The 114,051-nt window shown below is 60.5% G+C and carries 106 protein-coding genes, 2 tRNA genes and 5 pseudogenes (1 of these 113 only partly in view); 62 read left to right on the forward strand and 51 right to left on the reverse strand.

Features of this window, described 5'->3' with window-relative positions:
* The 8 genes from IB244_RS07710 to phoR all read right to left on the reverse strand — a co-directional run.
* Positions 1–409: transposase (locus IB244_RS07710; RefSeq protein ID WP_192303832.1), on the reverse strand; the 409-nt coding region annotated here is incomplete at its 3' end.
* A 118-nt stretch (positions 410–527) separates the two neighbouring features.
* Entirely contained in the window at positions 528–1,211 is a 684-nt protein-coding gene (gene phoB, locus IB244_RS07715) for a phosphate regulon transcriptional regulator PhoB (RefSeq protein WP_007529789.1), read from the reverse strand.
* A gap of 36 nt (positions 1,212–1,247) precedes the next feature.
* Positions 1,248–1,961 (reverse strand): phosphate signaling complex protein PhoU, encoded by a 714-nt coding sequence (phoU, locus tag IB244_RS07720; protein ID WP_025658811.1) that lies wholly within the window; start codon positions 1,959–1,961, stop codon positions 1,248–1,250.
* A 43-nt stretch (positions 1,962–2,004) separates the two neighbouring features.
* A complete protein-coding gene (gene pstB / locus IB244_RS07725) occupies positions 2,005–2,820 on the reverse strand; it encodes a phosphate ABC transporter ATP-binding protein PstB (protein WP_025658810.1) in 816 nt (271 codons plus the stop codon).
* 14 nt (positions 2,821–2,834) lie between these two features.
* The gene (pstA, locus tag IB244_RS07730) at positions 2,835–4,157 is read right to left on the reverse strand and encodes a phosphate ABC transporter permease PstA (RefSeq protein ID WP_018857628.1); all 1,323 of its coding nucleotides are present in this window, start codon (positions 4,155–4,157) and stop codon (positions 2,835–2,837) included.
* Positions 4,154–5,635: a phosphate ABC transporter permease subunit PstC gene (gene pstC, locus IB244_RS07735; protein WP_192240366.1), complete on the reverse strand. Its 1,482-nt coding sequence runs from the start codon at positions 5,633–5,635 to the stop codon at positions 4,154–4,156. The genes pstA and pstC overlap by 4 nt, the downstream gene beginning before the upstream one ends.
* A 148-nt stretch (positions 5,636–5,783) precedes the next feature.
* Complete coding sequence (locus IB244_RS07740; protein WP_025658808.1) at positions 5,784–6,818, reverse strand: substrate-binding domain-containing protein; 1,035 nt, start codon at positions 6,816–6,818, stop codon at positions 5,784–5,786.
* A gap of 198 nt (positions 6,819–7,016) precedes the next feature.
* A complete protein-coding gene (gene phoR, locus IB244_RS07745) occupies positions 7,017–8,243 on the reverse strand; it encodes a phosphate regulon sensor histidine kinase PhoR (RefSeq protein ID WP_192304081.1) in 1,227 nt (408 codons plus the stop codon).
* A 236-nt stretch (positions 8,244–8,479) separates the two neighbouring features.
* On the opposite strand from phoR, the gene ppk2 reads away from it, so the two are divergent.
* On the forward strand, positions 8,480–9,361 hold the full coding sequence (ppk2, locus tag IB244_RS07750; RefSeq protein ID WP_169679090.1) for a polyphosphate kinase 2: 882 nt from the start codon (positions 8,480–8,482) through the stop codon (positions 9,359–9,361).
* Position 9,362: 1 nt separating this feature from the next.
* On the opposite strand, the gene IB244_RS07755 is transcribed toward ppk2, so the two are convergent.
* On the reverse strand, positions 9,363–10,550 hold the full coding sequence (locus IB244_RS07755) for a hypothetical protein (protein ID WP_169679094.1): 1,188 nt from the start codon (positions 10,548–10,550) through the stop codon (positions 9,363–9,365).
* A gap of 254 nt (positions 10,551–10,804) precedes the next feature.
* On the opposite strand from IB244_RS07755, the gene IB244_RS07760 reads away from it, so the two are divergent.
* From IB244_RS07760 to IB244_RS32745, 5 genes and pseudogenes are all read left to right on the forward strand, one after another.
* Positions 10,805–11,764: an NAD(P)H-dependent flavin oxidoreductase gene (locus IB244_RS07760; protein ID WP_112665862.1), complete on the forward strand. Its 960-nt coding sequence runs from the start codon at positions 10,805–10,807 to the stop codon at positions 11,762–11,764.
* A gap of 128 nt (positions 11,765–11,892) precedes the next feature.
* Positions 11,893–11,968 (forward strand) — tRNA-Thr (locus IB244_RS07765).
* A 266-nt stretch (positions 11,969–12,234) separates the two neighbouring features.
* Positions 12,235–12,383 (forward strand): annotated as a pseudogene (locus tag IB244_RS32895) (SOS response-associated peptidase); the annotation flags it as partial.
* Between the two features lie 359 nt (positions 12,384–12,742).
* A complete protein-coding gene (locus IB244_RS07770) occupies positions 12,743–12,958 on the forward strand; it encodes a hypothetical protein (protein ID WP_018857635.1) in 216 nt (71 codons plus the stop codon).
* Between the two features lie 782 nt (positions 12,959–13,740).
* A pseudogene (locus tag IB244_RS32745) lies at positions 13,741–14,597 on the forward strand (HAD-IC family P-type ATPase).
* Between the two features lie 79 nt (positions 14,598–14,676).
* Here the strand turns inward: IB244_RS32745 and IB244_RS07780 are convergent.
* A pseudogene (locus IB244_RS07780) lies at positions 14,677–15,128 on the reverse strand (carboxymuconolactone decarboxylase family protein).
* Between the two features lie 342 nt (positions 15,129–15,470).
* Between IB244_RS07780 and IB244_RS07785 the strand changes: the two are divergent.
* From IB244_RS07785 to IB244_RS07825, 9 genes and pseudogenes are all read left to right on the forward strand, one after another.
* Positions 15,471–16,226 (forward strand): SDR family oxidoreductase, encoded by a 756-nt coding sequence (locus IB244_RS07785; RefSeq protein WP_192303834.1) that lies wholly within the window; start codon positions 15,471–15,473, stop codon positions 16,224–16,226.
* Positions 16,227–16,302: 76 nt separating this feature from the next.
* Positions 16,303–16,719 (forward strand): cupin domain-containing protein, encoded by a 417-nt coding sequence (locus IB244_RS07790; protein WP_192303836.1) that lies wholly within the window; start codon positions 16,303–16,305, stop codon positions 16,717–16,719.
* 91 nt (positions 16,720–16,810) lie between these two features.
* Positions 16,811–17,461 (forward strand): hypothetical protein, encoded by a 651-nt coding sequence (locus tag IB244_RS07795; protein WP_192240363.1) that lies wholly within the window; start codon positions 16,811–16,813, stop codon positions 17,459–17,461.
* A 298-nt stretch (positions 17,462–17,759) separates the two neighbouring features.
* Complete coding sequence (locus IB244_RS07800; RefSeq protein WP_192303838.1) at positions 17,760–18,740, forward strand: alpha/beta fold hydrolase; 981 nt, start codon at positions 17,760–17,762, stop codon at positions 18,738–18,740.
* 89 nt (positions 18,741–18,829) lie between these two features.
* Positions 18,830–19,690: pseudogene (locus IB244_RS07805) on the forward strand (SDR family oxidoreductase).
* 290 nt (positions 19,691–19,980) lie between these two features.
* The gene (locus tag IB244_RS07810; protein WP_192303840.1) at positions 19,981–24,348 is read left to right on the forward strand and encodes a PAS domain-containing protein; all 4,368 of its coding nucleotides are present in this window, start codon (positions 19,981–19,983) and stop codon (positions 24,346–24,348) included.
* A complete protein-coding gene (locus IB244_RS07815) occupies positions 24,345–24,986 on the forward strand; it encodes a response regulator transcription factor (protein ID WP_062373382.1) in 642 nt (213 codons plus the stop codon). Before IB244_RS07810 ends, IB244_RS07815 begins: the two co-directional genes overlap by 4 nt.
* 2 nt (positions 24,987–24,988) lie before the next feature.
* Positions 24,989–25,366 carry a response regulator gene (locus IB244_RS07820; protein ID WP_062373386.1) on the forward strand — a complete coding sequence of 126 codons (378 nt, stop codon included), beginning with the start codon at positions 24,989–24,991 and terminating at the stop codon, positions 25,364–25,366.
* Between the two features lies 1 nt (position 25,367).
* Positions 25,368–26,063 carry a response regulator transcription factor gene (locus IB244_RS07825; protein ID WP_018857650.1) on the forward strand — a complete coding sequence of 232 codons (696 nt, stop codon included), beginning with the start codon at positions 25,368–25,370 and terminating at the stop codon, positions 26,061–26,063.
* A 43-nt stretch (positions 26,064–26,106) separates the two neighbouring features.
* On the opposite strand, the gene IB244_RS07830 is transcribed toward IB244_RS07825, so the two are convergent.
* Entirely contained in the window at positions 26,107–27,039 is a 933-nt protein-coding gene (locus IB244_RS07830) for a LysR family transcriptional regulator (protein ID WP_192303842.1), read from the reverse strand.
* A 59-nt stretch (positions 27,040–27,098) separates the two neighbouring features.
* On the opposite strand from IB244_RS07830, the gene IB244_RS07835 reads away from it, so the two are divergent.
* From IB244_RS07835 to IB244_RS07850, 4 genes are all read left to right on the forward strand, one after another.
* Positions 27,099–27,848 carry an SDR family NAD(P)-dependent oxidoreductase gene (locus tag IB244_RS07835; protein ID WP_192303844.1) on the forward strand — a complete coding sequence of 250 codons (750 nt, stop codon included), beginning with the start codon at positions 27,099–27,101 and terminating at the stop codon, positions 27,846–27,848.
* Positions 27,849–28,264: 416 nt separating this feature from the next.
* Positions 28,265–28,627 (forward strand): hypothetical protein, encoded by a 363-nt coding sequence (locus IB244_RS07840; RefSeq protein WP_018857653.1) that lies wholly within the window; start codon positions 28,265–28,267, stop codon positions 28,625–28,627.
* 60 nt (positions 28,628–28,687) lie between these two features.
* Positions 28,688–28,990: a curli-like amyloid fiber formation chaperone CsgH gene (gene csgH, locus IB244_RS07845; RefSeq protein ID WP_018857654.1), complete on the forward strand. Its 303-nt coding sequence runs from the start codon at positions 28,688–28,690 to the stop codon at positions 28,988–28,990.
* Between the two features lie 135 nt (positions 28,991–29,125).
* Positions 29,126–30,439 carry a hypothetical protein gene (locus IB244_RS07850; RefSeq protein WP_112823922.1) on the forward strand — a complete coding sequence of 438 codons (1,314 nt, stop codon included), beginning with the start codon at positions 29,126–29,128 and terminating at the stop codon, positions 30,437–30,439.
* Positions 30,440–30,448: 9 nt separating this feature from the next.
* Here IB244_RS07850 and IB244_RS07855 read toward each other — a convergent pair whose 3' ends face one another.
* Complete coding sequence (locus IB244_RS07855) at positions 30,449–31,573, reverse strand: helix-turn-helix transcriptional regulator (protein ID WP_062373418.1); 1,125 nt, start codon at positions 31,571–31,573, stop codon at positions 30,449–30,451.
* Positions 31,574–32,351: 778 nt separating this feature from the next.
* On the opposite strand from IB244_RS07855, the gene IB244_RS07860 reads away from it, so the two are divergent.
* Together IB244_RS07860 and IB244_RS07865 are read left to right on the forward strand one after the other, a co-directional pair.
* Entirely contained in the window at positions 32,352–33,845 is a 1,494-nt protein-coding gene (locus IB244_RS07860; RefSeq protein ID WP_192240357.1) for an MDR family MFS transporter, read from the forward strand.
* A gap of 122 nt (positions 33,846–33,967) precedes the next feature.
* Positions 33,968–34,246 (forward strand): hypothetical protein, encoded by a 279-nt coding sequence (locus IB244_RS07865; RefSeq protein WP_169679130.1) that lies wholly within the window; start codon positions 33,968–33,970, stop codon positions 34,244–34,246.
* Between the two features lie 208 nt (positions 34,247–34,454).
* On the opposite strand, the gene IB244_RS07870 is transcribed toward IB244_RS07865, so the two are convergent.
* Complete coding sequence (locus IB244_RS07870) at positions 34,455–35,372, reverse strand: GntR family transcriptional regulator (RefSeq protein ID WP_062373498.1); 918 nt, start codon at positions 35,370–35,372, stop codon at positions 34,455–34,457.
* A gap of 240 nt (positions 35,373–35,612) precedes the next feature.
* Between IB244_RS07870 and IB244_RS07875 the strand changes: the two genes are divergently transcribed.
* The 7 genes from IB244_RS07875 to IB244_RS07905 all read left to right on the forward strand — a co-directional run bounded on the left by IB244_RS07875 (position 35,613) and on the right by IB244_RS07905 (position 43,575).
* Entirely contained in the window at positions 35,613–37,115 is a 1,503-nt protein-coding gene (locus tag IB244_RS07875; RefSeq protein ID WP_192304083.1) for a UxaA family hydrolase, read from the forward strand.
* A 34-nt stretch (positions 37,116–37,149) separates the two neighbouring features.
* Positions 37,150–38,169, forward strand: coding sequence for an aldo/keto reductase (locus IB244_RS07880; RefSeq protein ID WP_192303846.1), 1,020 nt, complete (start codon positions 37,150–37,152; stop codon positions 38,167–38,169).
* A 10-nt stretch (positions 38,170–38,179) separates the two neighbouring features.
* Complete coding sequence (locus IB244_RS07885) at positions 38,180–38,626, forward strand: RbsD/FucU family protein (protein ID WP_025658784.1); 447 nt, start codon at positions 38,180–38,182, stop codon at positions 38,624–38,626.
* Between the two features lie 205 nt (positions 38,627–38,831).
* Complete coding sequence (locus IB244_RS07890; protein WP_062373436.1) at positions 38,832–39,818, forward strand: ABC transporter substrate-binding protein; 987 nt, start codon at positions 38,832–38,834, stop codon at positions 39,816–39,818.
* A gap of 121 nt (positions 39,819–39,939) precedes the next feature.
* Positions 39,940–41,490, forward strand: coding sequence for a sugar ABC transporter ATP-binding protein (locus IB244_RS07895; RefSeq protein WP_062373439.1), 1,551 nt, complete (start codon positions 39,940–39,942; stop codon positions 41,488–41,490).
* 24 nt (positions 41,491–41,514) lie between these two features.
* Complete coding sequence (locus tag IB244_RS07900) at positions 41,515–42,489, forward strand: ABC transporter permease (protein WP_018857666.1); 975 nt, start codon at positions 41,515–41,517, stop codon at positions 42,487–42,489.
* Between the two features lie 66 nt (positions 42,490–42,555).
* Positions 42,556–43,575: a zinc-binding alcohol dehydrogenase family protein gene (locus IB244_RS07905; protein ID WP_113470591.1), complete on the forward strand. Its 1,020-nt coding sequence runs from the start codon at positions 42,556–42,558 to the stop codon at positions 43,573–43,575.
* Here the strand turns inward: IB244_RS07905 and IB244_RS07910 are convergent.
* Complete coding sequence (locus IB244_RS07910) at positions 43,572–44,294, reverse strand: copper homeostasis protein CutC (RefSeq protein ID WP_192303848.1); 723 nt, start codon at positions 44,292–44,294, stop codon at positions 43,572–43,574. The two genes, IB244_RS07905 and IB244_RS07910, sit on opposite strands and share 4 nt — an antisense overlap.
* 32 nt (positions 44,295–44,326) lie before the next feature.
* A complete protein-coding gene (locus IB244_RS07915; RefSeq protein WP_025658779.1) occupies positions 44,327–45,520 on the reverse strand; it encodes a LysR family transcriptional regulator in 1,194 nt (397 codons plus the stop codon).
* A gap of 419 nt (positions 45,521–45,939) precedes the next feature.
* Between IB244_RS07915 and IB244_RS07920 the strand changes: the two genes are divergently transcribed.
* From IB244_RS07920 to IB244_RS07945, 6 genes are all read left to right on the forward strand, one after another.
* Positions 45,940–46,848, forward strand: coding sequence for an ABC transporter substrate-binding protein (locus IB244_RS07920; protein ID WP_169679149.1), 909 nt, complete (start codon positions 45,940–45,942; stop codon positions 46,846–46,848).
* Between the two features lie 65 nt (positions 46,849–46,913).
* Positions 46,914–48,080: an ABC transporter permease gene (locus IB244_RS07925; protein ID WP_025658777.1), complete on the forward strand. Its 1,167-nt coding sequence runs from the start codon at positions 46,914–46,916 to the stop codon at positions 48,078–48,080.
* Positions 48,077–49,021: an ABC transporter ATP-binding protein gene (locus IB244_RS07930; RefSeq protein ID WP_192240351.1), complete on the forward strand. Its 945-nt coding sequence runs from the start codon at positions 48,077–48,079 to the stop codon at positions 49,019–49,021. The genes IB244_RS07925 and IB244_RS07930 overlap by 4 nt, the downstream gene beginning before the upstream one ends.
* Positions 49,018–49,767, forward strand: coding sequence for an ABC transporter permease (locus IB244_RS07935; RefSeq protein ID WP_169679157.1), 750 nt, complete (start codon positions 49,018–49,020; stop codon positions 49,765–49,767). The genes IB244_RS07930 and IB244_RS07935 overlap by 4 nt, the downstream gene beginning before the upstream one ends.
* A gap of 47 nt (positions 49,768–49,814) precedes the next feature.
* Positions 49,815–50,210 (forward strand): VOC family protein, encoded by a 396-nt coding sequence (locus IB244_RS07940; RefSeq protein WP_192303850.1) that lies wholly within the window; start codon positions 49,815–49,817, stop codon positions 50,208–50,210.
* A 9-nt stretch (positions 50,211–50,219) separates the two neighbouring features.
* The gene (locus IB244_RS07945) at positions 50,220–52,670 is read left to right on the forward strand and encodes a glycoside hydrolase family 2 protein (protein WP_192303852.1); all 2,451 of its coding nucleotides are present in this window, start codon (positions 50,220–50,222) and stop codon (positions 52,668–52,670) included.
* A 119-nt stretch (positions 52,671–52,789) separates the two neighbouring features.
* Here the strand turns inward: IB244_RS07945 and IB244_RS07950 are convergent, their stop codons facing one another.
* Positions 52,790–53,182, reverse strand: a complete 393-nt coding sequence (locus tag IB244_RS07950; RefSeq protein WP_018857676.1) for a PRC-barrel domain-containing protein — start codon at positions 53,180–53,182, stop codon at positions 52,790–52,792.
* Between the two features lie 247 nt (positions 53,183–53,429).
* Between IB244_RS07950 and IB244_RS07955 the strand changes: the two genes are divergently transcribed.
* Positions 53,430–55,130 (forward strand): long-chain fatty acid--CoA ligase, encoded by a 1,701-nt coding sequence (locus IB244_RS07955; protein WP_113161056.1) that lies wholly within the window; start codon positions 53,430–53,432, stop codon positions 55,128–55,130.
* A 138-nt stretch (positions 55,131–55,268) separates the two neighbouring features.
* A complete protein-coding gene (gene pgi / locus IB244_RS07960) occupies positions 55,269–56,903 on the forward strand; it encodes a glucose-6-phosphate isomerase (RefSeq protein ID WP_192303854.1) in 1,635 nt (544 codons plus the stop codon).
* 78 nt (positions 56,904–56,981) lie between these two features.
* On the opposite strand, the gene IB244_RS07965 is transcribed toward pgi, so the two are convergent.
* A complete protein-coding gene (locus tag IB244_RS07965; RefSeq protein WP_018857679.1) occupies positions 56,982–57,266 on the reverse strand; it encodes a BON domain-containing protein in 285 nt (94 codons plus the stop codon).
* A 159-nt stretch (positions 57,267–57,425) separates the two neighbouring features.
* Between IB244_RS07965 and IB244_RS07970 the strand changes: the two genes are divergently transcribed.
* On the forward strand, positions 57,426–58,226 hold the full coding sequence (locus IB244_RS07970; protein ID WP_192303856.1) for an alpha/beta fold hydrolase: 801 nt from the start codon (positions 57,426–57,428) through the stop codon (positions 58,224–58,226).
* 6 nt (positions 58,227–58,232) lie between these two features.
* Here the strand turns inward: IB244_RS07970 and IB244_RS07975 are convergent, their stop codons facing one another.
* A complete protein-coding gene (locus IB244_RS07975) occupies positions 58,233–59,159 on the reverse strand; it encodes a carbohydrate kinase family protein (RefSeq protein ID WP_192303858.1) in 927 nt (308 codons plus the stop codon).
* 90 nt (positions 59,160–59,249) lie between these two features.
* Positions 59,250–59,939, reverse strand: a complete 690-nt coding sequence (locus IB244_RS07980; RefSeq protein WP_025658768.1) for an orotate phosphoribosyltransferase — start codon at positions 59,937–59,939, stop codon at positions 59,250–59,252.
* Positions 59,940–60,178: 239 nt separating this feature from the next.
* Between IB244_RS07980 and IB244_RS07985 the strand changes: the two genes are divergently transcribed.
* The gene (locus IB244_RS07985) at positions 60,179–61,450 is read left to right on the forward strand and encodes an MgtC/SapB family protein (protein WP_192240344.1); all 1,272 of its coding nucleotides are present in this window, start codon (positions 60,179–60,181) and stop codon (positions 61,448–61,450) included.
* 39 nt (positions 61,451–61,489) lie between these two features.
* Here IB244_RS07985 and IB244_RS07990 read toward each other — a convergent pair whose 3' ends face one another.
* The gene (locus IB244_RS07990) at positions 61,490–62,140 is read right to left on the reverse strand and encodes a TetR/AcrR family transcriptional regulator (protein ID WP_112647209.1); all 651 of its coding nucleotides are present in this window, start codon (positions 62,138–62,140) and stop codon (positions 61,490–61,492) included.
* 206 nt (positions 62,141–62,346) lie between these two features.
* On the opposite strand from IB244_RS07990, the gene IB244_RS07995 reads away from it, so the two are divergent.
* Positions 62,347–62,835: a DUF1772 domain-containing protein gene (locus IB244_RS07995; protein WP_409564054.1), complete on the forward strand. Its 489-nt coding sequence runs from the start codon at positions 62,347–62,349 to the stop codon at positions 62,833–62,835.
* A gap of 43 nt (positions 62,836–62,878) precedes the next feature.
* Here the strand turns inward: IB244_RS07995 and pyrC are convergent, their stop codons facing one another.
* The 6 genes from pyrC to IB244_RS08025 all read right to left on the reverse strand — a co-directional run bounded on the left by pyrC (position 62,879) and on the right by IB244_RS08025 (position 68,127).
* A complete protein-coding gene (gene pyrC / locus IB244_RS08000; protein ID WP_018857686.1) occupies positions 62,879–63,919 on the reverse strand; it encodes a dihydroorotase in 1,041 nt (346 codons plus the stop codon).
* 90 nt (positions 63,920–64,009) lie between these two features.
* A complete protein-coding gene (locus IB244_RS08005) occupies positions 64,010–64,360 on the reverse strand; it encodes a DUF805 domain-containing protein (protein ID WP_192303862.1) in 351 nt (116 codons plus the stop codon).
* Between the two features lie 117 nt (positions 64,361–64,477).
* Entirely contained in the window at positions 64,478–65,104 is a 627-nt protein-coding gene (locus IB244_RS08010) for a nucleoside triphosphate hydrolase (RefSeq protein ID WP_192303864.1), read from the reverse strand.
* Positions 65,101–65,883, reverse strand: coding sequence for an ATP-binding cassette domain-containing protein (locus tag IB244_RS08015; RefSeq protein ID WP_018857689.1), 783 nt, complete (start codon positions 65,881–65,883; stop codon positions 65,101–65,103). Before IB244_RS08015 ends, IB244_RS08010 begins: the two co-directional genes overlap by 4 nt.
* A 1-nt stretch (position 65,884) precedes the next feature.
* The gene (locus tag IB244_RS08020) at positions 65,885–66,949 is read right to left on the reverse strand and encodes an ABC transporter permease (protein WP_018857690.1); all 1,065 of its coding nucleotides are present in this window, start codon (positions 66,947–66,949) and stop codon (positions 65,885–65,887) included.
* 152 nt (positions 66,950–67,101) lie between these two features.
* Positions 67,102–68,127 carry a sugar ABC transporter substrate-binding protein gene (locus IB244_RS08025; RefSeq protein ID WP_018857691.1) on the reverse strand — a complete coding sequence of 342 codons (1,026 nt, stop codon included), beginning with the start codon at positions 68,125–68,127 and terminating at the stop codon, positions 67,102–67,104.
* Positions 68,128–68,360: 233 nt separating this feature from the next.
* Here IB244_RS08025 and IB244_RS08030 point away from each other — a divergent pair, with 233 nt between their 5' ends.
* Together IB244_RS08030 and IB244_RS08035 are read left to right on the forward strand one after the other, a co-directional pair.
* Positions 68,361–69,608, forward strand: a complete 1,248-nt coding sequence (locus IB244_RS08030; protein WP_018857692.1) for an ROK family transcriptional regulator — start codon at positions 68,361–68,363, stop codon at positions 69,606–69,608.
* Entirely contained in the window at positions 69,592–70,074 is a 483-nt protein-coding gene (locus IB244_RS08035) for an RbsD/FucU family protein (protein WP_062372941.1), read from the forward strand. The genes IB244_RS08030 and IB244_RS08035 overlap by 17 nt, the downstream gene beginning before the upstream one ends.
* A gap of 3 nt (positions 70,075–70,077) precedes the next feature.
* On the opposite strand, the gene IB244_RS08040 is transcribed toward IB244_RS08035, so the two are convergent.
* The 4 genes from IB244_RS08040 to IB244_RS08055 form a co-directional block, all read right to left on the reverse strand.
* Positions 70,078–71,115 carry a 4-hydroxyproline epimerase gene (locus IB244_RS08040; protein WP_169679183.1) on the reverse strand — a complete coding sequence of 346 codons (1,038 nt, stop codon included), beginning with the start codon at positions 71,113–71,115 and terminating at the stop codon, positions 70,078–70,080.
* Positions 71,116–71,875: 760 nt separating this feature from the next.
* Positions 71,876–72,244 (reverse strand): hypothetical protein, encoded by a 369-nt coding sequence (locus IB244_RS08045; protein ID WP_018857695.1) that lies wholly within the window; start codon positions 72,242–72,244, stop codon positions 71,876–71,878.
* A gap of 197 nt (positions 72,245–72,441) precedes the next feature.
* On the reverse strand, positions 72,442–72,765 hold the full coding sequence (locus IB244_RS08050) for a hypothetical protein (RefSeq protein ID WP_192240339.1): 324 nt from the start codon (positions 72,763–72,765) through the stop codon (positions 72,442–72,444).
* Between the two features lie 101 nt (positions 72,766–72,866).
* Entirely contained in the window at positions 72,867–73,853 is a 987-nt protein-coding gene (locus IB244_RS08055) for a GlxA family transcriptional regulator (protein ID WP_192303865.1), read from the reverse strand.
* Positions 73,854–73,971: 118 nt separating this feature from the next.
* Between IB244_RS08055 and IB244_RS08060 the strand changes: the two genes are divergently transcribed.
* The 3 genes from IB244_RS08060 (at position 73,972) to IB244_RS08070 (ending at position 76,904) form a co-directional block, all read left to right on the forward strand.
* Positions 73,972–74,544 (forward strand): cysteine hydrolase family protein, encoded by a 573-nt coding sequence (locus IB244_RS08060; RefSeq protein ID WP_192240338.1) that lies wholly within the window; start codon positions 73,972–73,974, stop codon positions 74,542–74,544.
* 175 nt (positions 74,545–74,719) lie between these two features.
* Complete coding sequence (locus IB244_RS08065; RefSeq protein WP_026371835.1) at positions 74,720–75,190, forward strand: aminoacyl-tRNA deacylase; 471 nt, start codon at positions 74,720–74,722, stop codon at positions 75,188–75,190.
* 520 nt (positions 75,191–75,710) lie between these two features.
* Positions 75,711–76,904 (forward strand): succinylglutamate desuccinylase/aspartoacylase family protein, encoded by a 1,194-nt coding sequence (locus IB244_RS08070; RefSeq protein ID WP_169679186.1) that lies wholly within the window; start codon positions 75,711–75,713, stop codon positions 76,902–76,904.
* A 173-nt stretch (positions 76,905–77,077) separates the two neighbouring features.
* On the opposite strand, the gene IB244_RS08075 is transcribed toward IB244_RS08070, so the two are convergent.
* The 3 genes from IB244_RS08075 to IB244_RS08085 all read right to left on the reverse strand — a co-directional run bounded on the left by IB244_RS08075 (position 77,078) and on the right by IB244_RS08085 (position 80,957).
* Positions 77,078–77,154: transfer RNA gene (locus IB244_RS08075), tRNA-Arg, on the reverse strand.
* 122 nt (positions 77,155–77,276) lie between these two features.
* Positions 77,277–78,800 carry an ATP-binding protein gene (locus IB244_RS08080; protein ID WP_025658753.1) on the reverse strand — a complete coding sequence of 508 codons (1,524 nt, stop codon included), beginning with the start codon at positions 78,798–78,800 and terminating at the stop codon, positions 77,277–77,279.
* Positions 78,801–78,956: 156 nt separating this feature from the next.
* Complete coding sequence (locus tag IB244_RS08085; RefSeq protein ID WP_192303867.1) at positions 78,957–80,957, reverse strand: methyl-accepting chemotaxis protein; 2,001 nt, start codon at positions 80,955–80,957, stop codon at positions 78,957–78,959.
* A gap of 447 nt (positions 80,958–81,404) precedes the next feature.
* Here IB244_RS08085 and rpmH point away from each other — a divergent pair, with 447 nt between their 5' ends.
* The 4 genes from rpmH (at position 81,405) to yihA (ending at position 84,544) form a co-directional block, all read left to right on the forward strand.
* A complete protein-coding gene (gene rpmH / locus IB244_RS08090) occupies positions 81,405–81,539 on the forward strand; it encodes a 50S ribosomal protein L34 (protein ID WP_016552555.1) in 135 nt (44 codons plus the stop codon).
* A gap of 21 nt (positions 81,540–81,560) precedes the next feature.
* Entirely contained in the window at positions 81,561–81,962 is a 402-nt protein-coding gene (gene rnpA / locus IB244_RS08095; RefSeq protein ID WP_007802014.1) for a ribonuclease P protein component, read from the forward strand.
* Positions 81,962–83,758 (forward strand): membrane protein insertase YidC, encoded by a 1,797-nt coding sequence (gene yidC, locus IB244_RS08100; protein ID WP_112665965.1) that lies wholly within the window; start codon positions 81,962–81,964, stop codon positions 83,756–83,758. Before rnpA ends, yidC begins: the two co-directional genes overlap by 1 nt.
* A 126-nt stretch (positions 83,759–83,884) precedes the next feature.
* Positions 83,885–84,544: a ribosome biogenesis GTP-binding protein YihA/YsxC gene (yihA, locus tag IB244_RS08105; RefSeq protein WP_018857704.1), complete on the forward strand. Its 660-nt coding sequence runs from the start codon at positions 83,885–83,887 to the stop codon at positions 84,542–84,544.
* Between the two features lie 52 nt (positions 84,545–84,596).
* On the opposite strand, the gene IB244_RS08110 is transcribed toward yihA, so the two are convergent.
* The 3 genes from IB244_RS08110 to IB244_RS08120 all read right to left on the reverse strand — a co-directional run bounded on the left by IB244_RS08110 (position 84,597) and on the right by IB244_RS08120 (position 86,536).
* Entirely contained in the window at positions 84,597–85,154 is a 558-nt protein-coding gene (locus tag IB244_RS08110) for a fasciclin domain-containing protein (RefSeq protein WP_192240334.1), read from the reverse strand.
* Positions 85,155–85,280: 126 nt separating this feature from the next.
* Positions 85,281–86,000 carry an anti-sigma factor domain-containing protein gene (locus IB244_RS08115; protein WP_192303869.1) on the reverse strand — a complete coding sequence of 240 codons (720 nt, stop codon included), beginning with the start codon at positions 85,998–86,000 and terminating at the stop codon, positions 85,281–85,283.
* Complete coding sequence (locus tag IB244_RS08120; protein ID WP_112823941.1) at positions 85,997–86,536, reverse strand: sigma-70 family RNA polymerase sigma factor; 540 nt, start codon at positions 86,534–86,536, stop codon at positions 85,997–85,999. Before IB244_RS08120 ends, IB244_RS08115 begins: the two co-directional genes overlap by 4 nt.
* 134 nt (positions 86,537–86,670) lie before the next feature.
* Here IB244_RS08120 and argB point away from each other — a divergent pair, with 134 nt between their 5' ends.
* Entirely contained in the window at positions 86,671–87,558 is an 888-nt protein-coding gene (gene argB, locus IB244_RS08125) for an acetylglutamate kinase (RefSeq protein ID WP_018857708.1), read from the forward strand.
* A gap of 33 nt (positions 87,559–87,591) precedes the next feature.
* On the opposite strand, the gene IB244_RS08130 is transcribed toward argB, so the two are convergent.
* Both IB244_RS08130 and IB244_RS08135 read right to left on the reverse strand, forming a co-directional pair.
* Positions 87,592–88,365 (reverse strand): isocitrate lyase/phosphoenolpyruvate mutase family protein, encoded by a 774-nt coding sequence (locus tag IB244_RS08130; protein WP_192303871.1) that lies wholly within the window; start codon positions 88,363–88,365, stop codon positions 87,592–87,594.
* On the reverse strand, positions 88,362–89,441 hold the full coding sequence (locus tag IB244_RS08135; protein ID WP_025658746.1) for a bifunctional transcriptional activator/DNA repair enzyme AdaA: 1,080 nt from the start codon (positions 89,439–89,441) through the stop codon (positions 88,362–88,364). The genes IB244_RS08130 and IB244_RS08135 overlap by 4 nt, the downstream gene beginning before the upstream one ends.
* Positions 89,442–89,542: 101 nt before the next feature.
* On the opposite strand from IB244_RS08135, the gene IB244_RS08140 reads away from it, so the two are divergent.
* Together IB244_RS08140 and IB244_RS08145 are read left to right on the forward strand one after the other, a co-directional pair.
* Positions 89,543–90,250 carry a pyrimidine 5'-nucleotidase gene (locus tag IB244_RS08140; RefSeq protein WP_025658745.1) on the forward strand — a complete coding sequence of 236 codons (708 nt, stop codon included), beginning with the start codon at positions 89,543–89,545 and terminating at the stop codon, positions 90,248–90,250.
* A 109-nt stretch (positions 90,251–90,359) separates the two neighbouring features.
* A complete protein-coding gene (locus tag IB244_RS08145; RefSeq protein WP_192303873.1) occupies positions 90,360–90,983 on the forward strand; it encodes an EF-hand domain-containing protein in 624 nt (207 codons plus the stop codon).
* A 49-nt stretch (positions 90,984–91,032) separates the two neighbouring features.
* On the opposite strand, the gene IB244_RS08150 is transcribed toward IB244_RS08145, so the two are convergent.
* The gene (locus IB244_RS08150; protein WP_018857713.1) at positions 91,033–91,899 is read right to left on the reverse strand and encodes an LOG family protein; all 867 of its coding nucleotides are present in this window, start codon (positions 91,897–91,899) and stop codon (positions 91,033–91,035) included.
* 181 nt (positions 91,900–92,080) lie between these two features.
* Here IB244_RS08150 and dapD point away from each other — a divergent pair, with 181 nt between their 5' ends.
* The 3 genes from dapD (at position 92,081) to IB244_RS08165 (ending at position 94,875) form a co-directional block, all read left to right on the forward strand.
* Positions 92,081–92,941 carry a 2,3,4,5-tetrahydropyridine-2,6-dicarboxylate N-succinyltransferase gene (gene dapD, locus IB244_RS08155; protein WP_018857714.1) on the forward strand — a complete coding sequence of 287 codons (861 nt, stop codon included), beginning with the start codon at positions 92,081–92,083 and terminating at the stop codon, positions 92,939–92,941.
* Positions 92,942–93,098: 157 nt separating this feature from the next.
* Positions 93,099–94,292, forward strand: a complete 1,194-nt coding sequence (dapE, locus tag IB244_RS08160; protein WP_192303875.1) for a succinyl-diaminopimelate desuccinylase — start codon at positions 93,099–93,101, stop codon at positions 94,290–94,292.
* Positions 94,279–94,875 carry a hypothetical protein gene (locus IB244_RS08165; RefSeq protein ID WP_062371269.1) on the forward strand — a complete coding sequence of 199 codons (597 nt, stop codon included), beginning with the start codon at positions 94,279–94,281 and terminating at the stop codon, positions 94,873–94,875. The genes dapE and IB244_RS08165 overlap by 14 nt, the downstream gene beginning before the upstream one ends.
* 12 nt (positions 94,876–94,887) lie before the next feature.
* Here the strand turns inward: IB244_RS08165 and truA are convergent, their stop codons facing one another.
* The 4 genes from truA to IB244_RS08185 form a co-directional block, all read right to left on the reverse strand.
* The gene (gene truA, locus IB244_RS08170; protein WP_169679200.1) at positions 94,888–95,688 is read right to left on the reverse strand and encodes a tRNA pseudouridine(38-40) synthase TruA; all 801 of its coding nucleotides are present in this window, start codon (positions 95,686–95,688) and stop codon (positions 94,888–94,890) included.
* A complete protein-coding gene (fmt, locus tag IB244_RS08175) occupies positions 95,688–96,623 on the reverse strand; it encodes a methionyl-tRNA formyltransferase (RefSeq protein ID WP_025658740.1) in 936 nt (311 codons plus the stop codon). The genes truA and fmt overlap by 1 nt, the downstream gene beginning before the upstream one ends.
* A gap of 124 nt (positions 96,624–96,747) precedes the next feature.
* On the reverse strand, positions 96,748–97,266 hold the full coding sequence (gene def, locus IB244_RS08180) for a peptide deformylase (protein ID WP_025658739.1): 519 nt from the start codon (positions 97,264–97,266) through the stop codon (positions 96,748–96,750).
* 97 nt (positions 97,267–97,363) lie between these two features.
* Positions 97,364–98,860: a globin-coupled sensor protein gene (locus IB244_RS08185; protein ID WP_192303877.1), complete on the reverse strand. Its 1,497-nt coding sequence runs from the start codon at positions 98,858–98,860 to the stop codon at positions 97,364–97,366.
* 195 nt (positions 98,861–99,055) lie between these two features.
* On the opposite strand from IB244_RS08185, the gene IB244_RS08190 reads away from it, so the two are divergent.
* The 3 genes and pseudogenes from IB244_RS08190 to IB244_RS08200 all read left to right on the forward strand — a co-directional run bounded on the left by IB244_RS08190 (position 99,056) and on the right by IB244_RS08200 (position 103,789).
* Positions 99,056–100,282: a DNA recombination protein RmuC gene (locus IB244_RS08190; RefSeq protein ID WP_192303879.1), complete on the forward strand. Its 1,227-nt coding sequence runs from the start codon at positions 99,056–99,058 to the stop codon at positions 100,280–100,282.
* Between the two features lie 48 nt (positions 100,283–100,330).
* Complete coding sequence (locus IB244_RS08195) at positions 100,331–101,230, forward strand: ribokinase (protein WP_192303881.1); 900 nt, start codon at positions 100,331–100,333, stop codon at positions 101,228–101,230.
* A 220-nt stretch (positions 101,231–101,450) separates the two neighbouring features.
* A pseudogene (locus tag IB244_RS08200) lies at positions 101,451–103,789 on the forward strand (methyl-accepting chemotaxis protein).
* A gap of 73 nt (positions 103,790–103,862) precedes the next feature.
* Here the strand turns inward: IB244_RS08200 and ptsN are convergent.
* From ptsN to lptC, 6 genes are all read right to left on the reverse strand, one after another.
* Positions 103,863–104,327 (reverse strand): PTS IIA-like nitrogen regulatory protein PtsN, encoded by a 465-nt coding sequence (ptsN, locus tag IB244_RS08205; RefSeq protein ID WP_007529605.1) that lies wholly within the window; start codon positions 104,325–104,327, stop codon positions 103,863–103,865.
* Between the two features lie 63 nt (positions 104,328–104,390).
* Entirely contained in the window at positions 104,391–104,966 is a 576-nt protein-coding gene (hpf, locus tag IB244_RS08210) for a ribosome hibernation-promoting factor, HPF/YfiA family (RefSeq protein ID WP_025658734.1), read from the reverse strand.
* A 252-nt stretch (positions 104,967–105,218) separates the two neighbouring features.
* Positions 105,219–106,778 carry an RNA polymerase factor sigma-54 gene (gene rpoN, locus IB244_RS08215; protein ID WP_192303883.1) on the reverse strand — a complete coding sequence of 520 codons (1,560 nt, stop codon included), beginning with the start codon at positions 106,776–106,778 and terminating at the stop codon, positions 105,219–105,221.
* A 156-nt stretch (positions 106,779–106,934) separates the two neighbouring features.
* Positions 106,935–107,717 carry an LPS export ABC transporter ATP-binding protein gene (gene lptB, locus IB244_RS08220; RefSeq protein WP_018857727.1) on the reverse strand — a complete coding sequence of 261 codons (783 nt, stop codon included), beginning with the start codon at positions 107,715–107,717 and terminating at the stop codon, positions 106,935–106,937.
* 39 nt (positions 107,718–107,756) lie between these two features.
* A complete protein-coding gene (locus IB244_RS08225) occupies positions 107,757–108,377 on the reverse strand; it encodes an LptA/OstA family protein (RefSeq protein ID WP_026371837.1) in 621 nt (206 codons plus the stop codon).
* Between the two features lie 13 nt (positions 108,378–108,390).
* Positions 108,391–109,056 carry an LPS export ABC transporter periplasmic protein LptC gene (gene lptC / locus IB244_RS08230; protein ID WP_025658730.1) on the reverse strand — a complete coding sequence of 222 codons (666 nt, stop codon included), beginning with the start codon at positions 109,054–109,056 and terminating at the stop codon, positions 108,391–108,393.
* 211 nt (positions 109,057–109,267) lie between these two features.
* Between lptC and sppA the strand changes: the two genes are divergently transcribed.
* From sppA to IB244_RS08250, 4 genes are all read left to right on the forward strand, one after another.
* Positions 109,268–110,218: a signal peptide peptidase SppA gene (gene sppA / locus IB244_RS08235; protein WP_192303885.1), complete on the forward strand. Its 951-nt coding sequence runs from the start codon at positions 109,268–109,270 to the stop codon at positions 110,216–110,218.
* A 30-nt stretch (positions 110,219–110,248) separates the two neighbouring features.
* Positions 110,249–110,548 carry an integration host factor subunit beta gene (locus IB244_RS08240; RefSeq protein ID WP_003544934.1) on the forward strand — a complete coding sequence of 100 codons (300 nt, stop codon included), beginning with the start codon at positions 110,249–110,251 and terminating at the stop codon, positions 110,546–110,548.
* A 122-nt stretch (positions 110,549–110,670) separates the two neighbouring features.
* Entirely contained in the window at positions 110,671–111,003 is a 333-nt protein-coding gene (locus IB244_RS08245) for a hypothetical protein (protein ID WP_018857731.1), read from the forward strand.
* A 157-nt stretch (positions 111,004–111,160) separates the two neighbouring features.
* Positions 111,161–112,066: a S1C family serine protease gene (locus IB244_RS08250; RefSeq protein ID WP_018857732.1), complete on the forward strand. Its 906-nt coding sequence runs from the start codon at positions 111,161–111,163 to the stop codon at positions 112,064–112,066.
* On the opposite strand, the gene IB244_RS08255 is transcribed toward IB244_RS08250, so the two are convergent.
* Together IB244_RS08255 and IB244_RS08260 are read right to left on the reverse strand one after the other, a co-directional pair.
* Complete coding sequence (locus IB244_RS08255) at positions 112,060–112,515, reverse strand: GNAT family N-acetyltransferase (RefSeq protein ID WP_192304085.1); 456 nt, start codon at positions 112,513–112,515, stop codon at positions 112,060–112,062. The genes IB244_RS08250 and IB244_RS08255 overlap by 7 nt on opposite strands.
* Before the next feature lie 45 nt (positions 112,516–112,560).
* Complete coding sequence (locus IB244_RS08260; protein ID WP_192303887.1) at positions 112,561–113,013, reverse strand: SRPBCC family protein; 453 nt, start codon at positions 113,011–113,013, stop codon at positions 112,561–112,563.
* A gap of 120 nt (positions 113,014–113,133) precedes the next feature.
* Here IB244_RS08260 and IB244_RS08265 point away from each other — a divergent pair, with 120 nt between their 5' ends.
* Positions 113,134–114,051: the 5' portion of a class I SAM-dependent methyltransferase gene (locus IB244_RS08265; protein ID WP_192303889.1), read on the forward strand. It continues 189 nt past the right edge of the window; the window shows 918 of its 1,107 coding nt (coding positions 1–918); the start codon lies at positions 113,134–113,136; the stop codon falls past the right edge of the window.

Here is a 114,051-nt window from a genome sequence, read left to right on the forward strand (position 1 = left end):
GGCCATGACGGATCGCCTGCTCAACGATGTGGTCAAAAATATCCTGTGCCACGCTCGTGTCGTTGAAGCGCCGGCGGCGGTTCTGCGACAGCGTCGAGGCGTCAAACACACCGTCCGTCAGCTTCATTTGCAGAAACCAGCGATAGGCGACGTTGACCTCGATCTCGCGCACCAACTGACGCTCCGAGCGGATGCCGAACAGGTAGCCAATGAACAGCGCCTTGAACATCAAGGTCGGATCGAGCGGCGGGCGGCCGTTGTCGGCGCAATAAAGCCCCGCAACACGATCATGGATGAAGGAAAAGTCGATCACCGCGTCGATCTTGCGCAGCAGGTGATCCTTCGGCACCAGACTGTCGAGCGTCACCATCTCAAGAGCCGTCTGGGTGGGGGCAGGTTTCTTCAACATGTCCCAATGAATCACAAACCCCCAGACGGTGCCAGGGGTTTGTCAGCAATCTGACGGGCCCTCGCGGGCCCGTTTTTCGTTGTAAGGGAAAGACCTCTCAGGCTCTCGCCTGAAAGGATCAGGCTTCCATCGAATAGCCGGCACCGCGCACGGTGCGGATGACGTCCTGCATGTTGGAAAAGTTCAAAGCCTTGCGCAGGCGGCCGACATGGACGTCAACAGTACGCTCGTCGACATAGATGTCGTGACCCCAGACGCCGTCGAGCAACTGCGAGCGCGAGAAGACGCGGCCGGGCGATGCCATCAAGAACTCGAGAAGGCGGAATTCGGTCGGGCCGAGGCGGACTTCGCGGCTCTTGCGGTGAACGCGGTGCGTCTCGCGATCCAGCTCGATATCGCCGCACTTCAGCAGCGTCGAGAGCACCTCGGGCTTGGCACGACGCAGCATCGCCTTGACGCGAGCGACAAGCTCCGGCGTCGAGAACGGCTTGACGACGTAATCGTCAGCACCGGTCGAGAGGCCGCGAACCCGTTCGCTTTCCTCGCCACGGGCGGTCAGCATGATGATCGGCAGGCGCTCGGTTTCCGGCCGCATGCGCAGGCGGCGGCAGAGCTCGATGCCAGACACGCCCGGCAACATCCAATCGAGGATGAGAAGGTCCGGCGTGCGTTCCTGAAGCCGGATCTCGGCCTCGTCGCCGCGCAGGATGGTATCGACCTCAAAGCCTTCGGCCTCAAGGTTATAGCGGAGAAGCACGCTCAGCGCTTCTTCGTCTTCAACGACAGCTACTTTAGGGATCATTCGTTTCGGTCTCCTGGGGGCGCGGTCGCGGAATGACTATTCAGTGACTGCGCCGACGGTGTTGGCGGTATCGTCCTTCGGACGTTCGCCTTCCGGCTGGGCACCGGTGGCCATGTAGTAGATCGTTTCGGCAATGTTGGTGGCGTGGTCGCCGATGCGCTCGATGTTCTTGGCGCAGAACAGAAGATGCGTGCAGCTGGTGATGTTGCGCGGATCTTCCATCATGTAGGTGAGCATTTCACGGAACAGCGAGGTGTACATCGCGTCGATTTCCTCGTCGCGCTCACGGACCGATTTTGCTTTGTCGGCAGCACGGCTCGTGTAGACGTCGAGGACTTCCTTGAGTTGGACGAGGGCGAGCTCGGACAGGTGCTCGAGGCCGCGGGCGAGCTTGCGCGGCACGCCGGCGCTCTGTACGGCAATGACGCGCTTGGCAGTGTTCTTGCCCAGGTCGCCGACGCGCTCCAGGTCTGCCGCGATGCGGATGGAGCCCATGATCTCGCGAAGATCGGCCGCCATCGGCTGGCGGCGGGCGATCGTGACGATCGCCTTGTCGCCGATCTCGCGCTCCGCGTGGTCGAGGATCACATCGTCCGAGATGACCTTCTGGGCAAGAGCCGTATCGCCGTTTACGAGCGCGCGTACGGCATCCGAGACCATCTGCTCGGCCAAGCCGCCCATTTCCGAGATACGGCGGGACAGGAACTTCAAATCATCGTCGTAGGCAGAAAAGATATGTGTCGATGCCATAGGGCTCATCCTTGAATATCGTAAGTGCTACCGAGACGGCCGATCAACCGAAGCGGCCCATGATGTAGTCCTGGGTGCGCGGATCGTCCGGGTTGGTGAACATCTTGTCGGTGTCATTCTCCTCGACGAGGTTGCCAAGGTGGAACATGGCTGTGCGCTGCGAAACACGGGCGGCCTGCTGCATCGAGTGCGTCACGATGACAATCGTGTAGTTCTCGCGGAGCTCGTGGATGAGCTCCTCGACCTTGGCCGTTGCAATCGGATCGAGTGCCGAGCATGGCTCGTCCATCAGGATGACTTCGGGGCTGACGGCGACGGCGCGGGCGATGCAGAGGCGCTGCTGCTGACCACCGGAAAGACCGGTGCCGGCTTCGTGAACGCGATCCTTCACCTCATTCCAGAGGCCGGCGCGCTGCAGGCTGTGTTCGACGATCTGGTCCATGTCGGCCTTCGACTTGGCGAGCCCATGGATACGCGGACCGTAGGCGACGTTTTCGTAGATCGTCTTCGGGAACGGGTTGGGCTTCTGGAACACCATGCCTACACGCGCGCGAAGCTCCACAACGTCGATATCCGGATCGTAGATATCTTCGCCATCGAGCGTGATCTTGCCAGTGACGCGGCAACCGTCGATCGTGTCGTTCATGCGGTTCAGGCTGCGCAGGAAGGTGGACTTGCCGCAACCGGATGGGCCAATCAGGGCGGTCACCGTGTTTTCACGGATGTTCAGCTTCACGTCGAACAGCGCGCGCTTCTCGCCGTAGTAAACGGAGACGTCCTGGCCGATCATCTTGTAGGGAATGGCGTTCATCTTCTGATCAACCGCTTTCTCAACTGCTGCTTCCGTCAACATGTTCATAATGTCTACTCCGTTTACCAGCGGCGCTCAAAGCGACGACGCAAGAGGATGGCTCCGAGGTTCATGAGGATCAGGAATAGGAGCAGGACGATAATGGCGCCGGAGGTCCGCTCGACGAAGGCGCGCTCGGCTTCATTGGCCCACATGTAGACCTGCACCGGCAGGGCCGTCGAAGGCTCCATGGGCGTCGCCGGAGCATTCGCGACGAAAGCGACCATGCCGATCAAAAGCAGCGGCGCCGTCTCCCCGAGCGCGTGCGCCAGACCGATAATCGTGCCGGTCAGGATACCGGGCATCGCAAGCGGCAGGACGTGGTGGAAGACCATCTGCATCTTGGAGGCGCCGAGGCCGAGCGCGGCCGAGCGGATCGATGGCGGGACGGCGCGAAGCGCTGCGCGGGTCGCGATGATGATCGTGGGCAAGGTCATCAGGGTCAGTACCAGACCACCAACCAGCGACGCTGAACGCGGCAGGCCGGCGAAGTTGATGAAAACAGCAAGACCGAGCAGACCGTAGACGATGGAGGGAACCGCCGCGAGGTTGTTGATGTTGACCTCGATCAGGTCCGTCAGCTTGTTCTTCGGTGCAAATTCCTCGAGGTAAATCGAAGCGGCAACGCCGATCGGCAGGGAAAGGACGAGCACGATCAACATCAGATAAAGCGAGCCAACCAGGGCGACACCAAGACCGGCGGCCTCGGGACGGCTGGAGTTGCCGTTGACGAAGAGCCCGGTGTTGAATTTCTTGTGCAGCGCACCGGTTTCCGCCAGCTGGTTCATCCAGCCAACCTGCCTGTCGTTCACCTTGCGGTTCTTCTCGTCGACCTTGAGGTCAATCTGACCCTTGTTGGCGGAGTCAACGTTGGCGTCTGCAAGCAGGGTGATGTTGACTGTCCTGCCGATGAGCGACGGATCGGCAACGACCATGTCGCGCAGCTGGATCGGCGCGCCCTTGGAGATCATAGCGGTCGCGTCACGCACCTCGGGACGGCTCGATGCATTGAGGTTCAGCGTCTTGACCATCGCGTCGCGGATGAGAACCGAATAATTGGCCGCGATCAGCACGGACGGATCCGTTGCGCGCTTGTTGTTCGGGTCGATGGTTTTCTCGCTGAACTCGATCGGCAGCGTGATCGCCGTCTGCAGGAAGGCCGTGTAGCCCTTGCTGACGACGCTCGTCAGCAAAACCGCCAGGAAGATCAAGCCAAAGGAGATCGCAGCGATGCCATAGATGCGGAACCGGCGCTCGGCGGCATAGCGGCGCTTGAGGCCGATGTCGCGACGTTCAGGCGCCTTCGAAACGACAACGCCCTGACCCGGAGAAACAATATCCGTCATTCGTACTGCTCCCGGTATTTGCGCACGATATAGAGCGCGTAGATGTTGAGGCAAAGCGTGATGAAGAACAGCGTGATACCAAGCGCGAAGGCAACCAGCGTCTGCGGCGAGGTGAACTCCAGATCACCAGTGAGCTGATTGACTATCTTGACAGTGACTGTCGTCATTGGCTCGAACGGGTTGACCTGGATGCGCGCTGCGACACCCGCCGCCAGCACTACGATCATGGTTTCGCCGATGGCGCGCGATGCAGTCATCAGAAGCGCGCCGACAATGCCGGGCAGCGCCGCGGGAAGCACCACCTTCTTGATTGTCTCCGAACGCGTCGCACCGAGACCGAGCGAACCATCGCGGAGCGCACGCGGCACAGCGGTGATGATATCGTCGGAGAGCGACGAAACGTATGGGATCAGCATGATGCCCATGACGATACCCGCTGTCAGAACGCTCTGCGCCTGAATAAAGTTCGCATAATTGCCGGTAAGGAGGCCGTTTACCTGCGAAGACAGGTCGCGGAGGAAGGGGCCGACCGTGACGAGGGCGAAAAAGCCGTAAACAATCGTCGGAATACCAGCGAGCACTTCGAGCAGCGGCTTTGCGATCGATCGCACCGCGGGGGCCGCGTATTCCGCCATGTAGATCGCCGCGAACAGGCCGACAGGCACCGCCACCAGCATCGCAACGAAGCCGATGTAGAGCGTGCCTAGCAGCAGCGGTATCAGGCCGAATTGCCCGAAGGACGAGCCGCCGGCACCGGCAAAGCGCGGATCCCAGACCGTACCGAAGAAGAAGTCTGCAGCAGGAACGACCGCGAAGAAATGCGCGGCTTCCGTCAGCATTGACAGAACGATACCGATCGTCGTCAGGATGGCGATCGAGGACGCCAGGAGCAGGCCCCAAAGCATGACACGTTCGACGCGGTTGCGTGCACGGAATCGCGGAGCGACTTCACGAAGCGCATAGAATGCGCCGGCAACGGCAAGGATGAGGACGACCGCCGTCATGACGAGGCGGCTGGAAGCCGATTCTTCGTTCAGCTTTTGCGCTGCGTCGATCATGTATGGCTGCGGCTGGCCGGCCAGCGGAACGCCCTTTGCAGCAAGCTTTGCCTGGAGGCCAGCCGGATCGCTGGCAGCACCGCTGATCTCCTCCGGGGTGAGGAGCGGCAGGCCGCGCGCAATCGCGCTGACCATCCCGTAATTCAGGTTCTGCTGCGCGGCCGGCTGCGCCTTGACGTCATCCGGGAAAGTGCCACGGACGGAAGACTCAATGATCGAAGGGCTGATCGCCAGCCAGGCGCACAGCACGATAAGTGCCGGCAGCACCGCCCAGATGGCGGCATAGGCGCCATAGTAGCCCGGTCGCGAATGCAGCGCGGAGGACTTGCCCCCGGCAAGTGCCGTAGCACGGCTGCGCGCTGCGATGAAAGCAACAGCGCCAAGCACCACGAGACACAAGAGTATGATGGATGTACCCATTCGTTTAGGTCCCAGGCCCTTTGACCCCAAAAGCGGAAACGGCAGGCGGACCGATCCGGCTCTCAAACTTGCAGAAGTTCAGACCCCGTCCCGACTTGGCGGAACAAGGCAAAGCCGGCGCGATCTGGTGATCGCGCCGGCAAGGTCATTACATAGTCTTGCCGTCTTCAACGCCCTTGCGGATCGCGTCGCGCTCACCGTCCGGAGCGGCAACGAGGCCGTACTCGACGAGCGGGCTGTCCGGTCCGATCATCTGTTCGGATACGAAGAAGTTGACGTATTCCTTCAGGCCCGGGATGACGCCGAGGTGTGCCTTCTTGACGTAGAAGAACAGCGGACGGGAAACCGGGTACGTGCCGTCGGAGATGGTTTCGGTCGACGGAACGATACCGTTGACGGTCGCAACCTTCAGCTTGTCGGCGTTGTTTTCATAGAAGGAAAGGCCGAAGACGCCAACGCCGGTCTTGTTGGCAGCGATGCGTGCCAGCGTTTCCGGATAGTCACCGTCGATGTCGACAGCAGCGCCGTCCTTGCGGACTGCGACGCAAGCCTTGGTCTGAGCGGCGGCGTCAGAGATCGAAGCCTTGATGACGTCGAGAGCGCCGGAAGCCTTGCAGCCAGCAGCAAGAACGTTCTGTTCGAAGACTTCGCGCGTGCCGTGCTTTTCGCCCGGGATGTAGGCAGCAATGTCAACAGCCGGGAGTGCCGGGTTGACTTCCGACCACTTCTTGTAAGGGTTGGCGACGAGCTTGCCGTCAACAACGACCTGGGCAGCCAGAGCCTTATAGATGTCGGCCGGGACGTAGGCGACATCAGGGTTGGACGAGTCGGTCGCGAAGACGATGCCGTCATAGCCGATCTTCACTTCCTGGATGTCGGTGACGCCGGCTGCCTTGCAGGCGTCCAGTTCCTTGGCGTTGATCGGACGCGAAGCGTTGGCAACGTCGATGGTGTCCGGGCCGACGCCCTTGCAGAATTCCTTGAGGCCAGCGCCCGTGCCGCCGGATTCAACGACCGGCGTCTTGAAGTCCTTGAAGGTTTCGCCGAAGGTTTCGGCTACGATCTTGGCGTAAGGCAGGACGGTGGACGAGCCAGCAACCTGAACCTGGTCGCGAGCAACGGCCGCGCCAGCGAAAGCGGCGGAAGCGGCAAGTGCTGCGACCGTGAGTTTAAAAGCGTTCATAACAATCTCCCGGGCATATAGCGGTCTGAGTGCGGCCTTGAGCGGCCTTTGCAGTGCCGTCTTCATCAGCGGCCCGCTCTCTTTAGCCCCTGATGCCCAGAGCTTTTATGTCATTTTCACGAAACATTTGTGACAGATTAAATATATGAAATCATTATACAAAGAATGCGATCCCGCACGATTGATCTCAGTTTTATGTCAAAACCGCACGGTGAAGCTCGTTCCCTTGCCGACTTCCGACTTGACGATCAAGCGCGCGCGGTGCCGCGTCAGGATATGCTTGACGATGGCAAGGCCCAACCCCGTGCCTTTCTTCGAGCGGCTGTCCTCGATGCTCACACGGTAGAAACGCTCGGTCAGTCGCGGCACATGCTCGGCCGGAATTCCCGGTCCCTTGTCGACAACCGTGACCTCCACCGGCTCGCCCGGTGCATTCTTCAGGAACACATCGACGGTCTTGCCCTCCTGCCCATATTTGCAGGCATTTTCCATCAGGTTTTCAAAAACCTGGACCAGTTCGTCGTGGTCGCCGAGCACCTCTGTCTTGCGCAGCGGAAGGTGCAGCACGATCTCAACGCCGACATCGTTTGCGAGCGGTGCCAGCGAGTCCCTCACATGGCCGAGAAGTGGAACGAGATCGACCTTCTGATCCGGGGCGATGTGTGACTTGAGTTCCAGCCGCGACAAGGACAGGAGGTCGTCGACAAGACGGCTCATACGAGTGGCCTGATCCAGCATGATGCCGAGAAAGCGCTCCTGCGCCTTGCCGTCATTCTTCGCCGGGCCCTGGATAGTCTCTATGAAGCCGCGCAGGGACGCGAGTGGCGTGCGCAACTCGTGGCTGGCATTGGCGACGAAATCGGAGCGCATGCGGTCGATGCGGCGAACCTCGGAAATGTCCCGGAAGGAGAGCACGAAGAAACGCTCATCAGCCGGCTGCTGTTCGTCAAACTCCACGGGGGCGCTGCGGACGATGTAAACGCGCTCGGATGGCAGGCGTTCGGAGTGCTCGATCTGGTTCGGCGCGTTGGTTGCAATCGTTTCGCTGACCATGTCGAGGATGCCAGGCGAGCGAAGGCGAGCGGAAATATGCGCACCAATGGCGGCCTCGCCGAAAGCCTTTTCGGCTGCGCGGTTCTGGTAAAGCACCGAGGCATCACCGGAAAGCACCATGACGGGGATGTCGAGCGCGGCAAGCGTCGCGGCAACCTCGGCCAAGCGGTTGCCGGGCGCTTCGATAGTCTCGGGAACTGGTTCCAGTTGGACTTTCGGGAGGGCGGCCGGAACCGCGTGCCACAACGCCGTGATGATCATTAGCAACAGAAGACCGAGCACGACCCACTTGTTTGCGCCTGCAGCCAGAGCAATCAGGGCAATCAGCAGAGCCACGAGCAGGACGGGACGCTCCTGCCGAATGCGTGCAATCAGGCTTCGTGTCCATGGCGCTTTGTCTTCCAACTGCCCCTCGCGGTTTCGGCTCGTACTCTTATCTTCAAACTCTGCCTGATAGCCGTGATTCATGACAGAAGTTTTCGCCTGCACACGACACGCGGAAAGGCTTTGGTGCGAACACACAGAAATTTCCACGATCCGCAAGACATTTGATTTTCAACAGGAAATATGGTCGCCTGTATGCGACGAAGTTCACCGGAGAAGAAGCCATGGCCGATGATGTCGAAAGCAGAGCCGTCGAACTGGACATCCGCGGAGAGAAGCGCGTCTTTGATGTCGACAATGCCGTGCTGCCGGACTGGGTTGACAAGGCGGCTTTGGAATCCGGCGGCTATCCATACGACAAACACCTCAAGGAAGAACAATACCTTGAAGAACTCAAAAAGCTGCAAATCGAGTTGGTCAAGGTGCAGTTCTGGCTGCAGGCCACCGGCAAGCGGGTCATGGCGCTTTTCGAGGGACGGGATGCGGCGGGCAAGGGCGGCGCGATTTCCGCCTCATCGGCGCACATGAATCCCCGCCTTGCCCGGGCGGTCGCATTGGCCAAGCCCACCGATCGTGAGGCCGGGCAATGGTATTTCCAGCGCTATGTCGCGCAATTCCCGACCGCGGGCGAGTTCGTGCTCTTCGACCGGTCCTGGTACAATCGTGCCGGCGTCGAGCCCGTCATGGGCTTCTGCACGCACAAGCAATACGAAGATTTCCTGAACCAGGCGCCTCAGCTTGAGAAGGTCATCGCGCACGAGGGTATCTTCTTCTTCAAGTTCTATCTCGATATCGGCCGCGAGATGCAACTGAAGCGCTTCCACGATCGGCGCCACGACCCGCTCAAGGTCTGGAAACTGTCGTCGATGGACATCGCAGCGCTGACGAAATGGGGCGACTACAGCGAGAAACGCGACCGGATGCTGAAAGAGACACATACGGAATTCGCGCCCTGGACGGTCATTCGTGCCAATGACAAGCGTCGCGCCCGGCTAAACCTGATCCGGCACATGCTGAAGACGATGGATTATGACGGCAAGGACAAGGATGCCATCGGCAAACTCGATGACAAGATCATCGGCTCGGGTCCGCATTTCCTGAAATAGCCTATTGCCCCGGCAGGATTCGGATAGCGTAGAGGTTGATGCCGCGCGCCTTGCCGTCGACATCGCTGTTGATGATCAGACGTCCGGCGGCGTTCGGCGCCAGCGAGCGATCGAAGCGGACCTGGAGAAGGACATCCGACTTCTGCCGGGTGACCGAGAAACGGTGACGGGCGCAGTCGCCGAGCGACTGGAAATCGCATTCCACCGTAACCTGAGTTGGTTCGTCGGACGTCGATTGCAGCGTGATTGCAATCGTCGAGGACTTGCCGGCCAACTGCTGAAGGACATCGGCGGGAACGCTGATGCTGATATTGCCGTCGCTGTCGTTGCTCTGCGAGATCAGGCGGACCGCGGTGCCCTCGTTTTCCGCAACATTCTGAATTTCCGCCCGTGCACCGGTCTTGATCTTGTCCGCATTGGACGGCTTGAAAACCTCAATCCAGTCGGCGGAGAAGGAGTTCTGCGGGTCGATCGCAACCGGCGCCGCATTGCCGCCTGCGGCACCGCTGTCGCCACTGTTGTCCGCGCCGTCGAAGTCTTCCGGCTGAGTGCTCGCCGGCGGATTGGCAACGCTTGTATCTCGTTCCGCAGCGGTCTTAAGCACGCCCGAGGTGTATACCCACCACGCACCCATGCCGATGAAGGCCAGGAGCACGCAGGCGACAAGCAGTCGGGAGAAAAACTTGCGCGGCTTGCGTCGAACCGCGGCGCGCTCCGGCCGGAAATCCATCTGCGTGGGCTTTCGCTCCGCCGCTGGCGATTCAGCGACCGGCTCGGCGCCAAGATGATTGCCGCTCCCGGCATGGACGCCGGCGAGGCTGGATTCATCGTCGAAGCGTGGGTCGGTAACCGAATGCTCACGGGTTTCGCCGCCAATCGAAACGTTCGCGACTTCTTCCTCTGCCACATGATCAGCCGGCCTTGGTACTTCCACCACGGGGGGAACAGCAACTTCCGGCGGCCCCTGGCGCGGATGAAGGCGTTCGCGCTCCTCCGCTTCGATCATATGGATCGTCGTTTCGAGCCTGTGGCGATGATAGGCGACCGCTTCCGTCTCGGTGATGTCCTGCTTGCGGAGACCGGCTTCAAGAGCCTGACGCGCGGACTGATAAATCTTTGCACGGACTTCGGGATTGTCGCGATCGGCATTGCTGAGCGCCGTTTTGATAGCCGTTTCTAATCCGCTCACGTCCGGTCCTTTACTCTGAGACTGGGCTTTGTACTTAACAATTCGTAAATGCGGTAGCCGCTGCCGCCGCAAATCGCAAGCCTCACCCGGTGTCCGGGTTCTCATCGGCAGGGGATAACGCAGGAGACCCTGACCGTCCTATGTCCTTGCAACAATAGCCGATATTTGAGGAATCGATAGAGCGCACTTTTCCTCTGTCAAAGTCTCTGCTATCACATTGACGTTTTCGTAAACGTCAATTCCTACGGTGTCCCATGGCCCTGCCTCCGATCCTGACCCAGAATCTCAGATTGCCGGTCGTCGCCTCCCCGCTCTTCATCATTTCGCACCCGGCACTGACGCTGGCGCAGTGCAAGGCTGGAATCGTTGGCGCCTTCCCGGCCCTGAATGCGCGGCCGGAAAGCCAGCTCGACGAATGGCTCGCCATTATCACCGAGGATCTCGCCGCGCACAACGCCGCGAACCCCGAACGGCCAGCGGCTCCGTTTGCCGTCAACCAGATCGTCCATATGTCGAACAAGCGGCTGGAGCACGATCTGAGGCTCTGCGTCAAATATAAGGTGCCGGTTGTCATCTCGTCACTCGGCGCCGTGCCGGAAGTGAACGCCGCGGTGCACTCCTACGGCGGCATCGTGCTTCACGACGTCATCAACAATCGCCATGCGAACTCAGCCATCCGCAAGGGCGCGGACGGGCTGATTGCCGTCGCAGCCGGTGCCGGCGGCCATGCCGGCACGCTTTCGCCGTTCGCGCTTGTCCAGGAAATCCGCGAATGGTTCGACGGGCCGCTGCTGCTTGCCGGCGCGATAGCCAATGGCGGTGCCATCCTCGCGGCGCAAGCGATGGGCGCCGACATGGCCTATATCGGCACGCCCTTCATCGCGACCGAAGAGGCCCGCGCCTCAGACGCCTACAAGCAGGCGATTGTCGACGGCATGGCGAACGACATCGTCTATTCCAACTACTTCACCGGCGTGCATGGCAATTATCTCAAACCGTCGGTGAAGGCCGTCGGCCTCGACCCCGACAATCTGCCGGTCGCCGATCCCTCGAAAATGGATTTCGAACAGGCCGTCGGCGGTGCCAAGGCATGGAAGGACATTTGGGGCAGCGGACAAGGCATCGGCGTCATCAAGGCGATCGAACCAGTCGGCAAGCTCGTCGACCGGCTGGAAGCCGAATATGCGGCTGCCCGGACGCGGCTGTCACTCTAGAGATCGGCGGCGGATTTCCACAGCACCGTTCTTTTTTGCCGAAGAGCCGACAGGGCGCTTGAAATCTTCAAACAATGCCTGTATCAGCCCATGCAAATCGCGGGCCGCATGGTTCGGCCGCAGGGATTGCCGCTTTAGCTCAGTCGGTAGAGCACATCATTCGTAATGATGGGGTCACGTGTTCGAGTCACGTAAGCGGCACCATTCTTTCCTTGATAAATCAAATAGTTATCAAGGGTCGCGCTCCACCAAGCCCGATGCAATTCATCACTGTCACACCACGGTCACAGCATGAGGTTTTGCAATGGCGACCATCCGTAGGCGCAATGGAAAGTATCAGGTGCAGGTCCGCGTTCAGGGCTGCGCCCCACTCTCCAAGACATACAGCCGCCTCGAAGACGCAAAGACTTGGGCACAGCTCACGGAGGTTGAGGCCGAGCAAATCGGCTTTCCCGCCGATCCCCGCACCGCCGGAACCCGATCCCGTCGACCTTATGAAGCCCTTTCCGGCCGGAGTCATGAAGATGTGGCCCGTCGGCAGAAAGGTCGGCTTGCCGAGGAACGACACGCCCGACGCCTTGACGAGATTGATCCAGATGCAGAACCAAGAATGGTCTAGCTGGCCTCAAATTGGCGGCATAGCTGGGCCGAAGCCGCAGGATCGGGAGAGAAGCTCAGGCGTTGCCTCCGAAGAGCTAAGCTTCTCTCCCTCTGGCATTCGAGATTTCGTCCTGTACAGGATGCTCGGTCCCCGCTGCGCCCTGTTTAAGCCGCACCGTTCGGTTTGCCATGCGGGAACATTAGCGATCCCGGAAATAATTGAAACAAGTTTCTGAGGTGCGTGAAGGACGACTCCTACGGCAGTGACGGCGGAGGTTGACGCACTGCCAGATCGAGGAGGCTGAAGATATGGTTGACCTGCCGAACTGGCAGTACATCATAGGCCATGTTTGTCGGTGCTTTACGAGGATGTGAGCAATGACCCCTGCCCGTTTCACGGAATGCCTTCTTCATATCCGGTGGACGCCGATCAATCTGGCATCGGCCCTGCAATGCGACCTTTCATGGGTGGAAGCGCTGGAGGCCGGGAACGCTGAAGTTCCAGCTGGCTTGGCCTCGTGGCTCGAAACGCTTGCTCAAGCTCACGAGGCGCTTCCTCCGCCGACCACATATCGCGGCAAACACTCGGAATGACCCGCTACCCTGCAAAGCATTAAGTTCGCGGACGACGTCGGCTGACCGAAGATCAACTGGCAACCGTCCCGCGGCGGGCGTATGATAATCGTGTTACCCGTGGGAGCGTACACCGGCGGGTTGCTCGGCGGTGGCCCTGAGGTTTATGGCAGCCCACCAGCACGGCCCCAGGGTCTTCGCTGAGTGTCGAACCAGCAGTGGGGCCCTTTTCTTTAATATTAGTCATTCCTAAATACTAAATTAACCCTGAACTCTTAGCTTCCGGCACGTTGCTTTTGGAGCCAGGACCCCAGCCCCTCCAGAGCAATGGGGTGTGCGGTTGGGGCTCAAGGCGAATTTGCTTCGACCGCGCGCCCTCAATGCTCTTGTCCGAGCTGTCATCGAAATCGACCATGATGCCGTGACTCGTTTCCAGGGGGATAGAACCCCGGATCTCTCCACTACGCCCCGTACCACGTCGATGTTCAGGTAAAGTGCCATGGCTGCGGGACACAGCGACCATTCGACAGAAACAGGCCTGCCGGATCGATTGAGGCAGGCGTATATTGATGAGATCCAACCTCGGTTGAAGTGCTCCGTGTGTGGAGCGAATGGCGGGGAAATGCTGTTCGGGCAATACGCAGTGAGGAAGAGCCGTGAACCGCTTCGAGATCCCAGCATGATATTCGCCTTCCTCCTCGTCGTCGGCGCTTTAGCCTTGATCTGGATAGCCTTCTGGATGCTGGGAGCGTGGGTGTTTGGATGTCTTCGCCCGCGCCAGCCCCGGGCACAAGCTCAGGCTCGTGAAGGCAATCCAAGCCAATCGTCAGATCGTCGCCATGACCGGAGACGGCGTCAACGATGCGCCGGCGCTGAAGAAGGCCGATATTGGAGTGGCGATGGGCATCAAGGGCACGGAGGTGACGAAAGAGGCCGCGGAGATGATCCTCGCCGACGACAATTTCGCCTCGATCTCGGCGGCCGTAAAGGAGGGCCGCACAATCTACAACAACATCGAGAAGGCGATGCTCTTCCTGCTGCCCACCAATATCGCCAAGGGCGCGGTGATCGCGATCGCAATCCTGTTCGCCTTCACGCTGCCGATCACGGCGCCACAGGTGCTGTGGGTGAACATGGTCACGTCGGTCGCGCTCGGTCTTGTCATTTCGTTCGAGCCCCATGAGGCGGACGTGATGACGCGCCCTCCCCGCTCGATCGACCGGCCGATCGTCACCGGTTTCGGTATCTGGCGCATTCTCTTCGTGGGCGCGGCGCTTGTCCTTTATACGCTGGTGGTCTTCTTCTGGATGAAGGGGCAAGGCGCTTCGGACCAGATGGCGCGCACGGCTGCCGTCAACGCGATCACGCTCGGGCAGCTCTACTACCTTTCAACAGCCGTTACCTGCTCGATTCGTCTTTGTCCGTGCGTGCCCATCTGGCCAATCCCTATCTTTGGTACGGCATAGCCGCGGTCGTGGTGCTGCAGATCCTCTTCACTTATGCACCGCCGCTCCACGCCGTGTTCGACACCGAGGCCTTGCCCCCTTCAGTCTGGCTCTGGCTCATCTTGGGCGGGCTCGCCTTCTTCCTCGTCGTGGAGATCGAAAAACTCGTCTTTCGCTCTACGCCCGCGTTGAAAGACGCAGCGACCCGTCGGTAACGCGCACAAGAAGTTGGGTTGCATGGCGGCGCGGACGCGCAGTCGCCGGGCGAACGGATTTGCCCGGCGAACGCTTGGGTCAGGCGGCGCGCTTGCGATCCGCTGGATGCTGCAGCCGAAAGCCGATTGCCAGGCGGTTCCAGGCATTGATCATTGCGATGCCGATCGAGAGCGCCACGAGTTCATCCTTCGAGAAGGCGTTTTGCGCGACCTCATAGTCCGAATCCGGCGCATGGCCTTCAGCGACATTGGTCAGCGCCTCGGCCCATGTCAGTGCCGCCCGTTCGCGATCCGTATAGAGCTCCGATTCATGCCAGGCGTTTAACAAGAGCATCCGCGCTTCTGTCTCGCCCAGCTTCAACGCGTCCTGACGATGCATGTGCAGGCAATTGGCGCATCCGTTTATCTGGGACCCGCGCACCTTGACGAGCTCCATCAGCGTGGGATCGAAGCTCTTGGCAATCCAGGCCTCCACGGCAACGAGGCCTTCTATGCCTTCTTCCTGGCCAGTATGTTCAAACGCTTGGTCATCATGCTCTCCGTGACATGAGTGATCGGGACGTTGCGCCCGGACAGGAGGTATCCCCGACATCGTGGACCATCCATCTGGCCGGTCGATGCGCCCGGCCTAACGCGGAATTCAGCAGACGCCCGCCGATCGATCAGGCCTTCCACCGTTCGGGACACCCCTTCCTATACTTCGGCAGGAGATGAGCGCGTCCCCGGTAGAATGGTTCAAGACGGGGATCCAACGCATTGTCCCGCCATCGGAGCCGCATCCGGGCGTGGCTTTCGCTGATCCCACACACGGAATGCTGACACTGGCGGGTTTCAATCAAGATCCGGGCACATGACCCAAGAAGGAGACTAGGCATGAAAATCGTTGTCATTGGCGGCACCGGACTGATCGGCTCGAAGACCGTCGAACGGCTGCGGAAAAAGGGCCACGAGGTCCTCGCAGCATCCCCAAATACGGGTGTCGACACTTTCACCGGCAAGGGCCTGGACGACGCGCTGGCTGGCGCGAAGGTGGTGATCGACCTCGCCAATTCGCCCTCGTTCGAGGACAAGGCGGTGATGGAATTCTTCCAGACCGCGGGACGTAACCTCCTCAAGGCAGCCGCCGTGGCAGGCGTCGAACATCATATCGCCCTTTCCATTGTCGGCGTGGAGCGGCTCGAGGGCAGCGGCTACATGCGCGCCAAGATGGCCCAGGAAGCGCTGATCCGTGCTTCTGGCATTCCCTACACGATCGTGCATTCGACGCAGTTCCTGGAATTCATTCCGGGCATCGTGCAGTCAGGCACGGTCGACCAGACGGTGCATCTGTCCTCCGCCTATGTGCAGCCGATCTCGTCGGAGGATGTCGCCGACGCCATGGCCGACGTGGCCCTCGGTAAACCCCTGAATGGCATCATCGAGATTGCCGGTCCGGAGAAATTTCGCCTCAACGAGATCGCGGCGCAGTTCCTGAAGTCGACCGGCGATTCCCGCCAGGTCGTCGCCGATCCGCATGCGCCTTATTTCGGCACCGAGCTCGCCGAGGGCTCGCTCGTGCCGATCGGCGACGCCCGGCTTGGCCGCGTCAGCTTCCAGGACTGGCTCAGCCACTACCAGCCGAGAACGTAACCCCTTCGGAGGGCGCGGCGCATCCGGCAAGACCCAGGCTGCCCCTTCCATGCACAATCACGACAGGAGAACCAGCATGTTCCGGACCTTTATGGCGGCAACTGCATTGACGGCCGTCCTCGGCGGCGCCGCCGTCGCGCATGACACTTCCGCCGGTGACGCGAAAGTCACCATCGTTTACGACCAGAAGCTTCCCAACGTGCCCGGCAAGAGCATGAAGGGCGTGCTGGTCGAGTATGCGCCGGGCGGCACCTCGCCTGCCCACACGCATCCGAACTCAGCCTTCATCTATGCAACGGTCCTCGAAGGCGCAATCCGCAGTCAGGTCAATAGCGGCCCGGTCACGACCTACCATGCCGGCGAAAGCTTCTCGGAGTTTCCGGGCGATCACCACGCCGTCAGCGAGAATGCAAACAAGACCGAGCCGGCGCGCCTGCTTGCGGTCTTCGTCGTCGATACCGACGAGAAGAACATAACGATCGACGACAAGTGAGACAAACCTCTGCGATGCCCGGCCAATGCCTGACATCGCAGCCCTCACCCGCCGATATTTCGAGAGACTCAGATCAACAAGGCTTGGGCCCATGAGCGCGACAGCAATGCGAACACTTGCCGGAATTTCGGTCCCCCAGACGCCGCTCGTCGAGCGCGCGCTGGAGCATGCGCGCCAGGCATGCGAGCCGTACCTCTTCAACCACGTTGTCCGCTCCTGGCTGTTTGCCGAGCGGATCGGGCAGCTTCATGCCATCGAGCACGACGCGGAAGTCTTGGCCGTCGGCACGCTGCTGCACGACATAACGCTCAACGAGAGATTTGCGGGGCCGCGGCGCTTCGAGGTGGAGGCCGCGGATCTGGCGCGCGGATTTGCGACGGAAGCCGGGCTCGACAAGTATCGAGCCCAACAGATCTGGGATTGCGTCGCTCTCAACTCGACGCCGTCGATCGGCCTCTACAAGGAAGCCGAGGTCGCACTCTGCACCGCCGGCATCTGCCTCGACGTCGTCGGCCTGCAATACAGTTCCATTCCCTCGGCTGAGATGAAGGCGATCGTCGCCGAATTTCCGCGGCTTGGGATGAAGCGGCAGATGACCCTGTGCTTTTGCCACATCGCCGCGACACAGCCGGAAACGACTTACGACAACTTCGCGCGGGATTTCGGGGAGCGCCTGGTTCCTGGCTATAAAGTGCCGACCTCCTCGGTCGATCTGGTGGCAAATGCGCCCTTCGATGAATGATCGCCATGTTCGATGCGATGGACGTGCACTTCGAACAGGAAGAGCTGCAAGGGCCTGCACTCACCACTACATCGCAGGCCCCCTATCGGTAACCCCCACCGCACATAGACAAGCAAGAAAACGCGCGCTTCATCAGCGCGTGTTTTGCGTCGTGAACGCCTCGGTGCGAGCAACCGCCCTAATCGTTCGATGCGGTCACCTAGACTTTCGCACAGTCCCCAGATGCTTCCGCCCAATGGTTTTCCGGGCCGCCGGTCGCCATCCTCCGTCGCATGTCAATCACCGCGAAGGATAGAAAATGCGCAATATTTCAAACCCATCGACTGTCAGTGTCTCACGCCGCGACGCCCTGCTCGGCAGCCTCACCGCCGGGATCGCAATGGGCTTGCCCGCGGTTGCCGCTGCCAAGACGCCAAAGCAGCCTCTCCCCGCCACCATCAATCACGGAAAGCAAGCCATGAGCACGATCACCACGAAGGACGGCACGGAAATCTACTACAAGGATTGGGGCACCGGTCCGGTCGTCACCTTCTCGCATGGCTGGCCGTTGAACTCCGACGCCTGGGACGGCCAGATGCTCTTTCTCGCCCAGCACGGCTTCCGCGTCGTGGCGCACGATCGCCGCGGCCACGGACGATCCAGCCAGCCGACATCCGGAAACGACATGAACGGATACGCCGACGATCTGGCCGCAGTGATCGAGGCGCTTGATCTCAAGGACGTGACGCTGGTCGGCCACTCCACCGGCGGCGGCGAAGTCGCCCGCTATATCGGCCGGCATGGCACGAAGCGTGTCGCCAAGGCTGTGCTCATCGCCGCCGTGCCGCCGGTCATGGTGAAATCCGAGGCCAATCCGGAAGGCCTGCCGATCGAAGCGTTCGACGCGATCCGCGCCGGCCTCGTTAAGGATCGCTCGCAATTCTACCGCGACCTTGCCCCGCAATTTTATGGCGCCAACCGACCGGGCTCAAACGTCTCCCAGGGCACACTCGACCAGTTCTGGCTCTGGAGCATACAGGCCGGCCTGCTGAACGCCTATGAATGCGTCAAGGCATTCTCGGAAACCGACTTCACCGAAGACCTGAAGAAGTTCGACGTGCCGACGCTCGTCCTGCACGGGGAGGATGACCAGATCGTTCCGGTCAAGGATTCCGCCGTCAAGTCCGCCCGGCTGATCAAGGGCGCCAAGGACATCTACTATCCCGGCGCGCCGCACGGCATCACCGCCACACATCAGGACCAGGTCAACGCCGACCTGCTCGCCTTCCTCAAGGCCTGACGCTCGTAACTTGGACCATCGGTGGCGCGGCAAGGCCGCGCCATTTCCATTCAAGCCCTTTCCATCATCGCCCTTTAAGGAAATCCAACATGTCGAAGACCTGGCTCATAACCGGCAGCGCCAGCGGGATCGGCCTGAGCACGGCCGAACTCGTCCTCGCGCGCGGCGAAAACCTCGTTGCGACGGCCCGAAACGTCGACCGCCTTCTCAACCTTGCGCGCCGCTACAGCCAGCAGGTGGAACTCATCGAACTCGATGTGACGGATGCGCCAGCAGCACGCCGCGTAGTCGACACCGCGATGGAACGGTTCGGTCGCCTCGACGTGCTGCTGAACAATGCCGGCTATGCGCATCTCAGTCCCTTCGAACAGGTTTCGGAAGATGATTTCAAGGCGGAGATCGACACCAATTTCTAAGGTGTGGTCAATCTCACGCGCGCGGCGCTCCCCGTGATGCGCCGTCAAAAATCAGGGCATATCATCAATATTTCGTCCAGCTCGGCGCGCTTCGGCAGTCCTGGGTCGACCGCCTATACTGCCGCCAAATGGGCGGTGAGCGGTTTCACCGCTTCGCTTGCCAAGGAGGTCAAGCCGTTCGGCGTCAAGGCCATCGCCATCGAACCTGGCAGCATCCGCACGAACTGGACGCGGGTTGCCCGTGGGCACGTCCCGCCGCTGTTGCCGGAATACGAACCGACCATCGGCGCGATCATGAGGATGACTGAAGGCTATGCCGGCACCGAGCCCGGCGACCCGGACAAGGTGGCCGTCGTCATCTTCGATCTTTCGCGCCAGGATGATCTGCCAGAACAACTCGTCCTCGGAAGCGATGCCCTGGGACGGATTGCCCAAAGCGATGCGGTTCGATCCACAGCCGCTCTCTGTTGGGACAAGATCAGCCGGTCGACGGACTTCGACGAGCCGACCACTCCCCTCCCACTTCTGGACTGAGACCGGAACCGTTACAGGGTTTTCGATGCGGCATTTCCTTCCCGCATAGGATTTGCCTGGGGGGCTCGGCTGGCACATCTTGCTGCCGGCCCTCACGTCTTGCGCATTCTTCTGGACCTGGTCTCCTTCGGCTCTACGGCAGCATCGCCACCAACATATGGATTTCCATAAGTTGCGGCGGTGCGGTGGCGCGATTAGGGTGCGGCATAGCTTCGCCAGCACCGGGATTGACAACAAGTTCAATACGAAAGGCTGACGATCCCGGACTATTGTACCTTGCAGGAGCCCCAATGACGCGCGTCTGGTCGTATCGCCCGCAACTCCTGCATCTCGGCCTCTTTATTCTGGCTTATGTCCTGGGCTGCGGATTCGCTCAGGCGCTCGCAATCGTGCCCGGAACGGGCATCTCCATCTGGCCTCCAAGCGGACTGTTCATTGCGACTCTAATCCTCGCTCCCATGTGGAGCTGGCCGTGGTGGGTGCTGGCGGGCGGTCTGGCGGAACTGCTTGGCAATATCCTATGGTTCCATAGTCCCTTGCCCGTAGCCCTCCTTATCTATTCCGGCAACGCGCTCGAAGCCACCATCGGTGCATGGCTCGTGAACCGTACTTTGAAGCGGTCGGTTCGATTGGAAACCTTGCAGGAGGTTGTCGCATTCGTCGTCGTCGGCGCAGGGATTGCGCCGATGCTGAGCGCGACGGTCGGAAGTGCCACGCTGGTCTGGTTCGGCATGTCTTCGCAAACCTTCCTGAACGCCTGGGCTCTGTGGTGGATCGGGGATGCCACCGGGGTCCTGATCGTGGCGCCGCTCGCACTTGTCGTGTTCCAGAGTTGGGGTGGCAAGGCCGAGTTTTCGGCAGCGCGGTGGGCGGAGGCTTGCGTTCTGGGGGTAATCCTGCTCGGCGTCGCCACCCTTTCGCTGAGTGGCTTTCTGCCCTTCGCCTACATCATCATGCCGCCACTTCTTTGGGCCTCGGTGCGCTTCGAATTCAAGGGTGCCGCCGTTACGCTGGCCCTTCTTGCACTGATCACGGCGACATTCACGATATCCGGCGCTATCCAATTTGCCGGCGATGCCGAGACCCAGCGCCACAACCAGATCATGCTGCAGCTCTTCCTGGCGATCTCGGCATTTTCCGCGCTCATCGTTGCTGCCATATCCCGGCAGCATCAGCTGACGCTACAGAGCCTGCGCGACCGGGAGCGGGAGCTCTTGCAAATCGTGAACATGGTCCCGGTCCACATCAGGCGGCTGACGCCGGAAGGCGAACCGACCTTCTTCAACAAGCGTCTGGTGGATTTTTTCGGGATTGACCTGGATCAGTTGAACAAGCCGGGCACGAGCCGGCTGGCGACGAACATAGAAACCCTGGTCCACGAGGATGATGCACCCGTCCTACTGCAAGCGGTCCGTCGTTCCGTCGCCACCGGAGAGCCCTATTCCTTGAAGTATCGCATGCGCCGTGCGGATGGCGTCTATCGCTGGGTCGATGGTCGAGCAGAACCGCTACGCGACGAAAACGGCGCGATTGTGCAATGGTTCGCCATCTCCATCGACATCGACGACGAAGTGCGCGCCCAAGACGCGTTGCGGCACAGGGAGCGGCAGCTGCAGCAGCTGATCGACGCCGTGCCCGCCATGATTTGGACCACGACCCCTGAGGGAACGCCGACCTACCTCAACAAGTGGTACACGGACGTAACTGGCGCCACTCTTGAGGACTTTACCGCCAACGGCGGGACGCCGGCGTTCCCTTTAAACGTCATCCATCCGGACGACAGGGCCATGAGGGCGCAGGTGCGCACCCACGCATTCGAGACCGGCACGCCCTATTTTGTGCACTATCGCCACATACGGCGCGACGGCTCCTATCGCTGGACAGAGAGTCGCGCAGAGCCTTTGCGCGACGAGTCAGGCGCCATCCTCGCTTGGTACGCGGTAAGCGTCGACATACATGATCTGGTGACCGCGCGAGAGGCATTGCGCGACCGGGAACGGGAGCTCTCGCAGCTCGTCGACATGGTGCCGAGCCTGCTTTGGAGACTTAATCCAAGCGGCGAGCCGAGTTTCTTCAACAAGCGCATGATGGATTTCCTCGGTGTGGATAGGCCCGACGCCGGCAAGCTGGATACGAGCCAGATGGCAGCGATCCTCAACGCCGCTATCCACCCCGATGACGCACCCGGGCTCGCCAAGTCACTCAGTGACAGCCTTGCGACCGGCAACCATTTCGCGATGGACTACCGCCTGCGTCGCGCAGACGGCGTCTATCGATGGATGTCAGGCCGGGCCGAGCCGATGCGGGACGAAAAGGGACAGATCATCCAGTGGTACGGCCTTTCACACGACATAGACGATCAGACGCGCCTCTACAGCGACATAGCCGAGCGCGAAGCCAGAATCCGGCGACTGATAGATTCAGACATTATCGGGATCGTCATATGGGATCTGGACGGAACAGTCATCGACGCCAATGACGCGTTTCTCCGTATGATCCAGTACGAACGGGAAGATGTGCAGGCCGGCCTTCGGTGGTTCGATATAACGCCTCCCAAATGGCAGACCGTGCATGCCCGCGAAGAGGCGGAAGAACTTGCGGCGACGGGCAAGATGCAAGCCCGGGAGAAGGAGTATTTCAGGAAGGATGGCAGTCGAGTGCCGGTCTTGATCGGGGCGGCCTGCTTCGAAGGGCAGTCTCGACAAGGAGTTGCGTACATTCTCGATCTGACCGAACACAAGCGTGCGGAAGCTGCATTGCGCAGCCGGGAACAGGAACTGTCGCTCCTCGTGGACATGGTCCCGAGTTATCTCTGGCGGATCTCACCAGACGGCCAGCCCGTCTTTTTCAACAAAAGACTTGTCGACTACCTGGGCCTGGATGTCGCGGGCCTGGACAAGCCGGACATGAGCCGGCTCGACGCATTTATCGAGACAGCGATTCATCCCGATGATGCCGTTGAGGTTGCGGACGCGTTCCAACGCTCCCTGGCGAGTGGTGAGCCACTTTCCATGAAATGGCGGATGCGTCGAGCTGACGGCACGTATCGGTGGATGGCGACAAGCGCCGAAGCGATGCGAGATCAGGACGGTAGCATCGCCCAATGGTACGGCCTCTGCCACGACATCGATGATCAGTTGCAGAGTGAAGAGGCGCTGCGCAACAGCAAGCGGCAACTGGAGCAGATGATCGACGCAGTGCCCATCAACATCCTGAGCTACGATCCCGAGGGCAAGCTCACCTCCGCCAGCAAGCGATACCTCGACAATGTTGGAGCGGTGCCGGATCACGTCACGGATTTTGAGGGGCTGGCCCGGCATCTGGCTCACCCTGACGATCTCCCGGTCATGCTGCGGAGGGCGTTGGATGGCTTTGCGACAGGAACGCCTTTCGTGAATCGTTTTCGGCGGCGTACCAAGGACGGCGCCTATCCCTGGATCGAGGCCCGCGCGCAGCCTTTGCGCGATGCGTCTGGCGCGATCGTGCAATGGTACCAGGTTTCGATCGATATCGAAGATGAGATGCGGGCGCAGGAAGCTCTTCGGGAGAGCGAGTCGCAGCTGAGACGGCTCGTGGATGCCCTCCCGGTACAGATCTGGGCAGCGGCGGCCGATGGCGAGCCGTCTTACCTGAACAGGCGATTGGCCGAGTATGTCGGCCTGACATTGACCGATCTCAGTTCTCCCAAAGCCACCCGGTTGCAGATGGCGATCCAGAATTCCGTCCATCCGGACGATGCCTCCGCAGTCGGGCAAGCTCTCATGCACTCGTTTACAACGGGCAGCACCTTCACGATGAAATACCGGCAACGACGGGCCGACGGCGTCTATCGCTGGATCAACGGGCGAGCTGAGCCACTTCGCGATGCAAACGGCAACATATTGCAATGGTACGGCGTGAGCTTCGACATCGATGACGACGTGCGCACCCAGGAGGAATTGCGCCGGACGCAGGAAAGGCTAGCGGTCGCTTCGCAGGCGGCAAGCCTTGCGGAGCTCTCGGCATCCATCGCCCATGAGGTGAACCAACCGCTGGCCGCCATCGTCGCCAACTCGCATGCCTGCCATCGTTGGCTGTCGTTCGAGCCTCCGAACGTGGCACGCGCCAACACCGTGATCGAGCGCCTGATCCGTGACGCGAACGCCGCCGCCGATGTCGTGAGCCGCATTCGGGCCCTGTTCAAGCAATCCACGGAGACGAGGAGCCGCGCGACGCTCTCGAGCGTCATAGCCGAAGCGCGTGGCCTGATGGCCGAGGAGGCCGCCCGACGCCGCATTCGCATGGACTTTCATGTCGATGCCGACCTTCCTGCGGTCACACTGGATTCCATCCAAATTCAACAGGTCCTCATCAATCTCTTCCGCAACGGCATGGATGCGATGGATCTCGTTGAAGGCGAAAAAGTCCTTGAGGTGCATGCGCATCGCGCGGGCAGCGAGGTTGAGACGGAAATCAGCGATCGTGGACGCGGCGTCGAATCTCCCGATCGTGTGTTCGAGCCCTTCTTCACGACGAAGCAGCACGGGATGGGTATGGGACTGGCCATCAGTCGATCGATCGTCGAGGCGCATGGCGGGCGTTTGTGGACCGAGAAGAATGAACCGTGCGGCGCGCGGTTCATTTTCACCTTACCAATTGCAGCGAAAGAGACCTCATGACGACGGACGACCATGTTGTTTTCATCGTGGACGATGATGAAAGCATTCGGGAGGCGCTCGGCGAACTCCTCGAGACCCACGGCATACACACCATCGCCTTCGGGTCGGCGGGCGAATATGTCGGCGGCGAGAAACCGGATGTCCCTGCCTGCCTTATCCTCGACGTCGAACTGCCTGATATCAACGGCCTCGAACTGCAGCGGCAGATCGCCGAAGGCGATCATCCGCCGATCGTTTTCATCACCGGACACGGCGATATTCCGTCGTCGGTGCGGGCGATCAAGCATGGCGCGGTGGACTTCCTCACCAAGCCCTTCAGCGATGCGGACCTCATGGCAGCGGTCCACACGGCGATTTCCCAGGATCGGGAAAAGCGATCGGAGCGGGCCGAACTGAGCCTGCTCAGGCAGCGATATCTGGAGCTGACCCCACGGGAGCGCGAGGTGCTGCCGCTCGTGGTCAGTGGTCTCCTCAACAAGCAGGCAGCATCGGAACTGGGGATCAGCGAAGTCACGCTGCAAATTCATCGAAGGAATGTAATGCAGAAAATGGGAACAGCATCGCTCGCCGATCTCGTGCGTATTGCGGAGAGGTTGGAGATACCGATCACCCACTCGCGCCGCGCGGGAGGAAATTAGTCATGGAGCGAACAAGACCGACCATCGCGGTCATCGATGACGATCCGAGGCTGCTCGAATCGCTGGAGGAACTGCTGGAATCCGCCGGCTATACGGCTTGCTGCTTCCGTTCGGCCGGGCACTTGCTGGTTCGCGGACTCTCGGACCTCGACCTTCTCATAACGGACATTGGCATGCCCGGCACGGACGGTTTCGAACTTCGCGACATCGTGAAGAAGGCGCGTCCGGAACTGCCGGTTTTCCTGATCACCGGCCGCCATGAAATCGCGGACCACGGCCGCGCCCAAGGCATCAGCGGTTTTTTCCGCAAGCCTTTCGACGCCCCTGCCCTGCTCGTAGCCATCGCAGACGCTTTGCAAAAATCGAAAAATGGAGGGTGACATGAGAGTTGAACAACTGCCGCGGAAATCGGCGCCGCTGTTACCACAGCACAAGAATGATGCCGAGCAGCCAATCGTCATCATCGTCGATGACGACGCGGCTGTCCGCGAGGCTTTGTCTGAGTTGATTCTTTCGGCGGGTTTCCGGTCAGTCGATTTCGCCTCAACCCAAGAAGTGCTCGACGCCGACATATTGGACAGCCCAGGTTGCCTGATCCTCGATGTGCGCATGCCGGGAGCAAGCGGGCTTCATCTGCAGCACCATCTGGCGCAAAACGGCAATCTCAAGCCAATCATTTTCCTCACCGGACACGGCGACATCCCGATGACGGTGCAGGCCATGAAGGCCGGCGCGGTGGACTTTCTCACCAAACCGGTGCGGGATCAGACGCTGCTCGATGCGGTGATCGCCGGGATTGAGCTCGATGTGGCGCGGCGCGCGGAGGCTGTTGTCGTCAAGCGCAATCTCGAGCGCTTGGAGACACTGACGCACCGGGAGCGCGAAATCCTACGCGAAGTCGCACGCGGGCGACTGAACAAGCAGATCGCCTTCGACCTCAGCATCAGCGAAGTGACGGTGAAGCTGCATCGCGCCAACGTCATGCGCAAGATGGGCGCCGGCTCGATCGGAGAGTTGATCAGGGCATGGGAAACGTTGCCGACTGCGATGCGGGAGGCGGGTGGCTCGAAATTTTGAGTTGGCTGAACAGATGCCGGCATTGGCGATGATGCGCCGTTGGTTAGATAGCTTCGATGGCTTTTGCCTCGCGGGCCATGAAGTCACAGAATAACCTTACGCGCAGCGGCACCGTGCGGCCAAACGCGTGCAGCGCGTTGAATGGAAGCTTGGGAAACCCCATCCCCGACGCGACGGCGACAAGCGCACCGGATTCTAGTTCTTTGGCGACCAGGCATCGCAGAACATAGGCGGCCCCCAACCCGCCGAGCGCAGCTTGAATGAGCGCTGCTCCCGAGTCGCAATCCACGCGCCCTGACGGAATGAAGCGCTTCCCATCCGCCAGGGGCAAAGGCTGTATCACGCCGCCCGGCGCATATCGGGCAAAGGGCAACGCTGCCAGGGCTTCGTCGCTGGTGGGATTGCCCCAGGCTTCAAGAAAAGCCGGAGATACGACGATCGCCATCGGCAGGTCGGCCAGGCGGCGCGCGATCAGATCACCCTCCAGGGATCTACCTGCACGCAGCACGACGTCATAGTCCTCCCTGATCAGATCGACGAACCGATCCGTGAGACCGATATCGAGATGAAGGTTCGGATGGTCGGCGGCAAAGCTCGAAAAGAGACGCGGGAGCAGAAGAGGCGCCAGTTCGCTCGGCATGCTGATGCGCAAGCGGCCCGACGGCGAGGCATCGGACCTGATCGCCTCGTCACTCGAATCCAGATCCCGCAATAGCGGCGCAACGCGGTCGAAGAAAACCTGACCGTCCTGGGTCAGCGTGAGGGCACGGGTGGAGCGCAGGAATAGGCGCGCGCCGATCTTCTTTTCCAGCCGCGCCACGCTCTTCGACACGGCGGACGGCGTCGTGTCCAGGTCACGCGCGGCCGCGCTGAACGAACCGGCCTCCACGGTCCTTACGAAAGCCATCAATCCCGACGTCTCGTTCAGCAGGTTTGCCACTTGCACCTCCGCGGCACAGATCATGTGCCCGCCCATGATCTAATGACGCCGGGAGGCAACGTCTATCTCATCTCTTGTTGAAAAGGAGATAAGCAATGCAACACCTTAAAGACAAGGTCGCCATCATCACCGGCGGCAATAGCGGCATCGGCAAAGCGATCGCACAGCTCTTCGCGGAAGAGGGAGCGCAGGTCATCATCACTGGCCGGAGGCAGGATGTCGTCGATCGGGCCGTGCAGGACATCGGCCATTCAGCCGTTGGTTTCGTGGGCGATGTTGCCGACCTCGAAGATCACCGCAAGTTGGCGGATATCGTGAACAGGAGCTTCGGCGGAATCGACATCTACGTGGCCAATGCCGGTGTTATCAACCTTACCGCGTCTGCCGATGTCACGCCCGAAGACTATGACCGGCACTTCGCCATCAATACGCGCGGCGTATTCTTCGGCGTGCAGACAATCTCGCCGCTGATCCGCGACGGCGGCAGCATCATCGTGACAAGCTCGCTCGCGGCCACGAAGATCCTGCGAAATCATACGGTCTATGCCGGGTCGAAGGCCGCCGTCGCCGCCTTTGCCAGGAACTGGGCGATCGAATTCAAGTCGCGGCGGATCCGCGTCAACATCCTGAGCCCGGGGCCGGTCGAGACCGAAATCCTCGGCAAGCTCGGCGTATCGGAAGCAGAGCGCCCGGCATTCGAAGACTACATGGCCTCCCTTATTCCGGCAGGCCGGCTGGGGCGGACGGAGGAGCTCGCGCGCGCCGCACTGTTTCTCGCCTCCGATGCAGGAAGCTTCGTCAATGGGATCGAGCTTCACGTCGACGGCGGCATGACCCTGGCTTGAAAGGATTGGAAAAATGCAAAAGCCACACACAACCCCGAAATCATCGCCTTCATCAACCGCCTGGCGGAGCAGGCAGCAACTGTCGGATGGAAGAGATGGAGGATCTCGCATACGTGCCGTTCTTTACAAATCGCTTATATCGAACCATTGTAAAGCGTATGTCGTCGCGCGATTTGTCGCACGAGCCGAACCTCTTCGGAACTATAGTTCTCCAACCTATTTTTCTGGCAAGTATCACTATTGACATAGCTACAAATACACTTGCCACCTCCCACATCACTAAGCGACACCATGTTCCTTGGCTGAAGCAGGGAAATTCCCCATTCCGTTAGGCAAGCTTTGAAACCCTCGCGCGAATGGCGATGCGGTAGTGTCTCTCAACCGTCAATTCCGGCGGGAGGAAGAGGAGAGATACAATGAAAATCAAGGGCCTAGTAATTGCAACCGTGTTTGCTCTTTCGTCGATCTCCGGCGTATTCGCTGCGGATAATGAAGCCATCACGGATCAAACCGGTTGGGGCAACAGCGCCGGCACGTTCCAGAGTGGCTTCCGTAACTTCAGCGGCACCGGCCAAGTCGGCATTCGAAACAGCTCGACGACCATTCAACATGGCGCATTCAATGAATCCGGCACGGCCCAATTCGGTCGCCGCAATGACTCGCTTACCGTACAACAGGGCCTAGGAAACGTCTCTGGTACGCTGCAGTTTGGCCGCGGAAACAACTCGCAGACCTATCAGTCCGGCGTTGGCAACAACTCTGTGACCATCCAGCATTAGTCGAGTATCCTTGAAGGTCAGCGGCGGTGCCGCTGACCTCTTTTGCTCTGGAGTCCCACAATGATTGCTGCCCTGCCACCCGTTCACTGCATCATCGAGCATCATGAGAAAGGGGGCGCCATGACCCTCGTCCCGACGATCGAAAGCGACGGCCGTGGCCAAGGTAGCTATCAGTTCGAGATTTTCTCGAATTCCAATGGTAACACCTCAAGCAACGTTCAAGGCGGCGATTTCCAGAAGGATGACCCGGGACGGCTCGCGCTTTCGCGGTCAACGGTCTCCGTGTCGCCAAACGGATGGAGCGCCCGCCTGACTGTCTATGGTCCGAATGGCGAGAAGCTCTGCGTGGTGTCGGTGCCGTGACATTTATGCACCGTCGGTGCGATCTTCCCCGCACGCAAAACGGCCGCTAATTGATTGTACACTAAATTATAATAGTAATAGACCTCGGTGCGTCGCGTCGGCGTGTGTTAGCGGCTATCTTGGGGTGACGAGGGAATGGGGATCTGCCTGGCTGTTCGGTCGCACAAGCTGCCTGCTGTCCTCGCTGTGGCCTTGGCAAACCTTGCAACTACGACATCCATTGCGGCTGCGGATGACACCAAGCCTGCGCCCGTAGCGCAGAACGAGGAAACTGCACTAACCTTGCAGATCGGGGCCGGCATCAACTGGCTGAGCTTGCCAAGCTGGGGCTCGCGTCGACCCGATTTCTTCGGAAGCGGGGACAGCAGGGTCGTTGACGACGGCCTTAGCCTTGGCATCGACCTGGATTTGCCGCTCGGCCAGATAGGATCGCAGCCGCTAGTCCTGGAGTGGAACGGCAGCATCTCAGACCTTTCTTCCAATTCCACGGACCGTACGAGCCTTTCCGGGCAAAATTCCCTGAACCTGGTCTATGGTAATTCCGCAAACGGCAACATCAGCACGCTATTCGCGTCACCTGCCGGCACCCTACCAGCGGTTGCAACGGTTGATGTTACAGTCAACGACAGCGCAGGCGGGACAGTCGGCACACTTATTTCAAGCTCCTCACCGGTGGGCGGACGTGTGACTCAGTTTGCCTCGAATAGCGCGATAACCGGCGGCACCTTTGCCGCGCTCCTCACGAACGGCGATACCCAAAGCGCCGCGGCCTATGCTGCCTATGCCGACAACACTGGGATGACCCTTCGAGCTACCGGCGACCTCAGTAACAGCTCAATCGTCGATGAGCGCAGCGAGGACGCCACGGTCATCGATCAGACACTACTGCTTGGCGCTCCGATCGACCTTCAAGGCGGCTGGACGATCACGCCCAAGTTTGGTCCGATGTATAGGTCCATCGATCGCGACGTGGATTTTCGTCGCACGCTCCAAATTACCGCGAACTACCCGGGTGTCGTGGTTCCGCAGGTCAGCGTCGCGCAGGACGACGAACTCGATGCGCGTTATGTCGGGGCGTTGGCTGAGCTCTCGGTAGCCAAGGCATTGCAACCGGATCTCAGCGTCTCGTTCGATGCGAGATTTGGCGGCGCTTACCTGCATTCCCACTATCGAAGCCATTATTCCGCAGTTCTGCCGAGCGTATCGACGGGCGCCTTCGACTTTGTCTCCCAGACGCGCGACGACGCCAGCTTGCTTGCCGGCGTTGGCGCCGGGCTGCGCTACGCGCCCACGGAGAATCTGCAGGTCGGCCTGGACGCCGGCGTGAACTACATTAACAAGGTACCGACGATCAACTATGTCGCAGATGCGGGCGGCGTATCGCCCACGATAGGCATGAGTCATGCCATCGATTACAACGTCTCCGTCAGCGTTACCTGGCGGTTCTAAGCAGCACGATCAGCACATCGCGGAGAGCATGGAAAGGCAGTGCAGAAACTGCGTCTGCCGGTTCACGCCCACGCGTGCCATCGCGGAGGCAAGCTGATTATGGACTGTATTTTTCGAGACACCGCGTTGCCGCGCGATTTCGGATGCCGTTTCTCCCCGCAAGAGGCAATAGGCAAGATCGGCCTCCGTCGGTGTCAGGCCGAAGATTGACTTGATGGTGTCAGGCGCCAGCAGGCTGTTTCCGCCGAGCTCGCGTATCGTGAGCATGTAAACGCGCTCGTTGGTCGCAAAGACGTTCTTGAACTGCGAGCCGAGGCCGACACGTCCCGACAGCGCATCGACGCTGATGAGCCATTTGACGTTCTTCACCTTGTCCTCAACCCAGGCAACGTGCCGAACACGTCCATGCGACGACGCCATCCCGATCAGCCGTGCAACCTCGTCCTGAAGTGCCGTGTCGACGAAATCGATCACGGAGTCGCTATATTCGACTAGCAGATGCGACGCTTCGACAAATTTCTCGAAGCTCCCATTCGCCAGGCGAACCTGATAGTCTTCCGTAATAATCGCAGAGGGTGCGGACGAACTGAAGAAGGCGCTCTCCATATGTGCGGATTTCTCACGCTCCAAGAGCGTGGTCTTCTGGATTGCAAAGGCCGTCTGAAAGTGCGGCAGCAATTTCATCAGCGCTTCGGCCGCTCTATCTGTTTCACTCCGACCCGGGCGATCGAAATGAAGCATCAATGCAATCCTGCGTCCGCCTTCCTTGACGAGAACAAGTATCAGAAGGCTGCCCTCGACACCAAAGCACTCGTGCACGGGCTTGTCCCATTGCGGATTGAGCTTGGCCTTCAGGTCGATCGTCAGGAACGCCCCCTGTCCCAAGGTGAGCGTCGCCGCGTGCAGTGCAGCGATCATCTGCGGATTGCAGAGCGCGGCTTTCGGGACGCCCTTTGCAAACACGCTCGCGCGCCGATCCTCCGCCCCCTTGAAGCCCACGACTGCCCCGGCGGCAGCCTTGGTGGCATTGATCAGCTCCGCTATGACCTTCTCCCATTCGGGAGGGCTTACCACGGTTTCGTAGATTAGTTGTACCAAAGGCAAGTAAGTGTCTTCACCAAAGCTATTGATCATCGGACCCACTCCAACGCTTGGCGAATTTCCAAGATTTTTAGGCCCGGCCGCGTCGTTTCAGAACGCTTCCGCTCGATATCGCCTACTGCGGCACCATTGCCGCGCATTCGCCTCATGAGTGTTTTCAGGCTACCTTGATCCCGGTCCGACCATGCGGTCGAAGGTGGTTCCCAGCCACTTGCCTGTCGGCTTCACGCCCTCAGCGGCCTCAAGAGAAGCCGATGAAAAGCCAAGGCTCTTTATGAAACATCGGATGCCTCCTCAAGATTGAGTCTTTTTGTCCTCAACTTGCTCGGCCGATGCCGATCACAAGCCAAAAGCGCTCATTTGGCCTTTCAAGCACCAAACAGCGCTGAAAATGCACGCCGTGCCGAGAATAGTCTCGCCACGTGTCCCTAAACTAGAGATTCTAAGAATAGCATGCGCTTTCTTGTTGTAAAATGTAAAATGACGCGAGTTTATTACAACAATAGGGGTATATATTATTGCAACCGATAGAGAGACTATTAACATCCGGTAATTGAACTTCAAGCCAATTGAGGTGGCAGAGGCGCCGCGCATACCGCATGTGTCGTCTTGCTTTCTTGACGCCCAACTCGCCCTAAGCGTGCGCCATCCAGATGCGACTCCCACGCGGAAGCCGCACTCGTAACCAAACGGATAATAATTGACGCCTTCCGGTCGGCGGCCTAGAACCGGTGCTACACTCCGCGCCAGCCCGCCTAGCCGACTTGCCGGTCATTTTTTGGCACTTCGCGGAGCACCCGGAGAAGATCTCATGTCCCATACAGCTCTGCGCTCGAACCGCGCGCTCGTCGTCGCCATTATCATGCTCGCGACTTTCATGGTCGCGATCGAGGCCACGATCGTCGCGACCGCCATGCCGAAGATCGTTGGGCAGTTGGGTGGCTTTACCTATTACAGCTGGGTCTTCTCGGCTTTTCTTCTGGCCCAGTCGACGACAACCGTCATTTACGGCAAGCTTTCGGACATCTTCGGGCGCAAACCGGTGCTGATTTCGGGCATCCTGATCTTTCTCTTCGGTTCTCTACTCTGCGGGCTGGCATGGTCGATGGCTTCGCTGATCGTTTTCCGCCTGCTGCAAGGGCTTGGCGCCGGGGCTATCCAGCCGGTAACAATGACAATCATCGGCGACCTCTTCACACTCGAGGAGCGAGGCCGCGTGCAGGGTGTCATGGCGACAGTGTGGGCCACATCGGCGGTTGTCGGGCCGCTCGCCGGGGGTGTGATCGTCGATACCATCTCCTGGGCCTGGATTTTCTGGATCAACCTGCCGATCGGAATCGTGTCGATCGCCGCTTTCTCCCTCTTCCTCAAGGAATCGGTCGCGCACAAGCAGGCGAAGATCGATTATCTCGGCGCCATCCTGTTTTCGATCGCCGTCATTGCGCTGCTCGTCATCCTGACTGAAGCCGCGGATGCCAAGGCGTGGGTATTGGCGTTGCTCGCCCTGGTGTTCGCCGTCGCCGCCGTCCTTTTCCTGCTGCAGGAGAAGCGGGCGGCCGAGCCGATCATTTCCATTGCTCTCTGGAGCCGCCGGCTGGTCGCGACCAGCAACGCCGCAACACTGCTTGCCGGCATGGCGCTGATCGGGCTTTCGACCGTATTGCCCATGTACGTCCAAGGCGTCCTCGGACGGTCGTCGATCGTCGCGGGCTTCACGTTGACCATGCTGGTCGTCGGGTGGCCACTGGCTGTGATGCTCTCCAGCCGCTTGTTCAGGGCGTTCGGCATCCGACGCACGCTACGGGTTGGAAGCCTGATGTTTCCCTTCGGAGCTTCGTTCCTGCTCTTCCTGACACCGGACAGCCACCCCGCGCTCGCGGGAGCAGGCTCGTTCTTCATGGGCTTCGGCATGGGGCTGATCAGCCTCACCAGTATCGCGCTTGTACAGGACAGTGTCGAATGGTCGATGCGCGGTAGCGCCACAGCGTCGATCATCTTCGCCCGCAGCCTCGGCAATACCCTCGGAGCAACCGTGCTCGGTGCCATTCTCAACGCCGGCATCAGCCACTATGCCGCCGGGGACGCAGCAAGCTCGCTGCATGATGTTCTGAACCAGCCAACCGGGCTTTCCGAATTGGCCGCCGATCCCGCAATCCGCACCGTCTTCGATGCATCGCTTCACTGGACGTTCTGGGGCGTGGCGGTGGTTGCCGTTCTCACGTTCCTGTCGGCCTGGCTCATTCCTGTGGGACGCGAGCAAGGCCGGGCATCGGTGACGTCAGCCGCCACCGAAGCGTCGCACTAAACCTTCAACCTGGACCACATGTGATGCTCGAACGAGGATCGTCAGGCCAACCAGCGCGTCATTTCTTAAGGAACCAGGTCTGTTCTCCTTCGTTTGTCTTTCATCAGGGAAGGAGAATTGAGATGCGAAGGACCCTTATGAATTGCACTGCTGCAGCTATGGCGCTCTGTTCGTTCGTCGCTCCCGCAATGGCTGACAGCGTGTCCATAATGCGCGAACGGAGCTACGACGACGAGTACGATCGTGTGCGTCCCGGAATTACCATCAACGAGCACGGCATCCGAGTTGGCGCGGTTCGCGATCGTGACCGCTATTATCGCGATGGCTGCTACACCAAGACCGTCAGAACGATGACCGACGATGGCGATGAGGTCACCAAGACAGTACGCCGCTGCCGATAACGTTGAATGGTGAGCAGGCCTTTCTAAGCCCCAAAATAACACGCGAAGGAATTGCCTCTATCGAGGTGAAGAGGAGGATTTTGTCGCTGACGACGCAAATGACTGCCTGCGGAACGTGCGCTCCCCTTCGCCGGTAGAGGAGCAAAAGTCGCGCCTGATAGAAAGCAGGCGTGAAATAGATTTAGCCCGGTTCCGGCCGGGTTTTCTCTCAAGATTGGCCTTCCGCCAGAACCTCGTCGGAGGGCGTCAGTGGAATTGATTGCAGCAGGGTCTGGCGCGCCGAGCGCAAGTGCAGACGACAGGCGGAATCGATCGCTGCCTGATCACGAGACTCCAGCGCGGCGATATAATCCAGATGCTCATGAATGGCACGTTCGTTGCGCTCGCGAGCGAAAGCCTTGTTCCACTGGTAGTGATAGTGAAAGATGATCGCGATAGCATCGTAGAAATCGGCAATGAAGCGGTTCCGCGAAGCCGCGTGGATGAGCAGATGGAAGCGCTCGTCGAGAGTGGAGAAATCCTTGTAGCGCGTGTCGAGATCACGCAGCATCGCCTGATGATCCGCCTTGATGTCAGACAGCGCGCGCCACGCGTCGCTCTCTGGCGGAAGTTTGCCGAATTCCGCCGCCGAATGCAGCTCGAACATCTCGCGCACGTCTGCGAGCTCAAGCGCAAAATCGCGTGTGAAGCCCTTGAGAATCCAGTGGCTGTTCGGCCGTTTCTCGATCAAGCCAAACCGCGAGAAGCGGATCAAGAATTCGCGGACACTCGTGGTGCCGGTACCGATCTCGCGCGCGAGCTCCAATTCGTTGATCTGCATGCCCGGTGCGGCATCATCCGACAAGATGCGCTGCATGAAGCTTCGCTCGATGATGTCGTGAAGTGAGTTGGTCTCTTCTGATGGAAAGAAATCGGCTTCGGTCGGCTGCCTGAGGACGATCTTCTGACGCTTGTTCCAACGAATAATGCCGGCATCGCTGAGCCGTGTCAGAATCGCGCGCGCAGTGCTGCGACTGATGCCGAGCTGCGCCGCTATTTCGGGCTCCGAGGGCAATGCCGCATCCGTCCGCAAAGCGGCGGCATAGCGGTTGTACGCTTCCTTGAAGACTGTATTCTGCCTTGCCATGCACACCCCGCCCTTTTGCCTCGGCAACACGGATCGGACGGCCACGAAGTTGCGGCGCGAAGCGTGGCAGAAGCTTATCTGTCAGCAATCCTTATCTTATTTTGGATTGCATGCGGCTGTTTGCCTCCCTCGTCCACAGGATGAATAATCCCGTTGACTTGAAAATGTTTATTGTAGATAAAAAACAAAATCAATGAACATTCGCCGACGAAGCGAGTGTTTCCCCTAGGGAGAAGAATGTTGACCAAGGACCCCTGGATCATCCTGTCTGCCGGCGACAACGTTGCGGTTGCGACGGCGGCGATCCCATCCGGCGCGACGGTCGCCGGCATCCAGACCCGCGAGAAGATCGACCCCGGTCACAAGATCGCACTCGCCGATATTCCGCTTGGCCAGCCCATCATCAAATACGGGCAGGCGATCGGGCGGACGACGGCGGACGTGAAGGCCGGCGACCATATTCACAGTCACAATCTGCACTTCGAGAACGACCGTCTTGCCGCGACCGCCAACTCGGCGCCTGAGGAAGCAACTGCAGCGGATCGTGCGCGCACGTTTATGGGCTATCGTCGTGCCGACGGCCGCTCGGCGACGCGCAACTACATCGGCATCATTGCCAGCGTGAACTGTTCCACCACCGTTTGTCGGGCGATCGCCGACGAGGCCAACAAGACGATCCTGCCGCATTTCGACGGTATTGACGGTTTCGTGCCGATCGTCCATGACCAGGGCTGCGGCATGAGTTCCACAGGTGACGGCATGGCCGTGTTGCACCGGACCCTTGCCGGCTATACCAGGCATGTGAACTTCGGCGGCGTGCTGATGATCGGCCTCGGTTGCGAAGTCAACCAGCTGACACTCTACGGCCAAAGCGGCGCCGGGAACTCCAAGCGTCACTTCAACATTCAGGATGCCGGCGGCTCGCGACGCGCCGTCGAGCGCGCCATGGGCATGCTGCGTGAAATTGCGCAGGATGTCGGCAGGGAAAAGCGCGTGGCGCTGCCGATCAGCGATATCATCATCGGCCTGCAGTGCGGCGGCTCGGACGGCTTTTCCGGCATCACCGCCAACCCCGCGCTCGGCGTTGCAGCCGACCTGCTGGCAGCTGCCGGTGGCACGGCGATCCTCTCCGAAACCTCCGAGATCTACGGTGCCGAGCACCTTCTGCGCAGCCGCGCCGTCAGCGACGAGGTTGCCCGCAAGCTCGACGACAAGATCGCCTGGTGGGAGAAGTACGTGGCGATGCACGGGGCATCGCTCGACAATAATCCGTCGCCCGGCAACAAGCGCGGGGGCCTGACGACGATCCTTGAAAAATCACTCGGAGCCGTCGCCAAGGGCGGACGCTCGCCTCTGACAGCCGTCTATGGTTATGCCGAGCGCGTCAGCGCACCGGGCCTCGTCTTCATGGACACCCCCGGTTACGACCCCGTCTCCGCAACTGGTCAGGTAGCCGGCGGCGCGAACATGATCGCCTTCACCACCGGCCGCGGCAGCTGCTTCGGCTGCCGCCCGGCGCCCTCGATCAAGCTTTCCAGCAATTCGGCTCTCTATGCCTCGATGGAAGAGGACATGGATATCGACTGCGGCACGATCGCGACAGGCGATGCGACGATCAGCGCCAAGGGCCGCGAGATCTTCGACCTGATCATCGACACGGCATCCGGCAAGAAGACGAAGAGCGAGGAATTCGGCTACGGCGACAATGAGTTTGTGCCGTGGCATTTGGGTGCGACACTCTAAATCAGATGCATATCAAGTCTTCAGGGGAGGAATAATGAAGACGAGGAGGATCGGCAGCACGGCGCTGGAGGTGACCGAAGTAAGCTTCGGCGGCGCCGCTCTCGGTGGCCTGTATCGCGCCTGCCCGCGCGAACAGGCTATGGAGACGCTTGAGGCTGCATGGGACAGCGGCATTCGCTATTTCGATGTCGCACCGTGGTATGGCCTCGGTCTCGCCGAGCGTCGTTTCGGCGACTTCCTGCGCGACAAGCCGGAAAAGGAGTGGGTGCTCTCGACCAAGGTTGGTCGGCTGCTGCGCCCGGTGCCGACGGGAACCGTTCCAGACTATAGCTATGTCGACCCGCTCTCCTTCGATGCCGACTACGACTATTCCTACGATGGCATCATGCGCTCGGTGGAATTCAGCTATGCCCGTCTCGGACTGAACCGGATCGACATACTCTACGTTCACGACCTTGGCGGATACACCCACGGCGCGGCGAAGAACGCTGTCCTTCAGAAGCACTTCCTGGACACCGGCATCAAGGCGCTCGAGGAACTGAAGTCCTGCGGAGCGATCAATGCCTTCGGACTCGGTGTCAACGAGATTCCGGTCTGCCTCGACGTGATGCGCAATGCCGACATCGACTGCATCCTGATGGCCGGGCGCTATACGCTGCTCGACCGGTCGGCGGTTGCCGAACTGCTGCCGCTTTGCCGGAAAAAGGGCACCTCGCTCGTTGTTGGCGGCGTCTTCAATTCCGGCATCCTTGCGACGGGCCCCGTGCCCGGGTCGCATTTCGACTACATGCCGGCGACAGACGATGTCCTCGCCAAGGTCGGGGGCATGGAGAAGATCGCTGCCAAACATGGCGTGTCGCTGGCTGCCCCGGCGCTCCAGTTCCCGCTCCGCGATCCGCTCGTCTCCTCGGTACTGATCGGCACGGCCAAGGCTTCGAGCCTGACACGCAACATGGAGCTTTTCGAGCCAGCCTTGCCGGACTCGATCTTCCCGGAATTCGACTCTCTGACGCTCGTCGCACCGCCGCTCGGCGAAGACGCCGTGCGTGTATAAGGACGGACTCATGCTTAGAGGTATCCACCCCATCCTCAATCCCGACCTGCTGCGTGCGATCGCCCGCATGGGGCACGGCGACGATATCGTCATCGCCGACGCCAACTTTCCCTCGAGCACAATGGGTCCGGAAGTCATTCGTGCCGATGGCGTCAGCGCCACCGACATGGCCGAGGCGATCCTGACGCATTTTCCGCTCGATACGTTCGTGCCGGAAACGGCGTGGCGCATGCAAGTTGTCGGCGACCCGACCGCAGTGCCCGACGTTTGCGCCGAATTTCAGGAAATCGTTTCGAGGCGCGCCGGCGACTTCAAGATCGCATCCCTCGAACGCTTCGCCTTTTATGAGCGTGCCCGCACGGCCGCCTATATTGTCGCGACGACAGAATTCCGGCTGTACGGTAACCTGATTTTGAAGAAAGGTGTTGTTCGCCCGGACGAAGTCTATCGCGGCTGACAGCACTTTAGACTGCGGATGAACGATTGGAAAAACAATTACTTGCGATAGATAAAGAAACAATGAGCGAGCCGCTTGCAGTACTTGCAATTTGACTTTCGCTCGGCTAGCTTCTCGTGGTAACTGTTTTTTATCGATAAAAATCGCCCGCCTGCGTTCAGCGGTACGGTTTCTTGGAGGAGAACGCACCTAGGAGGAGAACTACATGCGCATGAAATCCATTCTGTCGCGCCGAGCCTTCACGGCTCTCGCGGGTGCTGCCGCTATCGCCACCGCAATGCCGGTAACGTCGTTTGCAGCTGACGTGACGATTCCGATCATCGTCAAGGACACGACCTCTTTCTACTGGCAGATCGTTCTGGCCGGCGCCCGCGCTGCCGGTAAGGATCTAGGTGTCAACGTTCCGGAACTCGGCGCACAGGCCGAATCCGACATCAACGGCCAGATCAGCATTCTTGAAAACGCCGTTGCCGGTAAGCCGGCTGCAATCGTGATCTCGCCGACCGAGTTCAAGGCGCTTGGCAAGCCGATCGATGAAGCTGCAAAGTCCGTTCCGATCATCGGCATCGACTCGGCCGCCGATTCCAAGGCTTTCAAGTCGTTCCTGACGACTGACAACGTCCAGGGCGGCCGCATCGCGGCTGACGGCCTTGCTGCCGCCATTAAGGAAATGACCGGCAAGGAGGAGGGCGAAGTCGTCATCCTCACCAACCTGCCGGGCGTCGGCTCGCTCGAGCAGCGCCGTGAAGGTTTCCTGGATCAGATCAAGACGAAGCATCCCGGCCTTAAGGTCATTGCTGACAAGTACGGCGACGGCCAGGCCACGACCGGTCTCAACATGATGACCGATCTGATCACGGCTAACCCGAACCTTGTTGGCGCCTTCGCCTCGAACCTCATCTTGGGACAGGGCGTCGGCCAGGCAATCGCGGAGAACAAGCTCGGCGACAAGATCAAGGTCATCGCTTTCGATAGCGACGACAAGACGGTCGGCTTCCTCAAGGACGGCTCGCTCGCAGGTCTCGTCGTGCAGGATCCCTACCGCATGGGCTATGACGGCGTGAAGACGGCGCTCGCCGTATCCAAGGGCGAGAAGGTCGAGGCCAACGTCGACACCGGCGCAAACCTGGTCACCAAGGCCAACATGAGCGACCCGAAGATCGACGCTCTGCTGAACCCCAAGATCAAGTAAATCACACGACGTGGCCGCGCGAGAGAAATCCCGCGCGGCCTTTCCTTCACCTGTGTTATCGTCCGCATGAGGAGCGCGGACTGCTGGTGGAGAGACGGCAATTCGCGAGGAGGAGACGCCCATGAGCCTGGAAGAGGTCAGTCATCGCCACGATGACAGCGCCACGCTGACGGAGGCAAGCCGCATTCCTGCGGGCGCCCCAATCCTCGAACTTAAAGGACTTCAAAAGAATTACGGCTACGTCCAGGCGCTGAAGCCGGCGACGATGACGTTCCTGGCCGGCGAGATCCACGCGATCGTCGGCGAGAATGGGGCTGGCAAGTCGACCCTGATCAAGCTTCTGACCGGTGTGATTGCCAGAACGGCGGGCGAGATTCTCTGGTGCGGCCACCCCGTCGCCCTGGCAACGCCCAACGAAGCGATAGCGCGCGGCATCAACGCCGTCCACCAGGAAGTCGTTCTCTGCCCGCACTTGACGGTAGCGGCCAACCTCTTTCTCGGCGACGAGGTCAATCAATACGGGCTGATGCGCAAGAAAGAGATGGAGAAGATGGCGCAGGCCGTCCTCGACGATCTCGGCTTCGGATTGCCTGCCGGCGTGCCTCTCGCCGATTTGACGATCGGCCAACAACAACTCGTTGCGACTGCGCGCGCGGCCATGCGCGGCACGCAATTCCTGATCTTCGACGAGCCAACAGCCTACCTGACCCGCCAGGAATCGGCGCAGCTTTTCAAGCTGATCCGCCGCCTTCAAAGCGAAGGCGTCACGATCGTCTACATCAGTCATCGCATGGAAGAAGTGTTCGAACTCGCGGACCGCGTTTCGGTGCTGCGCGACGGCACGCATGTCGGCACACGCACCATCGGCGAGACGAATGAAGCCGAGCTGATCGCGTTGATGATCAACCGCTCGATCGAGCAGATTTATCACAAGGAAGAGATCCCGATCGGAGACACGATCCTTGACGTGCGCGGGCTTTCCGGACCGGGCTTCGAGAACGTCTCGCTCTCGGTCAAGGCCGGCCAGATCGTGGGCCTCTATGGCCTGATCGGCGCAGGGCGCAGCGAATTCGCTCTTGGCCTGTTCGGGCGGGAAAAGACCACGGCCGGCGAGATCCACTGGATGGGCAAGAAGGTCGATATCACCAACGAGCGCACTGCAATGGAACTCGGGATCGCGCTGGCGCCGGAAAGCCGCCGCGACCAGGGACTTTGCCTCAACCTGCCGATCGGACTGAATATCAATCTTCCGGTCTTCAAACGGCTGAGCAAGGGCCCTGTCATCAGCCACAGCGAGGAATCGCAGAATGCCGACCAACAGATCCGTGACCTGGCGATCAAGACTCCGAGCCGGCGTGTCCTGGTTTCGGCCATGTCGGGCGGGAACCAGCAGAAAGTCGTCATCGGCAAATGGCTGAGCTACGGCGCTCGCCTCTTCATCTTCGATGAGCCGACGGTGGGCGTCGACGTCGGTACGAAGGCGGAAATCTACCGGCTGTTTGCAAAGCTTCTCAAGCAAGGCGCGGGTATCATCCTGATCTCCTCCTATCTGCCTGAGGTTTATGAGCTCGCCGACAGGCTGCACGTCTTCCGCCGCGGCCAGCTTGTTGCAAGCCACGACTTCCACGCGGCAACACATGAAGAAGTGCTCAGCGAAGCGATCGGTGTCTAAAAGAAAAAGAGGGAGAGAGAACCAATGACCGTAACCCCCACCGATATCGCCGCGCCGCCGCCGCGCCGAAAAGTCAATATCCTATTCGGCCTGACCCTCATCGGTCTCCTGGCCTTCCTCTGGATCGTTCTCGGATTCGTCACAGCCAGCTTCTGGACGCCGCTGAACATTTCCAACCTGCTGCGGCAGGGCGCAATGACGGCCATTCTGGCGCTCGGCCAGACGTTCGTAATCATCACCGCGGGCATCGACCTTTCGGTCGGCGCGATCGTCGGATTCTGCACCGTTATCCTGGCTTGGCTGCTGCAAGCAGGCGTGCCGGTCTGGGCGTCCATCCTGATCACACTGCTGATCGGCGTCGGCATCGGGGTATTCCACGGCTTCGGCATCGTCAAGATGGGACTGCCGCCCTTCATTATCACGCTGGCAACGCTGACCTCGCTGCGCGGCATCGGACTTTTGATCACCAATGGTTCGACGATCAACATCGTCAACGAGCCCTTCACGAACTTTGCCCGCGCCGACTTCCTTGGCGTGCCGAGCCTATTCTGGATGGTTATTCTTGTTGCAGTCCCGTCCTACGTCTTCCTGCATCTCAGCCGTTGGGGGCGCTATCTTTTCGCCGTCGGTTCGAACCGTGAAGCGGCCCGCCTGTCGGGTGTCCGGGTGAACGGCATCATCTATCTCGCCTACATTCTCTCGGCGACATTTGCTGCCTTCGTTGGTGTTCTGCTTGCTTCCCGTATCGCGATTGGCAACGCCACGCAGGCGGACGGATGGGAACTGCAGGCGATCGCTTCGTCCGTTATCGGCGGCACCAGCCTGTTCGGCGCCATCGGCTCCGTGCACGGTCCGCTCATCGGCGCTTTCATTCTGGCGACCATCAACAACGGTGCGAACCTGCTGAACGTCAATTCGTTCTGGCAGCGCATCATCACCGGCCTGCTGATCATCGTCATCGTCTACTTCGACCAGCTGCGCCGCCGCCGCACGCCGTAAGCCGGCAGCGAGACAGGGAGCCGGCCCAAAGGCCGGCTTCTTCCATCTAGGGAATGCGAGATCATCATGAAAGCAGTGCTCTGCCAAGAACCTGGCGTCCTCGAACTCGTGGAACGCCCCTCACCCGGCGCGCCTGAATCCGGCTGGGTACGGCTTGCGGTGAGCCATGTCGGAATCTGCGGCACGGACTACCACATTTTCGAGGGCAAGCACCCGTTCCTGGAATATCCCCGCGTGATGGGGCACGAGATCTCGGCGACGGTTGTCGAAGCGGGCGAAGGCGTTGCCATGGCGGTCGGAACGCCTGTGGTCGTCAACCCGTATCTCTCTTGTGGCACCTGCGTCGCCTGCCGCCAAGACAAGCCGAATTGCTGCACCAATATCAAGGTGCTTGGCGTTCATACCGACGGTGCTTTCTGCGACGAAATCACGGTGCCTGCCGGCAATCTCTATGCGATGAAGGGCGTGAGCCTTGAAGCTGCAGCCACAACGGAGTTTCTGGCAATCGGCGCCCATGCCGTTCGCCGTTCGATGGCGCCGACCGGATCACGCTCGCTCGTCATCGGTGCCGGCCCGATCGGGCTCGGGGCCGCAATCTTCTCGCGGATATCAGGGCATGAGGTGACATTGCTCGACACCAGTCAGGAACGGCTCCAGATGGCCGTTGATCGGTTCGGCTTTTCCTCTAGCATCGTTGCAGGCGAAGGTGCCGCCGATGCTGTCAGGGCGATGACTGGCGGCGACGGTTTTGACGTCGTTTTCGATGCCACCGGCTATGGCCCATCGATGGAGAAAGCCTTCGGCTTCGTCGCCCATGGCGGCGCGCTGGTGCTGGTCAGCGTCGTGAAGGACGATATTCTCTTCTCCGATCCGGAGTTCCACAAGCGCGAAATGATGGTTATCGGCAGCCGCAACGCGACCCGCGTGGACTTCGAACATGTCGCGGATTCGATCGCCAAGGGCCTCGTACCGGTCGAGCAGTTGATCACCCACCGTACGACTTTGGAGAATGCGCCACGGGACCTGGCACGCTGGGCTCATGAAAAGAGCGGCCTGATCAAAGCGGTCATCAAGGTCGGCGCTTAAAGCGCGTCGATCGCCGCCCGCATCTGGCGAACGACGTCGGCATCCGTCCGGTTCGTTGTCGCTGCTTCGAAGCCGAAGGTAACCGCCCGTGGGTCGATGCTGTCGACCCGTGAGCTGCAGGAGGCGTGAACCTCGCTTGTGCCGGTGGCCCGCAGTATCTCAGCGACGTTGCCTGGACGCACGCCACTGCCGGGCATGATCGAGATACGGCGAGCCGCCTTGCGGGATAGACGGCTCAGCGTTTCCAGGCCGTCGATCGCCTTCGGCACACAGCCTGACGTCAGGATGCGCTCGCAGCCGAGTTCGATCGCCTGTTCCAGTGCTGCACCGGGATCAGGGACGAGATCGAAGGCACGGTGGAGGGTCGATCCAAGTCCCTCGGCACGCGCCCTTAGCCGGCTGATCAGAGGCATGTCCAGCCTGCCGTCCTGGCGATTGGCGCCGATGACGACGCCGGCAAGGCCGAAGGCGCGCACGGCATCGATATCGGCCATCATCGCCGCTTCGTCAGCCGCATCGAACACGAAAGGGCCGCCGTGCGGGCGGATCATTGCATAGACCGGAATGGGCGCAGCGGCGGCAGCTTTCATCAGCCCGGCGACCGGCGTCAGCCCGCCCAGCTCCAGCGCCGAGCAGAGTTCGATACGGCCCGCACCGCCGGCAATTGCAGCCGCAAGCCCCTGCGGGCTGTCCACGCACACTTCCAGCAAAACGCTCACGCTCGAATCTCCTTGTCCGCCGCGCCGTCCATTTAAGCGAAAGCGTTTTCTTGCGCGACGGGTTCGGCAATTATTTCGGCAACGGCGGCGACAATCACGGCACTTGCGTCAGCCGAGGCTTTCCGATGGTTGAAGGCGACGTGATAGGACATCGGGATGGACTCCTCAAGTTCGACGATGCGAACCTTGTCGGCAATGGGCATGGCGCTGACGCGGCCAAGAAACGAGATATAGCCATGGTTGGCGACAAGGTCGACGATCACAGGCAGAGAGTCGGCGGCAGTGATATCCTGGTTGCGGTGCCTGCGATTGGCAGTGCGCTCGTGGCTTAGCGCCATCGTGGCGTGTCCAAGCCCCGTCCTCGAACTCGGCGTGCAGATCGCGTGACCTTCGACAAGCTCGGCCACCGTCCGCTCTCGGCTTTGCAGCGGTGCTATCAGGACCATCTCGGTCTTCAGCAACTCGCGATGCTGGAAGCGCTCAAGACCAAAAACGGAGTCGAGAATGGCAACGTCGATCCGGCCGGATTTCAAAGCTTCCCGCAAGTCATCCGCCGTCATCAACACCAGAGACAGAGCATTCTTGCTGCGGCGGGCGTTCCATTCGGCGACGAGAGCGCCAAGGCATCGTGCAACCCAACTTTCCGATCCTGTCGGAATGATCGAACCGATGCGCAGCGCCCGCGCCGTGCGCTGATAGCGTTCGTCAGCGGACGCTTTCAGATCATTCCACTCCTGCGTGATGGCCTGCAAGATGGCATAGATCCGGCTACCCTGCTCCGTCAGCGCGGAGCCATTAGCCTGCCGCTCGAAGAGGCGATGACCGAGCGCCTTCTCCAAAGTCGCGATCTGAAGCGAAAGCTGCGGCTGACCGAGCTTCAGCCGTCGCGCCGCCCGGTTGATGCTGCCTTGGTCAGCGACCTCAAGGAACCGCTCCATCGTGGTGATCTTGATCGGCAGACGCGACGGTTCGTTGGTCCCCATCCAGTTCGCGAGCTCTTCAGCTGCCCGCACGATCGGGGCGAGCTTTTCGCGCACGTCGTTGCTGGCGAGGAGCGTCGCAAGCTCGCCGGAGCTGCGCTCTGTCAGCTTCAGGGCAAGCTCCGTTTCGAGATTGCGGACGGCGGTCGAGACTGTCGATGCTGCAAGCGAAAGGCTTCGTGCCGTCTCTCTGACCGAACCCGATGTGAGCACGTGACTGGCGACAAACAACGTGCCGAGCTGCAATCGCTGTCTCCGTAACAATATGAAAAATCGAACGATATGATGTGTTCGCGAAAAAAGATATCCCTGTCGGGAAATCCGGCGGCTATCGTTCCCGCCAAGAACAAAACCGGGCTGGACAGCAGGAGTGCTGAAGAGCACCGGACATCTGCGGAAACACGCAAGGGAACAAAAACAAATCGCGACAGCGATGGAAAAGGAAATGCATTTTCGCGCAAGCATTTGCATTCACCGCCATAATCGCGCCGCGACCGCAAAACTGGAGAGGCTTGCATCGATTTTTCGAACGCGAACGCTATTTCCATGACGCACGTATTTCCGGCATGATCGCAGCCAGACTGCTTTCGCCGGTGATTTTATACGTGGAAGGCTCCCGCCAGGGCCTCCACGAGGTCAAACGGTGTAAATCAAGGGGACAATCCATGTTGAAGAAATTCGCTCTTGCCGTCACGCTTTCCGCCTTTGCGGCAGGGGCGGCCCATGCTGCAGACGTCGTCGTTTCATCGAAAATCGATACTGAAGGCACGCTGCTTGGCAACGTGATCGTGCTCGCGCTCAACGCAAACGGCATCAAGACGCAGGACCGTGTTGCGCTTGGGACGACGCCGGTTCTTCGCAAGGCAATCACATCAGGCGAAATCGACATCTATCCGGAATATACCGGCAATGCCGGCTTCTTCTTCAACAAGGCCGACGATGCAGCCTGGAAGAACCTCGAACAGGGCTACGAACTGGCCAAAAAGCTCGATTACGATGCCAACAAGATTGTCTGGCTGGCGCCTTCCCCCGCCAACAACACCTGGGCGCTCGCGGTCCGCAACGACGTCGCCGGCCCGAACAACCTGAAGACCATGTCGGACTTCGGCAAGTGGGTCGCAGGCGGTGGTGCGGCGAAGCTCGTGGCTTCCGCCGAGTTCGTCAACTCGGCTGGCGCGCTTCCGGCATTCCAGACGACCTACGGCTTCACGCTGAAGCCAGACCAGGAAATCGTCCTTTCGGGCGGTGACACGGCCGCGACCATCAAGGCGGCAGCCGACCAGACGAACGGCGCCAACACCGCCATGGTCTATGGTACAGATGGTGCGATCCAGGCCGCGGAACTGACGGTTCTCGAGGACGACAAGAACGTCCAGCAAGTCTATGCGCCGACCGCGATCATCCGCGAGGAAGTGCTGAAGGCAAACCCGAAGATCGAGGAAGTGCTCGCACCGATCTTCAAGAGCCTGAACGCCGATGAACTGCGCAAGCTGAACGGCAAGATCCAGGTCGACGGCGAACCGGCGAAGTCGGTTGCCGAAGGCTTCCTGAAGGAAAAGGGCTTCCTGAAGTAGTCTCGTTGCCCGATGCTCCGCCTGCCCACGGGCGGAGCAGCCTTTCGACCGGACAGGATGGATCGATGGAAGAAACCTTAGCGGTCCGCAAACTGGACCGGCTCGGCGTGGTGCTGGTGACAACAGGCGTTGTCGCAACTGCGCTCCTGCCTTTCATCTATGTGAAGGCAAACCGCATCGCCGCCGGAAAGCCCATGCTGCTGACGCAGCTACTCAATCAACCCTCCGCCCTCATCCTGACGATCCTCCTGCTGGCCACGGCCTTTGCCGTACTTTTTCTTCAAAACGCGCTGCTGCGGCTGGTGATCGCCACCCTTTGTTTTGCTGCGCTGCTCGCGACCATTGGATTTGCAGCTTCGGCATTCACGCCACCGGCCAGCAATGCCGCGCGCATGACGCCGGGCGGTGGGTTCTGGGTGCTGTTTGCGGTGATCGGGCTCGTCGTTTCGGACGCGCTCGTGAAGATCAAGCTTACGCCGTGGATGCGTATTGCGGCCCTTGTCGCCTACACCGGATTGCTCGGCATCTTCCTGGCTTCCGGACTGCTCGACGATCTCTCGATCATGAAGGAATTCGCGACCCGATCCGCGCAGTTCTGGACGGAAGCGGTCGCCCATTTGCTGTTGGCACTCGGCTCACTGGCGATCGCCATCGTCATTGGCCTGCCGCTCGGCATCCTGTGTTTCTGGGTTCCAAAGTTGCGTGCCGTCGTCCTGCAGGGCCTCAGCCTCATCCAGACGATCCCGAGCCTTGCGCTCTTCGGCATCCTGATGCTGCCGCTCGGCTATCTCGCGACGCACCTGCCCGCCGCCGCCTCGATCGGCATTCGCGGCATCGGCGCCGCGCCGGCGCTGATCGCGCTTGTCCTTTATTCTTTGTTGCCGATCGTGGCCAACACCGTCGTCGGTCTGCAGGGAGTCGATCCCTCGGTACGTGATGCAGCGGCTGGCATGGGATTGACGCGTCGCCAAATTCTGACCGGCATCGACTTGCCGCTTGCCTTTCCCGTCATTTTGACGGGCATTCGTATCGTCCTGGTGCAGGCGATCGGCTTGGTGACGGTCGCGGCTCTGATCGGCGGTGGCGGCTTCGGCATCTTTATCTTCCAAGGGCTCGGTCAAACAGCCATGGACCTCGTTCTGCTCGGCGCCGTGCCGACCGTCTTCTTCGCCTTTTCTTCGGCCGTCATCCTCGATGCGGTCATCGACAGCATACGGGGATCCGCCGCATGAGCATGATCGAAATCAGGAACGTCACCAAGCGCTACGGCACGGCGGCCGTCGTCGACAACGTCTCGATGGAAGTCGAAAAAGGTTCGATCACGGCTATTGTCGGCACCTCCGGCTCGGGCAAATCAACGCTGATGCGGATGATCAACCGTCTCGTGCCGATCACGTCGGGCGAGATCTTCGTCGGCGGGCGGAACATCATGGACGTCCCGGTGACAGAATTACGCCGCAAGATCGGTTACGCGATCCAGGGGCACGGCCTCTTTCCGCATCGAACCGTTTCGCAAAACATCGCGACGGTGCCGCAGCTTCTTGGCTGGGATACGGCGAAAATCAAGAGCCGCGTCGAGGAACTGCTCGGTCTGTTCAACCTCGATCCCGCGGCCTTTGCCGAGAAATATCCGCATCAGCTGTCCGGTGGCCAGCAGCAACGTGTCGGCGTTGCGCGGGCGCTGGCGGCGGAGCCGGAACTGCTGTTGATGGACGAGCCCTTCGGCGCGCTCGATCCAGTCATCCGCGGCAAGGCGCAAGACGATCTGCTGGCGATCCAGAAGCAGTTCGGTACGACCGTCGTCCTCGTCACGCACGACATGGACGAAGCCTTCCACCTCGGCAACCAGATCGCCGTGATGAGCGCCGGCAAGCTGCTGCAATGCTCGACGCCGGAAAAGATCCTGACCGAGCCAGCCGATCCCTTCGTGCAACAATTGACCGGCACCTCCGACCGGGCGCTGAAGCTGATGTCGCTGCTGCCGCTGAAGGAAAGCATGGAGCCGGCAAAATCAGGCCTCGCTTACGCATTGCCGCAGTCGCTCAGCCTGCGAGATGCCCTGGCAGAGATGATCTGGCAGGGCGTTGGCGAAGCCGCCGTCCAGAATGCGGACAAGGCGCCTGTCGGCTCGATCTCGATGACGCGATTGCTCGAACTGGGCCGGAAGGCATGAAGCTCGTCCTTGCGAACCTCTTCCGTGCTGCCGCACTGGTACTGCTGCTGATCCTGTTGTTCCGGACGGAGTGGCTGTCCTTCCTGCTCGTACCATTGACGAGCAACAATGCGCCGGCGGTCTATACCCAAAACAGCCTTCCGCATCTTGCCGCCTCGCATCTGTTTCTCGTGGCGATCTCGATCGTCGGCAGCGCCGTTCTCGCGATCCTCGGCGGGATATTCGTCACCCGCAAAAGCGGCGAGGACTTCCTGCCGCTGTCCCGGGCGATCGCCAATGCCGGCCAAACCTTCCCGCCAGTGGCAGTGCTCGCCCTTGCCGTGCCTGCAACCGGCTTCGGCGCCGGGCCAACGTTGATCGCGCTCTTTCTCTACGGCCTCCTGCCGATTTTCGAAAACACCGTCTCCGGCCTCAAGCAAGTCTCTCCCTCCGTGCTGGATGCCGCCGACGGCATGGGCATGAATGGCACGCAGCGGCTCTTTCAGGTGGAATTGCCGCTTGCCCTGCCGCTGATCCTCGAGGGTCTGAAGGTTGCGACCGTCATCAACATCGGCACGGCAACGATCGGCTCGACGGTGGCCGCCAAGGGCTTGGGCGAAGTTATCATTGCCGGGCTGATCTCCGACAATACCGCCTTCATCCTGCAAGGCGGCCTGATCGTCGGCCTGATGGCGGTGTTGATCTATGATGCGATGGGGCTGATCGAAAACGCCATCACTGAAAGAATTGGCTTGCGCCAGGCATGAGGCGACGGCTACCAAGGCTGCCGTGATATCGGCAATGGGAGGCAGCCTTGGCCAAGATGATCCACTCCATGATCCGCGTTCTCGACGAGGCGCGCTCGGTCGAGTTCTACGGCAAGGTCTTCGGCCTCAAGGTCGCCGATCGTATCGATTTCGACACCTTCACCCTGATTTACATGAGTAATGACGAGACCGGCTTCGAGCTGGAGCTGACGGTCAATAAGGGGCGCATCGAGCCTTATGACCTCGGCAACGGCTACGGGCATCTTGCCCTCTCGGTTCAGGAAGTGGAGATGGAGCACAAGCGTCTGAAGGAGGCGGGATTGAACCCCGGCAAGATCGTCGAGCTCAATCGTGACGGCAAGTTGCTGGCGCTGTTCTTTTTCATCACAGATCCCGACGGCTACAAGATCGAAGTCCTGCAGCGTCACGGCCGTTATCTCTAAGAGCTTCACATGATTGAAAAGACCGAATTGAACCGTGGCTGGACGCTCTCCTGCAACGTTGCCGGTCGACGCGACCTGCCGGCCGAAATTCCTGCACAGGTGCCGGGTTGCGTACATCTCGACCTTCTGGCCAACCGTCTGATCCCGGACCCCTATCTCGACGTCAACGAGATCACCAACGACTGGATCGGCAAGGAAGACTGGACCTATCGCCGCAGCTTCGATGCAGCGCCGGATGCCGGAAAAGTCCAGGGACTGGTGTTTGAAGGCCTCGATACGGTCGCGACGATCGTGCTGAACGGCGAAGAGTTAGGCCGCACCTTCAACATGCACCGCACCTATCGCTTCGACGTGTCGGAGCGGCTGAAGCAGGGCGCGAATGAACTCGTTGTGACCTTCCGCTCCCCTTATGCCTACGGCGCCGAGATGGAGGCGCATTACGGTTACCGGCCGAACAACTATCCCGGCCCTGGCAACCTGATGCGCAAGATGGCCTGCAACTTCGGCTGGGACTGGGGTCCGTCGCTGGTGACCTCGGGGATCTGGAACCCGGTGCGGCTGGAAAGCTGGGAGCGGGCGCGGCTTGCGGAGACGCGGGTTTCGGCGACGCTTGCAGGCGGCGAGGGGCTCGTGACGGTTCGCGCTCGTATCGAGCGCCGCGACGGCGCTGGCGCGAAGATCGTCGCGAGCATTGCCGGCGTCAGCCACGTCGCCGAGTTGGCGGAAGGAGCCGATGCGGTCGAGTTCCAGCTGACTGTTCCAGCGCCGCAGATCTGGTGGCCGCATCATCTTGGCGCACAGCCACTCTACCCGCTTCAGGTCGAATTGCGGAATAGCGTAAGCGACGACTTACTCGACAGCTACTCTAAGCAGATCGGCTTCCGCTCCGTCAGACTCGACACAGCACCCGATGAACACGGCTCCGCCTTTACCTTCGTCATCAACGACGTGCCGCTTTTCCTCTGCGGCGCCAACTGGATTCCGGACGACTGCTTTCCGCCACGGGTAACCGCCGAGCGTTATGCTTCCCAGATCGAGGAGGCGAAGGCTGCAAACATCAATCTGCTGCGCGTCTGGGGCGGCGGCATCTTCGAGCGAGACGAGTTCTACGAGACCTGCGACCGCGCGGGGATGCTCGTTTGGCAGGACTTCCTGTTTGCCTGCGCCTCCTATCCGGAAGAAGAACCGTTGCACAGCGAGATCGAGGCGGAGGTGCGCGACAATGTGGTGCGCCTGATGCCACATCCGTCGCTGATTGTCTGGAACGGCAACAACGAGAACATCTGGGGCTTCGACGAATGGGGCTGGCGCCCGATCATCAAGGAGGGCGTAAGCTGGGGGCTCGGCTACTATCTCGATGTTCTGCCAAAGCTCTGCGCCGAGCTGGACCCAGATCGGCCGTATTATCCGGGCAGCCCCTACTCCGGGACAATGGAGATCGAGCCGAACGCGGACGAGCACGGCTGCAAGCATATCTGGGATGTCTGGAACGATGTCGGCTACGAGGTCTATCGCAACTACATCCCTCGCTTCTGCTCGGAATTCGGCTGGCAGGCGCCTCCGAACTGGGCGACGATCGAGGAAAGCGTCCATGACACGCCGCTGACACCTGTTTCGAACGGCGTATTCCATCATCAGAAGGCGACACAGGGCAACGACAAGCTGATCCGCGGTCTCGCCGGGCATCTGCCGGTGCCACGGACGATGGACGACTGGCATTTCGCGACGCAGCTCAACCAGGCACGCGCCATCCGCTTCGCGATCGAGCACATGCGCTCGCACCGCGCCATCTGCAAGGGCGCCGTCGTCTGGCAGTTCAACGACTGCTGGCCAGTGACCTCATGGGCGGCGCTCGACTCGGCAGGACGGCGCAAACCGCTCTGGTATGCGATGCAACAGGCATTCGATCCCAGACTGCTGACCATCCAGCCACGCAATGGCGGGCTGGCAGCCGTCGCCGTCAACGAGCGCACGCTGTTCTGGCGGGCGAAGATATCGGGCAAGCGCCTGCGGCTTGATGGTACGGTGCTCGCCGAATTCGAGTTCTGGCGGCTGCTCTGCGACCGCTTCGAAGCGAAGGAGTTTCCGCTGCCGGCGGATATCGCAACGCCGGACAATGCCGGTGACGAGCTGATCGTCGTGCAGATGCTCGACCGGCGCGCATTCCATTATTTTGTCGAGGACATCGATTTGAAGCTCCCGGCACCGCGGGCGTCAATCGAGCTGACTGCCACGACGGATGGATATGCGGTGAAGGTGACAGCGGAGACCCTGCTGAAGGACGTTTGCCTGATGGCCGACCGGCTCGATCCTGATGGCGTCGTCGATTCCATGCTGGTAACGCTGCTGCCGGGGGAAAGTCACATATTCGCGCTACGGACTGCAAAAGCGATGTCGGTAAGCGACATCAGCATTGGCACCGTGTTGCGCTCCGCCAACGATCTCGTCGCCACACACTGAAAAGGCCCCGTCTGCGACGGGGCCCATCCAGGTCGTTTTACCACGCCGCGCGCCAAGTGGGCAGAGTGCGGCGCAGCGCATCTACGCGCGATCAAGGGACCGCGCGTGTGCGGACGACGTTACATCCAGTAGGGAGGCACGCCGTAGTAGTCGTAAACTCGGCGGCCATTATCGTTGTACCAGGTGTCGTCATCGTCCGCATAGCTCGGCGCGCCCTCGATCTGATCCTTCGTCAGATCGATGCGATAGCCGTCCAGCTGGGTATCGTAGGTCAACTTTTCCCACGGCAGCGGATAGTGATCGTGGCCGATGCCCAAGAAGCCGCCGAACTCGAGTACGGCATAGGCAACGCGGCCATCCTGCTTGCCGAGGATCAATCGTTCAATAGAGCCAATATGCTTGCCATCGGCTCCATAGACGCGGGTGCCTTCCACGCGGTCGCTGGCAATCAGTGTCGGTGTGTCCTTCACATTTGGGTCACGGCGGGTTTTGTCAGCGTCCTGATGCAGCATGGTGCACCTCCTTTTGTTTCCTCGTGGTTGGCCCACGGAGAAAAAACGCTGCCCCGCACTCGATGTTCCCAATTTACTCACAGCAACCGCCAATACATGATTATTGACGTTTACGTTAAGGTTAGTGTAGCTCTATTCTCAGCTTGAACCATTCAGGCGATGACATAAGCTGCCGCGTTGGAAGATGGAGGATCGTCCAATCGGCTTGCCGGTGGGACCGGCCGGCAGCGACAGGGAGAGAGACCATATGAACAGCATTTCCGTCCATCCAGGCGGTGCGAAGCCCGAAAAGCCCTGGCTTGCGACCTATCCCAACAGCGTGCCGGCAGAGCTTCCACCGCTGGAATACGAATCGCTTGCGGAACTGCTCGAGAAATCCTGCGCGCGCTATGCCAATCGCATCGCCTTTTCCAGCATGGGCAAGACGCTGACCTATGGCGAGCTTGAGAGCCAGACCCGCAAGATTGCAGCGTGGCTGCAGAGCATCGGCCTCGAGAAGGGTGACCGCGTTGCCGTCATGATGCCGAACGTTCTGCAGAATCCGGTCGCCGTTTACGGGATCCTGCGGGCCGGCTTCGTGGTCGTGAATGTCAATCCGCTCTACACACCCCGCGAACTGGAACATCAGCTGCGCGACTCGGGCGCCAAGGCCATCTTCGTGCTCGAAAACTTCGCGCGAACGGTCGAGCAGGTACTGGTCAAAACCGATGTGCGCCATGTCGTCGTCACGTCGCTCGGCGAGATGCTGGGCGCCAAGGGGCTGATCGTCAATCTGCTCGTGCGCAGGGTCAAGAAGCTCGTTCCTTCATGGTCTATTCCGCAGCACAAGACCTTCAAGCAGGTGCTCGCGGAAGGTGCCGGCCAACCTTTCAAACTTGTAAGCCTGACCGGGGGCGACATCGCCTTTCTGCAATATACCGGTGGCACGACCGGCATTGCCAAGGGCGCGGTGCTGACGCACCGGAACCTGCTCTCCAACAAGCTGCAGCTCGAACTGTGGCTGCGATCGGCTTTCGACAAGAAGCCGCGCCCAGAGGTTCTGAACTTCCTGTGTGCCCTGCCGCTCTATCATATCTTCGCACTGACGGTGAATTCGCTGATGGGCATGTCGCTCGGCGCCCACAATATCCTCGTCGCCAACCCGCGCGATATTCCGGCGCTGGTCAAGGAATTCGGCAGGGTGAAGGTCCACATCTTCCCCGGCCTCAACACACTCTTCAACGCGCTGATGAACAACGCCGATTTCGCCAAGCTCGACTTTTCCTCCATCGTGATGTCGCTCGGTGGCGGCATGGCGGTGCAGCGACCGGTCGCCGAGCGCTGGATGAAGATCACCGGCTCCCATATCACCGAAGGCTATGGTCTCTCCGAGACATCGCCGGTCGCCACCGCCAACCGCTTCGATTCGGCAGAGTTCACCGGTTCCATCGGGCTACCGATTCCATCCACCGATCTCGACATTCGCGACGAGGACGGCAATTCGCTGCCGCTTGGTGAGATCGGCGAGATTTGTATCCGCGGCCCGCAGGTGATGGCTGGTTACTGGAACAAACCGGAGGAGACCGCCCGCGTGATGACGCCGGACGGCTATTTCCGCAGCGGCGACATGGGCTTCATGGATGCGCGCGGCTACACCAAGATCGTCGACCGGAAGAAGGATATGATCCTTGTCTCCGGCTTCAACGTCTATCCGAACGAGATCGAGGAAGTGGCGGCGATGCATCCCGGCATCCTCGAGGCGGCGGCTGTCGGCATCCCCGACGGGCATTCCGGCGAAGCCGTGAAGCTCTTCGTGGTTCGCAAGGACCCGGCGTTGACGGAGGCAGACGTCAAGGCGCATTGCGCGGCAAACCTCACCAACTACAAGCGGCCGCGCTTCGTGGAATTCCGCACCGAACTGCCGAAAACGCCAGTCGGAAAAATCCTGCGCAAGGATCTGCGCGGCTAAGTTTGACGGTCGGGTGAAATTATGAGCCATCCGTTTGTTCAGATGGCTTTTTTGCGTTCCGAGAGGTCGCCGAACTTGATTTGCGCCCTACAAAGCGAATAGTTTCCGCGACCCTCTCGCCCTGCAAAGGAGCCTCCCATGAATGCCATCGTCGAACAATTGAAGAGCACTGCAGCCGCCACCAAGGCAACCGATCTGCGCGCCGCCTTTGCCGCCGACCCGCAGCGTTTCTCGCGCTTCAGCGTGTCGCTCGACGACCTCCTGATGGATTATTCCAAGACGGCCGTGAACGACGAGATCCTGGCTCTCCTGGTCAAGCTCGCGGAGACGGGCGGCGTTGAAGTCAAGCGTGACGAAATGTTCGCCGGCAAGGCGATCAACTTCACCGAAAACCGAGCCGTTCTGCACACGGCGCTACGCAACCGCTCCAATACGCCGGTGCTTGTCGACGGCAAGGATGTCATGCCTGATGTCAACGCCGTGCTTGCCGCCATGGGCAAATTCGCCGATGGCATCCGCTCCGGCAGTCTTAAGGGCGCGACCGGCAAGGCCATCACCGACGTCATCAACATCGGCATCGGCGGCTCTGACCTCGGCCCCGTGATGGCAACGCTGGCGCTGGCGCCCTTCCATGATGGACCGCGCGCGCATTTCGTTTCCAACATCGACGGCGCCCATATCGCCGACACGTTGAAGCTCGTTCAGCCCGAGACGACACTGTTCATCGTCGCCTCCAAGACCTTCACGACCGTAGAGACGATGACGAACGCGCAGACGGCGCGCAAGTTCATCGCCGACGCGCTCGGCGAGGCCGCCGTCCAGCATCATTTCGCTGCCGTTTCGACCGCACTCGACAAGGTCGCGGCCTTCGGCATCGAGAGCGAACGCGTCTTCGGCTTCTGGGACTGGGTGGGTGGCCGCTACTCCCTCTGGTCGGCGATCGGCCTGCCGATCATGATCGCCATCGGCCCGGAAAATTTCATCAAGTTTCTCGAGGGCGCCCATGCCGTCGACAACCACTTCCGCACCGCACCGATCACCAAGAACTTGCCCATGCTGCTCGGCCTGATCGGCTTCTATCACCGCAATGTACTCGGCTATCCGACCCGTGCCGTCCTACCCTACGACCAGCGCCTGTCGCGCTTCCCGGCCTATCTGCAGCAGCTCGACATGGAATCGAACGGCAAGGGTGTCACGATCGACGGCACGCCCGTCGAGGGTAATTCCGGTCCTGTTGTCTGGGGCGAGCCCGGCACCAATGGCCAGCACGCCTTCTACCAGCTGATCCACCAGGGCACGAGCGTCATCCCGGCCGAATTCATGATCGCGGCGAACGCCTTCGAGCCAAATCTGCGCCACCAGCACGAGCTTCTGATATCGAATGTGCTTGCGCAGTCCGAAGCGCTGATGAAGGGCCGTACCTTCGACGAGGCGAAGAAGCAGCTGACCGACAAGGGCATGGACGACAAGAAGGCCGACTTCATCGCACCGCACCGTGTCTTCACCGGCAACCGCCCGTCGATCACCTTCGTCTACGACAAGCTGACGCCCTACGCGCTCGGTCGCCTGATCGCGCTCTATGAGCACCGAGTCTTCGTCGAAGGCGTGCTGTTCCGCATCAACTCTTTCGACCAGTGGGGGGTCGAACTCGGCAAGGAACTGGCGACTGGTCTGCTGCCTGTCGTGGAAGGCAAGGAAAGCGCTGCCGGCCACGACTCCTCGACGCAGGGCCTCGTTGCCGCACTGGCAAAACTTGCCAAAACAGAGCATTGAGATCAGAAAGCTCCCGCGGCTGGCCGCGGGAGCTTTACACAGTCTGGAAATTGGCTTGAGGGCTTAAAAGCCCGTCCTCTAGTTCGACCTCTTCGGGAAGCCTCGACATATCAGTCGATTGTGAACCTGGGTCGATCCGACGATGGCAGCGGCGACATCCGCGGCTAGTTCGTCATCTCCGCGACAGCGGACGAAGCCTTCAAGCACCACGAAATCGCCAAGCATTGAAACAACGATCTGCGTGCTGTCGAACTCCGATGACGCTTCCAGTGCGCACTTGACCGCGGCTTTGGTCGCCGCCGAACAATGTCCGGCTTCGACGCTGCTGAGCGACCAGCCTTGACCATCAACGCGTAGAACCATTTCTTCTCCTCCAACGTTAAACGCTGAAGCTACAGGCCGTAATATTAGCAGTCTATTAAGTATGACATGCGCCGGCATTTGTCTTGTGGTAGCGCTTGGTCAATGTCGAAATTCGGCTTCACGATGCGTCTTAGGTACATCGCTATGAGGAGAGGTTGAATGGATGTGACGGACGACGAGCTTCTGAATTTCGAGGCATATGGCGCAGCGCCCCTGCCAAGGCCGCAGCGCGAAGGCTTCGTCGAGAACGACGGCGCTCGCATCTGGTATGCGACCTACGGTTCCGGCCCAGCCGTGATCCTGCTGCATGGCGGGCTCGGCAATGCGGGGAACTGGGGCTATCAGGTGCCGGCACTGGTCGCCGCGGGCCGACAGGTCGTCGTTATCGACAGTCGCGGCCACGGCCGCAGCACGCGCGACATGCGCCCCTATCACTATGCCCAGATGGCAGGCGACGTTCTTGCGGTGATGGATTGCCTTGAGCTTACGAAGTCCGCCCTTGTCGGCTGGAGCGACGGGGCCTGTACGGCGCTGATCCTCGCCGACCAGCGGCCAGAGCGGGTACCCGGTGTGTTTTTCTTCGCCTGCAACATGGATCCCAGTGGCACGCTTGAATTCAAGCCGACACCGGTTATCGATCGCTGCTTCAGTCGTCATCGGAAGGATTATCAGGCGCTATCCGCCACGCCCGATGCCTTCGAGAGCTTCGTGGGCGATGTGTCGAAGATGATGGCAAGCGAGCCAAACTATACGGCTACCGATCTCGCTGGCATCAAGGTGCCGGTCGCGGTCGTGCTCGGAGACAATGACGAGTTCATCAAGCGCGAGCACGCCGATTATCTGGTCCGCAGCATTCCCGATGCCGAACTCATCTTGCTTCCGGAGGTCAGCCATTTCGCGCCGCTGCAGCGGCCCGAGCACTTCAACCGCGAAGTGCTCGCCTTTCTCAATCGGCTATAGCCTGTCTCAGAGGCCGATTTCCCTCGCCCAGGGCGGATTGGCGCCGGCGCGCGAGACCGTGACGGCAGCGGCCTTGGCGCCAAGCGAAAGCGCGTTCTCCAGCGCCTTTTCGCTGAGCGAAGCGACCTTTTCCTTGGTCAGGAGATCGTCGATCTTCAGCGAGGCAAGCACGCCGGCATCGAAGGTGTCGCCGGCGCCGACGGTATCGACGACGGTGACGCGCTCGCTCGGCACGGTGACCTTGCGCTCGTTGGTGTAGCCCGACGCGCCCTCGGCACCCTTGGTGATGACCACGAGCTTGGCGCCCTGCTTCAGCCAGTAGGCCGCCAGGTCGTCATGGCTGCCTTCGAGGCCGAACCACTCCAGATCCTCGTCAGAGAATTTCAGGATGTCGGACTTCGCCGCCATGCGCTTGATGCGCTCCATATGGGCGTCCTTGTTCTTGATGAAGCCCGGGCGGATGTTCGGATCGAGCGAAATCACCCGCTTGTCGCATTCGCGGTCGAGCAGCGCCTCATAGGTCTCGCCGCAGGGGCTCGGGATGAGACTGATCGCGCCGAAATGCAACGCCTCGCAATCGTCGCCGAGGACAGGCAGATCGTCGGTCGTGATCATGCGCCCGGCCGTGCCTTCGTCGTAGAAGGCATAGGTTGCCTGGCCGTTGACCAGCTTGACGAAGGCGACCGTCGACGGGCGTGGGGTGATGGCGCAGAGGCTGAAGTCGACATTGCTCGCCTGCAGCGTATCGCGCAGGATTTCGCCCATCATGTCGTCGGCGAGGCCGGTGAAGAAGGCTGTCGGAATGCCGAGGCGTCCGAGTGCGACCGCCGTGTTGAAGATCGCGCCCCCTGCGTATGGGGCAAAGCCCTTCTCGCCCAGAGTCGTCTCCCGCGGCAGCATGTCAATCAGCGCTTCGCCACAGCACAAAATCATTCCGGCCTCCCAAGCATTACGATCCATCGATGCTCAAATCGATTAGATAATTTCGTGGCAAAAGCAAAGCGCCGCGACGCAATTCTTCATTCAAAGTGATGAAATGCCGCCATTGCGTCCCGACCAGGCGAGCGGCGCATCGAGGAAGGCTTCGACTTCGCTCAAGGTTTTCTCGTCGAACAGCTTCTGCGCCTTGGCAACCGCAAGCACATCGCGCCAGGTGGCGATGTAGTGCAGCTTCACCTTGCCATCGGCAAAGCGCAGCGCGCCTTCATCGAAAATTCCGTAATAGAACAGGGCGATACCATGATCGACCACGCCGCCAGCAGCCCTGACGGCATCGATGAACTTGAACATGCTGCCGCCTGCCGTCGTCAGGTCCTCGATGACGAGGACGCGTGAGCCCTCCGGCATGTTGCCTTCAATCTGCGCGTTGCGGCCATGACCCTTCGGCTGCTTGCGGACATAGATCATCGGCAGGCTGAGGCGATCGGCGAGAAGGGCTGCAAATGGGATGCCCGCAGTCTCGCCACCCGCCACGCAATCGAACTGCTCGAAACCGGCTTCGCGCAGAACGACGCTGGCGGCGAAATCCATCACGGTCGAGCGCACGCGCGGAAAGGAGAGCAGCTTGCGGCAATCGATATAGACCGGGCTCGCCATGCCGGAGGCGAATTTGTAGGGCTGCGCTGCATTGAAGTGCACCGCCTTGATCTCCCAGAGCATCTTCGCCACGAGTTCCGCCATCACGGCGCGGTCGGTGAATGTCGTCTGGATCATCGCTCTCTCCTTTGGTCAAGTTTATGGGCCAATAGCAGCAAGCGCGGCGGTTTTCCAGAACGGCGAGCGATTCCACGCCGTCGATGAGGGCAAAAAGCGCGACAGCGCTTGAAGACGTCGGCCGGGCATCCGTCCAGAGGTGCCTGAAGGCACCGCCTTCGTTGCGCTGAGCCAGCAATGCATCAATTCTTTCAGTTATTTGCGCTTGCGCGCCGGCACGGCGGCGATATCGTCACGTCATGGAGCATATTGAGGTTTTTCAGCGGCTCGGCGTCGCCCTTGCTATTGGCCTGCTCGTCGGGGTCGAGCGGGGATGGCAGGAGCGCGACATTCGCGCTGGCGGCAGAGCGGCGGGCATCCGGACGTTCGGCCTTACCGGTTTTCTCGGCGGAATAGCCGGAACGCTTCAAGCGATGACCGGCCCATTTTTGCCTGCGACGATCGCCGTGCTTCTGGGGGCCATTTACATTGCCGGCAAGTGGCAGGAGACGAAGGAAAACGAAGACTACAGCATCACCTCGGTCGTGGCCGCCCTGGTGGTGTTCGGGCTCGGCTTTCTGGCAGCTGTCGGCGACATCGTTACCGCGGCAGCCGGCGGTGTCGCAACGACGGTCATTCTTGCGGCTCGCCATAGCCTGCATGGCTTCCTCAGAGGATTGACGTGGGTGGAGCTCCGCTCGGCGCTGGTGCTGCTTGCAATGACCGTCATCGCCTTGCCGCTGTTGCCTAACAGGGCGTTGGATCCCTGGGGCGCGCTCAACCCCTACTCGCTCTGGCTGCTGACGATCACCATCGCAGCCCTGTCCTTCGCCGGCTATGCCGCCATTCGATTGATGGGCCCGGGCCGTGGCGTTCTGCTGGCAGGTGCCGCGGGCGGGCTTGTCTCGTCCACCGCCTTGACGCTTTCCTTCGCCCGCTATTCGGCGCAGGCGCCGGAGGGCGCACGCCACCTTGCGGCAGGGGCAGGCATTGCCGGCGCCCTCTCCTTCGCCCGCGTTCTCGTCATCGCCAGCGCGCTTTCCTTCACCTTGCTGGCGCCCCTCGCCGCCGCGCTGGTCCCCGCAATCATCGGTTTCCTGGCAGCGGCGCTTTTTTCGGTCTGGCGTTCGGAGACCGCGACAAAGGCGCCGGAGATCGACCTCAAGAACCCCTTCGAGCTCACCACGGTCATTTCCTTTGCTCTGCTGCTCGGCCTGATCAGTCTCGTGTCGAAGATCGCGATCGAATATGTCGGCCCGTCCGCGCTCTTCGTCGTGGCGGCGATCTCCGGCCTCGTCGACGTCGATGCCATCACGCTATCCACCGCGCGCCTCGCCGGCTCGACGATCGACGTGATTAAGGCGGCTGACGTCATTCTGATCGCCGTCGCGGTCAACGCGGTGACAAAGGTGGTGCTTGCCTTCACCGCCGGCCGGCGGGAGTACGCGATGGCGCTCGGGCTGGCTTCGGTCGTGGCGGTCGCGCTCGGAGCCATCGGCTATTTCGCGGCGCGCAGCTTTTTGCCGGCCTGAAGCAATCGGACCGGCGTGACCTTCCACCAGTCGCCGTGACTACGACAACCGGCCGATATCGATCGGGAGCATTCGCTGATAAAGCGCAATCGCAGCCCGTCCCTCGGTATCATCCAGCGAGATCGCATAGCGGACGGCGGCTGCCAGCAGCTGCATGGTCAGCCTGGCAATGGCGACAAGTTCGCCCTTGCTCCGCCCTGGTTCCAGCGTAGCGAGAACCGAAAGCAACGCCTGGGCATGAAACTCCATGTCCTCGGCATCGATCTGTTGCAGTAGCCGATCGGCCTGGGTGGCGACCCAGATATCGCGCATCACCGGCTCTTGCCGGAAAAAGTCGTAATACTGGTCGGCGATGTTACAAAGTGCCTGCCGCAGCGTCGCCGCGTCCCTTACCGCCGCAAGCTCGGCTTCGACGCAGGCTTTGCCCTGCTCGTTGAAGCGTTCGGCCAGTGTGCGGATGATCGAGCTTTTGTCCGGGAAATACTGGTAGAGCGCCCCGAAGGATAGCTCTGCCTTTTCAACGATCTCGCTCATCTTCAGCGCATCGCTGCCATTCATTTCGATGAGCTCGAGCGCCACCGAAAGGATCTTCTCGAAGCGCTCCCGCCCGCGCTTCTGCTGCGGAATCCGGCGCGGTTGGCCGGTTGATTCCGGCTGTCTTCTGCGGCTCACGGAAACCTCTTCGCCCATTCCACTCTCCGTTTTTCCTTGACGATGAAAATAAGAGAGCTTATCTCATTTTACAAATGAGAGACTTTCTCTTGTTTTACCGGAGGAGTATTCTTATGCGGCATTCCATTCTCATCGACGCGCGGGACCCAGTAATTTTTCGACCGCCCCGCCAAGGATTTTCGGCCCCATCTGCGTGATGCTGCCGCCAATGGCCCGTGGAGGATATGAACATGACACTGGTTCTCTGGATCGTTCTGGCGGCTGCTGCGATCGGCAGCGGCCTCGTCGCCGGCATCTTCTTTGCCTTTTCGACCTTCATCATGACGTCGTTCGCCCGCATTCCCGCCGAACAGGGCATAGCGGCCATGAACTCCATCAACGTCACGATCGTGCGCTCGCCCTTCATGCTGCTTTTCGTGCCGACCGCGGTCCTCTGCCTTGTGATCGCTGCCTTCGCATTCTTCAACTGGCGCGAAGGCATCAGCGTCTGGATGCTGGCCGGAGCGGTGCTCTATATCTTTGCATCGTTCCTCTCGACGATCGTCTTCAACGTGCCGATGAACGACGCGCTGGCGAAAGTCGGTGGTGGCGGCGCCGAGGCGACCGCGCTCTGGGCGAGCTATCTCAAGGATTGGGCGTGGTGGAACCATGTGAGGACAATCGCCTCGCTGCTCGCATCCATGGCCTTCGTCCGCGCCTTGATGCTCATCTAAGCGGGAGGGACTGCAGTCCGCGCAAAATTGCCAATGGAAAGCTTTAGCGTTCGACATCCCAATGGAGCGGGAACATCGGATCGAAAACCGTAACGGAGCCAGCGCCGGTTTCGATCTTGGCGGGAAAACTGACGGGTTCGTTACGCTTGACCAGCGTTATTTTCTCTTCATTGACCGGCAGGTCATACCAGGCAGGGCCGTTCAGCGACGCGAAGGCTTCGAGCTTGTCGAGCGCATTCTCCTGCTCGAAGACATGCGCAAGGCAACTCATCGTATTGATCGAAGTATAGATGCCGGCGCAGCCGCAGGCACATTCCTTCAAGGGATCGACATGCGGCGCCGAATCCGTACCGAGGAAGAAGCGCGGATCGCCGCTTGTTGCAGCGGCACGCAGCGCAAGACGATGGTTTTCGCGCTTGGCCACCGGCAGGCAATAGTAATGCGGGCGAATGCCGCCGACGAGGATGGCGTTGCGGTTGATGATCAGGTGGTGGGTGGTGATCGAGCCTGCGAGACCACCCTTCGCGGACTTGATGTAGTCGATGCCGTCCTTCGTGGTGACGTGCTCCATCGTCACCTTGAGTTCGGGCAAGCGCTTGCGGATCGGATCGAGCACCGTCTCGATGAACACCGCTTCACGGTCAAAGATGTCGACCTCAGGCGTCGTCACCTCCCCGTGAACGCAGAGCGGCAGGCCGATCTTGGCCATGCGCTCCAGCACCGGCATCGCCTTTTCGATATCACGCACCCCGCCATGTGAATTGGTCGTGGCACCGGCCGGGTAGAGCTTGACCGCCGTGATCAGCCCACTCGTCTTACCGACCTCGACATCATCGGGATTCGTATGTTCCGTCAGGTAGAGCGTCATCAACGGCTGGAATATGTCGCCCTTCGGCAGCGCCGCCATGATGCGGCCGCGATAAGCTTCGGCATCCGCCGTGGTCACCACCGGCGGCACGAGGTTCGGCATGATGATCGCGCGGGCAAAGTCGCGGCTGGTATCGCCGATCACCCCTTCCAGCATGGCGCCGTCCCGCAGGTGCAGGTGCCAATCATCGGGGCGACGGATGGTAATCGATTGCATGCGCTGGAACTCCGGAGGCTGGCCTATAAGGTTCAGCCCTGCGCATTATCACCCCGAAGCGGGCCATGGCAAACACTTTGCCCGCGACACTCAGGCTGGTGCTGCACCATATTCGTTGGAGCCGGGCGTGCCGGGGGTGAGATACCACACGAGCAGAACGATCCAGCCCACCAGCGGAATGATGCCGACGAGAATCCACCAGCCGGAGCGGCCGATATCATGGAGGCGGCGGACCGCCACGCCGAGACCCGGAAGCAGCACGGCAAGCCCATAGACGGCGCCGAGTATTTCGCGGCCGAAGAGAAGATAGTCGACGGCGCCCAGAATCACCGAGGCGATGACGTTGAAGAGCGCAAACCACCAAAATTCCGAGCGACCGGCGCGGCCGCTGAAAACCGCGTATTTAGAGAAGACTGATGAGACTGCTTCCGTGAAACTCATGCGCTCTTCCTTCATGTCCACACAGGGTGCCAAACCGCAAAAGTTGTATGAAGGTGAGCCCGCAACGATTCCATCAGGCGATGCAAGTCCCGGCATTCAGCCAGACCGCCAGACAGGTCAGGCGATCTCGAGCGTCACATCGGCCCTGCGGCGATTGCCAAGGATCAATCGACCATTAGGCAAATCGTTGCCGTAAACCTTGGCGCTCGCTTCTTCCTCTGTCAGCTTGTAGCCGCGCCAACGCGCCCACAGCCGTTCCTCGAGCACCTCGATCGGCGGGGCGAGCATGACAGAGTAGTCGAAGATACCTTCGAGCTCTGCCCATTTGCCCTGGCTGAAGAGCAGGTAATTGCCCTCGACGATAATGAAGCGATGCTCCGGCGAAACCACACGCGCCGAGGCGATGGCGATTTCCCTGGACCGGTCAAAGACAGGGATCAGCACGTCCTGGTCGGCGGGACGCACGGCCCGGATGATATCGAGAAAGCCCCTGACGTCGAAGGTTTCCGGGATACCCTTGCGCGCCAGAAGACCGCGGTCAATGAGGATGGCATTGTCCATGTGGAAGCCATCCATCGGCAGGACCTCGGCCGTTTCGCCCCTGGCTTTCAGGGCGTCGGCGAGGTTGTCCGCCATGGTGGACTTGCCAGCGCCGGGCGGGCCGGCGATGGCGATCAGGAAGCGCTTGGTGTCACCGGCGCGATCGATGACCTCGCCGGCGATTTCATCAATCGTTGCACTCATGCAGCAACCGGCTCCGTCGGAGCGGCTTTGGCGCCGGTCATGAAGGCCACCGCATCGGACATCGTGTATTCCTTCGGATTGATGACCGTCAGGCGGCGACCGAGCCGGTGGATATGGATACGGTCGGCAACCTCGAAGACATGCGGCATGTTGTGCGAGATCAGCACGATCGGCAGACCGCGCGAGCGCACGTCCAGGATCAGTTCCAAGACCTTGCGGCTTTCCTTGACGCCAAGGGCAGCCGTCGGCTCGTCCATGATGACGACCTTGGAACCGAAGGCTGCAGCACGCGCGACCGCCACACCCTGCCGCTGACCGCCCGAGAGCGTTTCGACGGCCTGGTTGATATTCTGGATGGTCATCAGGCCAAGCTCGGAAAGCTTGGTGCGGGCGCGATTCTCCATCTCAGGGCGATCGAGCATGCGAAACCAACTGCCAAGGATGCCCGGCCGACGAATCTCTCGGCCGAGGAACATATTGTCCGCGATCGAAAGCGCCGGCGATAGAGCGAGGTTCTGGTAGACCGTCTCGATGCCGGCATCGCGCGCCTCCATCGGAGACTTGAAATGCACAGGCTTGCCTTCCAGCGTGATCTCGCCCTCATCGGGGCTGATGGCGCCCGAGATCGCCTTGATGAGCGAGGACTTGCCGGCTCCGTTGTCGCCGATGACTGCCAGGATCTCGCCGGGGTACAGATCGAAATCGGCATGATCGAGTGCGGTAACGCGTCCGTAGCGCTTGACCAGACCGCGTGCCGAGAGGAGAGGTTCGTTCGCCATATTACACCGACACCTTTCTGATCCACTGGTCGATTGCGACCGCGGCGATGATAAGCACGCCGGTGAGCAACACCTTCCATTGCGGATCGGCGCCGAGCATGTTGAGGCCCATAGAGACGACGCCGACAATCATCGCGCCGAAGAGTGTTCCGAGGATTGAGCCGCGGCCGCCGAAGAGCGAGATACCGCCGATCACCGTCGCCGTGATGGCCTGCAGGTTATAATCCGTTACCGCAGACGAGGGAGAAATCGAGCCGTTGCGGCCGATGGAGACCCAGGCTGCGAAGGCGGCGATGATGCCAGAGACGGTGTAGACGGTGAGCAGCACGCTCTTGGTCTGAATACCTGAAAGCTTTGCCGCTTCCGGATCATCGCCGACGGCATAGACGTGGCGGCCCCAGGCGGTGTGATTGAGGATGTACCAGAGCGCAAGGACAAGTAGCACCATGGCAATGACGCCGAGCGTCAGGACTGCACTGCCGAGCCTGAAGCTGATAGCAAAGAAATGCAGCAACGGCGCCTGCGCGTCGACATCGGTGTCGCGGATCGTTTCGTTGGCGGAATAGATGAAGTTCGTGGCCATCACGATGTTCCACGTACCGAGCGTCACGATGAACGGCGGCAGTTTCATGAACGCGACGAGGAAACCGTTCAGGAGACCGCAGAGGCCGCCTACCAGCATGCCGGCCAGCACGGCGATCGGTGTGGGGATGCCATAGGTGATGGCACAATTGCCCATGATGACGGCCGAGATGACCATGATCACACCGATCGAAAGATCGATGCCAGCGGTCAGGATGACCAGCGTCTGCGCGGCCCCCAGGATACCGACGATGGCGATCTGCTGGAGAATGAGCGTCAGCGTGTAGGACGAAAAGAACCGCCCGCCAATCGCGATGCCGAAAATGATGATCGACAGCACCAGCACGATCAGCGGCACAGCGGCCGGTGTCGAGTGCAAGAAATGCTGCGCACGCTTCACAAATGGTACGGCTTGATGCTCGAACGACGCGACATTCTTGTCGCTGCCGTCAAGCACCCGTTCGAAGTCCTGTGCTCCGGTCATTGTTCCTCCTCCGCTTTCGCGCCAAACCGCGCGCGGAAGCCCTGCCCCATATCACACCGGTCTTTGTTTGCCGGTTCCCGAGACAGCAGCCATGGTCGGTCGAAACCGACCGGGGATCAAGCCCCGGCCGGCAGTAAGTTATATCGCGGGATTTAGCCCCAGCACTTGTCGGTGCCGACCTTCGTGTCGATCGACTCGAGGCCTGAGACCGGCTTGTCGGTCACCAGCGAAACGCCGGTGTCGAAGAAGGACTTGCCTTCGGTCGGCTTCGGCTTTTCACCGCTGTCCGCAAACTTCTTGATCGCCTCGATGCCGAGCGAAGCCATCAGCAGCGGATACTGCTGGGAGGTGGCGCCGATGACACCGTCCTTGACGGACTTGACACCCGGGCAACCGCCATCAACCGAAACGATCAGCACGTTCTTTTCCATGCCGACAGCCTTGAGGGCCTGATAGGCGCCGACAGCAGCCGGCTCATTGATCGTGTGGATGACGTTGATGCTCGGATCCTTCTGCAGAAGGTTTTCCATAGCCTTGCGGCCGCCTTCTTCGTTGCCGTTCGTCACGTCGTGGCCAACGATGCGCGCATCGTCCTCGTCGCCGATCTTGTTCGGATCCTTGGTGTCGATGCCAAAGCCCATCATGAAGCCCTGGTCACGCAGAACGTCGACGGTTGGCTGCGACGGCGTCAGATCGAGGAAGCCGACCTTGGCATCCTTTGCCTTGTCGCCAAGCGTTTCCTTGGCCCACTGGCCGATCAGCTTGCCGGCGAGCAGGTTGTCGGTCGCGAACGTTGCGTCGGCAGAATCGGCGGGATCGAGCGGCGTGTCGAGGGCGATCACCAGGAGGCCCGCATCACGTGCCTTCTTGACGGACGGGACAATGCCCTTCGTGTCGGATGCGGTGATCAGGATACCTTTCGCGCCGTCGGCAATGCAGCTTTCGATCGCGGCAACCTGACTTTCACTGTCACCGTCGATCTTGCCGGCGTAGGACTTCAACGTCACGCCGAGTTCTTTTGCCTTTGCTGTCGCGCCTTCCTTCATCTTGACGAAGAAGGGGTTGGTGTCGGTCTTGGTGATGAGGCAGGCGGAAACATCCGCGGCCATTGCCGGCGCCGAGAAGGCGACACCGAGGGCGAGCGCGCCAAGCGCTGCGGAAAGCACTGATTTCTTCATTTAATCCTCCCAGAAATAGCCGACCCACCCCCTGGCGGTGCCGGAATTGACGAGCACGAGAACGCTGCAGTCTCGCCGACGGGCCTCCTCCAAGCCGTTCTGTGCCGTTTGACGAGGGTAATTAAGAGCGAAAGAAATCGCCTTGTCAATAAATAAATCCAATTGAATTATTAATTCGCTATGGCATGCTGAGCAAAAATAGCGCATAGGCCACGAGACGGGAGGAGCGGCCAATGTCGTCTTTAGACGGTCCGGTTCACACACCGGCCCAACCGCCTATATCGAGTCCCGCGGGCGGCGCGAACCAGATCAGGGTCCGCGCCTATAACGAGCGGCTTGTGCTGTCGCTGGTGCGCCTTTACGGCTCCCAGTCGAAGGCGGATATCGCACGCCGCACCGGCCTTTCGGCACAGACGGTGTCGGTCATCATGCGGGCACTGGAGAAGGAAGGGCTGCTCTCTCGCGGCGAGCCGGTGCGCGGGCGCGTCGGTCAACCCTCGATCCCGATGCGCCTCAATGCCGACGCCGTTTACTCGTTCGGCGTGAAGATGGGCCGACGCAGTGCCGACCTGGTGCTGATGGATTTCGTGGGCAATATCCGCCTGCAACTTCACCAAACCTATGCCTATCCGCTGCCCGAGGTTTTCCTGGACTTCATTACGTCAGGCATCCGCGAGCTTGAAAGCCGGCTCGACGAGCAGCAGCGCAGCCGCATTGCCGGCATCGGCATCGCAGCACCCTTCGAGCTTTGGAACTGGGAAGAGGAAGTGGGATCGCCCAAAGGCGCGATGGACGTGTGGCGCGACTTCGATCTCCACGCAGAAATCGCCGCCCGCGTGCCCTACCCCGTTTACCTGCAGAACGATGCGACAAGTGCCTGCGGCGCCGAACTCGTGTTCGGTATCGGGCCGTCCTATCCCGATTTCGTTTATTTCTTCATCGGCTCCTTCATCGGCGGTGGTATCGTTCTCAATTCGGCAATCTTTTCCGGTCGCACGGGCACAGCCGGAGCCATCGGCCCCCTTCCCGTTCGCGGCAAGAACGGCGAAACACTGCAGTTGCTCGAAGTTGCCTCGATCTTCGTGCTGGAGAACATGCTGCGCGAGCGCGGCATTGACCCGCAGCCGCTCTGGTATTCGGCCGACGACTGGATCGACTTCGGTGAGCCTCTTGAGACGTGGATCCAGGACACCGCCAAAGCGCTCGCACAGGCAATCGTCGCCGCGGCCTCGATCATCGACTTCAGTGCGGCCGTCATCGACGGTGGCTTTCCCGGATGGGTACGGGAACGGATTGTGCAAGCGACGATCCATGAAGCAGCGATGCTCGATCTGCAGGGCGTTGTCATGCCGGACATTATCGAAGGCGCGGTCGGCGCTCATGCGCGCGCCATCGGCGGCGCCAGCCTGCCGATCTTCGCGCGCTACCTTACGGACCAGAACGTTCTATTCAAAGAGGTCGAATATGCTGAAGGGACTTAACCCGCTTCTGAGCCCGGACTTGCTTTCGACCTTACGCGCCATGGGGCATGGCGACGAAATCGCCATCGTTGACGGCAACTATCCCGGTGTCGAACATGCAAGGCGGCTGATCCGCCTCGATGGCCACGGTATCGTACCCGTGCTCGATGCCGTTCTCAGCGTCCTGCCGATCGACGACTTCGTTCCGGATGCGATTTTCCGGTCGACCGTGAAGGCCGAGCGCGACAAGCTCGACCCTGTTCATGAAGAGATAATCGATTGCTGCGCCCGCCACGAGCCACACCGGCAGGTCGTGCCGCTTGTCGGGGCTGACTTCTACAATCGCGTTCGGGCCGCTCACGCCGTCATCCAAACAAGCGAACCGCGACTTTACGCCAACGTCATCCTGCGGAAGGGCGTCATCTACCCAGAGCAGGCGGGCGACCACGCTGTTGAAAAGGCAGAGGTCGACCCCTTTACCTATTGAGCGTCAGATTTCCCCTGCCAATGGCCCCCAGACATCAGTTAGGGCAAAGCCACCCGGATGCGGATCGAAGGGATCGAGCGCGACCTGCGAAAGACCAAAGGTAAAGCCACGCCCGGCGATCGTCGGAATGATCGCGGCACGGCCGGCGACTTCGGTTTCCGCCAGCAGACCGACCTCGAACTCCGAACCAATGATCGAGCGCGACTTGAAGATGTCGCCGACCTTTGCCTCGCCACGCGCATGGCGTGCTGCGAGGTTGGCGGAATTGCCCGTGCCGCAGGGCGAGCGGTCGGCGCGCCCCGGCCACATGGTCGTGCAGGTACGAACGGTGCCGTCCGGCTCGAGGTCGCGGAACATGACGTAGGCAACGCCCGAGATCGCTGGAATTTCCGGATGGACAACCTCGATGCTGCGGTTGATCAGCTCCTTCAGCACCATGCCGGCCTGCACGAGCGCCGCGGCATTGCCCTTCTCGATCGTCAGGTTGATCTGTCCGACATCGACCAGCGCGTAGAAGATGCCGCCGTAGCAGATATCGACCTTGATCTTGCCCCAGTGCGGGGTGTCGACGTCCACGTCGAGCTCATGCACGAAGGACGGAACCATGGTGAGCTTGACCTTCTCGCAGCGCCCGTCGCGGCAGGTCGCCGTCGCCTTGACGAGGCCCGCGGCCGTCTCCAGCGTGACGATGGTTTCCGGCTCCTTCATCTCGACGATTCCGGATTCCAGCAATGCAGTGGTGACGCAGATCGAGTTCGAGCCCGAGCTTGCATGCGCCTGGTCAGGCTGCAGGATGATGAAGGCCGCATCGGCAGCCGGATGCTTCGGCGGCAACAGCAGATTGACGGAGCCGATCGGCGCGCCGCGCGGCTCGAGGCAGAGAAAGCGGCGCAGTTCCTGGCCCTTCGGATCGGTGTTCAGCCAGTTCAGCTGTTCGGCGACCGTATTGCCGGGGATCTTCGGCACACCGCCGATCGCGACCTTGCCGATTTCACCTTCCGCGTGGACATCCAGAAGCTGGATCGTGCGCTTCCATCTCATTCGTCAACTCCTCTCAAGCGCGTGATCTCGCCATCACGCGAATATTGTCCGGCAATATTGTCGACACCCTCCGGCAGCAATCCAGCATTTCGCCGATGAGCTTGGTTCAGATCTCGCCTATCCGCAGGCGCGTGAGTGTCGTTGCAGCCAGTCCTGATATATCAGATCGCAGTCGATTGCCTACGGGGAATCTTCGCCGGTGAAAAACTTCCAGGCGACACTGCGGCTGACGGCATTAAGCCAGCGTACCGCAGCTCCGAAAAACTGGGCCGGCACAGCGCTGATGATTTGCAGGAAGGACCGAAAAAGAAAAGAGCCCGGTGCGGGAGGAGGTGCACCGGGCTCTTGATCCTGACTGACAACTGGGAGGAGGAGTGTTGTCAGTCCGATGAAGGAGCGCTGGGAGGAGGAGTGCGCTGCCTTCGAGGTAATAGATAGCCCATTGTTTCGATCAGGAATAGGGAGATTACCGCAATGCAGCATTGCGGTGTCCGCATAGCTCCGCGAATCTTGCAGCCTCTTTTTGCGGCATATTTGATCGACTGATCAATTTTTCTTAAACAACGTCGGCCGTGAGATTGTGCCTGCGGCGGCGAGAGACGGCAATCGGGTAACGCCGTCCCGAAACGATCTCGGGGCACCGCAGATCTCCTGGTTGGCCCGGAGACCCCGCCAGCACAGAAAAACATCACCAAAGGTTGAAGGAAGAAGATGACGGAAAGGCGAGAATTCGCCTCGCCTTTCCCTCGGCCCAACCCCATCAATAGCCGTTATCGCATGGCATGCTGCCATCGCCATTGGTGCCGCCAAATGTGTTCTGACAGTAAGTTTGCCGCTGCATCGGCCGTGCCGGTTGAGTGCCGATCGAGCCGGTCGTACCGCCCTCGACACCGAAGGCTGCCAGCGGATACCAGTAGCCATCCGGACCGCGGCGGGTGCCGGGGCGCTCGGTGCGCGAGCCACGATAGCCGTTCAAGTGACCTGCCCGCTGATTGTACTGCACCATCTCAACGTTCGAGGCACTTGGGAGAGGAACCTGCTGCACAGGTGCCGCCTCGACGGGAGTGATTGATGCCAGTGCGAGGAGAGTTCCGGCCGAGAGAGTGGAAGCGAAGCTGAACATTTTCATGATAAATCCTCCTTCTGGATTTACCTTAGAAAAATGCGTTCTACCGTAGCAAAGTTCCGCCATCACACGCGGGTTCCTGCATTCGTGATCGGCAGCGACTGCGCGTGATGTGTGAGTCCTGATTTTTTACAGCGCGCACTCGATCGTGGCATGGCGGATCAAGCGATCCGGCCTCGGACCTCAGCAGGCCCGCAAACTCATCTATTTGCGATTCGGTATCCCTGGCTCGACAGGCACGCGACATACTGCCGGTGCGCGGCAGCGGTCGCATTCGCTTCCTGTTGGGCCGGATCGATCGGAGCGCCGGCCATTCCGACGCGCAGTTCGTATTGCTTCTTCGCCTCGCGATACATGAAATTGCCATCGGCGGCGCAGATGTGATGCGCGATGCCCGGCGGATTGAGCGGTGGATCGAAAGGCGTGGCCACGGGCACGAGGGTCGGCGCATTGGCGTCGACGCAACCGGCAAGCGCCGCAACGACCACGCACAACGCAAACGCTCGCCCCATACCCCTCAACATATTCCCTCCGGCCATGCGCCACGAACCGCTGCACGCAGCGCCAAGTTCACCATGGCGTCGCAATATTGCGCCAAGCTAGCGCGTCAGCTCTGCAGCAGCCTTCATGCCCGCCCGGTCAATCCGAAGCGGTTGCGGTAGTCTCCGGGCGATAGCCCCGTGATCTTGTGGAACACCTTTCGGAACGCGCCCGGATCCTCGTAGCCGGCCGCACCCGCAATCTGCTCGACCGTGCGGTTGGAAAACTCCAGCATTTCGCGCGCCTTGCCGATCCGCAGATGCTGGCAATACTCAGTCGGGCGAAGGCCGGTCGCCCTGCGGAAACGACGCAGGAACGTACGCTCCTCCAGGCGGGCACGCTCCGACATCGCCGCAAGCGTCACTTGGCGCGCACCACTCGCGTGCAGCCAGTGCTGCACCTTGAGGATCTGCTCGTCGCCATGATTGAGACGCGGCGAGAAATTGCTGTAGTAGCGCTGCTCCCTGCCCGGCGGATCGACGAGAAGATAGCGCGCGGTCTCGAGCATGATCGTCGATCCCAACAATCTGTCGACGAGTTTGAGGCCGAGATCGGTCCAGGCCATCAGGCCGCCCGCGGTAATCACGTCGCCATCGTCGATGATAAGCTTGTCGGCGTCGACCCTCACCTCGGGAAAGCGCTGAGCCAGCGCGTCCGCGCAGACCCAGTGGGTCGTCGCCAAACGGTTCGCCAGAAGGCCCGTTTCAGCAAGAAGGAAGGCGCCGACGCAGACGGAACTCAGCGTCGTTCCCTCGGCATGCCGCGCACGAAGCCATTGCGCCAGCGGAGCGGCTTGCTCTGACGTCATCGGGTCGCCGAAGCTCGGCGGCAGGACGAGCACGGCCGGCGATCCGGGAGTGCCGGGTGCCGTATCGAAGACGCGCTCGACCGCTGCCGAGGTTTCTGCCCCTTGCCAATGGCTGACGCGCAGGGCGGGGCCTCCTGACGGCTGCCGGGCAGTTGCGAACCGATTGGCCAGGTGGAAGAGATCGGTCAGACCGTGGACGGCTGCGAGTTGGGCGTTCGGATAAAGCAGGATGCCGATCTCGGCCGGCGCGTCGGTTTGGCTCATTTGTCAGTTTTCGCCTCGATAATGTCAATTTCGCCAATCCACACCATGCCGATTCAGACATAGTTTGTCCATCAACGGCCGGGGATCGCCCCCGGAAGAACCGAAAGGACACAAGCACATGAGCAAGCGAGCCCTCATCGTCGTCGACATTCAGAACGACTATTTTCCGGACGGCAAATGGCCGTTGAGCGGTGCCGAGGCGGCTGCCGACAATGCGGCGCGGATCATCGCGGCTGCTCGAGATGCAGGCGATCTTGTCGTTCACGTCAGACATGAGTCGGCGAGCGAGAATGCCGCCTTTTTCATGGCCGGCTCAGAGGGCGCCCAGATTCATCCGAAGGTGCTGAACCGACCCGGCGAGTCCGTCATCGTCAAGAACCATATCAACTCGTTCCGTGAAACGGATCTGAAAGCGACACTCGACCGCCATGGTATCGAGGACGTCACGGTCGTCGGCAGCATGAGCCACATGTGCATCGACGCCGTGACGCGGGCCGCCAACGATTTCGGCTATCAGGTGACGGTCATCCATGACGCTTGCGCAACGCGCGACCTCGAATTCAACGGCACGCTCGTCCCTGCCGCGCAAGCGCATGCGGCCTTCATGGCGGCACTCGCCTTCGCCTACGCCTCCGTGCTCTCGACCAACGAGGCACTCGCCATGCGCGGCGAATTGAGAGCCTCTGCTTAGGCAGGCGGCATCGGGCGCGCCTGCGACGCGGGCTGACCACTGAAGAGCCCAGATGACCGCCATCGTCCCGTGGCGGCGACCAACGGACCGACTGGTCCCGTTCGCCGTTGACTTCACAGATGATGAGAGGAGAATGCCTGTTATGCCTCCCCACGCAATATAAGGGGTGCCCACGATGACGATCGCAAGGAAACTTCAGGATTATATCGACGGTGAGGGTATCGCCTATGATACCGTCCCGCATCATCGCACAGCGACAACCAGCCAATCGGCGCAAGCCGCGCATGTTCCGGGCAGCCGGCTGGCGAAATCCGTCGTCGTGCATCACGAGATGGGCTACGTCCTGGCCGTCGTTCCCAGCACGCACCGGATCGAGCTCAGCACGTTGCAAGATGTCATGGACAGGCGCCTCGGCCTCGCCTCGGAAGATGAGGTTTGCTCGCTCTTCGCCGACTGCGACATTGGCGCTGTCCCACCGATCGGATCGGCCTACAACGTACCTGTGATCCTCGACGAAAGCCTCGGCGATGCCAGTGACGTCTATTTCGAGGGCGGCGACCACACGACGCTGGTACATATGAGCGGCCCCAGCTTCCGGAACCTGATGAGGGACGCGCAAATCGCCCGCTTCAGTCACCGGCCGTAAGGTCGGGTTAAAGAACCGTTCGCGATTCGATTGCTCTGGCAAGGCAATGCGCTTGGCGCATGCCAAGAAGGCAACATTTCGCCGTAGGCAGGCTTGCCCGATCAGCGAGCACTGTGGGCGTGACCGATTTTGGAATGTGGCGCCCTTCGATCCGATTCCCTTTGATCTGCAGCGTCTCGACACCCTCCCCATGACAAAATTGCGAGCCACACCAGGACTACTGGCCGGGATCGGATCCGACATCTTGTGAGTACGTTGCCTGTAGCACTCGAGGGACATGAACGCAGCATCGGGCGAGATGAAACTGAGAACTGGCACGTGATTGTTATCGCTGTCGATGTCCAGGCATGCCCGCTTCATCTTACTTTCGGATCTTGCCGAGTGAAGCCGCAAGATCGCGAGCCCCGCAAACCTTGCGAGTTCAGCAGCGCACCCTAGTTTGAAATCGTGCGCGACCTTTGCAGTCGATGTGTATGCCGTTGTTCTAATGTAACTTTTCAAACCACAAAGGGCTTCCATCATGCCGGACGAATCTAAAGAAGGCCTCGATCGCCGCCATTTCCTGGTAGCATCCATCGCGACGGTCGGCGCATCCGCCGCCCTTGCCGTCAACGCTGGCGCTGCAAATGCCCAGCAAGCAGCGGCACCCTCTACCAATCCGTCATCAGGAACAGCCTACACCGGCGACGTCATCGACGGGAAGAAAGTCGTCAGCGCGCTTGACGTCAACGACCTGGAGCCCGGCAAGAAGCATGCCCTCTATTTTCAGGGCGTTGAAATGCCCACCGGACAGCACTGGCATGTCTCTGTGGTGGTCGCCAAGGGAACAAAGCCAGGTAAGCGCGCCATCCTTGTCAGTGGTGTGCATGGCGACGAAATGAGTTCTATCCATACAGTCCAGACGGTGATGAACCAGCTCGATCCGGCGGAAATGTCGGGCACGGTGATGGCGGTCACGGACGTGTCCCGCCCAGCCGTCGAAAGCATGCAGCGCAGATGGCCCAATCAGGGCAGAGGCATTGATCTGATCGACATGAACAGGGAGTGGCCCGGGAATGAGAACGGCGCCACCGCGCCCAGCCGGCACGCCGGGCTCCTGTTCAACCGGCTGCTGCGGCCGAACGCCGACTTCGCGATTGACTTCCACACCGGAACAACCGGATTCGAAGTGACAGCGTTTAATATTGGCGGCATGGATCTGCCCGAGGTCAAGGCAATGCTGGAGCTTTATCCGGTCGGCCAGATCTTCGACAACCATGTCTATCCCGGTGTCCTGCATAACGCGTTCATCGACGTGGGAATTCCGGCCTTTACGCCGGAGATCGGCGCTGCGCGGGTGCTGGACCTCGACATGATCTCTCTGTTCGTGGAAGGCACGATGAATGTCCTCAAGCATTACGGCATCGTCGCCGGGTCGATGGGACGCACAGGCAAGGACGTGAGTGTCTTTGTCGGAAACAGCGCCTTCCCGATTCTTGCCACCGCGGGCGGGATCGTCGAGCATCTGGTCAAGCTGAACGACAAGGTCGAAGCCGGGCAAAAGGTGGCCATACAGCGCAACAGCTTCGGCGAGGTAGTTGCGGAGTATACAAGCGGTGTGGCTGGCGAGATAACGGGTCAACGCAGCGATGCAATGTCCGAGCCCGGCAACCCCTTGGTATTCATCCTTTTCAACAAGCCAACGCCTGAAGGCTCCGAGGTCTATCCCGAATAGTTCACCGTGTAGGCGATCCTTGCTCGTCTTCCCAGGACAAGCATTTGCGACGCTCTTGCGCGCACGCCAAGGGTTTGGCGTGTCCACCTTGCTAGCTGCCACACGACGAGACGCAGAGGCTCTCGTCGAAACAAAGCCGCAGCTTCACGGCATTTTCGTCTTAATGATGGGAATGGCGCACCCGAAGAGATTCGAACTCCTGACCCCCAGATTCGTAGTCTGGTGCTCTATCCAGCTGAGCTACGGGTGCGTGCCGGAAGCGGTCAAACCGCTTGCGTGGGCGGTTCTCTAAAGGGTCCTTTGAGGGATTGCAATAGGCATTCTGAAAAAATCGCGACTTTGGTGGTGCAGAGCTGAAATGCGAAAAATGCATCACTTTTCTTGGAGTGCTCGGCCGCGATAATCGTCCAGGGATACCGGGCGGTCCGGAATTTCGATGCGGAACTGCGTTCCGACCGAGGGTTTTTCCACAAGAGCGATCGTGCCGCCGTGGGCCAGCACCAGTTCGCGGGCGATTACCAGGCCGAGGCCCGTGCCGCCGGAGCGGGCTGAGCCGCGGAAGGCTGCGAAGAGATTCTGTCTGGCTTTCTGCGGCATGCCGGGGCCAGTGTCGTCGACTATGATGCTGACGACGCTGCCGACACGTTGGGCCGAAACCGTGATTCGCTTGATGCCATCCGGTCCCCGCCCCGCGCCAGGCACGCTCAACGCCTGCACGGCGTTGCGGCAGAGATTGTGGATAACCCGGAACAGTTGCTCGCTGTCTGCATCGACCTCAAGGTCGGGCGCCATCTGTTCGACGAATTCAATGTCGCTCTGGGCATCGACAGCGAGCATGTCCTTGACGTCCTGTGTCAGGTCGAAAAGCCGGACGCGGCGCCTGCGCGGAGCGGCCTCGCTTGCCTGGCCATAGGACAGGACCTCGGTCGTATAGCCGACAGCGCGGTCGATCGTGCGCAGCAGCTTTGGCGCGAAGGCCTTCACCATAGGATCGTCGACGTCCACGAGGCGGTCCGACATCAGCTGCGCCGAGGCCAGGATGTTGCGCATGTCGTGATTGATCTTGGAGACGGCAAGCCCCAGGGCAGCAAGGTTCTTCTGCTGCTTCAGCGTCTTCTGCAGCTCCATCTGCATCGAGGTCAGGTGTCGGCCGGCAACCGCAAGCTCATCGCGCCCGCCATCGCCGACAAAGACGTTCTGCGGATTTTCCGGATCGGAGGAGAATTGCTGCATGCTGCCCGTCAGCTTGCGAATCGGCCGGATCAGGATCCGGTTGATCGCGAAGAAAACCAGTGTCGCGGTGAACATCGAAATCAGAATGGACAACAGAAAGACGTTGCGGGAATAGACCAGCATCGCATTGCGGAGGTGCTTGTCCTTCATCAGCACTTCCACGCCGGTATTGGTGTCCTGCACCGGGCCATAGACGCGGATCATGCGATTGCCGCCGAAAATCATCGTATCGAGCGCATCGCGGATCGCGATCATCGGCGGCACGTCGGTCAGATCATACTGTTCGTCAACGGAGGTCGGCATATCCGTCGTCGCAAGCAGACGCGAGGTGCCCTCTTTCCGCAAGACGATCGCCTTGGTGCCGGTCGCCTCCAAAGTTTCCTTCTGTAAGGCGCGCGGCAACTCCACCGGCTGCAGGCCATCGATAACGATCGCGGCCGCGGCCGCGGCGTTCAACCGCTCATCCAGCCAGCGCAGACGCATACTGGCAACCGAGGGGAAGAAGATCAGAACCTCGGCCAGCATGATGCAGACAACCGTCAGCCACAGCAGCTTGCCGGAAAGCCCGCCGAACTTTCCGGACGGGCGGTGCTCCGCCCTGTTGGTCTCGTTCCCTGCAGCACCGCTCTGGGGAAGATTCTCGCCTTGATCGTTGGCTTGCATCGTCTTTCGTCCGCTCGGCGCCAGGCGCCCTTCGCGACTTCTATATTAGCCGATGACGGTCCGCTTTCAAATCTTTGAGAGCAACGCCGCTTGCGACAAAAGGAAACGCCGCCCCGAGGCGGCGTTTCCGATCGGTCGAAAGAGGAAGAGGGCTGATCAGAACTCTTCCCAATTCTGCTCGGCGACGGCGACATTGCCGGCGAATGCGCGTGCGACGGTCCCCATGGCGCGGCGCGCTGGTGAGGCCACCGGACGATGCTCCTGTTGGCGCGCAACGGCGACAGGAGCCGCGGCCGGCACGTTCGAAACCTTGAAGCGCGAGATGAGGCGGACGAGGCCGTCGGCTTCGCCGGAGAGCTTGTGCGTTGCCGCGGAGGTTTCCTCGACCATGGCGGCGTTCTGTTGCGTCACCTGGTCCATCTGGTTGATGGCCGTGTTGACCTCCTTGAGGCCGGTCGACTGCTCCTTCGCGGCAGTCGCGATCGAGTGAATATGGTCGTTGATCGCGTTGACGCGGCTTTCGATCTGGGACAGCGCCTCGCCGGTGGCCTGAACGAGCTTCACGCCGACCTGGACTTCGTCCCCCGACTTGGTGATCAGGCCCTTGATGTCCTTTGCGGCGGTTGCCGAGCGCTGCGCCAGTTCGCGGACCTCCTGGGCGACGACGGCAAAGCCCTTGCCCGCCTCGCCGGCACGCGCGGCTTCGACACCGGCATTGAGGGCGAGCAGGTTCGTCTGGAAGGCGATCTCGTCGATGACGTTGATGATCTGGCTGATTTCGCGCGAGGCCTGCTCGATGCGGCCCATGGCGTCGACGGCATTGCGGACGACAACGCCCGATTTGCCGGCATCGTCCTTGGCCTCGGACACCATGACGCTGGCCTCCTGCGCGCGCTCTGTCGAATTGTTGACCACTGCCGTGATCTCATCGAGGGCTGCCGAGGTTTCCTCGAGAGCCGCTGCCTGCTGCTCGGTGCGCTTTGAGAGGTCGTCGCTTGCGGCGCGCAGCTCGTTGGTGTTTCCGTGGAAGCCTTCTGCCGTTTCGCGGACTTCGCGTATGGTCGTCTGAAGGGTGGCGAAGGTGCTGTTGACGTTCTGCTGCAGTTCGGCGAAGGCGCCGTGGAAGCTGCCGCGCATCGTCTGCGTCAGGTCGCCTTCCGCCAGGCTTGCAATTACGCGGCGTGTTTCGCCGACACCGGCATCGATACTCGAGAGCAGCTGGTTGATGTTGGTGGCGAACTGGTTGAGGTTCTCGTCACCATAGTCCTTGTCGATGCGGCGGCTGAAGTCGCCGGCAGCTGCGGAAGCCACGACCACGGACATGCTGGACTGCAGATCGTCGCTCTTGGCACGCATGGCGGCCTCCTGCGCGTTCATGCGGCGGACGGCGAGACCGTTTTCCTTGAAGACGGCAACGGCCGCAGCCATCTCACCGATTTCATCCTGACGGCCGGCAAACGGCACGTCGGCATCAAAATTGCCGTCAGCCACTTCCTTGATCGCCTGGGTAACCTTGTTGATCGGACGGCTAAGCTGGATCGTGCCGATGTAGAAGCCCATGCCGATGCCAGCCGTGACGCCGACAACACTGATCGCGATCACGAGCCACAAGATTGAGGTGCGCGAGCTTTCGACGAGAGCATTGACAGCGTCCAGCGTCGCCTTGTCGGTGGCCACCACAGCGTCGATTTCGGCCTGGAAGGCTTTGCGGTTGGCGCGGTTGGCATCGTTGTTGCCTTGCTCGCTGGCAGCCTGCGGGCTCACTTCCGTGCCGAGACGCGCTGTTTCGGTGCGGAATGTCCGGAATTCCTTGGCACGTTCAACCAGCTTGGCAAAAGCACCCTTCTGACTTTCGGGAACGAGCGGGGTCCAGGAGGCGATCACATTGTCGATCTGGTCGAGGTTCGCAAGCAGTCCCTTGGCGAAGGTAGCGGCCTCCTTCGTCGTGGGCGCACTGTAAATTCCGCGTGCTTCCATGACCGTCGCCGTCACAAAACGGTTAAGGCGCTCACCGGCGTAGGCGCGATCAGATGCGTCTTCGTAAGCCGACAGATTAGTATCGTATTGATGCACGGCCCAAAGCGCCGTCGCCCCGATCAGCAATGCAACGCCACACATGGCGGAAACAAGCAGATTGATCTTACCTCGAATTTTCAAAGGAAAAGCCCCCCAAAGACTGATGACAAGCCGGGAAAGCATTCCGGCCGATAGCTAAAATTGGCCCAAATAAATTAACGTTAGATTTCGGGTGTTTGGCTGCAGCACTACAAAAAATTACCCGTACTTAATCGCCGCCGCTTCGCTTTTTGCGCGCAGAAGCTTTAGGCGCTGGGCAGGATGCGTGCTGTAGTTGAAACTTGAGAAAAATATTACGCCAGCGCATGGCTCACTGCTTGTCACAATGATTAATGCGCTTCACTAAATCTTGTACTCCGGGCGCAAACTCGGAAATTCCCGGCGATAATTGACTTTGGGGGCCTTCATCCGTATAAGCCGCCGCACGTCCGGTCATATAAGGCTTTCGTTAGCCTCGCCCGTTCGAAAAACAACGCTCCTTGCAATATGCAAATTCAAGAAGGGCCGCACTCCGCGGTGTTTAAATAAATGAAGCGTACCTACCAACCATCCAAGCTTGTCCGCAAGCGCCGCCACGGTTTCCGTGCACGTATGGCCACCAAGGGCGGCCGTAAGGTCATCGTTGCTCGCCGCGCACGCGGTCGCAAGCGTCTTTCGGCCTAAGGCCGAATTGCCCGATAAGAGATGGCGGGCGAATTGACGACCAATAACAAGAAAATGACTGCCGGGCGGCTGAAAAGCCGCCCGCAGTTTCTTGCTGTCCGCCAGGGCGAAAAACGAAAAGGCGGTTTCTTCCTGCTTGAGGTGCTCGACCGGAAGGAGCCGGAGACCGAAGCCCGCGTCGGCTTCACCGTCACCAAGAAACACGGCAACGCGGTCGAACGAAACCGCATGCGGCGGCGCCTGAAAGAGGCGGTGCGACTTCATGCAGGGTTTGCAATGCAGCCCGGACACGACTATGTGGTTGTCGCGCGAAGGGACGTGCTGAAAGCATCCTTCAAAGAATTAGCCGCAGAGCTCAAAACTCGCGTCGAGACCAAGCCGAAACACAAGCGGTCCGGAGACGGCCGCCCCAGGAACGTATGATGCAAAACAACCGCAATTATTTCATTGCGATCGCTCTCTCAGTGCTGATCGTTCTCGGCTGGCAGTTCCTCTATATGAATCCGCGCATCGAGGCTCAGCGCAAGGCGGAGCTTGCCCAAAAGGCACAGCAACACACCGAGCAAGTGCAGACGCCTGCGCCCGGCGGCGCAACGACGGCGCAGCCGAACGGGGCGGCTCCCACCGACCAGGTTCCGGCGGTGGCGTCGATTGCAGATGCTCTTGCGAAGAACCCGCGCATCACGATCGATACTCAGGCACTTTCCGGTTCGATCAACCTTGTCGGCGCCCGTCTGGACGACCTCCGGCTCAAGCGCTACCACGAGACAGTCGACGACAGCAGCCCGATCATCACCCTGCTCAGCCCCTCCGAAACGAAGGACGGGTACTTTGCCGAACTCGGCTATATCGGTGGCGACGCGACCGGCAGCGTGCCGGGTCCCTCGACGGTGTGGACAGCGCCGGCTGACGCAAAGCTGACCGAAAAGACCCCGGTCACGCTTACTTACACCAATGACAAGGGCGTCACCTTCGCGCGCACCATTTCCGTTGACGAGAACTACATGTTCACGGTCACGGACAAGATCACCAATGCCGGTCAGGCTCCGGTCGCGCTTTCCGGCTACGGGCGCATCACGCGCTACAACAAGCCGGCTGTCGCCTCCACCTATGTTCTGCATGAAGGTTTCATCGGTGTTATCGGCGAAGATGGACTTGTCGAAAGCAAGTATACCGCCGTTGAAAAAGAAGCCGTCAATATGGCGAACGCAACCGGCGGCTGGCTCGGGATCACCGACAAATATTGGGCAGCGACGCTCATCCCGCCGCAGCAGACCCCCTTCGACGCCCGCTTCAGCCACTTCACGGACGGACAACCGCGTTTCCAGGCGGACTACAAGCAGAATGCGGTCACCGTCGCGCCCGGACAGTCGACTGAGCTCAAGAACCTGATTTTTGCCGGCGCCAAGGTCGTTCCTGTCATCGACAACTACAAGGATACGTATCAGATCCCTCGCTTCGATCGCCTGATCGACTGGGGCTGGTTCTACTTCCTGACGAAGCCGATGTTCAGGCTGATGGACTTCTTCTTCCATTACTTCGGCAACTTCGGCGTCGCGATCCTGCTGACCACCATCGTCGTCAAGGCGCTGTTCTTCCCGCTCGCCAGCAAGCAGTACGCTTCGATGGCGAACATGAAGCGTGTTCAGCCGAAGATGGAAGAGCTGAAGGCCAAGTTCGGCGACGACCGCATGGGCCTGCAACAGGCGACGATGGCGCTCTACAAGGAAGAGAAGATCAATCCGATCGCCGGTTGCTGGCCGATCGCGCTGCAGATCCCGATCTTCTTCTCGCTCTACAAGGTGATCTACATCACCATCGAGATGCGCCACGCGCCGTTCTTCGGCTGGATCCAGGACCTTTCGGCGCCCGATCCGACCTCGTTCATCAACCTTTTCGGCCTGTTGCCGTTTGCCGCTCCGACCTTCCTGCATCTCGGCGTCTGGCCGCTGATCATGGGTGTGACGATGTTCCTGCAGATGCGCATGAACCCGACCCCGCCGGATCCGACACAGGCGATGATCTTCAACTGGATGCCGCTGGTCTTCACCTTCATGCTGGCAAGCTTCCCGGCTGGCCTGGTCATCTACTGGGCCTGGAACAACACGCTTTCGGTCATCCAGCAGGGCGTGATCATGCGCCGCCATGGCGTGAAGATCGAGCTCTTCGACAATCTGAAGGGGCTCTTCAAACGAAAGCCGGCTCCGACAGAGAAATGACGAAAGCCCCGCTCCGGCGGGGCTTTTCATTTGTACCCCGCCGCGGTGTCCGACGACTGTGCGGTTGACAAAATCGCCTGGAACCTGAATGCCATAGGCACACTGGATTTTGCTGGAAAAGGCCGAATGACCGACAATAAGAACGACAAGCCGCTGTTCGGGCGCCCCTGGACCTTTATCCGCGGTGTTCCCTCCCTGAAATTCCTGCCGCCGGAAGGACCGCTGGAAGTGGCTTTTGCCGGCCGTTCGAACGTTGGCAAGTCTTCTTTGATCAACGCGCTCGTCAGTCACAAGGGGCTGGCGCGCACCTCCAATACGCCCGGCCGGACGCAGGAGCTCAACTACTTCGTGCCGGAAGGCTATTCCGGCGAAAGCGGCGACCTTCCGCCGATGGCTCTGGTCGACATGCCGGGCTACGGCTACGCGCAGGCGCCGAAAGACCAGGTCGACGCCTGGACGAAGCTCGTCTTCGATTACCTGCGCGGCCGCGCGACGTTGAAGCGCGTCTACGTGTTGATCGACAGCCGCCACGGAGTGAAGAAGAACGACGATGAGGTGCTGGATCTACTGGATAAGGCTGCCGTCTCATACCAGATCGTTCTGACCAAGACCGACAAGATCAAACCACCGGCTGTGACCAAGTTGCTCGCGGAGACCGCGGAAAAGATCAAGAAGCGGCCCGCCGCCTATCCGGCCATCATCGCCACGTCCTCGGAAAAGAGCGAGGGTCTCGATGACCTGCGCGAGGCAATCGCGCAAACGGTCGGTATCGCCAACTGGAAATGAAAGAAGACGCCCCGGTGGAACGGGGCGCCTTCTATTGACCGCCTGAACTAATTTACATCTTCGGCAGCAGAACCTTGTCAACGACGTGAATGACGCCGTTGGATTGCTTCACATCGGCTATCGTGACGTGGGCGACGTCGCCGTTTTCATCGGTGATCGTGATCTTGCCCCTGCTTTCCTTGGCCTTCAGCACGCAGCCGCCGACGGTCTTGATGTCGTGTTCGCCGCCGTCGGCCTTGATCATCTTGGCAACGGTCCTGGCCATCGCATCGGCCGCGACGACATGGCAAGTCAGAACCTTGGTCAGCGTTGCCTTGTTTTCAGGCTTCAGCAGCGTGTCGACCGTGCCGGCGGGCAACTCGGCAAAGGCCTGATTGGTGGGAGCGAATACGGTGAAGGGTCCCTTGCTTTCCAGTGTCGACACGAGACCGGCAGCCTTGACGGCAGCAACCAGCGTCGTGTGATCCTTCGAGTTCATCGCATTCTGCACGATGTCTTTCGTCGGATACATCGCAGCGCCACCGACAATCGGATTCTTGGCCTCAGCGACGAAAGCAAATGTGGAAACGGCAACGGCAAGCGCACTCAAGCGCAGGGCGGACTTCATCATGACGGTTCTCCTCTAGCATCCGCTTATGAGACCGGCCGAATGCCGGCATTCCCTTGCGGACATGAGGAGCTACGGAAGGCTCGCAGGAAGAGTTTCAGCGCGAACGCAGGTGTGCCGAAAAAAGTGTTAGCGGCGGTGCGTCGTGCCGCTCGCCACGATGGGGCCCGTGGCCTGGCCTGTCGGAGAGCCGCCAAAGGGCTCGAGGCTGACGGCAAGGGACGCGCCCTCGCCTATGTTGCCGCGCATATCAACCGGTATGACCAGCTCGCCGGTCTGATCCGAAGGAAACACGCCAAGCGACCTTGGTGTGCCGGTTGCCGGAACGAGCCAAAGCTCCAGTGACTTCTCCTGAGGCTTGCCAATAGCTACGGGCACGATCCTCAGCCTTCCGCTCTGCCGCTCATAGGAGGCGACCAGGTTGACCTGGCTGTTGGCAGCGGTCAGCTCGGCGACGAGCGGTGCCGGTGTTTGAGGCGGCGTGACCGCGACGGTCGCGATTGTCAGTGCACCCGCCGTGATCAGCAGCGAGACGAGCGCAAGACAACGCCAGAAAACGATAGAGCTCCATAGACCGCGCGACGGCACCGCGACAGCTTCCGGCTCACCGAACAAACGTGTTTCGATCTGCTTGAACGTTTCCTGACCGGGGCTGACGACGTCGTAATCGTCGTTGAAAGCGGAAAGGTTGGTCTCCCAGCGGCTGACGATGGCTGCGAACTGCCTGTCGCGGCGCATCCGCTCTTCCACAACCCGCCGATCCTTGAAGGAAAGAACACCAAGAACATACTCACCGGCGAGTACCTCGTCGCGGGAGCGGCCTCCCTTGCTCTGATCCGGCGATGTCATCGTTCCATGCACTCTCTCAGTTTCAAGAGGCTGCGACGCAGCCATGTGCGCATCGTGTTCAAGGGGACGCCAAACTGATCGGCCAGTTCCTGATAGCTCTGCCCTTCGACGTAAGCTTTCTTCACCGCCGTTGCCCGATCAGCTTCCAACTCTTCCATGCAGGTGTCAATCCGCCTTCCCTCATCCTTGATCACAGTCTGTATCTCGGGCGAAGGATCGTCATCCGCGAGGTCGTATGCACTGTCCAGTTCGTCGGCGATTGGCTTGCGCGCGCGCATGATGTCGATTGCCTGGTTACGCGCAATTGCAGCGAGCCAGGAAGACGGTGCCCCCGATCCGGCAGCAAAAACGCCGGCGCGTTGCCAGATCTTGACGTAGACCTCCTGGGTCGCCTCCTCGGCGTCCGTTCTGTCTCTCAAGATACGCAGGCAGATGGAAAGGAGTTTCGGGCTCGTCTCGCGATAGAGCACAGCGAATGCCTTGCGGTCCCCGATCGCAACGAGGCTTATCAAATGTGCGATTTCGTCGCTGGTCATCCCATGCCTCTAGCCAAAGCGCCGATCTTCTCGAGCGCGGTTGCCAGCACATACGGCAAACTATTGGCCTCTGGATTATTCCATCTGTCAAAAACTTGAGATAAAAGGCCGCGATCAATTCCACGGGGTATCCCATGAACCAGTCCGAAAGCGAAACCCAGGCACGCCTCCTAGCGCAGGCCCTGCCCTTCATGCAGCGTTACGAAAACAAGACGATCGTCGTGAAGTACGGCGGCCATGCCATGGGCAATCCCGAGCTCGGCAAGGCCTTCGCGAGCGACATCGCGCTGCTGAAGCAGTCGGGCGTCAATCCGATTGTCGTCCACGGCGGCGGCCCGCAGATCGGCGCGATGCTGACGAAGATGGGCATCGAATCGAAGTTCGAGGGCGGCCTGCGCGTCACCGACGCCAAGACGGTCGAGATCGTCGAAATGGTTCTCGCCGGCTCGATCAACAAGGAGATCGTCGCGCTCATCAACCAGACGGGCGAATGGGCGATCGGCCTTTGCGGCAAGGACGGCAACATGGTCTTTGCCGAAAAGGCGCAGAAGAAGGTCAAGGATCCGGACTCGAACATCGAGCGCGTGCTCGACCTCGGCTTCGTCGGCGAGGTGGTCGAAGTCGACCGCACGCTGCTTGATCTGCTTGCCCGCTCCGAGATGATCCCGGTCATCGCACCGGTCGCGCCCGGCCGCGACGGCGCAACCTACAACATCAACGCCGACACTTTTGCCGGCGCGATCGCCGGGGCGCTGAGTGCAACCCGTCTGCTCTTCCTGACGGACGTCCCCGGTGTTCTCGACAAGCAGGGCAATCTGATCAAGGAACTGTCCGTTGCCCAGGCGCACGCGCTGATCGCCGACGGCACGATCTCCGGCGGCATGATCCCGAAGGTCGAGACCTGCATCGATGCGATCAAGGCCGGCGTCCAGGGTGTCGTCATCCTGAACGGCAAGACCGCGCATTCCGTGCTGCTCGAGATCTTCACCGAGCATGGTGCGGGAACGCTGATCGTTCCCTGAGCCGCGGCTCTGCGCTTTTCCGGGAGTTGTGCTTTAGCCTGCGGCGGCATAGACCGCCGTGGCTGCCTCTTTCAGCTTCTCCATCATCATCCGATAGGGTCCTGGCCCATAGCTGACGCGGCTGACGCCAAGCCTCGCCAGCGTCTTAACATCGGGAGCGCCCGGTCGCATCATGATGTTGACCGGCAAGTCCGAGGCGGCTGAGATTTTCTCGATCAGGCCCTCATCGATTAGCCAAGGCACGAAGAAGCCGTTGGCACCGGCAGCGGCGTAAGCCTTGCCACGCTCGATCGCTGCATCGACCAGTCCTGCGTGCTTTGAGAGATCACCTTCGCGCAGAAACAGATCGGTGCGGGCGTTGATGAAGAAGGTAATGCCACGGCGATCCGCCATCTCGCGAATGGCGCGGATGCGGGCGGCCTGCTTCTCAACCGGGTGCAAGCCTTCACCGCCGACCACCTGATCTTCGAAATTGATGCCGATGGCGCCGGCGTCGATCAGCTTTTCGACATTGGCGGCGGCACCGGCCGGTTCCGTCGAATAGGCGCCCTCGAAATCGACCGAGAGCGGCAGGTCATTCACCGTGGTGATCGACCGCGTGGTGGCAACCAGCGCTTCGAGCGGAATCTTTTCACCATCCCCATAACCCTGCGCGGCGGCGACTGACCAGCTTCCCGTCGCAAGAGCCTTGGCGCCGGCCTCGGTCACGGCCTTCGCCGTTCCGGCGTCCCATATGTTGTAAAGGACGACAGGGTTGCCCTTCTGATGCAGCGCACCGAATGCCTTTGCCTTCTCGGCCTGATTCATTGGATCTCCTCCACAAACAATCCCTTGGTCTTCATCTCATCTTCGTGCCGCAAAAGCCATTGCTTGCGCCAGAGCCCGCCGCCGTAGCCGGTCAGAGATCCGTCGGCGCCAATCAGGCGATGGCACGGGATGACGATTGCCATCTGGTTCGCGCCATTGGCGCGCCCGACGGCCCGCACCATCTGCGGGTTCTCCATGTCACGCGCAATATCACCATAAGCGCGTGTCTCGCCGACGGGTATCTCCATCAGCTTCGACCAGACCTGACGTTCGAAGGCTGTGCCGAAGCCCAGCGCAAGCGGCGTCCGGAACGCAGCAGACCGGCCATCGAAATAGTCCTTCACCTCAGTATCGATCTGATCGATCGCAGGTGTGCGGCCGGCCGCAACCGAGGAGCGCGTCTTGCGCTGCAGCTTATCCAGTTCGGCCGGCAGCGCCTTGCGGTCGTGGAATTCAAGGAGATGCAGATGTGTCTGGTCCGCGACCGCCACCATGGGCCCGAGAGGCGTTTCGAACCAATCGGCAAACAGGAGATCACGCTTCTGCGACATGACAGGCGCCTTGCCGATCAGCCGCTGGAATGCGGCGCGAAAGCCGCTGCCGGACTCATACCCAGCCTCAATCTGAGCATCGATGACACGAGCGCCATTCGCCAGTTGCTTCTCCGCCTCGCCAAGACGGCGATAGCGGGCGATATCGAGGAACGTCACGCCTGTTGATCGCTTGAAAGCCCGCCGCACGGTCGAGGGGTCGTAGCCGCGCGCGATAAGATCGTCCTCCGTCCATCGCGCTGCCGGATTGTTGTCGAGTGCCTCGAGGAGTTCGTCAACAATCGGCTCCCTGTCCGCCTCTTCCAATGGCCGGCACCGCTGGCACGGCCGAAATCCGGATTGCATGCAGGTGGCGATGGAATCGTAGAAGAGGGTATTTTCTCGCTTCGGCTTGCGAGCCGGGCAGGTCAGCCGGCAGAAAATGCCGGTTGTCTTGACGCAAACGTAAGCGCGGCCCTCATAGGCAGGGCTTCGGGCAATCAGCGCGTCGTAGAGCGCATCGTCATTGGGCAGATCGAAGAGCATGAGGCGTTCTAACATCCCTTGCATGCCGCGTCCGCCGCAAATCGGGCGTCTATTTTTTCTTGCCGATTTCCTTGCGCGGCAAGCCGTGCCATAACGCCCCCATGACCAAGATAGATCGCACGCCGACCAAGGCGGACTTCTCGCATGTGACCGAGTGGGTTTTCGACCTCGACAACACGCTCTACCCGCATCACGTCAACCTGTTCGCGCAGATCGACAAGAACATGACGGCCTACGTCTCGACTTTGCTGCAGATGGAGCGGGACGAGGCGCGCAAGCTGCAGAAGCAATATTATCACGATCATGGCACGACGCTGCAGGGACTGATGATCCACCACGGTGTCGATCCGAACGACTTCCTCGAGAAGGCGCATGCGATCGATTATTCCAGCCTGACGGCGCAGCCCGAACTGGGCGCGGCCATCAAGGCCCTGCCGGGTCGGAAGTTCATCTTCACCAATGGAAGCGTCAAGCATGCCGAGATGGCGGCGGGCGCGCTGGGCATCCTCGAGCATTTCGATGACATCTTCGACATCGTGGCGGCGGACTTCGTGCCGAAGCCGGCGCAGGCGACCTACGACAAGTTCGCAGCGTTGAAGCGGGTGGAGACCGGCAAGGCGGCGATGTTCGAAGACCTGCCGCGCAATCTCAAGGTTCCAAAGACCCTTGGCATGCAGACAGTGTTGCTGGTGCCAAACAATCTCGAAGACACGGTTGTCGAATGGTGGGAAAAGACCAGCGGCGAGGACGATCATATCGACTTCGTGACCGACGATCTCACTGATTTTCTTGCGAAGATTACCGGTTAGGTTACGAAAGTTTTATCCAGCTTACCGATCTTTAATTGGGCGTTTTGCCACACCAGCCCTACCCTCTCATCTGTAATCCGATTGCGATTGCATATTGAAAGGAGCTGAAATGTCTCGGAACAAGCTGATACTGGCCGCACTCTCCTCCGTCTTGATCGTTGGTGCCGCAGGCACCAGTTTTGCAGCATCTCACGACAAGAAGCCTCATCGGCCTCGCCCGCAGCACAGCATGGGCATGATGATGGGCCCGCGCATGGGCGCGATCCGCGAAGTCATCTTCGTTCGCATGCTGAAGCAGTTCGACACCAACAAGGACGGCCAGATCTCCAAGCAGGAAGCCAAGGACGGCATGGAGGCAATCTTCGTCGCGATCGACACCGACAAGGACGGCTCGCTGACGCCAGGGGAAATCCGCAAGCACCGCGAAGCCATGATGGCCAAGATGAAGGCACCTGCGGATGATACCGCGGATGACGATGCAATGCCGATGGCACCGCCGGCCGATGCCGACAGCGCCCAGCCAGCACCACTGCAGGCCACCCCTGAAGGCCGCGGCATGCGTGGCGGAATGATGCGAGGCATGATGATGATGCAGCGCTTCGATACCGACGAGAACGGCCAGATTTCCAAGCAGGAAGCCGAAGCCGCCTTCGACAAGTTCTTCACCTGGATGGATCGCAACAAGGACGGGGTAATCTCGCTCGACGATATGCCGGATCGTCCATTCCCGTAAGTTTGGACTTACCGATCGATCGCAAGGCCCGTCGTTCTGGCGGGCCTTTCTATTCGTGGTGTTCGTAGAAGTCCTCGATAATCTTCCAGGCGGCATCCGCGGTGTCGACGAAGCTGATCAGATCGACATCGTCAGGCGCGATCGTGCCGAACTCGGCCAGTGCCTCGAAATTGATGATGCTGCGCCAGAACTTCTCTCCGAACAGGATGAGCGGCATCTTCTCCATGCGGCCTGTCTGAATCAGCGTCAGGCACTCAAAGAATTCGTCCAGCGTGCCGAAACCGCCGGGAAAGACCGCAATCGCCTTGGCGCGCACCATGAAGTGCATCTTGCGGATGGCGAAGTAGTGAAAGTTGAAGCTGAGCTCCGGCGTGACGTAGACGTTCGGCGCCTGCTCGTGCGGCAAAACGATATTGAGACCGATCGACGGCGCGCCTTCATCGGCGGCACCACGATTGCCGGCCTCCATGACACCAGGCCCGCCACCGGTGACAATAACGTATTCGTGGAAATCGAAGCTCGCCGAATACTTCGAGCAGAGCCGCGCAAACTTGCGTGCCTCGTCGTAGTAGACGGACGCGGCCTCGAGATTGGCCCGCTGCACCTCGTTGCGCGCCGCCCATGCGCTCTGGCCGGGAGCAGGAATACGGGCGCCACCAAACATCACCACCGTTGACTTGATGCCGCGCTCGGCGAGCAACATCTCCACCTTCAGCAGTTCGAGCTGCAGCCGGATCGGCCGCAACTCCTCGCGGCACAAAAAATCCTCGTCGACATAGGCAAGACGATAGGCCGGTGACAGGGTCTGCGGCGTCTTTGGGACGGACTCGGCGCGATGCTTGTCGACCGCACTCGTCTTGAGGGGGGCCCATACGCCATCCTTGCGCCGCAGTCTGCCGTTTCGTGCCTTTGCCATGCCTAATGCCTTTCAATACCGCCGGCTTTCAGAGCCGGTATGTCGTCCCGAGGCGTTGAAACGCCGCGGGAAAAATCATTCCATTTTACCCGTTCATGCGATAGAGCAGATCGCACCCTGCCAATCACAATTCCGGAGGCTTCGGTCTCCAACGATAAAGATCGAAGTTTAAGGAATTCCCATGAGCGCCAGCGACCTTTCCTCCCTCGAAAAGACCATCGAAGCCGCCTTCGACAACCGCGACAATGTGAATACGTCGACGAAGGGCGAAGTCCGCGACGCCGTCGAAACAGCGCTCGAACTCCTCGATGGCGGCAAGGCACGCGTTGCCGAGCGTGGCAACGACGGCGTCTGGAAGGTCAATCAATGGCTGAAGAAGGCCGTCCTCCTCTCGTTCCGCCTGAACGACATGGAAGTCGTCAAGGGCGGTTCGGGCAACTCGACCTGGTGGGACAAGGTGCCATCCAAGTTCGAAGGCTGGGGTGAAAACCAGTATCGCGCTGCCGGCTTCCGCGCCGTGCCGAACTGCGTCGTGCGTCGCTCCGCCTACATCGCCAAGAACGTCGTGCTGATGCCGTCCTTCGTCAACCTCGGCGCCTTCGTCGACGAAGGCACGATGGTCGATACCTGGGCGACCGTCGGTTCCTGCGCGCAGATCGGCAAGCATGTGCACCTCTCGGGCGGCGTCGGCATTGGCGGCGTTCTTGAGCCGATGCAGGCCGGCCCAACGATCATCGAGGACAACTGCTTCATCGGCGCGCGTTCGGAAGTCGTCGAAGGCTGCATCATCCGCGAGGGCTCGGTCCTCGGCATGGGCGTTTATATCGGCAAGTCGACCAAGATCGTCGATCGCGCCACCGGCGAAGTGATGTACGGCGAAGTGCCGCCCTACTCCGTCGTCGTTGCAGGCTCGATGCCGTCGGGCAATGCCACCATGGCCAACGGCCAGCCGGCGCCGCACCTCTACTGCGCCGTCATCGTCAAGCGCGTCGACGAAAAGACCCGCTCGAAGACCGGCATCAACGAACTGCTTCGCGACTGATCAAGTCTTGAGGTTCCGGCGATCTCGTCTGAAACGATGGGTGCCTCCGAAACGCTGACGGTCGGACTTGATCCGGCAAAATGAACGGCACATTCCAACAAGGCGGTACCGCCGCCTTGCCTTTTCTTTGCCACTACCGCTGGATAGTTCCACTCCCATGACCGCTACCGATCCCGTTGCCAATCTTCAGACTCTGATTCGCTGCCCGTCCGTCACGCCCGCTGAAGGCGGCGCGCTTTCGGCGCTCGAGGCAATGCTGTCGCCGCTTGGCTTCAAGGTGGATAAGGTGAAGGCGGCCGAGCCGGGAACGCCCGATATCGAGAACCTCTATGCGCGGCTCGGCGGCGAAGGCCCGCACCTGATGTTTGCTGGGCATACCGACGTCGTGCCGGTTGGCGACGAAGCCGCCTGGACGCATCCGCCCTTCGCCGCCGAGATTGCGGACGGCGAACTCTTCGGACGCGGCGCTGTCGACATGAAGGGCGGGGTCGCCTGCTTTGTCGCGGCCATTGCCCGCTATATCGAAAAGCATGGCGCACCGAAGGGCTCGGTCTCGTTCCTGATCACCGGCGATGAGGAGGGCCCGGCGATCAACGGCACGATCAAGCTGCTGCAATGGGCGGCCGAGCGCGGCGAGCGCTGGGATGCCTGCCTCGTCGGCGAGCCGACCAATCCGGACAAGCTCGGCGACATGATCAAGATCGGCCGCCGTGGCTCGCTCTCCGGCAAAATCACCGTGCATGGCGTCCAGGGCCATGCCGCTTACCCGCATCTTGCCGACAATGCGGTGCGCGGCATCCTGCAACTCACGCAAGCGCTGATGGACCCACCTTTCGACGCTGGCACCGACAATTTCCAGCCGTCCAACCTGGAAGTGACGACCATCGACGTCGGCAATCCGGCGACGAACGTCGTACCCGCCAAGGCAACGGCGAGCTTCAACATTCGCTTCAACGACACGTGGACCGCCGCGAGCCTACAACAGGAGATCCTGCGCCGCCTCGATGCCGCGGCAGCGGAAGGCGTGCTGCGCCCCGGCCGTGCGCCGCTCAAATACGATATCGTCTGGGCCGAGCGCCCGAGCCACGTCTTCCTGACCCGCAACAACGCGCTGATCGCCTCGCTGTCTTCGGCCGTCGAAAGCGTCACCGGCCAGTCCCCGAAGCTCTCCACGACGGGCGGCACGTCGGACGCCCGCTTCATCAAGGATTACTGCCCGGTCGTCGAGTTCGGCCTTGTCGGCCAGACGATGCACATGGTCGATGAACGCGTCGCAATTTCCGACCTCGAGCGACTCACGGTAATCTATGAAACCTTCATCGAGCGCTGGTTCGCTAATGCCGGGCTTTAGGGAAGTTCAGTACTATCTTGCCGGGATCTGGCTGCTGATCCGCATGGATCCGCGCGGCTTTCGCTTCCTCGACATGTCGGATCGCGGCGTCAACCGCTCGTTCTGGGCGATCTTCTGGTGCCTGCCGCCAATGGGCATCTCGTGGCTATGGTGGCGCCAGGCCTTCCTGCAAACGATGCCGCCGCATACCGACGTCGGCGCACTCTTCTATTTCAGACTCGGGCTCGTCGAGGCCGCCAATTGGTTCGTGCCGCTGGTCTTTGCAGGCTTGCTGCTGCTGGCCTTCAAGAAGGGCGAGCGTTTTGGGCCTGTTATCGTCAGCGTCAATTGGCTCGGCGTGCCGCTGTCCTACGTCAATGGGATGCTGCTCGCGCTCGTCTTCTTCCTGCCACAGCTGGTTGGCCTCGTCTCGGTGCTGCTGCTGGCCTTCATGCTTGCGCAGGTCTTTGCGATCGCACGCATCCTGAGGATGATCTTTTACGGCCAAGGCCTGATGGTTGGGGCACTCACGCTGGTGCTGCTCGTGCCATCACTGATGCTGTCGGAATACCTGCAGCGCTTTCTCGGCATTTATCCCGTCTGATCAGCGAAAAAATCAGAAGTCCTCGCCGTCGTCGCCTTCCACCGGCGGGCGCCGGTCGACGATGACGTCGGGATAGTCCACCTGCATGAAATAGAGTCCATCCGGCGGCGCGACCGGGCCACAGGCCTTGCGGTCTCGCGCATCCAACGCGGCGCGGACGTCGGCCGGCGTCCATTTGCCCTCCCCCGCGAGCTTGAGTGTTCCCGCGAAAGAACGGATCTGGTTGTGCAGGAAGCTTTGGGCCGTAGCACGAATCTCGATCAGTTCGCCGTTTCTCGTCACGTCCAGCCGATCAAGTGTTCGAATCGGACTGTTGGCCTGGCAATGTGCGGAGCGGAAGGTGGAGAAATCGTGCTTGCCGACGAGCGTCTGCGCCGCCGCATGCATGACCTCATGGTCAAGCGCTTTTGGGACCCACCATGCCTTCCCGGCCCCCAGCGCCAACGGCGCCCGGCGGCTGATGATGCGATAAAGATAATGGCGCCGCAGCGCCGAGAACCGTGCGTCGAAGAACTCGCTCGCCGCTTCCACGCTGACGATCGCGACCCGCTCCCCGGCCATCTTGAGGTGGGCGTTCAGCGCATTCTGCAATTTGAAGGCCGACCACTCCCTGGCGAGATCGGCATGGATGACCTGGCCCATTGCATGAACGCCGGAATCGGTGCGCCCCGCGCCGCGGATCGACACCGTCTCACCGCTTGCCGACAGAATCGCCTTCTCGATCGCCCCTTGGACAGACGGTCCGTTCTCCTGCCGCTGCCAGCCAACGTAAGGACCACCGTCATATTCAACGATCATGCGGTAACGATGCATCAGGGAAGCCTCGTGCCCGATGGAAGCGGTGTCCCGCGCAGGAAATCAGCGGCCGGCAACGGCTTGCCACCGGCTTTCTGCAGTCTGGTCAGGCGAACGGCGCCGGTTCCACAGGCAACGACCAGATCATCGGTCAGCAACTCGCCAGCGCTGCCGCGGCCCTGTGCGATTTCCGAGGCCAGCACCTTGACGCGCTCAGGCTTGCCGCCGATTGCCACTTCGAACCACGCGCCCGGAAACGGCGCCAGACCGCGAATGTGATTATGGATGTCAGCGGCGTCCCGCGAGAAGTCGATCCGCGTCTCGCCCTTGTCGATCTTGGCGGCGTAGAGCACACCGTCCGACGGCTGCGGCGTCAGGGGAAGATCGCCCATCTCGAGCTTGACCATTGCCTCAGCCATTGCCCTGGCCCCGACATGCATCAGCTTGTCGTGCAATTCCCCGGCCGTGGTGTCGGGGCCGATCTCGACTTCACCGGTGAGAGCCACCGGGCCGGTATCGAGCCCCTTGTCCATCTTCATCACCATCATGCCGGTCTTTTCGTCGCCGGCCATGATCGCCCGCTGAATCGGAGCAGCACCCCGCCACCGGGGCAGGAGTGAGGCATGACCATTGTAGCAGCCGTGGCGCGTGCCGGTCAGAATCGCCTCCGGCAATAGCAGTCCATAGGCAACCACAACAGCGACATCTGCATCATGCGCCCTGAAGCGCTCGCGCTCTTCCGGATCCTTGAAATTCACCGGCGTAAAGACGGGAATGCCGAGCAGCTCAGCCGCCTGGTGCACCGGCGACTTCTGCAGGTCCAACCCGCGCCGTCCGCCCGGCCGTGGCGGCTGCGTGTAGACGGCAAGAATCGTGTGACCCGCGTCGATCAGCGCTCGCAGGGTCGGGACGGAGAATTCGGGCGTGCCCATGAAGATGATGCGAAGCGACATTTCTATCCCGCCATGTTTCCGGTCAGACGTCTTCAAACGGGCTTGCGAGCTTCAGATCAAGCCCCTTCAGGCATCCGGCCCGCGAAATCGCCTGTCCAGCGAGGCTGCGTCAGCAAAGGTCCGGTTAGAGCGCCTTCGCCGACTTCGCCGCCTTTGTGAACTTCTTGATCACCATGTCCCGCTTCAGGCGAGAAATGTGGTCGATGAAGAGTACGCCGTTCAGGTGGTCAATCTCGTGCTGCAGGCAGGTCGCGAGCAGGCCGTCGGCTTGCACCGTCTGCTCCTTGCCATCACGGTCGAGATATTTGACGGTGACGGTCGCCGGGCGTTCGACTTCGGCATAATAGTCAGGGATCGAAAGGCATCCCTCCTCATATACCGAACGCTCGTCTGTCGATGCCACGACCTCCGGATTGACGAATACGAGGGGCTGCTTCTCTTCGCCCTCGCGGGAAACGTCGATGACCAGCATGCGGCGCGGCACGCCGATCTGGATGGCAGCAAGGCCGATACCGGGCGCGTCGTACATGGTTTCAAGCATGTCGTCGGCAAGTCGCTGAAGATCGGCGTCAACGCGCTCGATCGGCTTGGAAACCTGACGAAGCAGCGGATCGGGGAGAATGATGAGTGGCTTGATGGTCATGGCGTTCCCATAACGCATCTTTTTCCAGGATGGAATTATCCGGTGGGCTGGCGGAGCGCTTTTTTACGCCCCAGCCCGGAATTTCGCCGCATTCCCGTCATGCGGCGCGGCGTGTCGTGGTCATCGAACGTTGCTCGACGCCGGTACGGAAGCGCTGCAGCAGTGCAACCAGATTGTCGACTTCGCCGCGCAGGCGCCGCGTCTCGGCAGAGGTGTTCTCGACCATTCCCGAGTTCTGCTGCGTGATCGTGTCCATGTTGCGGATGGCGACACTGACCTCGTTGACCCCGGTTGCCTGATCGCGCGCGGCAGCGGCGATATCGGCAACGAAGCTGTTGATGATATCGATGCGGTTGATCATGTCGCTCAGCGCCTCGCCGGTGCTGCTGACGATGTCCACTCCTTCGTTCACCTGGACCGAGCTTTCCGAAATCAGGTTCTTGATCTCCTTGGCGGCGTCGGCGGTGCGCTGCGCCAGTTGGCGGACCTCTTGCGCCACGACGGCAAAGCCCTTGCCCGCTTCGCCGGCGCGCGCAGCCTCCACGCCGGCGTTCAACGCCAGCAGGTTCGTCTGGAAAGCAATCTCGTCGATGACGCCGATGATCTTGGCGATCTCGGTCGAGGATTTTTCGATGCCGGCCATCGCGGAAACGGCGCTGGTGACGAGTTCGCCGGAGTTCTTGGCCTTCTGCTGCGTCTCACGGACCGCACCGGATGCCTTTTCGGCGTTTGCGGCAGTCTGTCCGACACTGACCGAAAGCTGTTGCAGCGCCGCCGAGCTTTCCTCGACGCCAGCTGCCTGCTGGGCCGTCCGCAAAGCAAGGTCATCGGAGGCCTTGGCGATCACGTCCGTACCCCTCAGGATCTCGCCCGAGGTTGCCCGCACCGAGCCAAAGGACGCGCGAAGAGCGGCGACGGCGCGGTTATAGTCGTCGGCCATGGCTTTGAAATTACCGGGGAGATCTGGCGGCAGCGTGGCCTCGAGATCGCCGTTCGACAGCGCCTCCAGACCGCGGCGAAGATGATCGAGCGCAACGGCCTGGTCCTGCTCGGCCTTTACGCGCTCTTCTTCCAGCTTGCGTCGCTTCTCTTCGAGCGCTTCCAGATAGACCGAGATCGAATAGTCCATATCGAGCATCGCGGCCTTGATGACCGCTGAAAGCTTCTCGGCCAGCACCTTGCCCTGTTGCCTGGCGAACATGGAGGGCCACTGCCTGGCCATCAGGCCCTTCACGAGTTCGCTCATCAGCAGCGCGTAGCCACCGATATACCAGCGAGGCTCGAGGCCAATACGGGCATGGGTCTTGCCCACCGTGACCACGCCTTTGACGTAGGTTTCGTCGAAGTTGCCGCAAGCCAGATTGGCCCAGTGGTCTTCCTGGCGCTTCTTGGCATGTCCCATATGCGCTTTATCGGCAAAGAAACTTGCGACCTCAGACGTCCTTGCCAGCTTCGCGTAAAACTTGTCGAGAGCGCCGCCGAGCAACTCCGAGATTGCCGGGCGCATCTCACGCAGCGCCGCGCGGGCTCCGTCGTCCAGCTCGATGAAATCGAGGCGTTGCTTGAGCGTGCTGTCGGACTGCTGGCTGGTCATGATCTCTCTGCTTTGTAATTGATGCAAAAGGGAATTTGACCTGACCTTTTACGCAATATGGTTGAGCAAAGGTTAAATGAACTTGAGATTTGTCAATTGTCGTTTGTTCCCTCTACGAGCCAATCCTTTGGGAAGGCTTGCGAGTTGTTCACGTTTTGATCTAGCCATCCCACACGAGTTTGTTATGGTGGCGAAATGAACACCAGCTCTGAGTCGTTTCTCCTCGCCCTTTCCCGTATCAGTCCTGCCACGCTGGCGCTCGCCGGAGGCGCGATCGCGGCTCTGGTCTTGTTGCTGATCCTCTTTCTCGTCCGCAGCGGGCAGGTGCGGCGCGAGCAGGCCGAGGTAGCGAGCCTCCGTGCCGCCGAGACGGATGCTCGAATGGCCGAACTTCTGAAAATCCAGGCGGAAATGCACGGGCGCATGTCGACAATGGCCGAAGTGTTCGGCTCGAGGCAGTCCGAGCTGAACCAGGCGATCAACCAGCGTCTCGATGGTATGTCGCAGCGCGTCAGTTCGACGATCAGCGAGCAGACCAAATCGACGCACGAGAACCTGCAGCGGCTGCAGGAGCGTCTCGCCGTCATCGATGCCGCCCAGAACAACATCCAGACACTGGCGAAAGATGTCGTCGGTTTGCAGGCGATCCTCTCCAACAAGCAGACACGCGGCGCTTTCGGCCAATCGCGCATGGAGACGATTGTCGCCGACGGCCTTCCGATGGGGGCCTATGCCTTCCAACAGACGCTTTCCAATGGCTCGCGCCCGGACTGCACCATTCGCATGCCCAACGGCGCACCACCGCTGGTGGTCGACGCGAAGTTCCCGCTTGAAGCCTGGAACGCGATCCGGGACGCCGGCGGACCTGACGGAGCCAAGGTCGCCTCGCAGCAGTTCCGCCGCGACATGGAAACGCACATCCGCGATATCTCCGAGAAATATCTGATCCAGGGCGAGACGCAGGACACGGCCTTCATGTTCGTGCCGTCGGAATCGATCTTCGCGGAGATCCACGAGAATTTCGAAGCGATCGTGCAGAAGGCGCACCGGTCGCGCATCGTCATCGTGTCGCCTTCGCTGCTGATGCTCTCCATCCAGGTTATTCAGGCAGTCCTGAAAGATCAGCGGATGCGGGCCCAGGCACACGTCATCCAGGGCGAAGTCGCGAACCTGATGGACGATCTCGGCCGTCTCGACGAGCGTGTTCGCAAGCTGCAGAGCCATTTTTCCATGACCCAAAGAGATGTCGACCAGATCCTCACCTCCACCGATAAGCTCACCAAGCGCGGCGCGAAAATCGAAGCTCTGGAGTTCGAGGGCGGCGACAACAGCAAAGCCGCGGCGCGGGACGGTGATGGCGCGCCAAAATCCGTCGACAGCCGCAGCGGGCTTCTGAAGCTCAGAGTGGTTGACGACGAGTAAGCCCTTCAGGCAGTGTCGCACTCAAGAAAAGCATTGGACGGGACACTCATGATCACAGTCTTCGGCTCCATCAACATGGACCTCATCGCCACCACCGCGCGCTTGCCGAAGCCCGGCGAAACGGTTGCCGGCAACGGCTTCTCAACGGCAGCAGGCGGCAAGGGCGCCAATCAGGCACTTGCGGCGCGACGCGCCGGCCGAACCGTTCACATGGCGGGAGCCGTCGGCCGCGACGGCTTTGCGGAGCCGGCGGTTGCTCTCTTGAAGGACGCCGGCACTGGACTTGAAACCGTCAAGCAGGTCGACGAGCCGACCGGAACCGCACTGATCCTCGTCGGCGGTGACGGCGAGAACATGATTGCCGTTGTGCCTGGCGCAAACGGCACGATGACGCCGGCCGATGCCGACGTCGCGATCGACGCGATGAAGGAGGGCGACATCCTGATGCTGCAGCTCGAGGTGCCCGTTCCGGCCGTCGAGCGGGCGCTGGCCGCGGCGCGCGCCAAGAGCGTCACGTCCATCCTCAACCTGGCCCCACTGATCGAAGACGCTCCACGCCTCGGCCGCCTTGCCGACATCGTGATCGCGAACGAAACCGAGTTCGAGCGTCTTGCAGGCCAGGAAAACATGGGCACGGCGGATCGCGAGGCCGCGCTGAAGCGGCTCAATGCGGAGACGGGGCAAACCCTGATCGTGACGCTCGGCGCAGACGGCGTCATCGCAATCCGCGACGGCGTCATCTCCCATGCGAAGGGATTGAAGATCGAGCCTGTCGATACGGTCGGTGCCGGCGACACGTTCTGCGGCTATTTCGCCGCGAGCCTGGACGAAGGCCTCGATTTCGAGGCATCGCTGCGGCGGGCCGCCGTCGCAGGATCGCTCGCCTGCCTCAAGCAAGGCGCTCAGCCATCGATCCCATCAAGCGCCGAAGTCGCAAACGAGCTATAGGGCAATTCGCCCCGCGACATATCGGGGCGGTTTGCCGTATGCAGCGTCTGTTTTCATTAGATTTCATTCAAATTTAATAGGTTTCCGGCGATGTTCCAGCCATCGCCGGCCTTCGCCAAGGGGTCGGCTTCTGTCACGGCTGCTCCATGAGGGGGCGACGCCCTCGTCCCCTGTGCCGATGAATGCCCCGTACGGCACATCCTTGCTTCCCGAGGAATCCATGTTCATCTTTCGCATGAAATCGCTTGCAGCCAAGCTTATCCTCATTACGGGCGTTGCCATCGCCCTCGTCCTCCTCATCTCCAACTTCTTCCTCATCGGCGAGACGCGCAACCGCGTGCGGACCCTCACCATGGACCAGGCTAATCTCGAGGCGAAGGCTATCGCCAACGAGGTTGCCTCATCCGTCGGCGAGCTGGCAGGGGCCGCGCGCTCGATGGCCGGCACGATCGGTCATGGTCAGGAGGGCAAATATCTCGACCGCAAGGCCGTTCTGGACATGCTGAAGGCAAACGTCGAGCGCAACCAGTTTGCCTTCGGCAGCTGGTTTGCCGAAGAGCCGAACGCCTTCGACGGCCAGTCGCCGTCCATGGCCGGCAAGGCCGAATTCGGCGCAGCCAAGGATGGCACATTCAACCCGTACTGGACGAAGAGCAAGGACGGCGGCTTCAGCTTCTCCACCTTCGATTCCGACTATAAGGCTGCCTGGTACGCGCTCGCCGCAGAAAGCAAGAAGGGCGCGCTGTCGCCGCCTTATGCCGAGACGACGACCGGCGAGAATACCGCGATGACGTCCATTGCCTATCCGGTGTTCTCGGGTGGCAAGATGATCGGCGTCAGCGGCGTCGACATCTCCCTCAAATCGCTCCGCGATAAGCTTTCGACGCTCCACCCCTTCGGCTCTGGCCGCGTTACGCTGCTCTCGCAGACCGGCAAATGGATTGTCTCGCCGATTCCCGAGCTTTCCATGAAGGACTATGACGGCGAAGGCACAGATGCCGTGAAGAGCGCGCTTTCGACGCTACAGCCAGCCGTCGTCAAGGACCTGAGCTACGATAGCTACGAGCCCTTCGACCGCGTCGTCTATCCCTTTGCCCTGCCCGACGTGAACACGACCTGGGTCATCCTCGTCGACGTCCCGCACTCGGCCATCAACGCGCCTGTTCAAGATCAAACCTCCATGATGGTTGTCGCCGGCATTCTCGTGCTCGCAGCCGTCATGATTGCCCTCTACCTAGCCGTCCGTTCCCTCGTCCAGCGTCCGATCGGCGGTCTCGTCGCCAGCGTCAAGGCACTCAGCGACGGCAAGTACGAGCAGCCGGTAGCCGGTCAGGATCGCGCTGACGAGATCGGCGCCGTGGCCAAGGGTCTTGAGGGCTTCCGCTTCGCACTCGCCGACACGCAGCGTCTTGAGGCCGAGGCAAACAACCAGCGCGATGCAGCCGAAACCGAGCGTGGCCGCTCGGAAGCCGAGCGGCATCAGTCGATCACGCTGCAGCGTCATATCGTGTCGATCGTCGGCTCCGGCCTGTCCGAATTGTCCCAGGGCAACCTCGGCCATCGCATCACCGAGGACTTCCCGGGCGAATACGCCAAGCTGAAGCAGGACTTCAACGCGGCTCTCGAAAGCCTCGAGGAAACCATCAACACGATGAACCTCAGTGTCGTGAACATCGGCTCCGGTACAAGCGAAATCAGCGGCAGCGCCTCCGACCTCGCCAAGCGTACGGAACAGCAGGCAGCAAGCCTGGAAGAAACGGCAGCCGCGCTCAACGAGCTCACCGCACAGGTCAACTCCAGCGCCGACAACGCCCGCACGGCGGCTGACAACGTCAACCTCGCCTGCGAGGATGCCGAAAAGTCAGGCGAAGTGGTGCGCAAGGCAATTGCTTCGATGCAGGGCATCGAGCAGTCCTCCACCGAGGTCTCGCGCATCATCGGCGTCATCGACGAGATCGCCTTCCAGACCAACCTGCTGGCCCTGAATGCCGGCGTTGAAGCCGCACGCGCCGGCGAAGCCGGCAAGGGTTTGCCGTCGTCGCGCAGGAAGTCCGCGAGCTGGCCCAGCGTTCCGCGAACGCCGCCAAGGAGATCAAGACGCTCATCAACACTTCGGCCGTACAGGTCAAGGAAGGCGTCGATCTGGTCGGCCGCGCCGGCGATACGCTGCACAAGATCTCCGAGCAGGTCATGGGCATCAACGGCCTTATCCGCCAGATCTCCGCATCGGCCAGTGAACAGGCGATCGGACTGAAGGAGATCAACCAGGCCATGAACCAGATGGACCAGGTTACCCAGCAGAACGCAGCCATGGTCGAGGAGACGACGGCAGCCAGCATCACGCTGAACGACGAGGCCCAGACGCTGAAGCAACTCGTGACACGCTTCCGCGTATCCGGCATGAGCCACGCTTCCGCACTACGCTCGACGGCTCAGCAGATGCGCGCGCCGACTGCTGCACCGACGTATCGCAAAGCTGCAGCACCGGCACCGCGCCGCGCAGTTCCGCAGACTCAGGGCTCGGCAGCGCTCGCTCAGGACAACTGGGAAGAGTTCTAAGCCGAACTCGACGGCTTGAATGAACAAAGGCGCCTGAGCAATCAGGCGCCTTTTTTACTGGCATGTTGAATGCTCAGGCAGCGTTCGAGGTCTGCTCCTCATTGAGGAACGCATAGATCGCCGAGGCGGAGTCGGTCGCACGCAGCTTGGCGACGAGATCGTGGTCGCGCAGCACGCGGGCGATGCGCGAGAGGGCCTTGAGGTGATCAGCGCCAGCGCCTTCCGGTGCGAGGAGCAGGAACACCAGATCCACGGGTTGATCGTCCAGGGCCTCGAAATCGACGGGCTGATCGAGGCGCGCGAAGATGCCGACGATGGAATGGACGCTTGCCAACTTACCGTGCGGAATAGCGATCCCGTTACCGACGCCGGTCGAGCCAAGGCGTTCGCGCTGCAGGACAACATCGAAAATTTCCCGCTCCGAAAGCCCTGTGACTTTCGACGCCTTTGCAGCCAATTCCTGGAGGAGCTGTTTCTTGGAATTTACCCTAAGGGCGGGAATGATCGCATTTTGCTGCAGCAAATCTGCCAAAGCCATTTTATTTTCCTTCTGCGCCAAGAGAGGAGAGCGGCAGCCTAACTGCCGCCCTTCGCCTTGATCTCAGCTTTTGATACTGGCTGCATCGATCCAGCCAATGTTACCGTCGTGCCGACGATAAACGATGTTCAGTTGTTCCTTGCCTGGACTGCGGAATAGCAGCAGCGGCTCATCCGTCATGTCGAGCGCCATCACGGCGGTCGCGACAGACATTGTTTTTAGTTGCTTGGTGCTTTCGGCGACGATCGCCGGCGCGAAGTCATCCGGGATCTCGTCTTCGTGGTCCGACATGCCATCCATGACGGTGTAGGCAACTTCCGCAGAACCATTCTGGTGATTTCCGGCGTAGTGATCCTTCAGCTTGCGCTTGTAGCGGCGAAGGCGCTTCTCGATCCGCTCGGAAGCGGCATCGAAGGCCAACTGCGGGTCCATCGCCTCTCCGGCGGCATGCAATACAACTCCGCTATCGAGATGAAGCTTGCAGTCGGCGGAAAAACGGGCGTTGGCCTTATGCACGATCACTTGACCAGAATACCCTCCGTCGAAGTATTTCGTGACGGCGACACCGATTTGGTCCTCGATCCGCTGACGGAACGAGTCACCAATTTCCATATGTTTACCGGATACACGCACACTCATGGAGTTTCCCTTCTTACAGTGTTTGCGGGTACCAGTTTACGCCAAGGCTCACCCTCATCCAAGCACTTCGCGCGATCCCAAGCAAGATCGGCCGAAGTTGCGGGCTTCAGGCGCCCTGAGGATGATGGGGATAACTTCCAACGCTGTCCACAGCGCCAATTGCGGCGCGCTTCTAGCCAGAAGTTACCAAAATGTCAACAGACGCATGAATTAGAATTTATAAATACACGTATCGGTAGCTCCAGGCAGCAATCAAAAACCCGCAACCTTGGCCAAAGCGCGCTTCTCCCGCCGGCGCTGGACCGAGGATGCGATGTTCATCGCTTCCCGGTATTTAGCCACCGTGCGACGGGCCAGGTCGATGCCGCCCTTCTTGAGAATAACCACGATATCGTCGTCGGAAAGCACGGATTCCGGGCTTTCCTGCGAAATCAGCGTCCGGATCTTGTGGCGTACGGCCTCGGCCGAATGGCTGTCACCGCCTTCGACGGCGCTGATCGAAACGCTGAAGAAATACTTGAGCTCGAAGAGCCCCCGCGGCGTTAGCATGTACTTGTTGGATGTGACGCGGCTGACGGTGGATTCGTGCATCTTGATGGCGTCGGCCACCGTCTTGAGGTTGAGCGGCCGCAGGTGATCGACCCCATGCATCAGGAAGGCGTCCTGCTGCCGAACGATCTCACTCGCCACCTTCATGATCGTCTTGGCGCGCTGGTCGAGGCTCCGGGTCAGCCAGTTGGCAGTCTGCAGGCATTCCGACAGAAACGCGTGATCCTCACCACTCTTGGTGACTTTTGAAAAATACGCCTGGTTGACCAGAACGCGCGGCAACGTGTCGGGATTGAGCTCGATCAGCCAGCCGCCGTCGGAGCCTGCCCGCACGACGACGTCAGGCATGATCGCTTCCGACATTCCGGTTTCGAAGCCGGCACCTGGCTTGGGATTGAGCTGCCGGATCTCGCCCAGCATGTCGAGCAGATCTTCCTCGTCCACGCCACACAGCCGCTTCAGCGTCGCGAAGTCACGCCGGGCCAGGAGCTCGAGATTGCTGACCAGCGCCTGCATGGCAGGGTCAAAGCGGTCTTTCTGCCGAAGCTGGATCGCCAGGCACTCCGCCAGATTGCGGGCGAATACACCGGGCGGATCGAGCGCCTGCAAGGCGGCGATTACACGCTCGACATCGTCGACATCCGCGCCCAGCCTGTCGGCTGCTTCCGTCGCATCGCCCTGGAGATAGCCTGCCTCATCCAGCTGATCGACGAGATGTTGCGCGATCAGGCGATCGGCCATATCGGGCAGGACAAAGGGCAACTGCTGGGCAAGATGATCGCGAAGCGAGATTTGACCGGCAACGAAATCATCGAGATCGTAGCTCTCCGCCCCTTCGCCGCTGCCGGGCATCGACTTCCACTGGCTGATCAGCTCCGGAGCATCGGCGCGCTGCGGGACGCCGTCATCGGGAAACACGTTGGCATAATTGGCGTCGAGTTCGTCGCTGAGGCGGCTTGCCCCACCGCTGTTGCCACTCTCGTACCAATCGCCCGACAAGACCTCGGTTCGGCTATCGTAGCCGTCGTCGGAGGGGTCTTCAGCCTGATGCGCGTAGGCCTCGTCCTCCGCGCCCCCGCGCTCGCTGCCCGATTCCGCATCATTTGACGGAATCTCGAGCAGCGGGTTCTTTTCGACTTCCTGGGCAATAAACTGCGTCAGCTCGAAATGCGTCATCTGCAGCAACTGGATGGACTGCATCAGTTGCGGTGTCATCACCAGCGACTGGTTCTGGCGCAGGAAAAGATTGGCCGACAGTGCCATAGCGGACGCGAAACTCCCGTTCGTCTCCTCCGGGAAACCGCGTCCTGCCACGGGCTCAGGCCACGGAAATCCAAGTTGGCCCAAAAATTGCTTTTTTATTCTATTTGGTCAAGCGGAACTGTCACAGAAGGTGAATTTCCGCGGCGCGAGAGCGCGTCAGAGGCTGAAATTATCGCCGAGGTAAAGGCGCCGCACTTCCGGGTTGTTGACGATGTCGTTGGCACGACCGTGCGTCAGCACTTCGCCGGCATGGATGATATAGGCGCGGTCGATCAGGCCCAACGTCTCGCGCACATTGTGGTCGGTGATCAGCACGCCGATGCCGCGCGCCGTCAGATGATGCACAAGATGCTGAATGTCGGCGACGGAGATCGGATCAACGCCCGCAAACGGCTCATCGAGGAGCATGAAGGTCGGATCGGTCGCCAGCGCGCGGGCAATTTCGAGGCGGCGACGCTCGCCACCGGAAAGCGACACGGCGGCGCTCTTGCGCAGCTTGCGAATGTGAAACTCATCGAGCAGTTCGTCGAGCTTCTTCTCGCGCGCAGCCTTGTCGTTGATGTGCACTTCCAGGACGGCGCGAATATTCTCTTCGACGGTCAACCCCCGAAAGATCGACGCTTCCTGCGGCAGATATCCGACGCCCAGCCGCGAGCGACGGTACATCGGCATCGTCGTGACTTCGTTGCCGTCGATCTCGATCGTACCTTCATCAACGGGCACAAGCCCGGTGATCATATAGAAGCAGGTTGTCTTGCCGGCGCCGTTCGGACCCAGCAGGCCAACGGCCTCGCCGCGTCGAACGACCAGCGACACGCCGTTCACGACACGGCGGGTGCTATAGGTCTTGGTCAGACCGCGCGCAATCAGCGTGCCCTGGTAACGGCTTTTGTCGCCGGCGGGGGCTTCAGCAGCTTGCTGCCCGGACCTGCCGAACATGGTCGATAGCGAGAATAACTTCACGTGGTACGGCCGGGGTCAGTTCTGTTTCTGCGATTTCGGATCAAGCTGAATCTGGACGCGCCCCCCGCAGCTCTCCAGCTGTGCCTGTCCCGTCTCCATGTGCACAGTCAGCTGGCAACCCGTAAAGACGTTGGGCCCATCGGTGAGGACGACCCTGTCACCCTTGAGGATGAAAAGCTGCTTGGCCATGTCGAACGAACCGTTGTCGGCGGTAGCTGTCTGCGTGCCCGAGGTCAGGTACACCTTGTCCGTCACCACGATGTGATCGATATCGGCGTTTCCGGATGAAATCGATGCCGAAGCATTCTTGGTGTCGGCGGCCTTGGCGTCGGCGGCAGGCGCGTTCGCGTCGCCGGCCTTCGGCTTGTAGTAGACCGTCATGTGGCCGGCCTGCAGCGTCGTCTTGCCCTGCACGACCTTCACATTGCCAGTGAAATCGGCCGTGTGCTCCTTATCGTGGATCTCCAGCTTGTCGCTCTCGATCTGGATCGGTTCGTCACTGCTGAGCTTCAGCCCATCCATCTGACTGGTTGTTGCCTGCGCCAGGGCGCCTCCGGTCAACACAAGCAGCGCAACCGCGCCACTCAGAAATACTGCTCCCGCCTTGCGGGTAGAAATGCGACAAGCGTTTGTCATGGTGACCCGGCTGTTAAGTGCCCTGTTTGTGAATAGCTGAGGGATCGACGTTCATGCGTACATTTCCCTCGAATGTGATCGTCTGCCCCTTATCCGTCATCTTGACCGACTGCGCAACAATAGAGGCACCATCTTTCTGAATGCTTACGGGATCCTCGCTGGTGAGCTTCCCGCCCTTGATGTCGACCTTGGCGCTCTGGAAGTTGGCCGTCAGCCCATTGCTCAAAAGGATGGCAAAGGGAGATTTGACATCGAGATTGTCGGTCGCACGATCGTAATCTGCGGCCGTCGCCTCGACGCGGGCGATCAGATCGTCCTTCATCGGGACGGCCGCCTTGATATTCTCAAGCGTCATCAGGTTGGGATTTTTGATATCCTGAAGCGCGCGTTCCGCCAGCATCGAATAGTTGATGCCATCCGAGTTGCGGCCGGAGATGGCGGGCTTTTCCATCACCACCTTGCCATTCTCGATCTTGGCGCCCTCGATCTTGATGTTCTCCGGCAGGTAGGTGCGGATCACGGATACACCAATGAAGATCAGCGACACCACAACGGCCGCGATCGGAAGAATGACCTTCAGGCGGCGCACCCGTGCCGAATGGAAGCGCGCAGCGACATAGGCGCTTCGCTCCGGCGTCACATAGTCAGCCTGTCCCGTGGTGTTCAAAGTATTGAGCATAACCTGGTCCGTGTAGGTGATGGAGCAGCGTATATAAGCATTCTCGCGCTCGATCACAGTTCGTTTCGCATTATTACACTGACTTGCCAATATGGATTTTTTTCTGCAACAAGCAACAAAGGCGCCGACGCGTGCAAAATCTACGTGTCCGAACGGCGCAGGAGCCCTAGATTTGCGGGATCACGCGTGCTCCCCACCCCTGGAGGAATGTATGGACAGTTCCATGATCGCCGATCGCCGCAGGCTTCGCCGCAAGGTCGGTTTCTGGCGCGTCGTCGCGGTGCTGCTGCTCGTGCTATTGGGTTACGCTGCTTACTGGGCACTCATCGGCGATATCGCGACCAGTCGGCCGCACGTCGCCCATGTGACCATTTCCGGGCTGATCACCGATGATGACGAGCTGCTGGAGCGGCTGAAGAAAATCGAAAAGAGCGATGCGGTGAAGGCCGTCATCGTCTCGATTTCCTCACCCGGGGGCACGACTTATGGCGGAGAGCGGATATTCAAGGCAATCCGTGCCATTGCCGCCAAGAAGCCTGTCGTATCCGACGTGCGCACGCTGGCCGCTTCCGCCGGCTACATGATCGCGACCGCCGGCGACATGATTATTGCCGGCGACAGCTCGATCACCGGCTCGATCGGGGTGATCTTCCAGTATCCGCAGATCAGGCCGCTGCTCGACAAGATCGGCGTTTCGATGGAAGAAATCAAATCGTCGCCCTTGAAGGCCGAACCGTCGCCATTCCATCCGGCGAGCGAAGAGGCCAAGGCCATGATCAACAACATGATTCTCGACAGCTACGGCTGGTTCGTCGATCTCGTCGCCGAGCGGCGCAAGCTGCCGCATGATGAGGTCCAGAAGCTTGCGGACGGCTCGATATTCACCGGCCGTCAGGCGCTCAAGGTCAAGCTGATCGACCAGATCGGCGGAAATGACGAGATCAGGGCCTACCTTGAGACGCGCAAGGTCAGCAAGAACCTACCTGAGGTCGATTGGGACAAGAGAAGAAACACAGCTTTCCTGCTCGCGGACAGCGCGTCTCATATCCTCACGCTGCTCGGTTATGACGATCTTGCCAAGGCGCGTGACCTCGGCGGAATCGTGCCGCAGAAGTTGCTCCTTGACGGGCTCCTTTCAGTTTGGCAGGTTGGCAATGATTGATAAGAAATCAATAATTTAAGGGGGACGAAAGTGATCAAGTCCGAACTGGTGCAGATCGTTGCAGCCCGCAACCCGCATCTTTATCATCGTGACGTCGAGAATATCGTCAACGCGGTTCTCGACGAGATAACCGACGCGCTCGCGGCCGGCAATCGCGTCGAGTTGCGCGGCTTCGGCGCCTTCTCGGTGAAGAACCGCCCGTCCCGCTCCGGCCGCAACCCGCGTACCGGCGATACCGTTTTCGTCGAGGAGAAGTGGGTTCCCTTCTTCAAGACCGGCAAGGAGCTGCGTGAGCGCCTCAACCCGGGACAGGCCGACGAAGAGGATTGATCCTCTCCCTGATGCAGCCTGCGGCAAGCCCGCACTTGAACTTGGCTCTCGGCCCACTATCCTGCTGACCAGATCAAAGCGCTGCGTCAAAGTCGACGGGCGTTGATATACGGAGGCCGAGCATGGCGAAGAAGATCACCAACCTTTTGATTTTTTTACCACTCGGAATCATTTTGATCATCTTCTGCGTCGCCAACAGGCAGGTGGTGACGCTCGCCTTCAACCCGTTTCGGCCGGACGACCAAGTCCTTTCCTTGTCAGCGCCGTTCTTCGTGTTTCTTTTCATCACGCTGATCATCGGCATGCTGGTCGGCTCGGCAGCCACCTGGCTCAATCAGGGCAAATACCGCAAGCGCGCGCGAACCGAAGCGAAAGCGGCCGTTCGCTGGCAGGCCGAGGCGGACCGCCACAAGACCCACGCCGAGGAAATTGCGGGCCATCTGCCGTCGAGGTGACGCGCACGCCAAGGGCGGACAGCGGGCCGAAATTCAGCTATGCAACCACTTGCAGCCATAGATCCGGCTTCATAGCTATATAAAATGCGACCCACTGCACATCTGCTAGGCACAGTCGTTTCGCGGCATACGAGCCCTGCCTTGCGAGGATGAGACCATGAATATCGACGAAATCCTGCGGTCAGTCGTGGCCGTTCGCTCCTCAATTCCTGATGATGCCTTTACGGCCGGCACACTCGGCACGCGCCGGGAGGGAAGTGGCGTCGTCATCAAGCCATCCGGACTGGTCCTCACCATCGGCTACCTGATCACCGAGGCCGAGGAAGTCTGGCTGACCACGCTAGACGGGCGCGTTGTCGCGGCCCATCCTCTCGCCTACGATCAGGAGACCGGGTTCGGCCTGCTTCAAGCACTGGGTGACCTCGGCCTGCCGGCATTGGAATTCGGCGACGACATCGGCGCTAACCTCGGTGATCCCGTCGTGCTGGCGGATGGAATCGGCCAGTTCGTGGAAGCCAGGATCGTGGCAAAGCAGGAATTCGCGGGTTATTGGGAATATCTGCTTGATGAGGCGATCTTCACCACGCCTGCGCATCCCTCCTGGGGAGGCGCGGCACTCATTAATGGCGACGGCAAGCTGCTTGGCATCGGGTCACTGCGGCTGCAGATGAGTCAGGGCGGCGACGCCGTCGATATCAACATGATCGTGCCGATCAATCTGCTTCCGCCAATTCTGGACGACCTGATGACCCAGGGCCGCGTCAACAAGCCACCGCGTCCATGGCTCGGCGCGTTCTCCGCAGAAAGCAACGGCGATGTGATCGTTATGAGCGTCGCCGACGGAAGTCCTGCGGACGAGGCCGGCCTGCGCCGAGGCGACATCATTTCCGAGATCCGCGACGGCGAGGTCGATGGACTTGCCGATTTCTATCGCAAGGTCTGGAGCAGCGGCCCAGCCGGCGCGGAAATCCCGATGCGGGTGGTGCGCAATGGACGCGAGGCGTGGCTGCGCATCAGGTCCGCCGATCGCAATGCTTTCCTGAAGAAGCCGCAGCTTCAATAGGCCTGCGCATCCCGGGCGGCTGGGTAGAAACTCATCTCTTCGTAGTCGCCTTCCGCCGATGAGCCGGATCCCGTGACGATGAACCCCTTGGATCGATAGAAGGCGTTCGCACGCTCGTTCTTGACCAGGCATTTCAGCCGATACTTCCTGAGCGGCCAGTTCGGCAGCGCCGTGAGCAAGGCGGCTCCCGCCCCCTGCCCTTGCCAGGACTTGCTGATATAAAGCATGTGAATGAAATCGTCCGGCGGCCATAGGGTCATGAAGCCCGCGGTCTCACCGTTCGGCGCTTCTGCAATCCATAGGTCTTCGCCCTGTGTGTGGACGCTGAAATCCTCGTGGCGGAAGCTGGCCGGATCGACCCATTTGAATGTTTCGCGGCGGACGGCCAGATATATGTCGGCCAGCCTTTCCAACTCCGGTTGAAGTGGCGATCTGATGGTCCACTTCACGGATGGTGACGTCGTCTGAATGGAGAAATCTGTCAATTCCGACCCTTATTCTGCGGCTTTGGCACTGACGGCGGCGTTGAAGCTGGAGAAGAACTGCTGCGCCAGCTTAGCGGAGGTTGAGTCGATCAACCGCGCGCCGAGTTGGGCAATCTTGCCACCAACCTGGGCCTTTGCTTCATACTGCAGGACCGTCTCCTCGCCCTCATCCTTCAATACGACATCAGCGCCGCCCTTGGCAAAGCCGGCAATACCGCCCTTACCTTCGCCCGAGATCGTGTAACTTTCCGGCGCCTGAATGTTGGAGAGCAGGACCTCTCCGTTGAACGTCGCCGAAACCGGACCGATCTTGACCTTCACCACTGCCGTGAGCTCCGTCGGGGACTTCATCTCCAGGTTCTGACAACCCGGAATGCACTGCTTCAATATCTCGGGATCATTGAGTGCCGCCCATACGACATCCCGGGGTGCGGCAATCCGTTCTTCGCCGGTCAAGTCCATCCGAAAATCCTCCCCTTTTCGACGTGGCTCAATTTATCACAGCCCGAAAGCGCTTTGCCAAGATGAAACGGAATGCTATTTGCACGGGCTCTATCGAATTGAAGCACGCGGAAGATTACGTTGAGACAGAAAGAACGCCGGCCAGGCCAGAAATCCGCCGCCGGCCCCTCCGGCGGACGCCGCGCCGACGATCGAGGCCCGCGCCCGGCAAAGCCCGCGGCGAAGCCGGCACCGGCCCGTGAAAGGGTGCGCGAACCTGCCTCCGTGCCTACGGCAATCGACCGGCCGCTGATGGTGCGGACTGGCGAGCGTCCGGCTGAACGCGTGCCCGTCATCCTCGAATCCCTTGGCGCAGGCGACTTCCATCTGATCGACAGCGGCAACGGCGAGAAACTGGAGCAATACGGCCCCTACCGGATCGTGCGACCGGAGGGCCAGGCGTTCTGGCAGCCGTCCTTGCCGAAACAGGCTTGGGAGAAGGTCGATGCAGTGTTCACCGGCGATACCGACGAGGAAGGCACCGGGCGCTGGCGCTTTCCAAAGGAGGCGCTCGGCGAGACCTGGCCGCTCAATCTGCTCGGCGTGGATTTCCTCGGTCGCTTCACCTCTTTCCGCCACGTCGGCGTCTTTCCCGAGCAGATCGCCCACTGGACCTGGATGAAGCAACAGGTCGAGGCCGCCAAGCGGCCATTGAAGGTTCTGAACCTCTTTGGCTACACCGGTGTTGCCTCCCTGGTTGCCGCCGCTGCCGGCGCCGAGGTTACGCATGTCGATGCTTCCAAGAAGGCGATCGGCTGGGCGCGCGAAAACCAGGCGATGAGCCGGCTGGAGAAGGCGCCGATCCGCTGGATCTGCGAAGACGCGATGAAATTCATCCTGCGGGAAGAACGCCGCGGCAACACCTACGACATCATCCTCACTGATCCGCCGAGTTTCGGCCGCGGCCCGAACGGCGAGGTTTGGCATCTTTTCGCGCACCTGCCGCTGATGCTCGATATCTGCCGTGAAATCCTGTCTCCGAAGGCGGTTGGACTTGTG

It is taken from the genome of Rhizobium sp. RHZ02 (assembly GCF_014851575.1).
GTDB lineage: Bacteria > Pseudomonadota > Alphaproteobacteria > Rhizobiales > Rhizobiaceae > Rhizobium > Rhizobium altiplani.

Bases quoted from the DNA above. Each gene is read 5' to 3' on its own strand.
- IB244_RS08020 (WP_018857690.1), bottom strand. From the start codon at position 66,949: ATGACCGGAGCACAGGACTTCGAACGGGTGCTTGACGGCAGCGACAAG.
- IB244_RS07885 (WP_025658784.1), top strand. From the start codon at position 38,180: ATGCTTAGAGGTATCCACCCCATCCTCAATCCCGACCTGCTGCGTGCG.
- IB244_RS08130 (WP_192303871.1), bottom strand. From the start codon at position 88,365: ATGAATCAGGCCGAGAAGGCAAAGGCATTCGGTGCGCTGCATCAGAAG.
- IB244_RS07810 (WP_192303840.1), top strand. From the start codon at position 19,981: ATGACGCGCGTCTGGTCGTATCGCCCGCAACTCCTGCATCTCGGCCTC.
- IB244_RS07975 (WP_192303858.1), bottom strand. From the start codon at position 59,159: ATGATTTTGTGCTGTGGCGAAGCGCTGATTGACATGCTGCCGCGGGAG.
- pstA (WP_018857628.1), bottom strand. From the start codon at position 4,157: ATGACGGATATTGTTTCTCCGGGTCAGGGCGTTGTCGTTTCGAAGGCG.
- dapD (WP_018857714.1), top strand. From the start codon at position 92,081: ATGAGCGCCAGCGACCTTTCCTCCCTCGAAAAGACCATCGAAGCCGCC.
- IB244_RS07850 (WP_112823922.1), top strand. From the start codon at position 29,126: ATGGGGATCTGCCTGGCTGTTCGGTCGCACAAGCTGCCTGCTGTCCTC.
- pstC (WP_192240366.1), bottom strand. From the start codon at position 5,635: ATGGGTACATCCATCATACTCTTGTGTCTCGTGGTGCTTGGCGCTGTT.
- IB244_RS07855 (WP_062373418.1), bottom strand. From the start codon at position 31,573: ATGATCAATAGCTTTGGTGAAGACACTTACTTGCCTTTGGTACAACTA.
- IB244_RS08245 (WP_018857731.1), top strand. From the start codon at position 110,671: ATGGCGAAGAAGATCACCAACCTTTTGATTTTTTTACCACTCGGAATC.
- IB244_RS07920 (WP_169679149.1), top strand. From the start codon at position 45,940: ATGTTGAAGAAATTCGCTCTTGCCGTCACGCTTTCCGCCTTTGCGGCA.
- IB244_RS07900 (WP_018857666.1), top strand. From the start codon at position 41,515: ATGACCGTAACCCCCACCGATATCGCCGCGCCGCCGCCGCGCCGAAAA.
- IB244_RS08145 (WP_192303873.1), top strand. From the start codon at position 90,360: ATGTCTCGGAACAAGCTGATACTGGCCGCACTCTCCTCCGTCTTGATC.
- IB244_RS08035 (WP_062372941.1), top strand. From the start codon at position 69,592: ATGCTGAAGGGACTTAACCCGCTTCTGAGCCCGGACTTGCTTTCGACC.
- rpmH (WP_016552555.1), top strand. From the start codon at position 81,405: ATGAAGCGTACCTACCAACCATCCAAGCTTGTCCGCAAGCGCCGCCAC.
- IB244_RS07790 (WP_192303836.1), top strand. From the start codon at position 16,303: ATGTTCCGGACCTTTATGGCGGCAACTGCATTGACGGCCGTCCTCGGC.
- IB244_RS07985 (WP_192240344.1), top strand. From the start codon at position 60,179: ATGGAGCATATTGAGGTTTTTCAGCGGCTCGGCGTCGCCCTTGCTATT.
- IB244_RS07785 (WP_192303834.1), top strand. From the start codon at position 15,471: ATGAAAATCGTTGTCATTGGCGGCACCGGACTGATCGGCTCGAAGACC.
- IB244_RS08260 (WP_192303887.1), bottom strand. From the start codon at position 113,013: ATGGACTTGACCGGCGAAGAACGGATTGCCGCACCCCGGGATGTCGTA.
- IB244_RS08045 (WP_018857695.1), bottom strand. From the start codon at position 72,244: ATGAAAATGTTCAGCTTCGCTTCCACTCTCTCGGCCGGAACTCTCCTC.
- IB244_RS07740 (WP_025658808.1), bottom strand. From the start codon at position 6,818: ATGAACGCTTTTAAACTCACGGTCGCAGCACTTGCCGCTTCCGCCGCT.
- IB244_RS07980 (WP_025658768.1), bottom strand. From the start codon at position 59,939: ATGATCCAGACGACATTCACCGACCGCGCCGTGATGGCGGAACTCGTG.
- lptB (WP_018857727.1), bottom strand. From the start codon at position 107,717: ATGTTCGGCAGGTCCGGGCAGCAAGCTGCTGAAGCCCCCGCCGGCGAC.
- IB244_RS08135 (WP_025658746.1), bottom strand. From the start codon at position 89,441: ATGCTCTTCGATCTGCCCAATGACGATGCGCTCTACGACGCGCTGATT.
- IB244_RS07955 (WP_113161056.1), top strand. From the start codon at position 53,430: ATGAACAGCATTTCCGTCCATCCAGGCGGTGCGAAGCCCGAAAAGCCC.
- IB244_RS07865 (WP_169679130.1), top strand. From the start codon at position 33,968: ATGCGAAGGACCCTTATGAATTGCACTGCTGCAGCTATGGCGCTCTGT.
- IB244_RS07870 (WP_062373498.1), bottom strand. From the start codon at position 35,372: ATGGCAAGGCAGAATACAGTCTTCAAGGAAGCGTACAACCGCTATGCC.
- IB244_RS07815 (WP_062373382.1), top strand. From the start codon at position 24,345: ATGACGACGGACGACCATGTTGTTTTCATCGTGGACGATGATGAAAGC.
- IB244_RS08080 (WP_025658753.1), bottom strand. From the start codon at position 78,800: ATGCAAGCCAACGATCAAGGCGAGAATCTTCCCCAGAGCGGTGCTGCA.
- IB244_RS08010 (WP_192303864.1), bottom strand. From the start codon at position 65,104: ATGAGTGCAACGATTGATGAAATCGCCGGCGAGGTCATCGATCGCGCC.
- IB244_RS07895 (WP_062373439.1), top strand. From the start codon at position 39,940: ATGAGCCTGGAAGAGGTCAGTCATCGCCACGATGACAGCGCCACGCTG.
- IB244_RS07795 (WP_192240363.1), top strand. From the start codon at position 16,811: ATGAGCGCGACAGCAATGCGAACACTTGCCGGAATTTCGGTCCCCCAG.
- IB244_RS07880 (WP_192303846.1), top strand. From the start codon at position 37,150: ATGAAGACGAGGAGGATCGGCAGCACGGCGCTGGAGGTGACCGAAGTA.
- IB244_RS08195 (WP_192303881.1), top strand. From the start codon at position 100,331: ATGATCACAGTCTTCGGCTCCATCAACATGGACCTCATCGCCACCACC.
- IB244_RS08185 (WP_192303877.1), bottom strand. From the start codon at position 98,860: ATGACCAGCCAGCAGTCCGACAGCACGCTCAAGCAACGCCTCGATTTC.
- dapE (WP_192303875.1), top strand. From the start codon at position 93,099: ATGACCGCTACCGATCCCGTTGCCAATCTTCAGACTCTGATTCGCTGC.
- sppA (WP_192303885.1), top strand. From the start codon at position 109,268: ATGGACAGTTCCATGATCGCCGATCGCCGCAGGCTTCGCCGCAAGGTC.
- IB244_RS07835 (WP_192303844.1), top strand. From the start codon at position 27,099: ATGCAACACCTTAAAGACAAGGTCGCCATCATCACCGGCGGCAATAGC.
- pyrC (WP_018857686.1), bottom strand. From the start codon at position 63,919: ATGCAATCGATTACCATCCGTCGCCCCGATGATTGGCACCTGCACCTG.
- ptsN (WP_007529605.1), bottom strand. From the start codon at position 104,327: ATGGCTTTGGCAGATTTGCTGCAGCAAAATGCGATCATTCCCGCCCTT.
- lptC (WP_025658730.1), bottom strand. From the start codon at position 109,056: ATGCTCAATACTTTGAACACCACGGGACAGGCTGACTATGTGACGCCG.
- IB244_RS07800 (WP_192303838.1), top strand. From the start codon at position 17,760: ATGCGCAATATTTCAAACCCATCGACTGTCAGTGTCTCACGCCGCGAC.
- IB244_RS08055 (WP_192303865.1), bottom strand. From the start codon at position 73,853: ATGAGCCAAACCGACGCGCCGGCCGAGATCGGCATCCTGCTTTATCCG.
- IB244_RS07825 (WP_018857650.1), top strand. From the start codon at position 25,368: ATGAGAGTTGAACAACTGCCGCGGAAATCGGCGCCGCTGTTACCACAG.
- IB244_RS08225 (WP_026371837.1), bottom strand. From the start codon at position 108,377: ATGACAAACGCTTGTCGCATTTCTACCCGCAAGGCGGGAGCAGTATTT.
- IB244_RS08120 (WP_112823941.1), bottom strand. From the start codon at position 86,536: ATGACCAGCGACGAAATCGCACATTTGATAAGCCTCGTTGCGATCGGG.
- IB244_RS07925 (WP_025658777.1), top strand. From the start codon at position 46,914: ATGGAAGAAACCTTAGCGGTCCGCAAACTGGACCGGCTCGGCGTGGTG.
- IB244_RS07935 (WP_169679157.1), top strand. From the start codon at position 49,018: ATGAAGCTCGTCCTTGCGAACCTCTTCCGTGCTGCCGCACTGGTACTG.
- pstB (WP_025658810.1), bottom strand. From the start codon at position 2,820: ATGAACATGTTGACGGAAGCAGCAGTTGAGAAAGCGGTTGATCAGAAG.
- csgH (WP_018857654.1), top strand. From the start codon at position 28,688: ATGATTGCTGCCCTGCCACCCGTTCACTGCATCATCGAGCATCATGAG.
- IB244_RS08030 (WP_018857692.1), top strand. From the start codon at position 68,361: ATGTCGTCTTTAGACGGTCCGGTTCACACACCGGCCCAACCGCCTATA.
- IB244_RS08065 (WP_026371835.1), top strand. From the start codon at position 74,720: ATGACGATCGCAAGGAAACTTCAGGATTATATCGACGGTGAGGGTATC.
- IB244_RS08110 (WP_192240334.1), bottom strand. From the start codon at position 85,154: ATGATGAAGTCCGCCCTGCGCTTGAGTGCGCTTGCCGTTGCCGTTTCC.
- IB244_RS07770 (WP_018857635.1), top strand. From the start codon at position 12,743: ATGACCCCTGCCCGTTTCACGGAATGCCTTCTTCATATCCGGTGGACG.
- IB244_RS07905 (WP_113470591.1), top strand. From the start codon at position 42,556: ATGAAAGCAGTGCTCTGCCAAGAACCTGGCGTCCTCGAACTCGTGGAA.
- IB244_RS08250 (WP_018857732.1), top strand. From the start codon at position 111,161: ATGAATATCGACGAAATCCTGCGGTCAGTCGTGGCCGTTCGCTCCTCA.
- IB244_RS08060 (WP_192240338.1), top strand. From the start codon at position 73,972: ATGAGCAAGCGAGCCCTCATCGTCGTCGACATTCAGAACGACTATTTT.
- IB244_RS08150 (WP_018857713.1), bottom strand. From the start codon at position 91,899: ATGGCAAAGGCACGAAACGGCAGACTGCGGCGCAAGGATGGCGTATGG.
- yihA (WP_018857704.1), top strand. From the start codon at position 83,885: ATGACCGACAATAAGAACGACAAGCCGCTGTTCGGGCGCCCCTGGACC.
- rpoN (WP_192303883.1), bottom strand. From the start codon at position 106,778: ATGGCACTGTCGGCCAATCTTTTCCTGCGCCAGAACCAGTCGCTGGTG.
- phoU (WP_025658811.1), bottom strand. From the start codon at position 1,961: ATGGCATCGACACATATCTTTTCTGCCTACGACGATGATTTGAAGTTC.
- IB244_RS07950 (WP_018857676.1), bottom strand. From the start codon at position 53,182: ATGCTGCATCAGGACGCTGACAAAACCCGCCGTGACCCAAATGTGAAG.
- hpf (WP_025658734.1), bottom strand. From the start codon at position 104,966: ATGAGTGTGCGTGTATCCGGTAAACATATGGAAATTGGTGACTCGTTC.
- IB244_RS07760 (WP_112665862.1), top strand. From the start codon at position 10,805: ATGGCCCTGCCTCCGATCCTGACCCAGAATCTCAGATTGCCGGTCGTC.
- argB (WP_018857708.1), top strand. From the start codon at position 86,671: ATGAACCAGTCCGAAAGCGAAACCCAGGCACGCCTCCTAGCGCAGGCC.
- IB244_RS08015 (WP_018857689.1), bottom strand. From the start codon at position 65,883: ATGGCGAACGAACCTCTCCTCTCGGCACGCGGTCTGGTCAAGCGCTAC.
- IB244_RS07995 (WP_409564054.1), top strand. From the start codon at position 62,347: ATGAACATGACACTGGTTCTCTGGATCGTTCTGGCGGCTGCTGCGATC.
- IB244_RS07840 (WP_018857653.1), top strand. From the start codon at position 28,265: ATGAAAATCAAGGGCCTAGTAATTGCAACCGTGTTTGCTCTTTCGTCG.
- fmt (WP_025658740.1), bottom strand. From the start codon at position 96,623: ATGTCGCTTCGCATCATCTTCATGGGCACGCCCGAATTCTCCGTCCCG.
- truA (WP_169679200.1), bottom strand. From the start codon at position 95,688: ATGCATCGTTACCGCATGATCGTTGAATATGACGGTGGTCCTTACGTT.
- IB244_RS08040 (WP_169679183.1), bottom strand. From the start codon at position 71,115: ATGAGATGGAAGCGCACGATCCAGCTTCTGGATGTCCACGCGGAAGGT.
- rnpA (WP_007802014.1), top strand. From the start codon at position 81,561: ATGGCGGGCGAATTGACGACCAATAACAAGAAAATGACTGCCGGGCGG.
- IB244_RS08165 (WP_062371269.1), top strand. From the start codon at position 94,279: ATGCCGGGCTTTAGGGAAGTTCAGTACTATCTTGCCGGGATCTGGCTG.
- IB244_RS08050 (WP_192240339.1), bottom strand. From the start codon at position 72,765: ATGTTGAGGGGTATGGGGCGAGCGTTTGCGTTGTGCGTGGTCGTTGCG.
- IB244_RS08025 (WP_018857691.1), bottom strand. From the start codon at position 68,127: ATGAAGAAATCAGTGCTTTCCGCAGCGCTTGGCGCGCTCGCCCTCGGT.
- IB244_RS08115 (WP_192303869.1), bottom strand. From the start codon at position 86,000: ATGACATCGCCGGATCAGAGCAAGGGAGGCCGCTCCCGCGACGAGGTA.
- yidC (WP_112665965.1), top strand. From the start codon at position 81,962: ATGCAAAACAACCGCAATTATTTCATTGCGATCGCTCTCTCAGTGCTG.
- IB244_RS07945 (WP_192303852.1), top strand. From the start codon at position 50,220: ATGATTGAAAAGACCGAATTGAACCGTGGCTGGACGCTCTCCTGCAAC.
- IB244_RS07990 (WP_112647209.1), bottom strand. From the start codon at position 62,140: ATGGGCGAAGAGGTTTCCGTGAGCCGCAGAAGACAGCCGGAATCAACC.
- IB244_RS07965 (WP_018857679.1), bottom strand. From the start codon at position 57,266: ATGGTTCTACGCGTTGATGGTCAAGGCTGGTCGCTCAGCAGCGTCGAA.
- IB244_RS07930 (WP_192240351.1), top strand. From the start codon at position 48,077: ATGAGCATGATCGAAATCAGGAACGTCACCAAGCGCTACGGCACGGCG.
- ppk2 (WP_169679090.1), top strand. From the start codon at position 8,480: ATGGCCGATGATGTCGAAAGCAGAGCCGTCGAACTGGACATCCGCGGA.
- IB244_RS08190 (WP_192303879.1), top strand. From the start codon at position 99,056: ATGAACACCAGCTCTGAGTCGTTTCTCCTCGCCCTTTCCCGTATCAGT.
- IB244_RS07830 (WP_192303842.1), bottom strand. From the start codon at position 27,039: ATGGGCGGGCACATGATCTGTGCCGCGGAGGTGCAAGTGGCAAACCTG.
- IB244_RS08070 (WP_169679186.1), top strand. From the start codon at position 75,711: ATGCCGGACGAATCTAAAGAAGGCCTCGATCGCCGCCATTTCCTGGTA.
- IB244_RS07820 (WP_062373386.1), top strand. From the start codon at position 24,989: ATGGAGCGAACAAGACCGACCATCGCGGTCATCGATGACGATCCGAGG.
- IB244_RS08005 (WP_192303862.1), bottom strand. From the start codon at position 64,360: ATGAGTTTCACGGAAGCAGTCTCATCAGTCTTCTCTAAATACGCGGTT.
- IB244_RS08140 (WP_025658745.1), top strand. From the start codon at position 89,543: ATGACCAAGATAGATCGCACGCCGACCAAGGCGGACTTCTCGCATGTG.
- phoB (WP_007529789.1), bottom strand. From the start codon at position 1,211: ATGATCCCTAAAGTAGCTGTCGTTGAAGACGAAGAAGCGCTGAGCGTG.
- IB244_RS07860 (WP_192240357.1), top strand. From the start codon at position 32,352: ATGTCCCATACAGCTCTGCGCTCGAACCGCGCGCTCGTCGTCGCCATT.
- def (WP_025658739.1), bottom strand. From the start codon at position 97,266: ATGACCATCAAGCCACTCATCATTCTCCCCGATCCGCTGCTTCGTCAG.
- IB244_RS07970 (WP_192303856.1), top strand. From the start codon at position 57,426: ATGGATGTGACGGACGACGAGCTTCTGAATTTCGAGGCATATGGCGCA.
- IB244_RS07890 (WP_062373436.1), top strand. From the start codon at position 38,832: ATGCGCATGAAATCCATTCTGTCGCGCCGAGCCTTCACGGCTCTCGCG.
- pgi (WP_192303854.1), top strand. From the start codon at position 55,269: ATGAATGCCATCGTCGAACAATTGAAGAGCACTGCAGCCGCCACCAAG.